The organism is Methylocella sp. (genome assembly GCF_041905455.1).
GTDB lineage: Bacteria > Pseudomonadota > Alphaproteobacteria > Rhizobiales > Beijerinckiaceae > Methylocapsa.
Genome location: NZ_JAYRLA010000013.1, coordinates 1 through 102,237, shown reverse-complemented (window position 1 = coordinate 102,237; position 102,237 = coordinate 1). Strand labels below are relative to the sequence as shown.

The window sequence follows — 102,237 nt, the reverse complement described above, 5'->3', positions numbered from 1 at the left end:
ATCAATCAGTTCCGTCGCCTCGTCGTCCGCTATGAGCGACACGCCGACCTCTACCGCGCCTTTATCGTCCTCGCCGCCGCTATCATTTGCTTCAGGGCCTTGAGACGGTTTTGTTAGGCGCTCTTAGGCCGACAGATAGCAGGAGCTTCATATGTCGCTCGCCCAAGTACAAAACTTTGCCATCTCGTTCGATGGGTTCGGCACTGGCGAAGGCCTGAGCCGCGACCGCCCTTTCGGCCATGCGGACGAGCGGTTGCACGAATGGATGTTCGAGACCCGCTGGTGGCGGGAGAAGGGTGGCCAGCTGGGTGGAACTGGCGGCATTGACGATGCACTCGTTCGCCGGCACGACGTTGGTATCGGCGCCGAGATCATGGGAGCCGGCAAATACGGGTTCCCCGGATGGCAAGAGGATCCCGACTGGAAAGGTTGGTGGGGTCCTAACCCGCCGTTCCATACGCCGGTCTTCGTCCTGACCCATCACACGCGCCCACCGATCGAGATGGAGGGCGGCACGACGTTTCACTTCATCGACGCCCCGCCTGCTGACGCGCTCGCGATGGCTCGCGAGGCCGCGAAGGGCCAAGGCGTGCGGATCGGCGGAGGCGCGACCATCGTCCGCGACTTCTTCGCTGCGGGACTTGTCGACCACGCCCACGTCGCCGTGGCGCCGATCCTGCTCGGCCGCGGCGTCCGGCTGTGGGACGGTCTCGAAGCCCTGGAGCAGAACTATGAAATCGAGGCGGCCTCGTCACCGAGCGGTGTGACGCATCTGACGTTCACGCGCCGAGGCCTCTGAACAGCGTTGCCCGCTGGTGGCGGGCATGGCCGCTCTACTATGGGATCAGCACGGCCAAATTCTGCAGGGCCTGCAACAATCTATCATCGTCCACGGCGGGGATCTCACCGGCCAGGATCTTGTCGATCTCGGCCCGCGCCAAGCCAGATTGAACGGCGGCATCGTCAAGCGAGAGGCCGAGATGTCGAATCGTCCTGGCGAGGGCATTCTGGATTTCGGGAGCCCTGCTTTCGGGCGGGATGTGAGCTCGCATGGACATAGGCGTGTACTCCCGTTAACCCAATGAAATCATTGGCTGCGCAAGACTGTGTAGCCGATATCAGCGCCATTTCAGCCTGGGTCCAGCGCCTCCCGGGTGTCACTTATGCCCCCGAAATCAGCGCAAAAGCGCCAGGGGGGGCAGGCTGAAATAGGTCGTGATAAGTTTCATTTATCACGAGCTATTTTTGAGGGTCGGCTTTCCGCCGGAATCGGCGCAAATTCAGTGGCGATCGGCATCAAGGTAAGCCCGCACCCGGGCGAGACCGCCTTCAGCCACCATGATCTCGACGGGAGTGCGACCGCCGAAGACATCGTTGGGCTTGGAGACCCAGGCATAACCCCGTTCCGGATCGGTGAAGAGATGTCGCAGGCCCTTGTGGATGCCTATGAGCAGGGATAGCCGCGTCGCAAGATCACGGTCGATCCTGCCATGCTCGCCGGTCTTCCAGCGGGCATAAGTCCGGATCGGAAGGCCGCCGAGGATTTCGCATGCGACCGCGTCGGTGAGTTTCCACTTCTCGAACAGCTTGATGACTGCCCGGGCCGCAGCATCAACCTCTTCGGGGCTGGCGCGCTACACCCAGCGGCTCGAAGAAACCTCTCCCTTCTGACGCTGGGTGTCATCCTCCCACGGCGCCTTGACCGCCAGCAGACGATCAAGGCCGGGGTTGGGCTCCGGCGGAGCGTCGAGCATGGCCATGAATTCTGCGAACCGCTCATCATCCAAGGCAAAGACCTCGCGGCCAATCGCTGTCGCATCGAGCCATGCGCGATCGGCGTCCGTCTGCAGCGGCAGGTGTTCCGATCCGGCTAGAAGCTCGTCGAGCGTATATCGGCGCCTGGTCATGATCTCCTCCCGGTTTACGCCGCTGGCGCAAAGCGGGCATCGTGCTTCGCTTGCTCCCAGCCGATGCACGCCAAGGCAACTGTTCGCGGGATCGGCTTCTCGCCGCTCAGGTAGTAGGTCAGCATGCGGCGTGACAGACCCAGGGCGGTGGCGGCCTGCTGCTGGGTCAGTTTGTTCCGGTGCATCATCTCACAGATGCCTTCGTGCGAGTACCCTCCCGCCTGCTCGACGGCCCGGGCGCGCAGATTGTCGGCGGCCAGTTCCAGATCGTCCTTACCCCACGTGACCGCGCCGCCCCAGGCGCCCAGCTTCGCGCGCCGGAACACGGCAGGATCGGACAGCGCAGCCAAGGATGGGTAGCGCTTGATGATGGCGGACAGATCGACGTCGAACTCCACGCCGTCCGCGAAGGCCAAGTGCAGCATGCTATGGGCCTTGGCTTTGACCGAAACCAGGGTGAATGCTTTGCTCATGGGTTCAACTCCAACCATTTGCGGGCCAGCAGATCGGCGTTTGCTCGCGCCCATTTCAGCGGCTCAGCCAGTTCTCGCGCCGGAATCGCGCCGCGGATCACGCTCATCGTCGCGATCTCCACCAGGGCCTCCCGGCCATCGTTCATCCGCACATGAAAGTGCGGCGGAAGGTGATCGCTGGCGTACATATTGACGGTGCTGGCAGAGAGTCGGGCGATCGTCGGCATGGGTAATTATATGCGCAATGGTTGCTATGCGCAATGGTTGCGCAGGTAGATGCGATGCGAGCGATCGCCGGCAGCGCCTGTTCGGTGGCAAAGGGGGTTGCCGCCCCCTTGCCCCTCAGGCTCACTCCCGCGTCGGCGAAAAGCAATTCTCACGCATCTGAGACTGGCCTCGGCGGCGGAGCCAGATCGTCAACGTCGAGATTGGCGGAAGGACCACGGGCGACGAGCCGCGATCATGCCTGGGGCGAACGGGTTGAAGGTCAAGCTCAGACGATCGGCGCCGAGGGTGGCTCCAGGCGCCTCAGCCCGCGCCTCTTGATCTCGACCAGCCCATATTGGCGAAGAGCACCGCCGCATCCTGATTTCCGTCTTCAAGGGCGGAAGACACCGGGCGGCTGCGGCGTGCAGCCGGTTCGGGACGAGTGTGTCAACGGAGCCCCAACAGGCGATGTCAGCTATTGATTTCATATTTATTGACATTGTCAGATAAAATATGATCCAATCCTGACATGGAGATCGCGCCATGAGTGACGGCCCACACAGAAGCTTGCCGCTGCGTCCTCACTGGAGGACCTTGGCAAGGCGTGCCGCCAAGGCAGCTCACTCGCCTGACGAGGTGGCAGAGGCGCTTCCATTCGCCCTTAAACGCGAACTCCTGCAGGCCCCGCTCAAGAAAATCCGCGAGATCTTGTGCGGAGACACGCTCTTTCCGTCGATACGGATCGAACAACTTGAATCAATACGAGGAAAGCATACTGGTTCGGCGCCTGCTCAACTCGCCATCGATTGCGCGATCGCCGCCGTCGCGAATGGCGCGACGGGGGAAGCCGGCGCGCAGGCCGCGGTAAGCGCGGCGCTTGCCGATACCATGCACAGCGCACTCCGCGCCACCGAAGAACATTATCAGCGCGAAGCCAGCCCACGCAGCAGCAGCTATGTACGCCAGCGCCTCGATGCGGCACGCCAGAAGGTCGATTGCAGCGCGCTTGCTCGTGAGCTGCTGTCCGGCAACGCCCCGCCGAAGCGGGAGGCCATCAACCTCCCGACGCGCAAAGGCGTTGATGAAGGGCCACCCCTATGACTGTTCACGCCTACAGCCCCAGAATCCCCACGCATGCCATCGACGTTGTCGAGGCTGGTGGACGCCCGCGCAAAGGGCGCAGGGCATTCGATCTGGGTCGGGATCTTAAGTTTTCCACTGCCGCCCTGGAGTCGTATGCCTTCGCCCGCTGGGAGCCCCTCATATACGACGTAATGATGCTGGCCGCCTCGGTCGAATATGCCGACCGTTCCACCCGGCGCCCATCGCTGGGCTGGACGCGAACCCTGACCCTCCGGCTGCCGGTCCATGCGCCGCAAAGATGGGGTGCCTCGGATGTGACCGACAGTCTCCACGAAGCCCTGCGCTTTCTGACGGGAGATATGTGGACGATCGAGTTCGTGCAGCGCCGCGACGACGCGCCGTCCCCAACGCAGGAGTCCTTGCAATTGCCGGTGAAAACCAGGGCCGTGATCGCGTACAGCGAAGGCATGGATTCCCGCGCAGTCGCCGGCTTGATGGCCGCTAGCCTTGGTGAAGAGCTGGTGCGCGTCCGGGTTGGCCCAAAGGCCGTGGGCCTGCCCGGCAAGGCTGATCGCGAGCCGTTTGCCACCGTGCCCTACACCGTATCGGCAAGAGGAGAATCGAGCGCGCGAAGCCGAGGGTTTAAGTTCGCGCTTATCAGCGGCATCGCTGCCTACCTGACTGATGCAGCAGAGATCATCGTTCCCGAGAGCGGTCAGGGTGCGTTCGGCCCGGCGCTGATCACCGCTGCGCATGCCTATGCCGACTATCGCAATCATCCACTCTTCATGAAGCGAATGGAGCGGTTTCTCGCCGCGTTGTTCGCGCGGCCTTTCCAGTTTTCTGCGCCCCGGCTCTGGCACACGAAGGGCGAGACACTCAAAGCCTACGCCGCTCTCCCCGGCGGCGAGGCCTGGCGCGATACGAAGTCGTGCTGGCGCGGCGCGCAATGGAGCGCGCTGAACGGAAAGTTGACGCAATGTGGCATCTGCGCTGCCTGCATGCTCCGCCGGATGAGCGTGCATGCCGCCGGATTGCAGGAGCCCGAAGGCACGTATGTCTGTGACGACCTCACGGCGGGCACTCTCGATGCTGCGGTGCATAAGGACTTCAGGCGGGTGAACCGTGCATTCCGCGAGTATGCGATCGCCGGGACTCTCCATCTCGACCACCTCGCTGACATGGCTGCCGCCGGCAATCGCGGTGCGGTCGAGCGCCACGCGATCATCACAGCACCATCCCTTGGCATGACGGCCAATGAGGTGGAGGCCCTGCTCGGAGGCGTTCTCGAACGGCATGCCACCGAATGGGGATTGTTTATCAAGAATGCAGGAGCGCGTTCCTTCCTCAGGCAGTGGACGCGATAAGATCAATGAACGGCACGACCGAGCGACTCAGCGATGTGGAAATTGGCGAGCGGCTGCGGCTTGCGCGCGAAGGCGCAAAGCTAACGCAGGCCCAGGCCGCCGATGTCATCGGGGCCGCCCGCACGACGATTGTCGCCATCGAGCAGGGCAAACGTCGCATCCAGATGGACGAGTTGCAGAAGCTTGCGACGGTCTATCGCACGTCGGCCAACGCAGTTCTCCGGCGGGAGGCTATTCACCTCGACCTGGTCCCCCGGTTTCGCAAACTGGAAGACAGCAAGGACGATGACATCGAACGCGCCACGCGCTTGCTGAACAGCCTTGTCCGCGCGGAAGTCGAACTTGAGAATGCACTCGGTGTTTCGCGGTCGAGGAATTACCCGCCCGAGCGCCCGCTTCTGCCGGGCGACGTCCGTTCACAGGCCGAGCAAGACGCACAGGAACTGAGAGACTGGCTCGGGCTCGGAGCAGGACCTGTCGCTGACATCGTGTCCCTTCTCGATTTGCAGCTGGGCATCCGCGTTTATATCCGCCCCCTGGATGGCAAGGTATCGGGCCTGTTCGCCTATGACGAGGCGGCCGGCGCCTGCATCTTGCTGAACGCCAATCATCCGCATGAGAGATTGACCCAGACGGGCGTCCACGAACTCGCCCATGTCGTCTCAACCCGCAGGCAACCGGAGGTGCTGACCGACGATGAGCGGTTCGCCTCGCGCGAGGAGCGCTATGCGAATATATTCCAGCGCAACTTTATCACGCCGGGTCGGGCCGTGCGTCAGCGCTTTGCCGAAATCACCGCCGGCCAGTCTCATCTGACCCGCCGGCACGTTATCCTTCTGGCCCACGCGTTCGGCGTTTCCCGCGAGGCGATGGTGCGTCGGCTGGAAGAGCTGAAGTTGGCGCGCGATGGTACGTGGGACTGGTTCCAGGAGCATGGCGGGATAACCGACGCACAGGTGCGCGAAGTGCTCGGCGATCTGGCGGGCCGGATCGATATTGCGATCCTGGCAAGGGGTCTCGTCCCCCCCCGCCTTGCCCTGCTCGCCCGTGAAGCGTGGAAGAAGGAGCTCTACAGCGAAGGGCAACTGGCTCGCCTGCTGGAACTCGACCGTCACGGCATCCGGGAACTGCTCGACGGCGTGGAACGCGAAGAAAGCGAAGCTGATGAACGCATCAAGATTCTTCGCTAGCCCTCCTTCTGTCCTCGTCGCCGATGCGAGCATCGTGATCAACCTGAACGCCTCCGGGCGGGCGCCGGAGGTCATCAAAGCGCTTCCGCACCGTGTCGTCGTGACGGGAAACGCTGTCACCGAGCTTGAAGCAGGTGAGCGCAACGGCCATGGCGATGCCCAGCAGCTTCACAATCTGATCGACGCGGGGCTCGTCGCGCGCGTTGAAATAGGCAGAACGAGTGCTCCCATCTATGAGAGCCTGATTGACGGCTCCGCTCGGCTCACGCTCGACGACGGCGAAGCAGCAACGATTGCCTGCGCAGTGGAAGCGGGCGCTTTCGCCTTGCTCGATGAGCGCAAGGCGCGCCGCCTCTGCGCTGCCTTGTTCACCACTCTGCCACTGGGCTGCACGGCGGAACTGCTCATGCATCCCGCCGTAGCAACAGCTCTGGGACCACATCACGTCGCGACGATCGTCCGCGCGTTGCAGGTGGGTCGCATGCGTGTACCGCCGGAGTTTGTCGGCGCCCTCACAAATCTGATCGGTTCGGCGCACGCCGCTACCTGTGCAAGCCTCCCCAAAGCCGCGCGAAAGTCGGGATAGGCTTCGCGACTACTCATCCCGCCTCTCCAAATTGCTGGAGAAGGCCGACGAGTGTCATGTTCTCGGCAATCGCATCATGCGGAATCAGCATGTAGCGCCAAGGCTTGCCGCCATAGCTCGTCGCGTGTCGGCTGGCATGCCGACACCACTCGAACGCGGAATCACGTTTCGACAGAACGTCCGAGTCGGTCATCTGGTTCGCGGCCTTGGGCTCGAGCATCAAGATGCTGTCGGCTGTCTCAGCCACGAAGTCCGGCTGGTATTCTAGAAGATCCGCGCCACTACGATAGAACAGCTGAAACTGCCCGCGTGCCGGTTTGAACCATTTTTGGGCTTCCCGATCGAGAATGACCGAGAGCTTCCGCTCGGCGTCGGATTGGAATTTCTGGGTGGGGTACAAGCACTTTTGGAAGCCACCGAACAGATATCGAGCCATGTTGGTCTTGTCCGTGGGCGACTGACGGAAATCCAACGGCGCTTCGCCTGCCGCTGCCGTGTAAGCACTCTTCCGCAGCTCGGTGAAGCCGCGCGTGACAACAACGTCGTACTCGACATCGGTGTCCTGCCAGAAGTGGCTCTGCATTTGTGCGTGAACGAAGCGAGCAATTTCCTTCTGGTGAAGCCGCAGGATCTTGCGAACGCCGTCCTCCGGATGCGTGGCCAACAAATGGTTCGCCACCTGAGCCGCGAGATCATAGAGAAGATCGGCATGGTCGTCATAGGCCACGTCGTCGAAATCGATGAGGCCGCTGACGACGTAATCCTCCAACCGTTGTTCATCGATGTTGCCGGCACCGAGGCCGATGTGGTCGACTTGTCCGGTCCGCAAATGCGCAGCCCACAGCGTTTCGTTCGGCACTTCGTAGTGCATCCGCGACAGATCGAGCGTGAAGTGACGGAAACCAGATTTCACCTCGCCTTTCGGCGTAACGAGGATACGGGGAATATCGATCGTCTGTTGCACGACCAGATCGACGGTCCTGGCTACGATGGCCGTGAGATCGGGTTGTTTGGCGATCCCGTCCAGTTCCAGTTGAGCTGGACGGTACTGACTCTGGACTTCCCGCAGAACAGCGGCCTGGACCTCAGGTTTCTGAAGATGCGCAACGCTGGGCAAGCGCGAAGGCTCGGTCTCAAGTTTTCGGATCACATCATACGCGATGCGGGCAACCTGCTGCTCTTCCGGCGTGAACACGGCCGGCGCCTCCTCGAAGCCGGAGGTTCCATTGGCCGGTGCGTCCGAAGGCAGGCCGAGCTTGGCGGCGAGCTGGGGCCGCGATTCGACCGTGACCGTCTTCTGCTGCAACTGCCCTTCGGTGAGAATGACCTGTTGCAGCCGGATCGCCGAGTCCGGCTTACGCGCCTCGTCGACAATCTCCTGGAAGCGATCGTGTGCCACGATGTTCAGCCGGTCAACAGCGGTGACACCCGTCCGCCGGCCATAAGGAAGCCGCAAGCCGCGCCCGATCGACTGCTCGATGAGCGTGCGTGCGTTGGCGGCGCGCAACGGCACGATGGTGTAGAGGTTGGTGACGTCCCAACCCTCTTTCAGCATGTTGACGTGGATGACGATCTCGGTCGGCTCGTCGGGACTCTCGACCTTCAGCAGCTTCTCGACCGTCTCCTCTTCCTTCACGCTGGAATCGACCTGGATCACCTTGCCCGCATAGCGTCCCTCGAAGAAGGCGTTGGACTTGATCAGCGCCATCAGCTCCCCGGCATGCGTGGTATCGCGGGCAATCACCAGCATGAAGGGCTTGACGATCCGCTCGCCGACCTGGCGCGCATAGGTTTCCAGCTCGACCTTGACGCCTTCATGCAGGCGAACACCGTCCTCCAGCTTGATTTGCTGCAACTGCTCCGGCGATTTGCCCGCGGAAACGAAGTTCTCGCGGGTGACAACAGCCGGCTCCTTGACGAAGCCATCGGCCATGGCGCGACCGAGGGGATAGTCGACGATCACGTTCTGGAAGGGCACAGGGCCGCGCGTCGTCTCGACGAACGGCGTGGCGGTCAACTCCAGCCCCATGACCGGCTTCAACTCGTTGATGGCGCGGATACCAGCAGTCGCTCGATAGCGATGGGATTCGTCCATGATCAGGACGAGGTCCTTCTGCGCCGCAAGGTAGTCGAAATAGCTGTCCCCGATCTCCTCTCTGAAGCTGCGGATGCGCGGGCTTCGGCCGCCGCGCACCTCGGAATTAATCTTCGAAATGTTGAAGATGTTGATGGTAACCGGGAACAGATTACCGCCGCTGGCGATTTGCCGCTCGTAATTGTCGCCGGTGGTGATGACTGGCGGCGAGATCGCAAACTCCGCGATGCCCTTCAGCACGTATTTCTGTGTGTTAGGCGTGAAATCGGTGATCAACTTGTTGTAGATTGTCAGGTTCGGCGCGAGCACGAAGAAATTGTTGAGGCCGTGCGCGAGGTGCAAATAGGCGATGAAGGCGCCCATGAGTCGGGTCTTGCCGACGCCGGTCGCGAGCGCGAAACACAGGCTCGGGAAGTCGCGCTCGAAATCTATGACGCCCGGAAATTCGGTCCGGATCGCCGCAAGCGCCGCCTCGAGATCACCGTCCTTGCGCGGCGGCACGACTTCGGTGACGCGGTCGAGGATTTCGAGCGATTGCCGCTGGGGCGCGCGAAGACTGAGACGGCCGGCGATGGCATTGGCATGGCGGCTCATTGGTCGTCTCCCGGGAGATCGAACAGGCCCGGCTGGGAGGCGGAACGGGGCGGTGCCTTGCCGGTGGCCTTCGGAGCGGGGGGCGCCTTCGGTAGGTTCTCGACATTGAGACTGTAGTCGTCATGCCTCCATTCGCAGCGCTCGCGAATGTGGTTTGGAATTTTTTTCACCGTCAGGTTAGGCCAAGCAGACGTGTTGCCACGGAAGGCCGCGCAGAGCACGAGCAACGTGCGTCCCTCGCCAACCTCTTCGCTTAAAGCGTCGAGATGTTCCGGCGAAAGCGTCTGCGTCGTCACATAGATGAAGTCACGCTCGGTCGACGTGCCGTGCTGCCAATAGACACTGTCGCTCGGGGCGTAGGTGAAGCCCTCGATCTTGCACAACGCCTCGGCCAGCCTCTCGGCATTGTAGGCCTTGCTGATGACCTCGCGGCCCCACTTGTCCTTTTCGAGAAGCGACGGGGCAAGCTTGAAATAGCGGAAGCCGCCGCCGCCCTGCCAGCCGGTCGCCTCGGTCACACCGCCCTTATCTTCGCCATCGATCACCTTCTCCAGGCGCGGAATAATGTGGGTGTGGCAATGCTCCTCCAATTCCACCATGATCCATTGTCGGCCCATCTTGTGGGCGACTGCACCAGTCGTGCCGGATCCAGCGAATGAGTCGAGGACTAGGTCGCCGGGAATCGTTGCAATATCCAAGACACGCTTCAGCAATTTTTCCGGTTTGGGTGTAGCAAAGGCGTCGTCTGGGTTGATCGCTTTAACTTCTTCCCTTGCCTCGTGATTGTTTCCTGCTTCTGCATGAAGCCATATTGTCGCAGCTGGAGGCCCTGAAATCTTAAGCTCTCTCAGGAAGGTCTTTCTGGAAGGTGTCGCCTTTCCGTCGCTTCCAAACCAAATTTCGTCATTCTCATCCATCTGGCGTAGCGCGTCAGCAGGGAATCGAGGGGAAGTCCCCTTTGGAGGTGTCCAGACAACTCCATTCTTGAACATGAATGAGAAGCTCTGCTCTTTCTCTGAGCCCGTTCGCTTCGCATAGAGCGGCGTTGCCTTCCACGGCCCCTTTGGATGTTTATCGGGATTTCGGTATCGAGCATCCATATCAGAGCTACGCTCCAATCGATAGGGTCTCCAAATCTCCTTGTTGGCAGCATAAATTAGAACATGGTCATGATTTTCAGAGAGCCATTTAGCATCATTAGCTATCGTATACTTCTTTTGCCAAATTGCATTAGCGACGAAATTAAACCGACCGAAAACCTCATCGCAGATAACCTTGAGATAATGCGCCTCGTTGTCATCTATGGTGATCCATAGAGAGCCATCGGGAGATAGCAGACGTCGGATAATTTCCAAACGATCTCGCATTAAGCCGAGCCAGATCGAATGCTCCACACCGTCATCATAATGCTTGAACGCGCTGCCCGTGTTATAGGGCGGGTCGATGAAGATGCACTTCACCTTGCCGGCGAATTCCTGCTCCAGCGCCTTCAGCGCGAGCAGGTTGTCGCCGAAGATCAGCCGGTTGTCGAAAATGTCGTCGTCGCCCACGCGATGCTTTGCGTGATAGGACTTTTCCGGATCCTCCAGCAGAATGCGCGGTTCCAGCCGCGGTCGGTTCTCTTTCCCTACCCAAGTGAGCTCGAGCTTTTGCTTCTTTGTCATGCTTGGTCCGTTGCGGCTGCGGCGATCGCCGGCGCGGCAGCGCTAGCAGGTGCCTGTACAATTTGAGCGGCATCCAACTCGGCCAGCCGAAGGAGAACCTTCTCGGCAAGCGGCTGCGCGTCGGTGAGATTGCGGAAGATGGCCAGAAAGCCGCGACCGACTTGCATCGCCTCAGAGGTCGCGAAGATCACCTCGGAAACGTGATTGGTCTCCTGCGAAATCTCCCGCTCCTCCTCGGCGGTGAGACCAGGAGCAGCTTTCGCAACAAGCCGCGGCAGACGAAGGGCGATGAAAGCCATGATGAAGTAGCGGCCATGCCGGAAGAACATCCGGCGGTCGTAAGCCGTCTCCGCCCTTTCACTCCCGGCCAGAATACGGTCTATGAACTGATAGATGCGGACTAGCCTGCAGATCCGAACGCCGGATATTGATGCCGGGAAGAGCTGGGCGTACATCGCGCCGTCCTGTTCCCATAGACGACTGATCTCCCGCTTGGCGATGACAACAACGTCGATCGCTGTCTGCCCCCGATGGCCTCTACGCTGCCCGCCCGTAACAGCGAATGCCAGACAGGCCAGCGCGAGTGCCGCCTCTTCAAGCGTGAACGCATCGTCCTGCCGAACCCGGGATTCGGCTGACGGCCGATAGTGGTAGCGAATCCCGACCGCCGCCAGTTCCTGTCGTATCCGCTCCTGGTTGGGATCGAGCGCTGCGAAGTCGGCGCCACGAACCTGATTCTGGTAGTTGCGGGCCCGCGTAACCCGCACGGCGAAATCATCGGCCGGATCGGGGACTTCGATGATCGTGATGTGGAGCTTGGCGTTTTCAGATATCGCTGCGGCGATAGATGCTGTCGTGATGGAGCCTGCGGTCTGGGCACCATTGACGATGGAGAAAGCCTTTAGGCCGAATACGCAGCGATCCGGACCACCGGGCGCTTGCGCGATGGCACTGGTTACGGCCGTGATTCCATTATTCAGATAGAAGAAGTCCTCCGGACGCCTACGAACCGTTTCCTCGATCGCAACGTTGACGCCGACCGAGCCGAGATAGTGCCTGATGTTGCGCTCGAAGAGAGCGGTTCCATGTTCGCTCACCAGAGTCGCGAGGTCCTGACCTTTCACCAGCCCGTAAACAGCTTTCCGCGGCGCTGTCACGCTCGACCACTTCTCGATGGTGAGACGAACGTCAACGGCCTGGGTTGCCTGCTCTGCGACCATCCAATCATAGGTTTGCGTGATGCCAACAACGGTGGCGCTCATGCAGTCCGACAGGCTGTTGCATTGAGCAACAAAAGCGTCGAGGTCGGCTTTCGCGTGCACGTCCAGCGCTTCGCCTAGGAATGGCAGTATGAGGCAGATCCTTACCCCTGGCGTATCGAGTGCTTCCTCGATTTCGTCGAGGCGATTCCTGACAGCTGCATTGAACCCGTCAAAGCGCCGCTCCATGAGTGCTTTGGTGCCGTTGATGAACTTAAGCGTTTCGCCTTGATTGGGACCCGTTCCCTGAGGGTTATCCGGATTGTTCGGGCGCTTGAATTTGGATTGAACCACGAGCACCCGCTGACCGGCCCGGTCGAAATGAAGGGCGTCAATCCCGCCATCATCCTCGCCATCGACTAGTGCTCCAGCCGCAGTGGCAGCGTCCAATCCACAGACTCCGCACAGCGCGTAGGCGGCGAGTGACCGGGAACAACGGTCAACCTCGTGCTGCGCCGGCGTCCAATTCTGGGCGCGCTCCAGCACCAGAGGGAAGAAGCGACGGCGTAGCGCAGCTTCGATGTGAGCGATTTTTTCCGCGGCGCTGGGCATGGCTCAATCCAACGTCCAGCGGATGGTGAAAAGTGGCGCGACCTCGACCTTCTGTTCGAGCTTGGACTCGATCTGGGCGATGAGTTCGGCACGCTGCCGGTCAATCTGGTCCTGTGCGTCGAAGAGCGAGCGGCGCTTCTGGTTGCGAGTCGCTTCGAGCGTTTTGATCTGCTTCTGTCCCGCGAGCTTTTCCTCAAGGGTCAAGGCCGTGGTGGCAGCGCGGCGAGCTTCCTTTATGAGCCGATCAATTTCCTTGATCTCGCGCTCAAGCCCGACCTTCAGGTCGTCCGCCCAGCCGTCGAGCTTGTCCGCTTCCGCCTCGAAGAAACGCGCATTGCGCTCCGACACACTTCTGCGGATCGACGCCTGGCTCTCGCCCAAGCGACGATCAAGAGACATCACCGCCCCAGGATCAGGAATGACGTCTTGCCCACGTGCACCATGAATTGTCAGAAGGCGATCACAGACTTCCCGCGTGAGCACCTCACCGCCCTCCGTCATCCCCGCCAGGACGATGTGATCCTCCGCCTCATCGAGGGCCTCAACCGTCAATATTGACGCGACCAACCAGCCTGTCTGGCCGATAAAGGGCTCAAGGATACTGATCTTGCCCGAATGATTAGCATAATCGAAGCGCACCTCCGCCGGGGCAAGCGGACGTTCTTTCGCCCGCGCAACAACGGCCTCGCCGAGGGGGTGATTGAGCCGATAGGTATGCGCCTCGCCGGATCGTCTCGGCAATTCGTAGAGACCCGGCGGAATGGCCACGCCATTTGCCCACTGAGGACGCGCGGGCAATGTAAACGACGAACTGTTGTGAAACGTCGCCAATCCGTCCAGTTCATGGCAGGTCAGGCGCATCAGCCACTGCTCATAGCGACCGAGATGAACCTTCGCATCTTCGTCTCGGATCCGGAGCTTCTCCCGGACCTCGTCATCGAATTTTTCGAGAAGCTTCTGCCGCGTCTGGCTCATGGCCGCGTCAATTTCGAGGCTCAGCTCCAGTTGGAGCTTATCGAAGGCTACTCGGATTTGTTCGGGTTGGCGGCACTCCTGGTAGATGCCGGCGATTCTCTTCTCGAAATCGACGCCCGACTCGATCGCTCCCAAGACCTCGTCGCTCGCACCGAACACGCCTTCAAAGAGACGAAACTTCTCGGACAGCAGTTGATAGACGCGCTGATCTGCCTCGTTTTTCCGATTGATGAAGTTCACGACGACGACGTCGTGTTTCTGGCCGTAGCGATGACAACGGCCAATGCGCTGCTCCACGCGCTGTGGATTCCATGGCAAGTCATAGTTCACGATGAGCGAGCAAAACTGGAGGTTGATACCCTCGGCGCCGGCCTCCGTCGCGATCATGATCTGGCCTTCGTCGCGAAAATAGTCGACCAGCGCAGACCTCATATCCGCGGTTCTCGAGCCCGTGACCCTATCCGATCCGGCATGCCTCTCCACCCAGCGCGCATAGATTTCGCGGGACAGGGGATCGGTGTTCGTGCCGTTAAACAAGACGATGCCCCCCGCATAGGGGCTGCTGGCGAGAACCCGCTGAAGATACTCCTGTGTTCGCCGAGACTCGGTGAAGATGATGGCCTTCTCAGCGCCGCCAAGTTCGCGCGCCTTTGCGAACGCCACATCCAGCGCCTTCAGCAGAGCCTTGCCCTTGGCGTTGTGCTCGATCGAAGTCGCCAACTTGGCGAAGGACTCAAGATCGGCAATCTCCGCTTCGATGGCTTTTCGGTCGGCATCGGTCAGCAGGCCATCATCCACGTCCTCGGACCATTCCTCCGCTGTCGCTTCGAGCGACTCGAAATCGTCGGAAAGCTCATCCTCCAAGGGCTCTGAAACAGGGTGAGCATCCAATTTGGCCTTCAGACGCTGAGAAATCGAGCTCAACGCACCTGCGATCGCGAATGTTGAGGAGGCTAGCAACTTGCGCAGGACGAGCGTCATCAAAGACCGCTGCCCCGATGGCAGCGCCTGCAGGTTGTCGCGCTGGAGATAGTCGGAAACGAGCTGATAGAGGCGGTCTTCGCCGTCGGCAGGGGTAAACTCCTCGACCAACGGGAGGCGACGTGTGTAAGGGATATATGCAGTCACCTGTCGCCGCAGCGTGCGATGACAGATCGGCTTCAGCCGCTCCTTCAGGGCCTCAAAGTTTCGTTTATCCCCCGGATTGGCGAATTGTTCGCGGAAGCTTTTGACGTCGCCAAAGGCGTGCTCGTCAATGAAACTGACGAGACCGTATAATTCCAAAAGAGAATTTTGGAGGGGCGTTGCTGTCAGGAGAAGCTTATTTTTCTGAGAAAGAGCATTCTTGAGCGTATTCGCAATGATATTTGAAGGCTTGTAGACATTTCTCAGTCGGTGGGCCTCGTCAATCACGACGAGGTCCCAGGGAACTCGATGCACGTCCGACGCTTTGGATCGCGCGAACTGATAAGAGCAGATCACGATTGCGTCCTGCACGTCGAAAGGCTGAAACACCCCATCGCGAACGGACTGGTTATAAGATCTAGACTCTAAAATTACGCTGGAGAGCAGAAACTTCTCGCTCAACTCCTGGTGCCATTGCTTGCGCAAGTTCGATGGCGCAATAACCAGAATACGGCGCTTTCTCTCCGCCCATCGTTGGGAGATGACGAGTCCGGCTTCGATTGTTTTTCCGAGGCCAACCTCATCGGCAAGCAGCGCGCCCTTCGAGAGGGGCGACGCGAACGCAAACAGTGCCGCATCAACCTGATGCGGATTCAAATCGACCTGCGCGCCCGCGACGGCACCGGCCAAACGCTCGGAACTATCTGGCGGGCATCGTTTCGTGAGTTCGTGGGCAATGTATTTGGCGTGGAAGTCAGTGATCATCCTGCCTCCCACCATGCTCCGCCGCTGAATCTGAAGGCGGTGTCTCGTTGTGAACCGTCGCCGGATTGAGAGAGGCCTTTTGCGCCTCGATCCAGCTATCAAGGTCCACCCGCTTAAACCTCCACTGCCCTCTCACTTTGAACGCCGGAATCTCGGCGCGTTGCGCCATGGTGTAGACCGTCTTCTCCGCCACCTTCAGCAGGCCAGCCACCTCCGGCAATGTCAGAATTTCATCGGGCATTCGCCAAGCCTCAGATCAAGGTTTGGCAAAAGATGCCAGATTGCACCCGAGAAGGCCAGTTTATACCATTGCGTTCTGGTTGGATTTCGCGGTGAGACGATGAAAAACGGCTGCGGTGGTTGAAGGCGGAAGGGTTGAGATCGGCGCGCACGGCCGAGCCGGGAACGGAGGGGAAGGCGACGACGGAGATTTCATGCAGCTTGGCACGGGAGATCCGGGTGACGCCGTTGCCGGCCGGCTCTCCGCTTGAGGGTGCTGAAACCGATAGAGAGTCCGCTAATATCGCCAGCCCGCAACATGCTGCGACTAGGCGTCGGGAATCACGGGGCCGTGCCGCATTTCAGGCGGCCGAGAATGCCGGGGACGCGTTCGGCCCTAGATTCGCTTTGGATCGTCATGTCGATCGGTCGCTTGTCCTCGATCATGAGGTGCGGTCTGAATAGAAAGCCTCGCGCCTCATCCCGGCTTTGCCAAACCTCGAACGCCACAGCCCAGACGCGGGCGATGCGCGCAGCCTGATGCGGCGTGAGGCGGGCGGGTGTGACGTCATCATCGAGAAGCTCGGCGTTGGTCGCACCATCGGGCCGCAGGATCTCATTGCCAACCGGCGGAGCGTCCATCCGGGCGCGATCTTCGTCGGTCAATGGCGGCAGGCCTTCCGAGCCGGCGAGGAGTTCGCCGAGCGTGTATCGGCGCCTGGTCATGCGTCCTCCTCGCCATCCGGCAACAAGCGAAGCCTTCGGAACGCGCTGGGAAGATCGGACTGCCGGCACGGCCCGACCGCCATGGCAGTGAAGGTCGGCTCGGTGAAAACCGTCCGTCCGAAGTCCCGCACGATGACGCTCGGCAGGCCCGCCTCCCTGCAGAGCTCGAACATTTTCCGAAGCTGGTCCTGAGTTTTGACGCCGACGGTGATCTTGGCCTGAACGGGTGATGACATGTAAGCTTCGGCAACATGCCGCGGCGCCCGCCAGAGTGCGGCGGCATAGGCATGGCCGGCCTGGGTCGCCAGTTTTCCTCGCGGAATAGGCAGGTCCCGGCGGATGGCGCACCAGATGCGAAGCTCGGCTTCCCGCGCTTCCGGTGCCTGATCCGGCGGATCGGTTTCGCCCGGCATCAAACTCATCGTTGCTCCTCTATGAGTAGTCGAACGCCTCCTCGGCAGCCCTTTCGACCAGTGAGACGTCACCGTCGTGTTGCTTGTACGAGATTTGTCGTCAGTCATGCGATTGGATGCTCCTACCGCAAGAATCCGATCCGCCGGTGCTCGGTGTGCCCCGGCATGAGCATCGTGGCGGCATCGACATCGCCCGGCGTGACAACGACACTTCCGCGCAGCGCCGCAGCGCCCATGGCGAGGAGCAGAAGGCGGCGCGCCGAGCGCAATGACAGCCCGGCGATGCGGATGACGGCCTCGTCCTCGATCTCGAGCCGGTTCCAGGCCATCGGCCGCATGATCGCTTCCGCCATGACCCGGACTGCCGCGATGCGCTGCTCAGGATCGAGAGGCGGAATCTCGACCATGAGGCAGCGATCGAGGAGCGACGCGGGCATGGCCTCGACCGAGTTCGCGGTTGCGATCCAGATGATACGGTCGGCTCGCATGCGGATGCCGAGGAACTCGTCGGCGAAGTGCCGAGCGTTTTCAGGCTCCCAGAGGGAGTGCAGGATGTCGAACAGGCTGACCCCATGCCGGCTCGCCGATTGGGTCTCACCCTTGTCGATCTCGTCGAGAAAGATCAGCGGCGACAATGTCGGCGCCTCGATCAGGGTACGGGCGACGATGCCCATGCGCGGCGCACGCCAGGAGAGGGAGCGGCCGCACAGATCGTTGACATCGGTCAGGTGGTTGACCGCGACGGGGGCGAAGGGCGTGCCAAGGCTCGCCGCGAGCTTGCGGGAGAACATCGTCTTGCCGACGCCGGGCGATCCGAGCAGCAGGATCGGAGCCATCTCGAAGGGGGTATCGGTCGCCTGCGAAAGCGCCGCAGCGGCACGAAAAATGTCGACGACGGCGCGGAAGTTCGGCATGGAGCGCCCGAGTGCCTCCAGCCGATCCGGCATGCCGGCATCGGTGATGAAAAGCGCGCGCTCGTTTCCACGCTCGAGCGCTTTCATGATTTCCTGGGTCGGCGACGGGGAAGCGTCGCAGCTGACGAGGAACGCATGAGGATCGGCGTTGCAAGCTTCGACGATGGCGGCGGCCTGTTCGGCGTCGAACAGATCGTTGGGCAAGGCTTCAACCGATTCGAGGCCGGCAGGATCGGCAGCGGCATGACCGTCCGCGAAATGATGACAGGAACTGAGCATCGACAGGAGCAGTCGGTCCTTTCCGTCGTCGAATTCGGCCAGCCTCCGTGCGGCGACTGCTGGATCGAAGATAGGTTTGTAGCCGATCTGTTCCAGAAAATCGGGCGCCATCCATGGTGGTGGTGCCTCGTAGTCTTGCGACGCGGGAGTCGCTTCGAGATGCATGTCAGACAAGGAAAATCTCCATGCGCAATCACTCGCCGTTCACGGATGACCGGCGACGAAGAGGCGCAAACAGGTCGAAGGGAAACAGCAGAGGGTTCTCAGGTACGGCGCGCGCACGCGCACCCGCACCCGCACATCAAGATCGGTGAGGAAGATGTTGCGAGCATCGACCTCATTCCAGGCCAATGCGATTATTCGACCGATGATACAATGAAGAAGGCCGGTGTCGAAACACCGGCCTTCTCCGGTCATGGGTGCGATCTGCAGCCCGGAAGATCAATCATTCCGATTTGATACCGTCCGGTTTGATATTCTCCTCGGGCTTATCGCCGTCGTCGCCCCCGCCTGCATCCTCCATGGCGGAATGGGCCATCAGAGACAGAACCGTCTCGTAAAGCGCCGCAGCACGTTTTGTGCTGAGGAGAACGAAGCGTGGCTCGCCTTCCTTGGTGAGAACCAGTTCGTTGTTCTCGACGCCATCGAGATAGGTTTCGGGATCGCTGGCGAAGGTTTCTAGCGAAATACGTGTAGGCTTCATGTTGTTTTCCAGTCGTGAAGTTGAGGTTGAACCGACCGTATCTGTCAAAAAATCTCTTTTCAGGGATTGAAAACAAAATCCGATCAAAAATCCTCCAGAAAGGAAGAACAAAAACGTCTAAACGATAAACGCGACCATGAAAGCGCCGGTCCGCCAATCAGCGCGTGCAATCCAACCGGCCAAGATTTTCACAAATATCGGCCGGTGGACTGTTCTCCTGTGGTTGACGATCGCACCGACGACTTTGGTGGCGCGTCTTTGTGGGGTCTGGTTCAGTCAGCGCATGAGGCCGAGATGCTGGAGCAAGATACGTTCGGCGAGCGCGATTGCGCGATCCGGTCCGGAATAGCAGCAGCTGAAGATCATGATCTCCTCAGCCGGTGACAATCGCGGCTGCGATCCGCCCGGATAAGCCGTCAGGCGCTGTCCAATTGAGGGATCGACACTAAGCGCCGCGGCATGATCGCGGCCTGCCTGGGTCAAAAGCCAACGATCAAGCGCACCGTGCTTGGCCAGAGCGTCGAAACGGCGATCGAACTCTTCAGGAGCCAAATCGACAGGTAACGGAACGAGGATGGCGCGTTCGGTCAAAATCACCGGGCTGTCCGGCGACGGGAATTGTCGCGCTTTTAAGTGCGATGGAAACCACGACTCCCAGCCGGAATCGATGACATAGTTCGCGCCGTCGCGGCGGGCGGCCCCGTATTTGTCCACACGCAGTTGCTGCATCCGCGCCCAGATGCTGTCGGCGGAGGTGGTCGAGACCTTGTACACGGGCAGCTGCAGTACTCGGGACAGCGCTGCGAGCCCTTGACAGGCGCCGGCATAGACGGCCCGTGTATGCGAACTTGCGCGCCATGCGGCTTTGAAAGCGTGACCTGTAAACTGGTCGGTTGGCGCGGGCTCGAAATCGCGTCCGCCGATTCGAGGCCAGTCCGAATTGATCAGCAGGCGTTTTTTGGCGCGCGGCACAACGACCGGGAGCTGAGGTCGCGCCGACGCGATGCCTCCGGCATTCTCCAGGGCGCGGACGCGGCGGCCGAGATCCTCGAGGGTGCCCACGATGCGGATGATGTCAGCGTCGAGCGAAGAGGATGCCGCGGCGGCAATCGTGGCGTGATTGACCGATGTATTCGTAGTCATTTTCTCTCTTTTTCTGTTGTTTTCTTTTCCGGGATTGCCAAATCCGACATCCCCACATCAATTTTCAGGAATATCGCCCCTTTTCGACCGCGGCGGGGGAGCCCTCCTCGTCAAGCGAATTCAGCTCCATCCGCGTTACATGTGCGAGCAACTTTCGGCCCTCGCTTCGCCGAGCTCGGGTGTAGACGCGATCGATCAGGCCGGATCGCTCGGCATGGTCCAGATTGGCTTTTGCGACGCTCTGCGGCAGTCCGAGCTGCGCGACCAGATCCGAGACCAGCTTGCGAAAATCATGCGTGGTGAGCCGGGCCCCGACGAGGCGCGTCGTCGTCTCCGTGACGACCTGATGGAATCTGATCGCTGACATCCGATCACCGCTGGCCGTGACCCACAACGGTTCATCGACAATCCGTTGACCGGCAATCCGTGGTCGGACGACATCGACATAGAATTGAACATAATCGTTCAGGCTGGGCGGCAGTTTACGACGGTGGCCCTTTCGCCGCGTTTTCATTTCGTGCGGCGGGATAACGATCTCAAACCCAACCCCGGCAATGATGCGCAGTGAAGTGTGTAGCGTCAGATTGAGGATGTTCTTGAGTCGAAGCGGGTCTGCGACGAGGAGGGCGACGATCAATGAATTGCGGTAGGCTCGGCAAGCCCTCAGAACCTTGCGACGGTCCGGCGCGTTTGGGTTAGTGTCGATCACATATTTCTGGCGGTCGAGTTCGTCGAGCGCCACGTCGAGCACGGCCATGGCGGGTATCAACGGCGGCGGCTTTTGAGAGCGTGGCGACCGGTTCGGGATCGCGCGAGCAAGCTCCTTCATGTGCGAGAAATCGACGCGCGGTGCCATGATCTCGAGGGCTGCCCGTGCCCGGTCGAGGATGTCAGCGATCGACTGCGGTTTCGTGCCAGCCGAGAAATCTGCCACAAAGTCGCGCACGAGAGCGGCATCGAAACGATCGGCGAAGGCGCGGTGCATCGCCTCGGGATGCTTGCGCTGGAGAAAACCAAGGATGCGCTCGAGCGCAGCCAACCGGTTTTTCATCGTCTTGCTGGAAAGCGTGGCGAAGGAACCGCGCGGCGACACGATCCCGCGTTGCTGAAGAGCATCCCGCCGGAGGCGGGCCAGTTGGAGTGTGTTGTCGGCCGGAAACGCAGCCGCATAGAATGCTTGATCTGCGGCGTTCCAATCGTCGAATCCCAGCGACAAACGCCGCGGTGCCCCGCGGCGTTTCGTGACTTCTTTAGGCGCCATGTCGGGCCTCCCGCGCTTTTTCCTGAATGGCGCAGGCCACCACCCGTTCGCGCAGCACGGCATAACGCAGCGTAAAATTCTGAGTTTCAGTGTAGCCTAACAGGTCTTTGAGCGCGGCGTCGCCAACGCCATCCGACCTCAAGCCGATCTCATCCATCATGCGTTTCACGGCGAGATCGCGCAGGCCCGCCGGGGACAAATTCAGGGCATTCGTTCTGCGTCGCGCCGCATCGTTCCGGCCCAAGCGCCGATAGTCAGGATCGACCGCCTGGGCGACCAGAACCGCGACCGAGGTCGACAGCGCGGATCCAGACTTGCGGGTACCGTCCGACTTGGAAAACAGGAAGTTTATTGGCAGGCCGCTTTGTCGCGCTATCCACCAGTATCGATCGATCCGATTGATCACCGCATCCGCGAGAGCGAGGTCGAGGTCATCGATTTCACCGGCAACCCTTGCCATCAATGACGGGCGCGCGACGGGATGATTGCTCTTTATCGGCCCTCGGAAGCTACTCGTGAGCAAGTCTGCGCGCGACAGGGCAAGATTGTTGATGAGCAGGATGCCGATCGCCGCCTGCGCCGCGGCGGCATTCCTGCGACCCGGCGCACGTTCGAAATTCGCAAGCGCTCCGTCACACACGGCGATGAGCTTGCTCATCACTTGCGGGGCGTCGAATTTGACGAGTTCGTCGACCCGGGATTCGGGCAAGGCGAGTGTGATCTTGGCGAACAGCTTGCGCTGCTCGTGAATGCGAACCGCGCCATCTTGGTCGCGCAGGACGTCACGGAACAAAGTTTCGATCTCACCGAAGATGCGATTTCGGCGAGCCGAGATTTTTTCGATAGGTCCGAACTCAGGGACCAGTGTCAGCGCATCGAGTAGATCGGGATTCTTGAGATCGTCGAATGTGTCGATCTGCAGGCCGTTTGTGCGCGCGATGACGAGGAGATCGTGGAGACGATTGACCTTCTGGACTGCAGTCTGACTGGCGCAGGTCGCCCGCGCGTGTGCTTCGAAGGCCGCGAGGGTTTGCCTGACGGCGACCGGCAAGGTTTCACGGCGACGCCTATCGGCATCCCGCCGATTGGGAAGCGGCTGCAGGATCGCCAGGGCCAGATCCGCCGCAGCCTTGTTCCATTTTGTGCAGGCCGCATTCAGTTTTCCGCGGATCCGGACCGCGTCGGAGCCTGATTTTCCCGCGAGGACGTGATCGGCATAGCGGAGGAAGACACATTGGTCGACCTGATACGGTTCGATCCCATGGTGTGCGCAGTGGGTGACGAACGGGCTGGCGTAAGCACGGACGTCGGCAGCCCAGGCGACCCAAACACAGTGCCACGCCTTGGGCAGATCGGAGCGCAAACGGCGCTTGGTGACTCGAGACGCCGGCGCTTTGTTGTCCACGGCGTTTGCTGTCGCGATGCCATCGGACGCACCGGAAGGCCTGCCATAATATGGATTGGTCATGATCGTAGATCTCGTTAAGTTTTTTCGGGGGTTGTCTTGAGAAGACGGTGCAACTCCGGGCATGGGTCATTCACGACGAAATTTTTGGGCCGTGCGGTTATCGGTTCGATCGCCGATGGCGCCGTTCGCTTCAGGAACGGTGCCACGATCAGCGAGCGAAAAGTTCGGCGATAAGTGGGAGGCAAGAGCCTGGCACGTGCTGGGGATGCTCGAGCGTCAATCGATCCAGGACCTCACCTGACAGGCGGTCGGCGAACCGGTTGCCATTGGGTGCGCGGACATCGGCAAAGATCGACAGCGCGATCCGCCGCATGTGTTTGCGGCTCGGCGGCACCATGGGATGATGCGCAGGCGGTCGCGGATCGGGGCCGTGAGCGGCGCGGCGCTGTTGGCCGTCATAAATCAGATGACGGAACTCGCATCGACATGAACGTCGAGGAAATCATCGCGGAGCGAGAACGCGCCGGCTCGGTCAGCGAATAGAGGGAGGCATACGGATCATAGTCGGCTGTCGTCGGCGCCTTGTCGAGAAACGGTTTCTCCAGCTTGCGCGTGGCCGCGTCAGGGTCAAAAATGCGACATAAGCACGCCGTTGCGGGGCTGAGATGGTGAGTCGCAGCCATCAGGGCGTGCCGACTGGGGTGTTCGAGTTTCCTTTTTCCAGGATCGAAACAATAATAACCTCAAAAAGAAGGATAAATTAGAGATGTATTTATCTAATTTAGATCGGTCATAATTATTATGTATATAATTACAGCAAACAAGGTAGCGTCTTCTTTTTATGATTTGCGAGACCGGCTGGTCGGTCGCCTCGTTGTTCAGGCCGACGAGGCAGCACTTCTCGATGATCGTTATGTCATCAACATTGCCGACCTGGCCAATGCAGTGATGCGGGGCCAAGTGCAGATCACGCCGGCAACTTTCAATGCCGATGAGTTTAGTAATCGAACCCTCCGCGTGAAAGCCCGGACGAGGCCGCGCAAAATGGAGAGGCCAGAGTTTCTCCCGCTCCAGTTCCAGATGCCCGCGCTGGCAATCCGGATGCTGGACGGCGAAGTTGTCATCGACGGCCGTCGGCGTGCCGAACAGGTGTTCCAGACGTCGGGCGCCGCCATCAACGTTTATATCGTAGCATGGCAGGATGCTCTTGCCTTCACCGTCGATCTGCAAACGCGTCCTAGACGCGAGCAAGATTTGTTTGCCGCGATGCTCAAGGCGCCGATCCGGTTCAATGCCATCGCGGATTCCAGCGTCGGGGCGGACGTCGTCTTGAATGCCATCCTTGAGAGTGTTGGAAACCGTCCTCCCCTGGAAGGAGCAACGAAGCTCCTGGAGGCGCTGACCGTTACGGCCGGCGCCGAATTGGTGCGACGGGAGAAAATCCGCCTGGACGGATCGCGAACACAGACCAGAAAAGCGCTCGACGCACTTGGCTTTCTATCCGCGATGAGAACCTCGCTTCTGGATAAGGTTTATGAGGCGGACTATCATCTGGCGGAAGCCACGGCCACTTCCAAACTCCCAGGCCTCAGGCGGTTCATTCGTCGCCATTTCGAGGATCTCGGATACCCGGTGATCGCTGAAAATCTACTCAACCTCGCGGACGAGACGATTGATGAACTGAGGTTACGGTTCGTACTGTGCTCCAGAGCCCTGCGGGCCGCAAAGGATAATGCTTCTGTGCGCCGTAGATTCGAGAGGATTGTCAAAGGGGGGCTGGGGAAGACGGGGAAGGACGAGAAGGACGATCTGTCGTTACAGAAGTCGCTGCAGGACATGATCGCAGGCACCATCTCAGAGCAAGAGTCACGCTGGTTGAACCTGTCTGCGCAGTTTGAACTGGCGCACCGAACCGGCATCGATCCAACCGAATTCTACGGTAATGTGCGCGAGTACCGCGATCTCCTACGATGGCACGCTCGGGTCTTCTACGTGCGTCAGGGCTTCTGGAGCCCAATTGAGTCACCGAGCGAAGCTGAGCAATTCCTTATGTGGCTTACGATCGATGGAAGCGCGGACGGCCCTGAAAGGCCGGCGATCACCAAAGACCAGTTCCTGCTCATCGCGTGGAGGGGGTTATTCCGGGAATTCATTCAGCTGCCGGCTCCGGGCCGGACAATCGTCGCGATCGGAGATAATGCCGCATCTTTTGCGGCAAAAGCCTGCTTTGAATTCCTCGAAGCCAATGCGCACAGCACGGTCTGAGGGCTCGCCGCGCAGCCTGATCGCAGTGCTTCATCCGGCAAGTCGGTGTGATGGCATTTTTGCGCCTCCCACTTTTCACTTCCCCGGAACGGTTGAAAATCCATCATTTGTTTGCCTCCGAAAAACCGGGGGCAAGCCGTGCCTGCGTCGAAACAACAAATCAACGAGACGCCTCGGTCGGGGGGCTCTCGGACCAATCGTCGAGAGCGCCCGCCGCCGCAAGCTCCAGCGGGCTGGTTGGTGGCGTCGGACTTGCCCGATCCATTGCCGGTCGTCGAGGGGGAGCTTCGCGTCATCGAAACCTATCTGGGGCAGGCTTTGGACGAGTTGTTGAGATAAGCTGGAGGCATCCGACGATTGCGTCCCGAGTCTCATGCTGCGAGACTCCGGACCAGGAAGTGTGGATGAGGAGACGATGACGAGAGCCATGGACGGCAGGGCGGCAGCCCATCTCATCCCGAATATCCGGCCCCTGCGGGCAGCGCTCTATTTGCGCGTCTCGACCGGTCGTCAGGCCGAGGGCGAGGTCTCGCTGCCCTCACAGCGCGATTTGACCACCAGGCACTGCGTCAGCAACAACTGGCAGATCGTTGATGAGTATGTCGAGCCCGGCGCGACCGCGACGGATGATCGCCGCCCGGCCTTCCAGGCGATGTTGGAGCGCGCCTGCGATGCCGATCGCCCCTACGACGTGATCGTCGTCCATGCCTTCTCGCGCTTCTTCCGGGACGGCGTCGGGATGGAGCTGGCAGTCCGCAAGCTGCGCCGGCATGGCGTCGAGGTCGTCTCGATCACGCAGCCCACGGGCAGCGACCCAAGCTAGGAGATGATGCGCCAGATCATCGGCATCTTCGATGAGTACACGTCCAAGGAGAATGGCAAGAACGTCACCCGTGCGATGAAGGAGAATGCGCGGCAGGGCTTCTGGAACGGCGCCTCCCCACCTCTCGGCTACACCATCGTCGAGGCGGAAAAGCGCGGCCAGAAAATCAAAAAGCGGCTGGCGATCGACCCGGTCGAGGCCGAGACCGTGCGCCTGATCTACCGGCTCTACTGCGAGGGCGACCGTCCCACGAACACGCCCGCCATCGGACTGAAGCAGATCGTCAACTGGCTCAACAGCCGGGGCTACCGCACGAAGAAAGGCGGATCCTTCGGGGTCGGTCCGACGCACCATATCCTGACCAACACGGCCTATATCGGCCGATGGCGCTATAACACCCGTAGTGCCAAGACCCGCGAGAAAAAGCCGGAAGCCGAGATCGTGGAGATTGCCGTGCCGGCGATCATCGACCAGTCGACCTTCGACCGCGTCCAGGCCAAGCTCGCTGCCAACAATCCCCATGTCACGGCGCCACGTGTCGTCAATGGACCGATCCTGCTGACGGGCCTTGCCACCTGCGCGCATTGCGGCGGCGGTATGACGCAGCGCACGGGCACATCAAGTTCCGGACGAGTCTACACCTATTACGCCTGCGCCAGCCGAGCCCAGAAAGGGCCGACTGCCTGCAAGGGAAATTCCATTCCGATGGCGTTCCTTGACGACCTCGTGCTCCGCGCGATCAAGGAGAAGCTGCTCACCCCGGAGCGACTTGTCGAGTGCCTTGCTGGCCTCGTCGAGAAAAGGCAGGCGCGCAACGCTCAGATCGACCAACGACTGATTTCGCTGCAGGCCCAGATCGTCGAGGTGGAGGATCGCCTCAAGCGTCTCTATCGCAGCATTGAAGACGGCATCGTCGAGATCGACGATCTGCTCAAGGACCGAATTACCTGCCTCAAGGCAGAGCGCGAGAACGCCAAGGCCGCCCTTGAGCGGGCGCAAGCGCAGGGGACGAATGCCGCCAGCCTCGATCCCGAGAAGGTCGCAAGATTCGCCGCATTGATGTCCGAACTGCTCGAAAATGGCGAGACGCCGGCCCGCAAGGCCTATCTGCGAACGCTGCTCAGCACGATCGTCGTCGGCGAGAAAACCGTACGCATCATTGGCAGCAAGGACGTCCTGCAGGCGGCGATTTCTGGCAATCGGCCCCCAAACGCCCACGTTCGTGGTTTGGGACCGGAATGGCGCACCCGACAGGAGTCGAACCTGTGACCTTCGGCTTCGGAGGCCGACACTCTATCCAGCTGAGCTACGGGTGCATTGATCGTCAATTAGTGTCCGAGACCGACCAAGGTCAACCTCGAATCCGGCATTCACATCAGCGCAAGCGTCGTGGGCTGAAGCTCCACCGATTGTCGCCGTTCGTCCTCTACACGCTCCCTTCAGTTTGCTTCCGCGGTGCTTCCGTGACCACGGAAGCGATTTTCCTGCTTCCTTCGAGTTTCGCCAATCGCTTGGTTTCCCTCGATTTTCTCGACATGCACCTTCACCGCACTTGACTTAGCGTTGCCTTCGGAGGGCGATGCGCCATCCAGCTAAGCTACGGGTGCTTCGCCGTTTCGCCTAGCCTGACGTTGCGACGCAGTCAACGCCGTCGAGCTCAATTCCAATTTTTCATCGCCTGACGCGCCGCCGCGCCATGGCTTTTGGCCACGAAAACAAACGCGCCGAGGCGTTCTCGCAGCGGACGCAGAGCCTTCTTACTCCAAACCGCCGCGCGAGGCCACGGCGCCGGCGAAAAGTTTCACGAGCTTGGGCCGAAGGCGCACGCGACGCCTCGCATTCCGGTCGCGACGCCTGGCTCGCAACGCGGGCACGCGTCGTGCGTTGACATGGGGCGCTCGCGGCGCCGGTTGCGCCCGCGGCCCAAAGCGCAAATAAAGGAAGAAACTGAACGTTTCTTCCTTCGCAACGCGCAAATTGCGCCGATCAATGTAAGGTGAGTGCGGACGCGTCCTGGCGCAGCTTGGTTATTTCGTCTTTAAGCTGCAATTTACGGCGTTTCAATTCGGCGAGTTTCAGTTCGTCAATCGCAGGATGAAGCAGGGCTTTCTCGATTTCACGATCAAGCGCGTCGTGCCGCTGCTCCAGGGCGGAAAGATGATTTTCGATCGACATGCAGAACTCCCGTTGAAGTCTTCGCACCTCGTCAGTCTGCCATAGGATTTGCGTTTCGCAAGGCGCTTCGTCGAAATTTCATGGAGCGCCCGACGCGCTCGGGCGGCGTCGACGGGGCGAATCGGCCCAATCGACGAAATTACGCTCGAATATTTGAAATTATAGCGTTTTCTTCTCGAGCGGGCGCGTCCGTCCGGTCGCCGGACGCTCCAACGAGAAAGCGCGCGCCCAAAGGGCATTGACGCCGTCCGCCGCAATGGCCCAAATCGGCCGCGTCGACCGCCGTCCGTCGCGCCCGCCCGGCGCGGCGGACGCGACAGGTCGCACGGCTCCGGCGCGGACGACCTCGCGCGGACCATTTCGAGGGCGTCGCACCGATGGCGGAAAAGATGAGCGAGGAGGAGCGCGCGACCTGGAGCGCCGAGCTCGAGCATCTGCGCCAGGAGCATCGCGACCTCGACGCCGCCATAGAGGCGCTGCTGCACCGCGGGGCCGCCGACCGGCTTCAGGTCCAGCGCCTCAAGAAGCGCAAGCTCGCCCTGCGCGACCGCGCCGCGTTCATCGAGGACCTGCTGACTCCCGACATCATCGCCTGAAACTTGGAGCAGGCGCAAAAAAAACGGAGTTCGTTTTTTTCGCGTCAGATCCCGCTCCGCTCTCGAGACACGGTCACGACGCTTTTGGCTGGAAACCTCCAAAAGCGTCGTGACCTAGGGCTCCTTGCGCAGCCGCGCGAGGGTGAAAAGCCCGAAGGGCGCAAGCGCGCGCCGCTCGACGAGGCGGGCCTGCGGGCGGGCCGCGAGCCAGCCGCCGAGCGTCTCCCAGGGAAAATCGGGCTTCCAGCCGAGTTCGGCGCTGCGCCGGCCGAGCCGCCGCTCGATCGCCGCGAGCGGGCCCGCCTGCGCGCCGAAATGATTGACGAGCACGATCTCGCCGCCGGGCCGCGTCACGCGCAGGAGTTCGTCGAGCAGGGCGCGCGGATCGGGAACGACGGTCAGCACATAGGGCGCGGCGACCGCGTCGAAGCTCGCCGCCGGAAAGGCGAGCCGCGTCGCATCCATCATGAGGAGCCCCTCGACGTTGGCGAGGCGCTCCCGGCGCACGCGCTCGCGCGCTCGCGCGAGCATCGGCCCGGACAGGTCGACGCCGACGAGGCGCGTCGCCGGATCGAACATCGGCAGCTCGAGCCCCGTGCCGACGCCGACGTCGAGCACGAGTCCGCCCGGGCGGCTCGCCGCCGCCGCTATCGCCCTGCGGCCGGGCCGCATGACGAGGGCGAAGACGAGATCGTAGACGGGCGCCCAGCGCGCGTAGGAGGAGGCGACGCGGCTGTTGTCGGTCTCGCGCCCCGATGAGGGACCTGGAGCCGATTTCGCGCCGGCCTGCGCGCCGCTTGCTTGCTCCTCCACGCGAATCTCCCGCTGTGCGGCTTGCGCCCTTGGCGCGGCGTCCGGCCGCCGGCGCAGCTTTACGGGAAGACGGCGCCGTTGGTAAGTGCGAGGTCCGCGGCCGCGAGCCGGCTCAGGCGTGGACGGCGCCGCGCGCGTCCGCGGGCGCTGAAAATTCGGCCGCGGGCGCCGTCGCGCTGATGAAGCCGCCGCCGAGCACGCGGGCGCGCGGGCCGGCGGAATCGTAAAGCGCGCAGGCCTGTCCCGGCGACACGCCTTCTTCGTCCTGCGCGAATTCGACGAACGCCTCGCCGCCGCCGGCGAACAGGCGCGCCTCGACGGGCGGCCGGGTCGAGCGCACGCGGGCGAAGATTTCAAGCCCTTCCGCCGGCGCGTCGGCGAGCTCGCCTTCGCCGATCCAGTTGACCGCGCGCAGGAAGGCGCGCCGCGTCGCCAGCGCCTCGCGCGGGCCGACGACGACCTGCGCGCGGGCGGCGTCGAGCCGCACCACGAACAGCGGCGCGCCCGGCCGCCCGCCGCCAAGGCCGAGGCCGCGCCGCTGGCCCACGGTGTAATGGATGACGCCGGAGTGGCGCCCCAGCACGCGTCCGTCGACATGGACGATGTCGCCGGGAGCGGCCGCGCCGGGCGACAGGCGCTCGATCATGTCCGCGTAACGTCCGTCCGGCACAAAGCAGATGTCCTGGCTGTCCGGCTTGTCGGCGACGACGAGGCCGAGCCTTCGCGCATGCGCGCGCGCCTCCGCCTTGGTCATCTCGCCGAGCGGAAAGCGCAGCATCTCGAGCTGCCGCCGCGTCGTGGCGAACAGGAAATAGCTCTGGTCGCGTCCCTCGTCCACGGCGCGGCGCAGGCTGCGCCCGCCGTCGCCCTCGGGCCGCGTCGAGACGTAATGGCCGGTGGCGAGCACGTCGGCCCCGAGGTCGAGGGCGGTCTCGAACAGATCGGCGAACTTGATCTCGCTGTTGCAGGCGACGCAGGGGATCGGCGTCTCGCCGGTCACGTAGCTCAACGAGAAGGGTTCGATCACCTTCTCGCGAAAGCGCTCCTCGTAGTCGAGCACGTAATGCGGGACGCCGAGCCGCGCCGCCACCGTGCGGGCGTCGTGGATGTCCTGTCCGGCGCAGCAGGCGCCCTTGCGATGCGTCGCCGCGCCGTGATCGTAAAGCTGGAGGGTGACGCCGATGACGTCGTAGCCTTCCTCCTTGAGCAGAGCGGCGACGACGGAGGAGTCGACGCCGCCGGACATCGCGACGACGACGCGCGTCCGCTCGGGCGGCTTGGGAAGGCCAAGGGAGTTGAGGCCGGCCGTCATGGCGGAGCCTGCGGGCGTCTTGCTCGAGGTCATGATCGCTGTCGCTCGCCGCCGGCGCCCGCGGCGCGCCAGCCAAAGGTTTACAGATAGATAAACGCTCGCCCGCGCATGCGCAACGGCGCGGGCCGGACGTCTCGCGCGCGAGCGCAGGCGTCCCAAATTGGCGCGAAGATGGCGCGTTTTTGCGCGGGACGCGCCTTGATATCGCCTAATCATCAGAAATCATTAATAAAATAACGGTTACGCCTTAGGCGATTGTTAAACCGCGCCTTCTAAGGTCGCGTCGATCAGACGTCCGCACGAGTCCAGCTCATGGCCGAACCGAGCCGCCTCCGCTCCAAATATGTGATAGGTCCCGACGGGAGCCCGCTGACGCTTTCCGACCTGCCTCCGGTTTCGACCAAGCGATGGGTCATAAGGCGCAAGGCGGAGGTCGTCGCAGCGGTGCGCGGGGGCCTACTGTCGCTCGAAGACGCCTGCAGCCGCTACACGCTCACCGTCGACGAATTCCTCTCCTGGCAGATGTCGATCGACCAGCACGGCCTCGCCGGCCTGCGCACCACGCGCATCCAGCAATACAGGCTTTAGGCCGCGCCGGCCGCCAGGCGCCGTCTTCGCGAGAAACCGCCGCGTTCAGAAATGGTCGGAGGCCTTTTCCGGATCGTCGAGCCTGTGGCGCGCGAGCAGGGGCGCCTGCGCCAGCGCGAAGACGAAGATCAGGATCATGATCCCCGGGAATTTGAACGCCACCCAGACGTCGGTCGACTGGGTGCGCCAGACGATCTCGTTCAGGGCGGCGAGAACGACGAAGAATCCCGCCCAGCGCCACGTCAGCAGCCGCCAGCCGCGCTCGGAGAGGCTCAGCGCCTGGTCGAACAGGATCGGCAGAACGGGCCGGCCGACCGCAAGGCCGATCAGGAGCGCGGCGGAAAAGCACAGATAGAGGATCGTCGGCTTCATCTTGATGAAGGTCGCGTCGCGCAGATAGAGGGTCAGCGCGCCGAAGACGAGCACGAGGGCCGCTGTGATCAGCGGCGCGGCGGGAAGGCGGCGCAGCAGGGCCCAGGACGCCGCGAGCGCCGCGCCGGTCGCCGCGATCAGCACGACCGTCGCGGTGAAGAGGCCGGCCTGCTCGCCCTGCAGCAGCTGCTCCGGCAAGACGAGCGCGGCGAGCGGATGGAAGAGCTGCGGGCGCGCGTTGGCCAGCACGAACAGCAGCAGCGGGCCGAGCTCGAGCGCGAGCTTGAGCAGCGGATTGATCGTCGCCTTGGCCGGAGCGGGGACGCCGGCGGGATTGGAAGTCTCGTTCATGCTCTTGCGTCCGTTGGCCTGCGGTGCGGCGACGCTTTTAGCGCGCCGCCGGAAAAATTGCAGGGCGATTTCTCGCGCGAGGCGCGCCGCGATTGACATTTTGCGGCGCCGGGCGCTGGATCGACTCCTTTGACGGACCAAGCCATTCCCTGACGGAGCGCGACATGAACGCGCGTATCGCAGTCTGTTCGGCGGCGCTCGCCGCCTGTCTTGGCCTTTCCGGCGCCGCTTACGCCGGAGGCTCCGGCGCGGGAGCCAATTTCGAGCGCGATCCCGACCATGGCAACAAATGGGAGGCGTGGAAGAAGCGGGAGCGGGATGCGGACCCGGCCCGCCGCGCCATGACCGCCCATCCGCCGAAGAAGACGCCGGCGCCGATGTAGCGGGCGCCTGCCGCCTCAGCCGTGCTTGAAGAAGGCGATCTGGCCGATGGTCAGCAGGATCTCGGCGACGATCAGCACGACGATCGTCGCCTCGAGCCGCGTCGCGCGGTCGGCGTCGAGAATGTCGGTCAGCACCCGCGCCGTGCCGACGACCATGTCGAGCTTGCGCGACAGCGCGCCGGCGCGCTCGCGCAGCTCATATTCGTCCTCGAGGCGAGCGTAGAGGCGCTCGAGGTCCGGGCGGTCCCACAGCACGTCGGGCTTCTCCTCGACGGCGACGCGGCCCGAGACGCGATGCTGCGCGAGCAGCGCGTCGCCGATGAGCTTCAGCATGGCGCGCCTGCGCCACGGCGGGCGTCCGCTGCGCGCGAGGCTCGCCGCGAAGGGCTCGACCACGTCGAACACGGCGTTCACCTCGCGCTCGTCGCGCCCGAGCGAGACGCTCTTGGCCAGAGCGTCGCACACGACGAGCAGGCGCTCGGGCGAGGCGTCGCGCAGTTCGATAGGGCCGTCCGGCTCGATGCGGTCGACGCCGTCCGGCGCGATGGCGAGCGTCGCGGTCTCGTCGTCGACATGCCCGTGCGGCCCGACGACGCGCAGCTTGACGAGGGTTAGAACGTCGTCCTCCTCGAGCGGCGACAGGCCGATCATCACCGCGACGCCGAAGCGGTAGAGCGCGACGAAGCCGTCGTTTCCGGCGCGGAAGGCGAGGGGATTGGTCGAATAGGCGTCGGCGCGCTCGAGTCCTGCGGGATCGAGGCGGTCCCCGAGAAGGAGCGCGCGCGCGGTGAGGCGGCGCAGGACGGGCGCATGGCCGGGAACGGTGGAGCTCATGCGGCGACCCTGACCGCCGCGGCGGCTTCGCGCAAGCCGGCGTTCTCGGGCCGCGCGGCGATTTTTCCGCGGCGCAGCGCGCGTTTGTCGGAAAGATGAAAATCCGTTGACCGGCGCGCGCGCGCAGTCTATAGCAGCCCGAGATTTTCTGAAGGCCGGCCCATTGGATTTCCCGCTGATCGTACCCTTCGCGCCGAGGACGAACCGGAGCTAGGCTCCGCTTCCGCCGCCGGCGCGCGTCCAAGAGGCCCTTCAGGGGCCTTTTTTGTTGCCCGCGCCCCGGCCTTGCGACCCGGCCGGCGCCGTGGGGCCGCCTGAGGCGGCGAGACGGGCCGCAGTCTGGAGACGAAGATGTCCAATCTGATGAGCGGCGCCGAAATGGTCGTCGAGGCGTTGCGGGACCAGGGCGTCGACACGCTCTTCGGCTATCCCGGCGGCGCGGTGCTGCCGATCTACGACGCGCTGTTCCATCAGAACGAGATCGTGCATGTCCTCGTCCGCCACGAGCAGGGCGCGGCCCATGCGGCGGAAGGCTATGCGCGCTCCTCGGGCAAGGTCGGCGTGCTGCTCGTCACCTCCGGCCCCGGCGCGACCAACGCCATCACCGGCCTCACGGACGCGCTGATGGATTCGATCCCGCTCGTGTGCATCACCGGGCAGGTGCCGACCCACCTCATCGGCTCGGACGCCTTCCAGGAGTGCGACACGGTCGGCATCACGCGCCATTGCACCAAGCACAATTATCTCGTGCGCTCGGTCGAGGATCTGCCGCGCATCCTGCACGAGGCGTTCTACGTCGCCCAGAACGGGCGCCCCGGCCCCGTCGTCATCGACATCCCGAAGGACGTCCAGTTCGCCGTCGGCGAATATTTCGGTCCGCAGCACATCGAGCACAAGACCTACAAGCCGCAGCTTTCGGGCGATCCCGAGAAGATCGAGCACGCCGTCTCGCTGATGCTCGCCGCGAAGCGGCCCGTCTTCTACACCGGCGGCGGCGTCGTCAACTCGGGCCCCGAGGCCTCGCGCCTGCTGCGCGAGCTCGTCGCGCTCACCGGCTTTCCGATCACCTCGACGCTGATGGGGCTCGGCGCCTATCCGGCGTCGGGCGACAAATGGCTCGGCATGCTCGGCATGCACGGCACCTTCGAGGCCAACAACGCGATGCACGACTGCGATCTGATGATCGCCGTCGGCGCGCGCTTCGACGACCGCATCACCGGCCGCCTCGACGCCTTCTCGCCCGGCTCGAGGAAGATCCACATCGACATCGACCCGTCCTCGATCAACAAGAACGTCAAGATCGACCTTGGCGTCATCGGCGACTGCGCGCATGTGCTGCGCCAGCTGCTCGACGCCTTCCGCGCGAGGGGAGAGCGTCCCGACGCCGGCACGCTCGCGCCGTGGTTCAGGGAGATCGAGGCGTGGCGGGCGCGCAAGTCGCTGGCTTACCGGCGCTCGCAGAGCGTCATCAAGCCGCAATACGCCATCGAGCGCCTCTACGAGCTGAGCAAGGGGCGCAAGACCTTCATCACGACCGAGGTCGGCCAGCACCAGATGTGGGCGGCGCAGCACTACCACTTCGAGGAGCCGAACCGCTGGATGACGTCGGGCGGCCTCGGCACCATGGGCTACGGCCTGCCGGCGGCGATCGGCGCGCAGCTCGCCAATCCTGACGCGCTCGTCGTCGACGTCGCCGGTGAAGCCTCGATCCTGATGAACATCCAGGAGCTGTCGACCGCCCTGCAGTACCGGCTGCCGATCAAGGTGTTCATCCTCAACAATGAATACATGGGCATGGTGCGCCAGTGGCAGGAGCTGCTGCACGGCGGGCGGCTGTCGCACAGCTATTCCGAGGCGCTCCCCGATTTCGTCAAGCTCGCCGAGGCCTACGGGCTGCAGGGCATGCGCTGCTCCGACCCCGACAGCCTCGACGACGCGATCATGGAGATGATCGACTCTCCCCGCGCCGTGGTGTTCGACTGCCACGTCGACAAGACCGAGAACTGCCTGCCGATGATTCCGTCGGGCAAGGCCCACAATGAAATGCTGCTGCCCGACGAGGACGACATCGAATCGGTGATCGACGCGTCCGGCCGCATGCTGGTGTGAGAGAAATGAACGCCGTGACCACGCCCCTTCCCATGCCCGCCGCGCCGCTCTCGCCCTATTCCTCGTCGGCCGGCAAGGCCAATGTGGAGACCCACACGCTGTCCGTGCTCGTCGACAACGAGCCGGGCGTGCTCGCCCGCGTCGTCGGCCTGTTCTCCGGGCGCGGCTACAACATCGAGAGCCTGACCGTCGCCGAGGTGGCGCAGAGCGAGCACCTCTCGCGCATCACCATCGTCACCACGGGCGCGCCGCCGGCCATCGAGCAGATCGGCCACCAGCTCGACCGTCTCGTCCCGGTGCACAAGGTGACCGACCTCACCTTGCGCGGCGACTCCGTCGAGCGCGAGCTCGCCATGATCAAGGTGGCGGGCAAAGGGCAGGACCGCGAGGAGGCGCTGCGCCTCGCCGACGCCTTCCGCGCCCGCGTCGTCGACGCGTCGATCGACAGCTTCGTGTTCGAGCTCACCGGCGCGGCCTCGAAGATCAACCAGTTCGTCAGCCTCATGAAGCCGATCGGCCTCGTCGAGGTCTCGCGCACCGGCGTCGCCGCCATCTCGCGCGGGCCGGCGGCGACATGAGGCCGAGCGCCTTCGGGAATTAACCGCGTCCGGCGCGAAAAGCCGCGGCGCCCGACAAGAAGTCCGCACGAATGTGCGGCGGGACCAGGAAAGCACATCCTCCATGCGCGTTTATTATGACCGTGACGCCGACCTCAATCTCATCAAGTCGAAGAAGGTCGCCATCGTCGGCTACGGCAGCCAGGGCCACGCCCATGCGCTGAACCTGCGCGACTCCGGCGTCAAGGACGTCTGCGTCGCCCTGCGCGAAGGCTCCGCCACGGCCGAGAAGGCGAAGGGCGAAGGGCTCGAGGTCAAGAGCGTGGCGGACGCCGCCAAATGGGCCGACGTCGTGATGATGCTCACCCCCGACGAGTTGCAGGGCGACATCTACGCGAAGGACCTCGCGCCGAACCTCAAGCAGGGCGCGGCGCTGCTGTTCGCGCACGGCCTCAACGTGCACTTCAACCTGATCGAGCCGCGCAAGGACCTCGACGTGCTGATGGTCGCGCCCAAGGGCCCGGGCCACACCGTGCGCTCGGAGTACAAGCGCGGCGGCGGCGTGCCCTGCCTCATCGCCATCGCGCAGGACGCCTCGGGCGCGGCGCATGACATCGCGCTGTCCTACGCCTCGGCCATCGGCGGCGGCCGCGCCGGCGTCATCGAGACGACGTTTCGCGAGGAGTGCGAGACTGATCTTTTCGGCGAGCAGGCTGTGCTGTGCGGCGGCCTCGTCGAGCTCATCCGCGCCGGCTTCGAGACGCTGGTCGAGGCGGGCTACGCGCCGGAGATGGCCTATTTCGAGTGCCTGCACGAGGTGAAGCTGATCGTCGACCTCATCTACGAGGGCGGCATCGCCAACATGAACTACTCGATCTCCAACACCGCCGAATATGGCGAATACGTCACCGGCCCGCGCATCGTCACTCCGGCCACCAAGGCCGAGATGAAGCGCGTGCTCGACGACATCCAGTCCGGCAAGTTCACGCGCGACTGGATGCTCGAGAACAAGGTCAACCAGACCTCGTTCAAGGCGACGCGCGCCAAGGCCGCCGCCCATCCGATCGAAGAGGTCGGCGCGAAGCTGCGCGCCATGATGCCGTGGATCGGCGCCAACAAGCTGGTCGACAAGGCGAAGAACTGAGCGTCGAGGCCGCCTCACTCCCGCCCCGCGGAGGCGGGCGGCCCATAAAATTCGTCGAGCCCGGGCAGGCCGGCTGGCAGGAGCGGCCCGCCCTCAGGCTCGGGCTTGAGATTGGTGTAGTCGCCGCAGGCCGTGGCGTAGAAAACATGGCCGCCGGACTCGGCCGCATAGGCGCCCTCGGCGTCGAGCGCCGCGCCGGGGAAGGCGACATTGCAGCGGCCCGAGCGCATCAGCGCGATCGACGCCGCCTTCGGCGAAGGGCCGCCCGCGCGGGGCGGCGCGTCCTCGCGCTTCCACGCCTCCCAGCGCGCTAGCCCCAGCTCCTTCGTCAGATAGAAGCGCTCGATCTGACGCGCCTCGCCCGGTCCCGTTCCGGCGGCGTCGGCGTCGCTGTAGTGCGAGGAGACGATCGTGTCGAGCTTCGCGCCGCCGGCGTAGCGCACGTCTTGCCGGCTCCATGTGGCGTAGCTACGCGAAAAGCGCGCCGGGCAGGCGCGCGAGGAGCCCACGACCAGCGGGCTGCCGACGGCGGCGAGGCGCGCGAGCGTCGCGCCCGAGCCGCCGCGCGGCGGAGCCCGCGCGGGGGCGAGGATCCAGCCGTCCGAGAAGCGCTCCGGGTTGTCGGCGTCCGCCCTGTCGCAGCGCGGGCCGATCCAGAACGCGCCCCCATGCCCGTCCATCGTGCCGGCGATGAAGGCGTAGTCCGCGCTCGTCGCGATGAGGTCGTAGCCCTCCGCCGGGCGCCGGCGCCCGTCGAGCGCGGCGACCCTGTGCGGATTGAGCGCCGGCGAAAACCTCGCGCGAGAATCGTTCGGCTCGACATAGTCGAAGACGCCGTAGGCGTAGGGCGCGCCGGGGCGGCAGACAGCCTTGCAGGATCCGTCCTCGCACGCCTTCGCCGCGGCGGCGAAGGCCGCGCCGCAATCCTCCTCGACGCCGCGGTCGACGGGGCTCACGATCACGAGGCGCTCGCGCCCTTCGCGGTCGCGGCGCATCTGCGGAACGTTCATCTTCTGCGCGTCGCCGGTCGAGCCGAGGACAGTTTCGACTCCGTCGATCCCGCGGCTCTCGACGCCCTGGAACTGGCGCATCCGGTAGGGCAGGCGCGCGTCGCCGGGCGTGAGCTTGCGTCGCCGCGCGCAGGCGGGATCGAGCGGCGTGACGCCCATCAGGACGGCGCCGGAAGCGTCGAGACAGACCTCCATGACGAGGAAATTTTCGATTCCCGCGGGATCGGCGCGCGCGAGCGCCGGCTGCGCGCGAAGGCGCGCGGGAATGGCCGCGCAGGCGAGGGCGCAAAGAAGGGCGGCGAATTTCAACATGTTCCGCATGTCTTCGCAAGGCTCAAAGAACGCGCCCCGACGCGCCCATCGTCATGCCCGCCAGCGCCGAAAAGGCGACGACGAGCAGAGGCGGAGCGCGCCAGACGGCGAGAAGGACGAAACCTGTCGCCGCTACGGCGAAATCCGCGGAGCTTCGCACGGCGCTGGTCCAGACCGGATCGTAGAGCGCTGCGCCGAGCAGTCCGACGACGGCGGCGTTCGCGCCGCTTATCGCCGCTTGCGCCGCGGGCCGCGCGCTCAGCGCCCGCCAGAACGGAAGAACGCCGAGAAGAGCGAGGAAGCCGGGCAGAAAGATCGCGGCCAGAGCGATCGCCGCGCCGGCGATCCCGCCTGGGCCCACGCCCGCGAGCGCGCCGAGATAGGCGGCGAAGGCGAACAGCGGTCCCGGCGCGGCCTGCGCCGCCCCATATCCGGCGAGGAAGGCGCCGTCCGAAACCCAGCCCGGCGCGACGACGGCTTCGCGCAGCAGCGGCAGCGCCACATGGCCGCCGCCGAACACCAGGGCGCCTGAGCGATAGAAGGCGCCGAACAGCGCCAGGGGGCCCGGCGGGAGCGGCATGAACGCGAGCGCGAGCAAGGCGAAATAGGCGACGAGGCAGATAAGGCCGAGGCGGCGCGACACGAAGGCGGCGAATCCTTCGCCCGCCGCCCGCCTCGCGCCGGGGCGAAGCAGCAGGCCGGCGAGACCCCCGGCGAGGATCACGCCGATCTGGAACAGCGACGACGGCGCGAGAAGCATGACGATCAGCGCGCATGTCGCGATCGCGGCGCGCTCCCGGTCCGGGCAGAGGCTTTTCGCCATGCCCATGACGGCCTGCGCCACCACCGCGACGGCGACGAGCTTGAGGCCGTGCAGCAGGCCGGCCCCAAGAGGCGCGTCCGCGACGCCGCTCGCGCCGTAGGCGACGAAGACCATCAGCACGGCGGAAGGCGCGGTGAAGCCGATCCACGCCGACAGTCCGCCGGGCAATCCGCCGCGCATGAGGCCGACGCCGAAGCCGACTTGGCTTGAGGCCGGGCCCGGCAGGAACTGGGACAGGGCGACGAGATCGGCGTAGGCCTGCTCCGTCAGCCATTTGCGTCGCGTGACGAATTCAGTCCGGAAATAGCCCAGATGGCTGATCGGCCCGCCGAAACAGAAGCAGCCGAGCCGCAGGAAGATCAGGAGAATGTCCAGGGGCGAGCCGGATTTGCGGGCGAACGCGCTCGCGCGGTCCGGCGGGGCGGAGCGTCGTCGAAAGGGGATGCGCTCGCTCATGGGCGAAAACTGTCGGCTGGCTCGACGGCGATGTTCGAAGACGCGGAGTTTCTGGAACCGTATCATATCTGCGGGCGAGGTCTCGCGGCGAAGACGCGCGGGCGAAGAAGCCGCTGATCCGAAAAAAGGCCATCCGCGAGGATTTGCGCGACGTACGCCGAATTTGCCGAATCCTTCCTTGCGCTTGAAGCCAAGCGCCTTGCGGAGCGCCGCCGGGCGAGCCCGCCTCGATTAACCGCCCGGCGAGGAAGTCGGCGAAAGCCTGCGCCTCGCCGATCTTCGAGGCGCCGAGCTGCACCAGATGGATGTAGGCGAGGCAGGCGTCGCCCGACCTGTAGACTGCGTCGGTGCGCTTATGAGGCTTCACGCCCGAACGCGAATTCGCCGGAGAGGACGAAATCGGGCATGGGGTTGTCCATGGCGGTCAGGCGCAGACTGCCTCGGCCGTATGGATCGCTGATCACGAGGCCGTTATAGAATCTGAATTGATAGCGCTTGGCGTCCGGCGCCATTCCATCCCGGAATTCCTCGACCATTTCGGTGAGCGTGAGCGTCGGCGTCTCGAACAGCCATCGCAGCTTGCGGTCAAGCTCCGATGCGCCGCCCTTGCTGGCGAGGGTGACAAATTCAAATTTGCTCAGAACCTCTTGCGGTGCAAATCTGCAGCGCAATGGGAAATATTCAACATGCGTCTCCTGGACGTCCTTTGAGCCGACGGCGCAGAGAAACGAATGATCGTCGTCGAAGACGATTGAACTGCAAGAAAAGGAGCTTTCTTTAATCTCAAGGGAAAAAGTTTTCCGAAGGCGCACTTTAGTCCAATTCGGCCGTATGGAGGCGATGAAGCTCCGCGTGTCGGCGTCGCGTTCGTCAATCATGGTTACCCTTTCCACCGAAATGAATGGTCTCGAATTGTTTTCCGCCGATATCGATTTGACGTTCGATCCGGATGTCGCCATTGGCTTTCATCCGAAGCTGAACGGAGTGATCTTCCGTCCAGATACGTTCGCTTCCAGCATCGTCGAACTCGTGAAATTTTTGTTTTGAGCCTCTAAGTTGCTCGAAAAGCGCCTCCGCTTCCGCTTTACCTCCCGGCAGGTCTGTGTTCCAGCGCGAGCCGCCAGGTTGAGGGTTGCTTCCCAAAAACTCCGTTTTCGACGGCAAGCCGCCCGTCGCCGGCTTCGGTCCGCTCGCCGGCCGCGGCGCGCCGAGGGGGAGAGGCGTCGTGTCCAGCGGGTCGATCGGCCGGCCGTGACGGCGGTCTTCCTCCGGCGTCGTCTCGCCGAGCTCGCGGCGCTCCTCATAGAGCTTCTCGTCCTCGCTCCTGTCGCCGCCCTCGGGGCCGCCGGGCGAGACCGAGCGGCCCTCCCTGACGGCCGGCTCGGCGTCGGCGGAGCCTGCGCCGCCCGACGTCCAGCGGCCGCGCTCGTCGCGCGGCTGGTCCGGATCATATTTGCCGAAGCGTTCCTCGCGCTCGAGGCCCAGCGCCTTTTCGAGCGCCGCCGGCGCGAGCCCCGCCTTCAGCAGGCGGTCGGCGAGGAAGCCGGCGAAGGCCTGGCGCTCGTCGATCGGCGGCAGGCCGAGCTGCGCCAGATGGACATGGGCGAGGCAGGCGTCGCCGGACATATAGACCGCGTCGGCGCGCGCGAGCTTTTGCGCGGCTCCAGCCGGGGGCGCGCCGTAGCAGACGGCGAGCAACGCATGAAGACGCTCGCGGTCGTAGAGATCGAGCGCGCCGGACGCGCCGCGCTCCGCGAGCAGCATGCCGGCGCCGAGCGCGAGCCCGTCCTGCGCCAGCGCCGGCAAAGGCGCCAGCGCGGCGCGGCGAACTGTTCAACCGCGCCCAAATTGCGCCCCCTCGGAAGTTCCGCGAGCGTCGGCGGGGGTCTGTCAAGACGACGTCGCTGTCAAAAACAGATTGTGAACAAAAGCGGCGGGCGAAGATGTGCGAAGGCGGGGGAAGCGGCGCGGCGAAGCCGTCTCATCTGCGGCCGCCCGCGCCTGCTTTTCCATAAATTCGTCGAGCCTCGGGAGGCCTATGGGCAGGAGCGGCGCGCCCATGACGCGGCGTTTTCGCGCCGAAGCAAAATTTAATGCGTTGCAAAAGAGATAAATTGGCGCGACTTTCGCTGCATTGAACGACGCGCTTCTGTCATGCGCGACGATGGAGCGTCAAGACCCGGCGACGAACGGGTCGACGTCAGCCGCCGATTCAGGCGGCGGGAATTTCGAAAGGCGGGTACATGCAGAGCTCTCAAGCGCTAGGCAGACCGAAATTGAGCCAGCCCGTCGTCGCCGCGCTCGACGCGGTGAGGGCGTTCGCCGCCGTCTATGTCGTCATTCACCATCTCGCGCATACTTATCTCATAAACAACAAGATCGAGATTCTGACCCGTTTTGGCCAGGAGGCCGTAATGGTCTTCTTCATCCTGAGCGGATTTGTCATATTCGCGAACGAACATTACCGCATTGACAAGCCCGAGCCTTATTTCGGCAGGCGGGCGCGGCGCATATACCCTGCGCTCATCGTGGCGATCGTTCTATCGACCATCGTCGCCTTGTGGAACGGCGATCTGGCGCAGCGGTTCGACCTCGGCGAACTGGCCGCGACCTTGCTTAACCTGCAGGACGTGTCGGCGCTGAAGCCAGGGGTCATATCGAACGCCTATCTCGGCAACCAGCCGCTCTGGTCGCTGTCCTACGAAATCGCCTTCTATATCGCCTTTCCGTTCATCATGGTCCGCTGGCGTCGGGCTCCGAACTTGACGACGCACGCCATCGGCGCAGCGTGCTGCTTAGCCTATGTGAGCTTCGCGCTGTTGCCCAATCATTTCTCGCTCGTGGCGGCGTATTTTCTGATCTGGTGGGCCGGCGCGATGGCGGCGAACGCCTATCTCGACGGACGTCGGACGCTCGGCGCCATTCGCGCGCCGCTGCTTTGGCTCGCGACTTTGTGCATCGTGGCGGCCGGCGCGGTCGCTCTCCATCAAGGCGGGCGCCAGATGCCCGGCGTCTATCCCTATCTGCCGCTTCGGCATTTCGTCACGGCTCTGCTCCTTCTGGTCGTGTTCTTCGGACCCGTCGGCAAATGGGCGGCGAATATCTTCGCCGTGATCCCCGCTCCTTTCGCCGTCGTGGCCTCGATCTCCTACGGCCTTTACATCTTCCATTATCCTCTTCTCGTTCAGTGGAGCTTCGCCCATTCCGCGTTCGGCTTCGTTGTCGCGCTGGCCCTGCTCATCGCATTGTCCTTCGCCGCCGACAGGATGCTGAACAACGCGCTCGCGAAAGCCGCCTGGGCGCGGCCGCGCTTGCAAAAGACCGCCGAAGTCTGAGCCGCAGAAGACGGCGCCTACGTCGCCTTCTGGTAATCCTTCACGTCGGAGAACGCCGCCTCCGGCCATTTCTCCTGCTCGTAGCGCAGCTCCCAGGCCGAGGTCGCCATGAACACGGGCGCGCCGTCGAGGTCGCTCGCCATGGCCGAGGGGTGGGCGCGGATGAATTTGTCGAGCTCGGCGGCGCTCGAAGCGGCCACCCAGCGGCAGGTTTCGAAGCGGCTCTGCTCGAAGCCGGCGTCGAGGCCGTATTCGGCCTTCAGCCGCTCGGCGAGAACGTCGAGCTGCAGCGCGCCGACGACGCCGACGATGGCGCCCGAGCCGTCGTTGGGCAGGAAGAGCTGCACCACCCCTTCCTCGGCCATCTGGCCGAGCGCCTCGCGCAGCTTCTTCGCCTTCATGGCGTCGCCGATTTTCACGCGCCGGAGGATTTCGGGAGCAAAGCTCGGCACGCCGCGAAAAGTCAGATCCTCGCCCTCGGTCAGCGTGTCGCCGATGCGCAGCGCGCCATGGTTGGGAATGCCGACCACGTCGCCGGGAAAGGCCTCCTCGGCGAGCTGTCTGTCTTGCGCGAAAAAGAACTGCGGCGCGTTGAGGGCGATGTTCTTGCCCGTGCGGGCGAGCCGCGCCTTCATCCCGCGCTTCAGCTTCCCCGAGCACACGCGCATGAAGGCGATGCGATCGCGGTGGTTCGGGTCCATGTTCGCCTGGATCTTGAACACGAAGCCGGCCATCTTCTCTTCGCGCGGGTCGACGTGCCGCGTCGCGGCGTCGAGCCCCTGCGGCTCGGGCGCGTAGGCCTTCAGCGCGTCGATGAGGTCGCGCACGCCGAAGGCGCGCAGCGCGCTGCCGAAATAGAGCGGCGTCAGATGGCCCTCGAGGAAGCTCTTCTGGTCGAAGCTCTTGAGCCCCATGCGCGCGAGCTCGATCTGCTCCTGCGCGGTCGCGAAATCCGTTTCCCCCAGAAGCTCGCGCAGGAAGGGATCGTCCGGGCCGGAAACGGGGCGCGGCTCGCCGTCGCGGTCGATCCGGCGCACGAGGTCGGCGTAAAGATCGTAGGTGCCCTTGAACGAGCGTCCGGCGCCGAGCGGCCAGGTCATCGGCGAGACGTCGAGAGCGAGCGTCTTCTCGATCTCGTCGATGAGCTCGAAGGGGTCGCGCGTCTCGCGGTCGAGCTTGTTGACGAAGGTCAGGATCGGGATGTCGCGCAGCCGGCACACCTCGAACAGTTTTCGCGTGCGCGCCTCGATGCCTTTCGCCGCGTCGATCACCATGATCGCGGAATCGACCGCGCTCAGCGTGCGGTAGGTGTCCTCGGAGAAATCCTCATGGCCCGGCGTGTCGAGGAGGTTGTAGACGCAGCCGCCATATTCGAACGTCATGACGGAGGTCACGACCGAGATGCCGCGCTCGCGCTCGATGCCCATCCAGTCGGAGCGGGTCTGGCGGCGGTTGGCCTTGGCGCGCACCTCGCCGGCGAGCTGGATCGCGCCGCCGAAAAGGAGCAGCTTCTCGGTCAGCGTGGTCTTGCCGGCGTCGGGGTGCGAGATGATGGCGAAGGTGCGCCGGCGCGCCACCGGATCGGCGGCCTCGGGGACTGGAGCTGAAGCGGTCATGGCCGCATCAGGTGGCCGCTGGCGGACGGGCTGTCAACCGGCGAGGAGGAGGGGGCCATGGCGCGTGAAGACGATCCTTACGACCTCGAGCGCTTCGTCGCCGCGCAGCGCGGCGTCGTCGAGGAGGCGATGGCCGAGCTCACGCGTGGGCGCAAGACGAGCCACTGGATGTGGTTCGTCTTTCCGCAGCTCGCCGGGCTCGGCCTCAGCGCCATGTCGCGGCGCTACGCGATCTCCGGGCTCGCCGAGGCGAAAGCCTATCTCCGCCACGACGTCCTCGGGCCGCGGCTGCGGGCGTGCGCGCGGCTCGTCAACGCGCATGCCGGCCGCACGGCGCGCGAGATCTTCGGCGCGCCGGACGACCGCAAATTCTTCTCGTCGATGACGCTGTTCGCGCGGGCCTCGGAAGGGGAGAGCGTCTTCGGCGAGGCGCTGGACGCATTCTTCGAGGGCGCGCGCGACGTCGCGACGCTGGACCGGCTTTGAGCCGCGCTCACGCCTTGACGCGCAGAGCGAAGAGATGATCGAGCGGCCCGCGGCCGCCCTCGCGTCCGACCCGCAGCGCGTCGGCGCCCTTGAGCGCGCCGGTGACATAGGCCTTGGCGGAGACGATCGCCTCCAGCATCGGCGCGCCGCGCGCGAGGAAGGCGGCGATCGCCGACGACAGCGTGCAGCCCGTGCCATGCGTGTTGCGCGTTTTTACGCGCGGCGCCGAGAGAATCTCCTCCGTGTCGGCGTCGAGGAAGAAGTCCTCGCTCGTCTCGCCGGCGAGGTCGCCGCCCTTCACGAGCGCGGCCTTCGCGCCTAACCGCAGCAGGCGGTCGGCGGCCTCGCGCATGTCGGCGGCGCCGAGCGGCCGCTCCATGCCGGCGAGTTTTCGCGCCTCGAAAAGATTGGGCGTGACGAGGCTCGCCAGCGGAAACAGGCGCTCGACGATCGCCTGCTCGACGCCGCCTTCGGCCAGCGCGTCGCCGCTCGTCGCCGCGAGCACCGGATCGAGCACGACGAAGGGCGGGGAGAAGCGCTCGAGCCGCTCCGCCACGACCTCGACGATCTGCGCCGAGCCGAGCATGCCGATCTTGACGGCGGCGACCTCGACGTCCTCGAAGATCGCGTCGATCTCTTCGCCGACGAACCCGGGCGGCGCCAGATGGACGGCGCGGACCCCTTGCGTGTTCTGCGCGGTCAGCGCGGTGAGCGCCGCCATGCCGTAGCAGCGCAGGGCGGCGAAGGTCTTGAGGTCGGCCTGGACGCCGGCGCCGCCGCTCGGATCCGAGCCGGCGATGGAGAGAACGTTGGGACTCACGCCAGCCTCCTTTTTCGGCGTCTCAGACGCGCGCCGGCGCGCGCCTCTTGCCGCGCCCGAACGGCGCCGTCAGGATCGACCATAGCGAGAAGCCGGCGAGGAAGCCGAGGCCGCCGAGCGCGAAGCCTTCGCCCGTGACGGGGACGGCCGGCTCGAAGCTTTCATAGGCCCGCGCGCCGATCTGCGGGTCGAAATTCTGCGCCAGCGCCGCGAGACGGCCGACCGGGCCCGACTGCGCGATCTTCTGGTTGGCCCGCGCGAGCCTGGCGAGCCGGGCGACGATCTCCTCCATCTGGTCGCCGCGCCCGCGCACGAAGGCGTCCTCGCTCGAGAGCAGCCGCGCGACGCCCTCGCGCTGCGTCAGGCCGTAGCGCGCGCTGTCGGCGTCGAAGGCGGAGACGATCGTCTGCAGTTCGTCGATCGCGCCGCCGAGGCGCTGGCGGTACTGCTGGGCGTATTCGGGGATCTGCGACGCGGCGAGCCCGGTCGTCAGGCCGATGAAAAGTCCGAGCCTCGCGCGCAGCATCGCTCCGTCCCGCAGCCTCGCGGCGTCGACCCCTCAGCCCGGCATCGCGAGGAGGCCGGCCGCGCCGCTCCGCGTCCCGAAGAGAAGATTGCGCCCCGCCGCGTCCCAGGCGAGCGCGGCGACGCCCTTGTCCTCTCCCGCCTCGCCCGGGCGCACCAGAAGCTCGGCGCCGTCGACGTGCCGGCAGAGCAGGACCGCGCCGTCCTCGTAGCCCTGCGCGAGGATCGGGCTTTTCGGATGGAAGGCGACGACGGTCACCTTGGCGGACATCAGCCCATATTCGCGCGGCGCCTTGTTGAGCGGGCCGTCCTTGGCGCTGAACGGCCAGACGATGGCGGCCTCGGCGCCCGACGTCGCGAGCCAGCCGCCGTCATGCGACCAGGACATCGAGCGCGGCTTGCCCGGATAGCCCGCAAGACGCAGGTCCTTGGCGTCGGAGACGCGCCAGGCGTGCAGCGCGTTCTCCTGCATCGCGGTCACGACGAAGCGCCCGTCGGGCGAAGCGGTCGTCTCGAGGTGGGAGCCCTTCCAGAACAGCTCCTCGGGCGGCGCGGCGGCGTTGGGGAACCACAGGCTCGCGCCGTTGTAATGGGAGACGACGAGCCGGTAGCCCTTCGGCATGAAGGCGAGGCCGCGCACGCTCGAGGGCGCGGCGAGCGTCTTCGTCTCGCCCTTCGCGTCGCGGGCGAAGACGTTCTTGCCGCTCGACCAGGCGCTCGCGCCGTCGGCCCGCGCGGCGAGCGCGTCGATCCATTTGCCTGACGCGCTTTTCGGAGCGGCGTAGAGCTCGACGCTCGATCCGTCCGCCCGCGTCTCGACCACCCGCCCGTCGTCGCCGCCGGTCAGCAGGCGGCCGGGCGCGGCGGCGGCGACGAGGACCGCGCTCCCGGGATGGGTCTCGACGCGGCGCGGCGCGCCCGGGCCGGCGAGCAGCACGCAGCCGTCGGCGAGCGCCAGCGCCGGCGCGTCGCCGAGGAAGGCGCAGCCGACGACCTCGGCGCCGGCGTCGAACGCCGTCACGAGGGAGGAGAGGGAGGGGCGCGCCGGGGCCTCGGCCATGCTCATCGCTTCTCTCGGCTCATGCGCGCCTCAGGCGGCGCAGGCGAGGAAGCCCGAGCGGATCTCGTCCTCCTTGAGGTTGCGGCCGATGAACACGATGCGGCTGCGCCGCGGCTCGTCCGCCTTCCAGTCGCGCTGCAGGTCGCCGTCCATGATCATGTGCACGCCCTGGAAGACGAAGCGCTTCGGCTCGTCCTTGAGCGCGAGGATGCCCTTCGAGCGCAGGATCGAGCCGCCCTCCTTCTGGATGAATTCGTTGATCCACGACATGAACTTGTCGGGATCGACGTCGCCGTCGATGGCCAGCGAGATCGACTGCATGTCCTCGTCGTGGAAATGCTTCAGCCCCTTCCCGCCGCGCTGGTGCGAGGGATGCGCGCATTGCGCGCCGCCGCAATCGTGGTCGTGGTCGTGATGGTGGTCATGGCCATGATGATCATGATCGTGATGGTCATGCTCGTGGCCATGCTCATGCGCCTCGTCCGTTTCGAGGAACTGCGGCTCGAGCGACAGGATGCGGTCGAGGTCGAAGGCGTTGCGGTTCAGCACCTCGGCGATCGGCGCGTCGCACTTCTTCGTCCTGATGATCTTGGCGTAGGGGTTGATCGCATGGATGCGCTCCTCGACTTCCCGCAGCTCGTCGGGGGCGACGAGGTCGGTCTTGTTGAGGATGATGACGTCGGCGAAGGCGATCTGGTTCTTGGCCTCCGGCGCGTCGGCGAGCCGCGCGGTGAGGAACTTGGCGTCAGTCACGGTCACCACAGCGTCGAGGCGCGCCGCCTCGCGCACGTCGGCGTCGACGAAGAAGGTCTGCGCGACGGGCGCCGGATCGGCGAGGCCGGTCGTCTCGACGATGATCGCGTCGAACTTGCCCTTGCGCTTCAAAAGCCCCTCGATGATGCGGATGAGGTCGCCGCGCACCGTGCAGCAGACGCAGCCGTTGTTCATCTCGAAGATTTCTTCGTCGGCGCCGACGACGAGCTCGTTGTCGATGCCGATCTCGCCGAACTCGTTGACGATCACCGCGAATTTATGGCCGTGGTCCTCGGTCAGGATGCGGTTCAGCAGCGTCGTCTTGCCTGCGCCCAGATAGCCGGTGAGCACGGTGACGGGAATTTTGTCGGCCATGATGTCCTCGAGCGAAGAGGTTTGCTCCAGCGGGCGCGCGAGACGGCGCGGCGGGCGCGTTTCGGGGCCAAGATAGGTGCAAGCCTTCCGATCGCCAAGGGAAAGCCGGACCGCGAGCGGGGAGCGCGGGCGCTTGGAGGGCGCCGCGCGATCTGCTAGTGGAGCGCGAATGACCGCGGCGACCCGCTCCCTCCTGCTGATCCTCGGCCTTTTCGGCCTCGGCCTCGTCATCTCCGGGGCCTATGTGCTGAGCCGGGGCCCCGAGCGCGCCGCCGGCGCGGCCGCGATCGGCGCGCCCTTCGATCTCGCGACGACGCAGGGCGCGCGCTTCTCCGACGCCGGCCTGAAGGGCGAGCCCCATCTCGTCTTCTTCGGCTACACGCATTGCCCGGACGTGTGCCCGACGACGCTGGCGCAAATCTCCTCGGCCTTCGCGGCGCTGGGGAAGGACGCGAAGATCGGCGCCCTGTTCGTCACCGTCGACCCCGAGCGCGACACGCCGGAAGCGCTTAAGGACTATCTGTCGAGCTTCGATCCGCGCATCGTCGGGCTGACCGGGACGGACGGCGAGATCCGCGCCGCGGCCAGGGCGTTCCGCGCCTATTACCGCAAGAATCCGCCCGACGCCTCGGGCGGCTACGCCATGGACCACACCGGCGTCGTCTATCTGATGGACCGGGAGGGCCGCTTCATCGGCGCGCTCAATCTGGAGCGCCCCGCCGCCGACGTGGCGAAGGAGCTCTCCGCCTATCTTTGAAGGCGCCTCAATAGACGTTGACGGGGAAATATTTCAGGTAGAGGTCGGCGGCGACGCCCCTGGCGAAAAGCTGCGCCAGCGCGTAGTCGAGCGCCTGCCGCAGCGCCGGATCGTCCTTCTTCAGGGCGAAGGCGATTCCCTCGCCGAAGTAGCGCGATTCGAGATAGGGCCCGCCGGAGAAGGCGCAGCACTGGCCGTCCCCGCTCTGCAGCCAGAAGCTCAGCGCGGTTCCGTCGGCGAAGGCGACGTCGATCTCGCCCGCCTTCAGCGCCGCGGTCAGCGCCTCGAGGGAAGGATAGGGCTTGCGCGTCGCGGCCTTGAAGAAATCGGCGAGATAGGCCTCATGCGCGCTTTTGGCGATCACGCCGACGAATTTGCCGCGCAGCGTTTCGGGCGTCGCCTCGACGAGCGGGCTCTGGCGCAGCCTGGCGAAACGCGCCGGCGCGCGGGCGTAGGGCTGCGAGAAGTCGAGCGTCTCGCGCGATTTCGCGTCGACGCGGATCGAGCCGAGAATGACGTCGGCCTCGCCCTTTTCGAGCGTTTCGCGCAAGGTGTCGTAGCGGCGGGCCTGAATCGTGCATGAGAGCTTCAGCGTCTCGCAGACGGCGCGTGCGAGGTCGACGTCGAAGCCCGCGAGCCCGCCGCCCGGCGCGGCGGAATGGAATGGCGGGAAATCGTCGTCGGCGATGAAGCGCAGGCTTTGTCTTGCGCCAAGGTCGGGCTTTTCGAGCCGCGCCTGGGGATCGGAGAAATTCGGCGTGAACGGTTCCTCCGCCCGGCAGGGAACGACGCATGAGGACGCGGCGAGCAAGAAGATCGACGCGCGCGCGAAAACCGCGACGCTGGCGCGAGGGCGGCGGGCGCTGCTAGGATCGCGGGCCGGCGCGCGTCTCGCCTCGCCGGCGTCTGGAGCGGGAATGGAATTGGAAGGGTTCGCCAAGGGATGCGCCGTCGCAGGAATGTGCCATGAAGCGGTCGGCCCGGCGAACGCTCGGTCAGGACGATGACGCAACCCTATAATGAGGCGCCCGCCTTGGCCAGCGGCGGCGCCGACGGGCCGGAGGCGGCCGCGGCGCCGCTGATCGGCGACCTGCCGCTGCTGCCGGCGTTCCTCGCGCTGTCCGGACGGCGCGTCGCGCTGGCCGGCGGCTCGCACGCGGCGCTGTGGAAGGCCGAGCTGCTGCAGGCCGCCGGCGCCCATGTCGACGTGGTCGACTCCGCCCCCTGCGACGGCCTCGTCGACCTCGCCCGACGCCGCCCGTCCGTGCGGCTGCTGCGCCGCCCCTTCGTCGAGGGCGATCTCGACGGCGCCGCGCTCGTCGTCGCCGACTGCGCCGACCTCGAGGCGGCGCGCCGCCTTCAGGACGCCGCCCGCGCACGGGGAGTTCCCTGCAATGTGATCGACAAGCCGGCGGCCTCGGATTTCCAGTTCGGCGCGGTCGTCGAGCGCGCGCCGGTCGTCGTCGCGGTCTCGACGGCGGGCGCCTCGCCGATCCTCGCGCAGGCGCTGCGCGGCCGCATCGAGGCGCTGTTGCCGGCGCGGCTGCGCGACTGGGCGCGCGCCGCGCAGGCTTTCCGCGCTCCGCTCAAGGCGCTTCGGCCCGAGCCCGAGCTGCGCCGACGCTTCTGGGACCGCTTCAACGACCGCGTCTTCTCGGGCGCCGCGCCGCGCGCCGACGAGTTCGACGCGCTGCTCGCCTGCGCCCGCGCCGGCGAGCGGCGCGGCGTCGGGAGCGTCGCTCTCGTCGGCGCCGGGCCGGGCGATCCCGAGCTTTTGACGCTGAAGGCGCTGCGGCTGCTGCAGGGCGCCGACGTGATCCTTTACGACGATCTCGTCGCGCCGCAGATCCTCGACATGGCGCGGCGCGAGGCGCGCAAGATTCCGGTCGGCAAGCGCGGCTATCGTCCCTCCTGCAAGCAGGACGAGATCGTCGCGCGGATGATCGCCCTGGCGCAGGCCGGCGAACGGGTGGTGCGCCTCAAGGGCGGCGACCCGATGGTGTTCGGCCGCGCCGCCGAGGAGATCGCCGCCCTCGACGCGGCCGGCGTGCCGGTCGAGGTGGTTCCCGGCGTCACCGCCGCGCTCGGCGCTGCCGCGTCGCTGAAAATCTCGCTCACCGAGCGGGCGCGGGCGCGCCGGCTGCAGTTCGTCACCGCCCACGGCCGCGACGGGCGCCTGCCCGAAGACCTCGACTGGAGCGCGCTCGCGGATCCGGGCGCGACCAGCGTCGTTTACATGGGCGCCCGGATGCTTGGCGCGCTGCGCGAAAAATTGCTCGCCCATGGCGCCGACCCCGCCGCGCCGGCGCTCATCGTCGAGCGCGCGACCTGCGCCGACGAGCGGCGCGCGGCCGGGACGCTCGCCGACCTCGCGGAGCTCGGCGCGAGGCTCGCTCCGTCCGGGCCCTGCCTCGTCATGATCGGCGCCGTCTTCGGCGGCGGCTCCGCGGGCGAGGCCGCATCGGCGGGCGAAGGCGCTCCGCCGCGCGAGCCGGGCGCCTGAAGAGCCGGGGGAGGACCGCGATGCCGACCCGCTTCGTCCTGATCGCCGCCGCCGCCGCGGCGCTGCTCGTCGGCGCGGCGGGCCTTGCGCTTTACTTCTACGAGCGCCCCGTCGTGCTGCGCGTCGCCGTGACCCGCGAAGGCGACGATAGGGACGTGCTCGTCGCCGCGACGCATGATTTCGCGCAGGAGCGCAGCGGCGTGCGGCTGAAGCTCTTTCCCGTCGACTCGCTCGCCGAGAGCGCGCGCGCCTTCGAGGAGGAGCGCGTCGACCTCGCCGTGGTGCGCGCGGACGTCGCGCTGCCCGCCGCCGGCCAGACGGTGCTGATCATGCGGCGCAACGCCGCCGTGTTGATGGCTCCGGCCAATTCCGCGCTGCGCCAGGTCGCCGATCTCAGGGGCAAGCGCGTCGCGGTGGTCGAGACGGTGCGCGCCGGACGGCATGGCGGGCAGTCGCTGCTCGACGCGGCGCTGGAGCAATACGACGTGTCTCCAGCCGCCGTGCGCCGCGTGTTCGTCGCGCCGGGCGAGCTCGGCGAGACGCTGGCCCGTCACGAGGCCGACGCCGCCCTCCTCATCGACACGCCCGGCGCGCAGGGCATGGACGCGGCGGTCGCCGCCGTCGCCGCGGCCGGCGGCGGGCCGCCCGTGTTCATCCCGATCCCCGACGCGGAGGCGATCGCCCAGCGCCTGCCCAACTTCGAGTCGGTCGAGGTGCTGCGCGGCGCCTTCGGCGGCGCGATCCCGAAGCCGGCTGAGAGCTTCGACACGCTCGGCGTCTCGACGCGGCTGATCGCCCGCCACAGCCTCGACAATGACGTCGTTTCGGAGCTGACCGAGCTGTTCCTGTCGGCCCGTCCCTCGCTCGCCCTGCGCGAGCCGCTCGCCAACCGCATCGAGCCGCCCTCGACCGACAAGGGCGCGACGCCGCCGGCCCATCCCGGCGCGCTCGCCTATCTCGACGACGAGGAGCAGACCTTCTTCGATAAATACAGCGACTTCATCTACGTCGGCGCCATGCTGGCGAGCACGCTCGGCGCCGCCGGGGCGGCGCTCGCCGCGCGCTTCCGCCGCCAGCGCGGCGGCGAGATCGACGAGATCCTCGCCGCCCTTCTCGCCATCATGCGCGCCGCGCGGCAGGCGCAAAAGCCCGAGGCGCTCGACGCCCTCGAGCGCGACGCCGACGCCATCCTCGAGCGCGCGCTCGCCCATGACTGGAACCATGCGGCGGCCGCGGCCCGCGCCGCCGCCGCGAACCTCGCGCTGGCGCAGGCGCGTCAGGCGATCGCCGACCGCCGCGCCGTCCTCGGCCCGGGCCCCGGCCGCGGCGGCTTCGCGCCGCCGCGCCTCGTCGGCGAGTGAGCGCTCGAGTATGGCGTCGGCGTCGTGCGACGGCTCGCCCATGGCTCATCTGCCTCGGGCGAGGCCGGCGTCCGCCGCTTCGCAAGAGGCGCGCAGCCACGCGGCGGCGCTCGCGGCGAGCGCCGCGACCGGCGCCCGCCGCAAAGCTGCGCCATCGCCGCGCCGACGCAGCTCTTGCCGCAGCCGCAGACGCCCATGACGACGACGGCGCGGGTGTCGCGCTTCATGGCTCCCTCCCGGGGGCGCGTCTTTTCGGGCGTCTCCCGCGACAAGGCTGCGCCGCGCGACGACGACGGGCGACGCGGCGTCAGGCCGTCCCTTCATTCGCTTTCATGAAGCGGGCCAGCGCGACGAAGCTCCACACGCCTTCGACGAGGCCGAACGGCCAGGCGCCTTGCAGGAAGCCATAGATCGAGCCGAGCGCGCAGGCGCCGGCGAAGGCGAGAATGAACCAGCGGCTTCGCGCTTCGAGGGCGTAGCACACCAGCATGGCCGTGACGGCGAAAAGTCCGAAAAGCGTGAGCGCGTCCATAGGCGTCCGATCGTCTCGCGCCGGCGCGCGCTTTGGGGTAGGAAGGGGCGCCGGCGATTCCATGTTCCCGGACGGGATTTTCTGTTATATTGCGTCGCAATACGCTGGGAAACCCTGACTGCGCCCCTTGGCGGGCGTCGGGCGGAAAGGGCCGCGGCGCCCGGCCTCGCCGGCGCGCCGACGGCCCCTATCGCATTTTCGACGGATTCGATCAGACACAATGAAGCTGCGCAACATCGCCATCATCGCCCACGTCGACCATGGCAAGACGACGCTCGTCGACCGGCTGCTGCAGCAGTCCGGCGCCTTCCGCGAGAACCAGCGCGTCGCCGAGCGCGTGATGGACTCGAACGACCTCGAGAAGGAGCGCGGCATCACCATCATGGCCAAGGCGACCTCGATCGCCTGGAAGGACGCGCGCATCAACATCGTCGACACGCCCGGCCACGCCGATTTCGGCGGCGAGGTGGAGCGCATCCTCTCCATGGTCGACGGCGCCATCGTCCTCGTCGACGCCGCCGAGGGGCCGATGCCGCAGACCAAGTTCGTGGTCGGCAAGGCGCTCAAGATCGGCCTTCGGCCGATCGTCGCCGTCAACAAGGTGGACAAGCCCGACGCCCGCGTGACCGAGGTGGTCAACGAGGTGTTCGACCTCTTCGCCGCGCTCGACGCGAGCGACGAGCAGCTCGACTTCCCGATCCTCTACGGCTCGGCCAAGCAGGGCTGGATGGCCGAGGACCCCGACGGCCCGAAGGACGGCATGGGCCCGCTGTTCGACCTCGTGCTGAAGCACGTCCCCGAGCCGAAGGTCGAGGAGGGCGGCTTCCGCATGCTCGGCACGCTGCTCGAGGCGAACCCCTATCTCGGCCGCCTGATCACCGGCCGCGTCTTCGCCGGCTCGGTCAAGCCGAACCAGGCGGTGAAGGTGCTCGACCGCGACGGCAAGGTGCTGGAGCAGGGGCGCGTCTCGAAAATCCTCGCCTTCCGCGGCATCGAGCGCGCGCCGATCGAGGAGGCCGAGGCCGGCGACATCGTCGCCATCGCGGGGCTTGAAAAATTCAACGTCGCCGACACGCTCTGCGCGCCGGAAGTCACGGAGCCGCTGCAGGCGCAGCCGATCGACCCGCCGACGCTCTCCATGACCTTCTCGGTCAACGACTCCCCGCTCGCCGGCACCGAGGGCGACAAGGTGACGAGCCGCGTCATCCGCGCCCGCCTCTACAAGGAGGCCGAGGGCAACGTCGCGTTGAAGATCGAGGATTCGCCCGGCTCGGATTCCTATGTCGTCTCCGGCCGCGGCGAGCTCCAGCTCGCCATCCTGATCGAGACCATGCGCCGCGAGGGCTTTGAGCTCTCCGTCTCGCGGCCGAAGGTCGTGCTGCAGAAGGGCGAGGACGGCAAGACCCTGCTCGAGCCGATCGAGGAGGTCGTCATCGACGTCGACGAGGAATATTCCGGCGTCGTCGTGCAGAAGATGGCCGAGCGCAAGGCCGAGATGATCGAGATGCGCCCCTCGGGCGGCGCGCGCCAGCGCCTCGTCTTCCACGCGCCGACGCGCGGGCTCATCGGCTATCAGGGCGAACTGCTCACCGACACGCGCGGCACGGCGATCATGAACCGCCTGTTCCACAGCTACGCCCCGTACAAGGGCGAGATCTCCGGGCGGCGCAACGGCGTCCTGATCTCCAACGACAACGGCGAGTCGGTCGCCTACGCGATGTGGAAGCTCGAGGACCGCGGGCCGATGATGATCGAGCCCGGCTGGAAGGTCTATCGCGGCATGATCGTCGGCGAGCATACGCGCGAGAACGACCTCGAGATCAACGTGCTGAAGGGCAAGCAGCTCACCAACATCCGCGCCGCCGGCAAGGACGAGGCGGTGCGCCTCACCCCGCCGATCAAGATGACCCTCGAGAAGGCGCTCGCCTATATCGAGGACGACGAACTCGTCGAGGTGACGCCGAAGTCGATCCGCCTGCGCAAGCTCCATCTCGACCCCAACGACCGCAAGCGCGCCGTGCGGGCCAGGGAAAGCGCCTGAGCGCCGCCATGAGCGAGACCCGGATCGACGCCGACGCGCTCGCGCCCTACGCCGGCTATGTCCTGCCGGACGCCTTCATTCCCGAGCTGCCGAATTTCTATCGCGGCAAGGTGCGCGAGAACTACGATCTCGCGGACGGGCGTCGCGTGCTGATCGCCACCGACCGGGTCAGCGCCTTCGACCGCAATCTCGCGGCGATTCCCTTCAAGGGGCAGGTGCTGACCGAGATCGCCCGCTTCTGGTTCGAGGCGACGGCTGACCTCTGCCCGAACCATGTGCGCGCCAATCCGGACCCCAACGTCGTCATCGTCGAGCGGCTGGAGATGGCGCCGGTCGAGATCGTCGTGCGCGACTATCTCGCCGGCTCGACGGCGACCTCGATCCTGACCATGTACAAGGCCGGCGCGCGCCGCATGTACGGGATCGACTTCCCCGACGGGCTGCGGCCGAACGAGAAGCTGCCGCAGACCATCCTGACGCCGACCACCAAGGCGGGCCACGGCGATCACGACGCCCCGCTCGGCGCGCAGGAGATACTCGAGCGCGGCCTGCTCACGCCGCGCCAGTGGGAGGACATCTCGCAGAAGGCGCTCGCCCTGTTCGCGCGCGGCCGGGAGCTTGCGGCCTCGCGCGGCCTGATCCTCGCCGACACGAAGTATGAGTTCGGCTTCAACGTCGAAGGCCATCTCATCCTCGCCGACGAGATCCATACGCCCGATTCGAGCCGGTTCTGGCTCGCCGACGTCTATCCGGAGCGCTTCGCCGCCGGCGCGCCGCCCGACAGCCTCGACAAGGACTTCATCCGCAACTGGGTCAGCGCCCGCTGCGACCCCTATCGCGACGAGGTCCCGCCGATCCCCGAGCGCACGATCCTCGAGGCGGCGGCGACCTATATCCGCATCTTCGAGACGATCACGGGCCGCGCCTTCGCGCTGCCCGAGGCCGGGCCCGACGGGACGCCGGAGCCGCCGCTCGAGCGCATCCGCGCCGCCCTCGCCTTTCTCTTTCCGGGCTGAGCCGCGAGCGGGAAGGGCGTCGCCTCAGGCGTTCTCGACGCCTTTCGCCGCCTCGTCGAGGATCGCCGCGAGCCGCGCGACCTCGTCTGCGCTCAGGGGTCCGCGCGAAAGCCGCAGCCGCAGCGCCGTGCGAAAATTCTCCATCGCGCGCAGGATCTGCGGGGCCGGCCCGCCGCCGTGGCGCGCGCGCGCGTCCTCCATGCGGGCGAAGATCGCCTCGACCTCCTTCTCCTTGTCGCGCAGCGTCGCCTCGCCCTCGGGCGTGACGGCGTAGAGCTTGCGCGGCCCGTCGGTCTGCGAGACGGCGATCGCGCCCATCTCCTCGAGCAGGGTCAGCGTCGGATAGATCACGCCGGGGCTCGGGGCGTAGGCGCCGCCGACGCGCTCCTCGATCGCCTTGATGATCTCATAGCCGTGCGAAGGCTTGTCGGCGATCAGCTTCAGCACGACGAAGCGGAGATCGCCCTGGTCGAACATGCGCCGGCGGCCGGGGCCGCCGAAGGGGCCGCCCTTCGGGCCGCCGTCGAAGTCCGGGCCGCGCCGTCCGAAGCCGCGCGCGAAGGGAGGCTCGCGCCGGCCCCAGTCCTCGCCGCGGGAGAAGGCGTGGAAAAAGGGATGACATCTCATGTGATTTCTTTCGTTCAATATCGATCCTATCTCGATATATCGAACAAAAAGATATATCGAAGTTTGCGGATTGCAAGCCCGTATCGCGGGAAAGATGGCGGCGCGGCGGCGAAATCACGGTTAAAGATTTCCTGACCGTTGCCTATTCGCCATATCGGCCGCGCAGGTTCTCTTTTAGGGTGCGTCCTCGCCCCCATCCTCAACCTCCGTGATCGCGCCATGACACTCCCCATCCGCCGCTCTCTCATGCTCGCCGCCTCCGCGACGGCGCTTGCTCTAGGCGGCTGCGTCGGCAGCCAGCCGGGTCCCGTGGCCTCCGCCGTTCCCGCGCCCGCTCCCGCCTCCGGCGATTCCGGAGCCGGCGCCTCGCTTGGCCCCGCCGGCGATTTCAGCACGATGTACGGCGAGGCGAAGGACGGCAAATTCACGGTGCCGGCGGTCAAGCAGGCCGATCTCCAGCCGGCGTTCCGGCGCGCCCGCGTCGCCTATTCCGGCAAGGAGGCGCCGGGCACGGTGGTGATCGATCCGGCGGCGCATTATCTCTATCTCGTCGAGCAGGGCGGCACGGCGATGCGTTACGGCGTCGGCGTCGGCCGCGAGGGCTTCGCCTGGTCCGGCGACGCGACGATCAACAGCAAGCAGGAATGGCCGGACTGGTATCCGCCGAAGGAGATGCTGGATCGCCGGCCCGAGCTCACGAAGCAGATGGCCCAGTTGCAGAGCGGCCTCGGCATGGCCGGCGGCCCCAGCAATCCGCTCGGCGCGCGCGCGCATTATCTCTATCAGGGCAACAAGGACACGCTCTATCGCATCCACGGCACCAACGAGCCCTGGACGATCGGACAGAGCGTGTCCTCGGGCTGCATCCGCATGGTCAATCAGGACGTGATGGACCTCTACAACCGCACGCACATCGGCTCGAAGGTCGTCGTGCTCGGCTCCGCGCAGCCGACGCCGGTCAAGGTGGCCGCAGCCGCCTCTCCGGCGCCGGCGACGACGACGCGCTGACGCGCGCTCACCTCTGGCAGGCGGCGCAGTAGAAGGTCGAGCGGCCGCCCTGCGCCATCCGCCTGATGAACCCGGCGCAGCCCGGCGTCGGGCAGGGCTCGCCCTCCCGGCCGTAAGCGCGGAAGCTGTGCTGGAAATAGCCGAGCGAGCCGTCGGCCTGGCGGTGGTCGCGCAGCGACGAGCCGCCGGCGGCGAGCGCCTCCTCGAGCACGTCGCGGATCGCCGCCGCGAGGCGGCGCGCCCCGGCGGCGGGAGCGCCGGACTTCAGCGCCAATGTTCCGGCGGCGCGGTTCGGCGAGAGGCCGGCGCGGTGCAGCGCCTCGCAGACATAGATGTTGCCGAGCCCGGCGATCAGGCTCTGGTCGAGCAGCGCCGGCTTGAGCGCCGTCGCCTTGCCCGCGAACAGGCGCGCCAGCGCCGCGCCGTCGAGCCCGCCGCCGAGCGGCTCGAGGCCGAGGCGGCGAAACAACGGGTGCGCCTCGACGTCCTCAAGCGCCGCGATCTGCATGAAGCCGAAACGGCGCGGGTCGTTGTAGATGATCCGTCCGCCCGTCGAGAGGCTGAAGACGACATGGTCGTGGGCCTCGGCTTTCGCCGGCCCGCAGGGCGACAGGTGCTTCGCCGCGCCCGCCGCCTCGATGCGGAACGAGCCGGACATGCCAAGGTGCATGAGCAGGGCGTTGGTGTCGTCGAGCTCGGCGACGAGATATTTCGCCCGCCGCCGCAGCGCCGTCACGGCGCGGCCGGCGAGGCGCTCAGTGAAGCGCTCGGGAAAGGGAAAGCGCAGGTCGGCGCGCCGCTGCTCGACGGCGAGGATGCGCGCGCCGACGAGGGCAGGCTCGAGCCCGCGGCGGACGGTTTCGACTTCGGGCAGTTCGGGCATGGGCTCCGGCGCGCAGGAGAAGCCGCCGGCGTGGCGCGGCGACGATCCGCATTTTCGCCTATGGCGATTTTTTCGTCAAAATGCTGTAAAGCGCTCACTTGCAGGTTTCCAGCTGCGACGACGACCCTGTTCGCGAAGTCCGGACCGAATCAATGCGCTTCAAATCCTTCTCGGCGAGGCTGATCGGCGTGGGCATGGCTGGTCTCTGCTTTGAGATCACGGAACAATACAGAAAATGAATGAGCGTGATGCTTTCATGAGGCCAGAACGTCTTGCGCCCTGCGCGGGGCGAGCGCCCGGAATGGATGGATGAGTTTGACGATCCTGAGTTTTCTCGGCGCCGCCTGGTGGCTCCTCGCCATCGGCCTGTTTCTCCTCTCGCTGGCGTGCGGCCTGATCCAGCCGCGCGTTCAGGGGCGGCGCGCCCGCGCCGGCGCGACGCCTCCGGTCACGGCGATCCTGCCGGTCAAGCATCTCGACGCGGGATTCGCCACGACGCAGGGCTCGATCTTCGCGCAGGCCTATCCTGATTACGACGTCCTCGTGAGCGCGGCGGAGACGCGCTCGCCGGCGCTCGACGCCATGCGCGCGATCGCGAGCGCCCACCCGGAGCGCAGCTGTCGTTTCCTGCACTCGCAGGCGAATTTCGCGGTGAGCCCCAAGCTCAACAACATCGCCGCGCCGCTCGTGCAGGCGCGTTGCGACCTCGTGATGACGAAGGATTCGAACGTCGCGCTCGCTCCCGACGCGATGGCGGCTTTCGTGCGCAATCTGACGCCGGGCGTCGGCCTCGTCGTCGGCGTTCCGGTCGCGTTCGGGCCGCAAACCTACGCTGCGCGCATCGAGGCGAGCATCCTCAACGCCCATGCGCGGCTGCTGCTTTCCGCCTCGACGCTCGGCGCAGGCTTTGGCGTCGGCAAGGCCATGCTTTTCCGCCGCAGCGACCTCGAGCGCCTTGGCGGCGTCAGCGCGCTCGCCGGCAATCTCGCCGAGGACACGGCGCTCGCCGAAGGCTTCGCGCAGCTCGGCATGAAGACCGTGTTCGCCCATCGCACGCTGCGCCAGGAAATCGGCGCGCGCAGCCTCGACGACGTGTTTCAGCGTCAGGCGCGCTGGGCCGTCATCCGCAGGGCCAATGTCGCGACCTATGCGCTGGAGCCGATGGCGAGCCCCTTGCCCGCGGCGGCGGCGGCGGCGCTCGCCGCTCCGCTCGTCGGCCTTTCGCCCGGCGCCGGCTTCGGGCTGACCTTCGTCGGCTGGTTCTGCGCCGAGACGGCGTTCGCCGCGCTCAAGGGCTGGGAGATTTCGCCCTGGTCGCCGCTCGCCTATGCAGGGCGTGAGATCCTCGCCCTCGCCGCATGGCTGCGCGGCTTCGCCACGCATCAGGTGGTCTGGGCCGACCGGCGCTTCGACGCCCGCGTCGGCCCTTTCGCGCCGGGACCAGGCGCCTCGCGAGGCGAGAAGGTCTGAGCCTTACGCCCGCCCGCTCTCGTCGCGGCGGCGGCTTTTCACGTGCTGGGTGCCGAACACATAGTCCCACCACGGCGCCGCGACGCCGAAGCCGCGGTTCGGATCGCGGAAGTGATGCATCAGATGCAGCCGGCGCAGCGTCTGGCCGAGACGCGTCGTCGGATTGGCGTGGTGGGTGTAGTAATGCACCATGTCATAGGCGAGATAGCCGACGATGAAGCCCATCAGCACCGGATAGGCGAGCGGCAGGCCGAAGATCAGGCGCAGCACGACGAAGGCGATGAGCATGATCGGGCCGGACAGCAGCGCCGGCATGACGAGGCGCAGCGGATCGTTCGGGTGGTCGTGATGGACGCCATGGACGAGGAAATGCAGCCGCATCCCGATCTTGCTCGGATGCTTGTAGTGGAACGGGAAGCGATGGCCGAAATATTCGGTCAGCGTCCAGATGAGATAGCCGAGCGCCGCGGCGCCGGCGACGGCGGGCGGGCTCAGGGCCTTGAGGCTCACGTAAAGGAGCAGCGCCACGACCGGCGTATAGATGAACAGCGGCGTCGACCAGTGCACGCGGGAGAGCTTGTCGAGCAGATCGTTCTCGAACAGGCGCGGCGATGCGCTGAGCCGATCGACTCCCGCAGGGGCCTCGTCGTCGAAATTGCTTTTGATCTGCGTCATGACCGCTTCCGCTCGCGCGTGGCTTTATGGCGTCGTCATAAGGCAGCTTGAAGAAAATCGGAAGGTCGGAAAAGACGAGACGCCGCGCCGCGCGCCCGCGCGCTTGAAGCCGCCCTCGACGCGGCGCCGGCGCGCAACACAAGTTGAAACAAAAATTTACCGGGCCGGGCCGGAGACCGCGCGAGGCGTCTGCGCAAGCTTCGCGCGCTTGTTCAGGCGCGTCTTTTTCTTGCCGTGTTCATCGCTCGACGCGGCCGTCGGCGGCGAAATCTTGGACCTCCGCCGCCAGTTCATGCACGCTGAACAGGCCGGCGCGGTCGATCCACGTGCGTTTGGGCGTCCAGCCGGCGCTCGCCGCGAGACGGTGGAAGCCGCGCATCGAATATTTCGCCGAGTTCTCGGTGTGGATCGTTTCGCCGGCCGTAAAAGAGAACATGCGGCCAAGGACGACGACGCGCTGCGCCCGCAGGCTGACGAGATGCATCTCGACGCGTCCTTCCGCCTCGTTGAAGCGCGCCTCGTGGCGAAAGCGCGAACGATCGAAGTCGGCGCCGAACTCGCGGTTGATCCGCTCCAGCATGTTGAGGTTGAAGGCGGCGGTGACGCCTTGCGCGTCGTCATAGGCCGGAATCAGGATCGAAGGGTCTTTCAACAGGTCTGCGCCGATCACCAGCCGCGCGCCGGCGCCGAGCCCCGCCGCCATGCGGCCGAGCAGGTCCCGCGCTTCCGGCGTCGTGAAATTTCCGATCGTCGATCCGGGGAAGAAGCCGAGCCGCGGGCGCATGGCGAGGTCCGCCGGCAGGCGCAGGGGCGCGGCGAAATCTCCGAGCGTCGGCTCGACGCGCAGGCTCGGGAAGCGCCGCGCGAGCCGCGCCTTCGCCTCCTCGAGCGCGCTGCGCGAGACGTCGATCGGCGCGTAGGCGGCGAGCTGCGGCAGGCGCTCGAGCAGGATTTCCGTCTTGCGGCTGGAGCCTGAGCCATATTCGACGAGCACCGCGCCCTGCGGCGTGCGGCTGGCGATCTGCGGCGCGGCCTCGTCAAGGATCGCGGTCTCGACGCGGGTCGGATAATATTCCTCGAGCCGCGTGATCTCCTCGAACAGCGCGCTGCCGCGCGCATCGTAGAAGAGATGGCTCGGCAACGATTTTTGCGGCGCGGAGAGGCCGCGCAGGACCGTCGCCGCGTCCGGATCGGACGCTTCGCGCCGCGCGGCGACGGCTTCGACGAGGTCCAGCATCAGGCGTCGCCCGCGAGGCGCAGCCCGGCGAACTGCCAGCGCTGCCACGGGTAGAAAAAGTTGCGGTAGCTTCTGCGCGCATGGCGGCGCGGCGTCGCGCAGGACGAGCCGCGCAGCACTTGCTGCGAGCACATGAACTTGCCGTTGTATTCGCCGAGCGCGCCGGCGGCGGCGCGGAACCCGGGATAGGGCGAATAGGCGCTTTGCGTCCATTCCCATACGTCGCCGAACATCTGGCGAAGCCCTTTTCCGGGCGCGGCCGGACGCGGCGTCAGCGCGCCCGCCTCGACCATGTCGCCGTCGACCTCGACGCCTTCCGCCGCGACCTCCCATTCGGCCTCCGTCGGCAGCCGCGCGCCGGCCCAGCGCGCGTAGGCGTCGGCCTCGTAATAGCTGACATGGGCGACGGGCGCGGCCGGATCGAGGCTGCGCAGACCGCGCAGCGTCATCTGCAGCAGGGCGCCGTCGCGCCGCTCGATGTAGTCAGGCCCCCGCCAGCCCTCCGCCTTCACGCGCGCCCAGCCGTCGGCGAGCCAGAGAGAGGGCGTCTCATAGCCGCCGTCCTCCATGAAGGCGAGCCATTCGGCGTTGACGACGGGACGGTCGGCGAGCTTGAAGGGGCGCAGCAGGACCTCGTGCCGCGGCCGCTCGTTGTCGAAGGCGAAGCCCGCCGCGGGCGCGCCCACGGAAAAGACGCCGCCCGCGAACGCCTCCCAGCGCAACGGCTCCGCTTCGCGCCGCGCGCGCGGGGGCTCGCCCTCGAGATAGGCCGGACGCAGCGGATTGCGCGCGAACAGCGCGAGAATGTCGGTCAGCAGCAGCTCCTGATGCTGCTCCTCGTGGTTGAGCCCGAGCTCGAGGCGGGCGGCTGTCTCCGCATCCTCGAGCCTCTCGCCGTCGCCGACGAAGGCCTCGAGCGCCGCGTCCACATGAGCGCGATAGGCGTCGACCTCGGCGCAGGAGGGGCGCGACAGCAGCCCGCGCGAGGGGCGCGGCTGACGCGCTCCGACGGCCTCGTAATAAGAGTTGAAGCAATAGGGAAAGCGCTCGTCGAACAGGCGGTAGCCCGGCGCGAACGGCGCCAGCACGAAGGTTTCGAAGAACCATGTCGTGTGGGCGAGATGCCATTTCGTCGGGCTCGCGTCCTCATGCGCCTGCGTCGTCCGGTCCTCCGGCGTCAGGGGCGCGGCGAGCGCCGCCGTCCGCGCGCGGGCCGCGCGCAGGTCTCGGGCGAGGGAAGGCTGGAAGCCGCTGGATCGCAGGGCGGGGGCGTTCATTCGGTCTGAGCCTCCGATGGCGCCGCTTGCGGCTCGTCCGCTACCAACGGCGAACTTGAAGGGAGAGTTCCAGTTCTTCATCCGCCGGCGCGACGCCGCCGGGCGCGCGCGAGGAGGATCACCGCCCGCGCCCCGACGAGCGGCGGGTCGAAGCCGAGGGGACGGCCCGCGGGGCGCCGGACCGCCGCGGCGAGGCGGGCGCGGCCGAAGGAGAGAAGCGCCGCGGACGTCGCCGCGGAAAGGCCGGGGCGAAGCGCCTCGAGGCGTCGCGGATCGGCGGCGTAGGCGCGCGCCGTTTCCTTGACGAGACGGGCGGCCTGGCGTCGGGCGGCGCGGGCGAGCAGCGCTTGGGCGTGGGCGGCGGGGTCGTCGCGGGTCGTCGGCATGGATGCTCCGGTTTGGTCCGGCGCTATCTTATACGGTATTTCTACCATTTATACGGTATTATTACCCATGCATGCGCAATCTTACCGCTAGTTCGCCCGGCGCCATTGTCCGGCCCGGACGACGCCCTGGATCGGCGCCGCCCAGTCGAGCCGCACGCCGCGAATCGGCGCGGCGTTATGGCTTTCGAGGTCGAAGGCGCCGGCCTTCGCGCCGCGCTGCACGCGCTTCAGGAAGCGCCGCCCGTCGGCGGTGCGCACCGCCGCCTCGAAGCCGACCACCTCGTCGGCGTCGGCGGCCTCGCGCCGGCAGATGACGACGTCGCCGGCGTCGTAGCGCGGCCACATGCTGTCGCCCTCGATCAGGAAGGCGACCGCCTCGGCCGGGATGGGGAAGGGCGCCTCGATCTCGTAGAGCCCCTCGGGCGGGATCTGCTCGAACTCGGGCAGGATCTCCGCGCCGGCGCCGATCTTGCCGACGACGCGCACGCGGTTGCCCGCCGGCGCCGCCTCGCCGTCGCCGCCGATCAGCCAGGCGGCGGTGGTGCGCAGCACCGGCGCGAGCGCGCTCAGGGTCTCGGTTGTGACGCCGCGCCGGTCGCCGCTCTTGATCGCCCGCTTGAGGTTGCGGATGGCGTCCGGCTTCTTCGCCAGAAGCGAGGCGGCGTGCGCCGAAAGGCCCAGCGTCGCGAGCCGGCTTTCGATGCGCTGAAGGACGTCCTCGAGTTCCATGTCCGGTATCCTAACCGTATTTACGTCCGAGTATACACGGTAAAATTGCCTTGACAATACGGTATAATTACCTTAGTTGTGCTCCGTCCCGAAGCCAAGAGGAAATTTTTCGGGACTATGGAGGACGCGAGGGGATGATCGTTCAAACTGAAATCCGCAAATCGCGCTGGACCGGCGAGCGCATCGCCCGGCTCGGCTTCCTGCTCGGCCTCGGCTGGGACGCGAGGCGCATCTCGGAAGATCCGCTGATCTCCTCGACGCCCAACAATGTCCATCGCCAGGCGCAGCGCTTCGGCCTCGCCTTCCGCGCCGCGGCCGCCGCTCTGTCGCTCCGCCTGCCGCCCGACGCCGCCGCGCCGTTCGACGCCGCCGCCGCCAAGCGCAGCCTGACGCGGGAGGCGATGATCAAGGTCCTGCTTCTCGTCCTCGCCGCCGATCCGGCGCTGATCGACAACATCCTCGACGACGGGTTTTGAGCATGGGCTTCGACGTTGATCCCGACGAGCAGGCGCCGCCGCGCGGACGCGCCGCGGACGGCTGGAGCGCCGAGGCGGTGGCCGCGGCCCTCGTTTCCGCCTTCGTCACGCTCGACCGCCTGCCGCGCGCGCGCGGGCCGCGCGAGCCCGGAGGCCATTGGCCGGCGCACGCCGTGGAATGGGCCGATCAGCTCGCCGTCGCCGAGCTCGACGAGGCCGAGCGCAGGGAGCGGCAGGCCTTCGCCGCGAAAATCCGCGCGCGCCCGACCGGCGCGCAGATCGACCAGATGGAGAAAGTTCTCGACTGGCTGCGCGAGCTGCGCGACCTCGACTCCGGCATGGCGCTGGTGACGACCCTCTGGGCGCTCCGCGCCGCCCGCGGACGCTCGATCAAGGCGCTCCTCAAGGAGAAGAAATGGGCGCCGCACACCTTCTACCGCAAGCGGGCGAAGGCGCTCGACCATCTCGCCGCGGCGCTTAACCTCAGGGGCGCGCCGGTCTTCTGAGCGCGCCGCCCACGCCATGCATATTCGGCGAGCCCGGCCGCCTCCGCGGTCGGGCTCGCGCTTTATCTACATGTAGCTGTAGATAATGTAAGACGCTGCGCCGGCCTGTTGCCTGGAGCGATTGACTTGCGATGAAATGCGAGCGCAATATGCGCGCATGCCGGGGCCGAACCGCGTCGTTCCTCCGACGCTCCGGATCGCCGGTTTCAATGTGATTTCAAGCCTTGAAGGACTTGACCGGCGCAGCGCCCGCTTCGCCGGCGTTCGCGTTCGCGCTCATGCCAATGTTGTAAGATGCGGCGCCTGGCTGTAGTCGAGCGCTGTTGACTTGCGACGAAATGCAAGCGCATTATGCGCGCATGCCGGGGCCGAACTGCGTCGCCTGAACGACGCGTTTGCAACACGCCGCCGGCGCGGGCGCCGCCCCTCGCCGCTTTCATCAACGACGAAGACGGACCCCGCATGGTGACATTCAGCCCGGGCCAGGAGGCGGCGCGCCGCCTTCTGGAGGGACCGCAACGTTACGCCTGTCTCGCCGGCGGCACGCGCTCGGGCAAGACGTTCCTCATCCTGCGCGCCATCGTCCTGCGCGCGCTCGCCTGCTCGGAGAGCCGGCACGCCGTGCTGCGCTTCCACGCCAACGCGGCGAGAGCTTCGATCGCGCTCGACACGCTGCCCAAGCTCATGCGTCTGTGCTTCCCGGACGTCGCTCTGCGCGAGCGGCGCCAGGACGGCTATTTCGAATTCGACAATGGCGCGCGTCTTTTCATCGGCGGCCTCGACGACAAGGAGCGGGTGGAGAAGATTCTCGGCCTCGAATATGCGACCGTCTTTCTCAACGAGGCGTCGCAGATTCCCTATTCCTCGGCGCTGATCGCCTTCACGCGGCTGGCGCAGCTCGTCCCGCAGATCGGCCAGCGCGCCTTCGTCGACCTCAATCCGGTCGGCAAGACGCACTGGACCAACCAGCTGTTCGGCGAGAAGCGCGATCCGGCGTCGCGGCGTCCGTTGCGCGATTCTGAAAACTACGCGCGGGCGTTCCTCAATCCGCCGGACAACGAGGCGAACCTGTCGCGCGAGTTTCTCGCGAGCCTCGAGCATCTGCCGGAGAAGCAGCGCAAGCGTTTTTACGAAGGCTGCTACGTCGACGACGTCGACGGCGCGTTGTGGACCTACGAGATCATCGACGCGGCGCGCCGGACGCTCGAGGACATTCCTTCCGAACGGCGCGCCGCCGTCGTCGTCGCGGTCGATCCCTCGGGCGCCGCGGGGCGCGACGATCTCGGCTCCGACGAGATCGGCCTCGTCGTCGCCGCGCGCGGCTTCGACGGCGACGCCTATGTCCTCGCCGACCTCTCGTGCCGGGAATCGCCCGCGGCGTGGGGGCGGCGCGCGGTCGTCGCCTATCATGAATATCGCGCCGACTGCATCGTCGCCGAGAGCAATTTCGGCGGCGAGATGGTGCGCGCGACGATCCAGGCCGCCGACCCGAACGTGCCGGTGCGCCTCGTCTGCGCGAGCCGCGGCAAGGCCGTGCGCGCCGAGCCGATCTCGGTGCGCTACGCGCAGGGCCGCGTCCATCACGCCGGCCGGTTCGGCAAGCTCGAGGACCAGCTCTGCGCCTTCTCGAGCGCGGGTTACGGCGGCGAGGGCAGCCCCGACCACGCCGACGCGGCGATCTGGGCGCTGACCCATCTGTTCGCGCAGGACGACGGCGCGGGCATCATCGAATTCTACCGGCGCGAGACTTCGGGCGGGCGCAAGGCCTGATCGGCTCGACGCTATTCACATGAGGAGGCGGCATGGCCGAGCGCGGCGCCGGGATGAGAAGCTGGTCGCTCACCCCTTACGACATCGACGTCAGATTCGCCTCAGCTTCTGCGCAGGAAGCAGGATGGTTCGGGCCGCTCGAGCCGATGCGCCCGGCTGCGCCGGTGGAAATCGCCGGTCGCCAGTGGGACTTCCCCGCAGGCTACAATCTGTCGAGCGCGCCGCGCGGCGCCGAGCCCGTGACCTTCGACGTGTTGCGCGGCCTCGCCGACGGCTACGACCTGTTGCGCCTCGTCATCGAGACGCGCAAGGATCAGGCGGCCCGCCAGTCCTGGACGATCGTCACGCGAGACCGGAGCGCGGAGGCGGGCGCCGACGCGGACCGCATCGGCGCCGCCGTCCGCTTCTTCTCGCGGCCGGACGGCGCGCGCTGCTTCTCCGACTGGCTGCGCATGCTGCTCGAAGAGGTGTTCGTCACGGACGCCGCCGCGCTCTATATGCGCCGCGACCGGATCGGGCGCCTCGCCGCGCTGACCCCGATCGACGGCGCGACGATCAAGCCGGTCATCGACGACTTCGGCCGCGCGCCGGAGCCCTGTTTCGTGGACGGGGAGCTCGTCTATCCGACGGCCTACCAGCAGATTCTGAAGGGCGTCCCCGCGATCGACTACACGACGCGGGATTTGATCTACAGGCCGCGCAACGTGCGGGTCAACCGCGTCTATGGCATGAGCCCTGTCGAGCAGGTGATCACGACGGTCAACATCGCGCTGCGCCGTCAGGCCTATCTCATGGATTACTTCACGGAAGGCAACATTCCCGACAGCCTGATCGGCGTGCCGGAAAGCTGGACGCCGGACCAGATCGGGGCCTACCAGAAATATTGGGACGCCTATTTCGACGGCGAGTACGGGCGCCGGCGCCGCGCGAAGTTCGTGCCCGGCGGCGTCGCCAAGACGTTCATCCAGACGAAGGAGCCCGAGCTCAAGAGCCCCTTCGACGAATGGCTCGCCCGCGTCGTCTGCTTCGCCTTCTCGATCTCGCCGCAGGCGCTGATCTCGACGATGAACCGGGCGACGGCGCAGACGCAGAAGGAGCTCGCCGCCGAGGAGGGGCTCGCGCCGATCCTCGCCTGGGTCAAGGCGCTGATCGACGACGTGCTGGCTATCGAGTTCGACGCTCCCGACCTTGAGTTCATGTGGAGCGCCGGCCACGAGACCGATCCGCTGACGCAGGAGACCATTCTGTCGAACTTCACGTCGAAGGGCATCCTGACGATCAACGAGGCGCGCGCCGCGCTCGGACGCCCGCCGCTTCACGAACCTTCGGCCGACAGGCCGATGACGCTGACCGCGTCCGGCTACGTGCCGCTGCCGGACTGACCCTCTTTCGCCTTCCGTCAACGCCCGAGGAGGACTGATGTCCGCCCTGCGAATGTTCATGCCGATCACCAAGGTCGACGCCGCCAGGCGTCTCGTCTATGGCCTCGCCACGGCCGAGGCGCCCGACCGCGCCGGAGAAATCTGCGACTACGCCTCGACCAAGCCGCTTTACGAGAAATGGTCGCAGGAGATCGCCCGCTCCAGCGGCGGCAAGTCGCTCGGCAATCTGCGCTCCATGCACGGGCCCGTCGCGGCCGGCAAGGTGACGCAGATCGAATTCAACGATGACGATCGTCAGATCGAGATCTGCGCCAAGGTGGTCGACGACGCCGAGTGGAGCAAGGTCGTCGAGGGCGTCTACACGGGCTTTTCTCAGGGGGGCGCGTATGTGCGCCGCTGGACCGACGAGGACGGCCTGACGCGCTACACCGCCGATCCGACGGAAATCTCGCTGGTCGACCTTCCTTGCCTGCCGCAGGCCCGCTTCGAGCTCATCAAGGCCGACGGCGCGCGCGAGCTGCGCCCGTTCGGCCTCGACGCGCAGGCGCGCGCGCTGCTCGAAACTCTCGGCCGCATCGAGGCGGCGTTCGAGGCCGACGAGACGGCCTTCATTTTCTCGCCCAGGGATCTTCGCGCCTTCTGCGGCGAGGTCGACGAGACGGTGCGCGCGCTGCTCGAGCGCTGCGAGGACGCCCGCAAGGACGCTGCGCCCGCCGACGACGGCGAAGATGAAGACCACGACGACGAGCCGATGAGCAGGAGCGCGCCGGCGCCGGCGTCGGACAGCGGGCGCAGGCTCGAAAAACGCTTCGACGAGCTCAGCCGCGCGATCGCCGACGTCCTCGCGCGCGTCAAGACGATCGAATCGCAGCCCGCCCCCATGCCGTTCGGCGGACGCCCGCGCGTGGTCGCCAAGCACGAGGACGGAACGCGCGAGTCCGATCGGCTGGAGACGCTCCTCGACGATCCGGGCCAGCTCTCCATCCTCGCGATCAAGCTCGCGCATCGCAACGGCCGCGCGCCGCTGCGCTGACGCTTCGACTCAAGCGATCGGGCCACGTCCCGTCGCGGACGAGGGCTTTTTTATGCGCGCATGCGGGCGCCGGCGGATCGCCGCGTCCGTCCCCGTTTCTGCGCCGCCGTTCCCGCCAGGAGTATCATATGACCAAAACCACCGACGTTCAGGACGTCCTCGACCGGCTGAAGACGGCGCAGTCGCGCCCGCTCGGCGATCCGCGCGGCCGCGGCCTCGAGAAAAGCACTTTCGGCCAGGCTTCGAGCGCGACGTCGGGGCTCACCTTCTACGACCTCGAGCTCGGCGCGAAGTTCCTCTATCCGGTCATGACGCCGCTGCGCAACATGATCCCGCGCGTCTCGGGCAAGGGCGGCGTGCAGGCCGCCTGGCGCGCCATCACCGCGGTCAACACCTCGAACCTGCGCTTCGGCGTCTCCTCCGCCAACCGCGGCGGCTCGCTCGCCGTGACGACGCAGGATTACGTCGCGACCTACAAGGGCGTTGGCGTCGAGACCAGCGTCGATTTCGAGGCGCAATTCGCCGGCCAGGGCTTCGACGACATCCGCGCCATCGCCGCCAAGACCGGCCTCGAGGCGTTGATGATCGGCGAGGAGGCGATGATCCTCGGCGGCTGCTCGGCCGGCATTGGCTCGACCCCGACGCCGACGCTGACCGCGGCGGCCGGCGGCGGCTCGCTCGCCGCGCAGACGTGGTCGGTGATCTGCGCCGCGCTGACGCTCGACGGCGTGATGAACGGCTCGGTCGCCGGCGGCGTGCAGGGGCAGATTTCGCGCGTCAACGCCGACGGCTCGACCGATTCGTTCGGCGGCGGCGTCGCGGCGAAGAGCGTGGCCGCGACGATCGCCACCACCGGCTCGGCCGGCCTCGTCAAGGCGAGCGTCGCGCCGGTCGCCGGAGCGATGGGCTACGCCTGGTTCTGGGGGATCGCCGGCGCGGAGAAGCTTGGCGCGATCACCTCGATCAATTCGGTCGCCATCGGCGCGGCGGCGACCGGCGCGCAGACCGCCGCCTCGCTCGGGGCGGGCGACAATTCGGCCAACCCGCTCGCCTTCGACGGCCTTGTCTATCAGGCGACTGCGGCGGGCTCGGGCGCGACGCTCTACGTGATGCCGAACGGTGATCCCGGCGTCGGAACGCCGCTGACCGCCGACGCCGCAGGCGGCGTCGTCGAAATCGACGCCGTCCTCAAGACGATGTGGGACAAATATCGCCTGTCGCCCGACACCATGTGGGTCAATTCGCAGGAGGCGCTCAACATCTCGCGCAAGGTCGTGCAGGGCGGCCAGACCACCGCGCAGCGCTTCGTCTTCGAGGCGGCGCAGGACCTCATCGCCGGCGGCGTGATGGTGCGGCGCTACCTCAACCGCTTCTCGATGCAGGGCGGCAATGTGATCGACATCCGCGTGCATCCCAACATGCCGGCGGGCTCGATCCTGATGACGACCAGCGCTCTACCCTATCCGCTCGCCGGCGTCGGCAACGTGATGCAGATCCGCGCGCGCCAGGATTACTACCAGATCGAATGGCCGCTGCGCACCCGCAAATATGAGTATGGCGTCTATTCCGACGAGGTGCTGCAGAACTACTTCCCGCCGTCGATGGCGCTCATCTCCAACATCGGCAACGGCTGACCTTACGCCCGGGCCGCCTCGCGCGCCCGGGCTTTCGCTCCGGCCAACCCGCTCACGGAGAATCGCTCATGGCGAGACCCTATGATCTTGCTTCCCTCAGCGACGTCAAGGCGTGGCTCGACGTGTCGGGCGCGGACGACGACGCGCTGCTTTCGCGTCTCGTCAGCCAGATCAGCCGGGCGATTCTCGCCCATCTCGACCGGCCCGCGATCCTTCCGGCGACCTATGCGGAGACGCTCGACGGCGGCGGGCAGCGATCGCTCGCGCTGACCAACTGGCCGGTCAACGCGATCCTGTCCGTCTCGATCGACGGCGAACCGCTGCGCCCGTCCGACTATGACCTCGAGGCCGCGGAGGCCGCCCCGCCGGGCGGGCGCCAGAGCCTCAGCCTGCGCGGGCGCAGGTTCCCCTGCGGCGCGCGCAACGTCGAGGTCGCCTATTCGGCCGGCTATCAGGTGAGCGGCGAGACGGCGCCCGTTCCGCTCCTCGCCCCGTTCGTCGTCGCCGCGGCCGCGCCCTACGGCGACTGGGCGAGCGACGTCGGGGTCGTCGCCGGCGGAACGCCTCTCACGGCCGTCTCCGGTGCGCCCGGCCCTGGTCAATACAGCGTCGCGGGCGGCGTCTACGCCTTCTCGTCGGCGCAGGCCGGCGCGGCGGCGACGCTGACCTACGGCTATGTTCCGGCCGATCTCGGCCTCGCCTGCATGGACTGGGTCGCCGAGCGCTACGCCTATCGCGGACGCATCGGGCAAAGCTCGAAATCGCTCGGCGGGCAGGAGACGATGGCCTTCATCGTCCGCGACATGCCCGAATTCGTCGCCGCGGCGCTGCGTCCCTACCGGCGGGTGTGCCCGTGAGCGAAGACAAAATCAATCCCGCGGCCGTCTATTTGGCGGTGCTTGCGCGGGCGCAGGCCGCGCGCGCCGAGCTCGAGGAGAGGATCAGGCGCAAGCTTTCGGGCGAGGTCCTCAACCGGCGCTCCGGCGCGCTCGCCGACTCGATCGACGTTGGGCTCGAGGAGGACGGCGACGGGATCGCGCTCGTCGCCTCGAGCGCCGGCGTCGCCTATGCGGCGATCCACGAGTTCGGCGGCAAGACGGGGGCGCATGAGATCGCCGCGGTCGGGGGGAAGGCGCTCGCCTTCGTCGCGGGCGGGACGCAGCGCTTCGCGAAATCCGTTCGTCATCCAGGCTCCGCCATTCCGGCGCGCCCCTATCTGTCGACCTCGGTTCGCGAGGTCGCCGAAGGTCTCGCGGCCGGGCTCAAGCAGGCGGCGCTCGAAGCGCTGAGGAAAGATTGAGGTCATGCGCACCAACACGAGGGAGGCCGCGGTCGCGGCTCTGCAGGGCGTCGTCGCCGGCGCCTATCCCTGGAAGCTTGGGCCGGCGCGGCGTCTCAAACTCTGGAGCGACGTGCCCGCCGCGATGCGGCCGGCGTGCTTCATCTTCGAGGGAGGACAGGAGCTGAGCTCCTGGAGCGAGAGCGCCGCGCCGAAGAGGGCGATGGAGGCGAAGCTGTTCGTCTATCTCAACGCCAGAGACCCATCGGTCGCGGGCGCCGCCCTGTTGAACGAGGTGATGGACGCGCTCGACGCCGCCCTCGCGCCGCAAGGCGCCGACGCCGCGCTCGGCCGCAACACGCTGGGCGGGAGCGTCCATTGCTGCCGCATCGAAGGCAAGACGCTGAAGGACCCGGGCGACCTCGACGGCGACGCGCTGTTGATCGTTCCCGTCAAGCTCATCCTTCCCTGACGACGACATCCGTCAATCCAAGCAGAGAGGTCATGCATGTATAGTTTCGGCTCGGGCGTTCTGCTTGGAACGCGCACCGACGTAGCGAACGCGACGCCCGTCAATTTCGGCCTCGTGCAGGAAGTCACGATCGAGGAGACCGCGACGGTCAAGGAGCTGACCGGCCAGTTCCAGCGTCCCGTCGCCATCGCCCGCGGCACGATCAAGACGACCGGCAAGGCGAAGATGGCGCGCATCTCCGGCCTCGCCTTCGCGAGCCTGTTCTATGGCGTCGCGCCGACGGCGGGGCAGGTCGCGACCTCCTTCGCCGAGGCCGTCGCCGTCCCCGCGAGTTCGCCCTACACGGCGACGCTCGCCAACGCCGTGAGCTTCGTCGACGATCAGGGCGTTCTCTACGCCGCGACCGGCCTGCCGCTGACCAAGGTCGCCTCGAACCCGTCGGCCGGCCAATACGCCGTCTCGGCCGCCGGCGTCGTCACCTTCGCCGCCGCCGACGCCGGCAAGGCGGTGCTCGTCAGCTACACCTACCAGATCGCCGGCGTCGGCCAGAAGTTCACCGTGACGAACCAGCTTCTCGGCGCCACTCCGACCTTTCAGGCGGTGTTCTACACCACCTTCCAGGGTCAGGCGGTCACCCTCAAGCTCAACAACTGCACGTCGAACAAGCTGAGCTTCCACACCAAGCTCGAGGATTTCGTGACGCCGGAGTTCGACTTCTCCTGCTTCGCCGACGCCGCCGGCAACGTCATGACCTGGTCCTTCGCGGAGGCGTCGTGATGCGCCCCCATCCGCAAAAGGTCACGCTCGGCGCCAAGGCGTGGACGGTGCGCCCGCTCACCCTGCGCCAGCTGCAGGAGATCGAGCCGATCCTGACGACGGGCGAGGGACGGGGCAACGTCGCGTCGGCCCTCGCCATTCTCTCGGCGGCGCTGCGGCGCGACCATCCGGCCGACGTCGAGGCGCTCGGCGACCTCGAGGCCGGCGCGCCGGAGCTCGCCGCGGCGATGAACGCCGTGCTTCGCCTCGGCGGCTTCCTGCCGCAGGAGGACGGCGCGGCGGGAGAGCGCAGGCCGGGAGAAACCGAGCCGGGGGAAGCCTGAGCGGGCCCGGCTCCGCCCCCGGCGCCCGCATCGACTTCACGGCCGTCTATGCGCGGCTGATGGCCGGCTGCGGCTACACGCCGGCCGAGATCGACGATATGACGTTGCACGACGTTCTGGGACTTTTCGCCTACTGGCGGGAGCATCCGCCGACCCATGAACTTCTCAAATGCGTCTATGGCGTCGAGCGCAAGCCGCGGCCGGCGGCGGCGCGCGACGGCGCGGACCCGAGCGGAATCGGCGGCCTCATCGCGCGCCATCCGAACGGCTTCGTCCGGGCCGACGGCGCCGGACCGCCGCAGCGCTGACAGGACGACGCCGCGCGCGGCGCCGTCCATATGACGTGGTTCATCCAAAAGGAGATTCGACGATGGCGGAAGACGTCACAATTCGCCTTTCCGCCGACGTGTCGGACCTGCAACGCGGACTGCAGCAGGCGGCGAGCGCGCTCTCCACGACGACGAACGCGCTATCCGACAGCTCGGCGCGCGTCGGCGCGTCCTTCGCCGGGCTCTCGCAGGCCTACGCCGGCTCCGCGGCGCGCGACGCCGCCTCCGCGCGCGAGGTCGGCGAAAGCGGGCTCGCCGCGGCGCGGCAGGCGGAGCAGGCGCGCTACGACATCGAGCTCAACGGCGCGAAGCTGCGCGCCGGGCTCATCCGCGAGCAGGCGCAGACGGGCCAGATTTCGCGCCAGGAGGAGCTCGGCCAGCTTCTCGCCGCCGAACGTCAGCGCGAGGACATCGAGGCGGTCCATTTGCGGACGCTTCAGGGTCTTTATGAACAAGGCTCGGCGGGCTACGCCAGCGCCCAGCGCCAGATCGACGAACTCGCCAGCCAGTCGGCGCTGCGCCGGCTCCAGATCGAGCGTGAGGTCAATCAGCAGATCTACACGGATTATCGCCGCTCGTTCGAGCAGATCGGCTCGGGCGTCACGAGCTCGATCATGGGCCTCGTCCAGGGGCAGCAGACGCTCGGTCAGGCGGCGCAGCGCATCGCCTTGTCGATCGTCCAGTCCTTCGTCGCCGCCCGCGTGCGCTTCGTCGCCGACTGGCTCGCCGGGCTTGCGACGAGCACCACCGCCACCGCCGCCGCGGAGACGGCGCAGACGAGCGCGGTCGCCGTCGGAACGACGGCGCGCACGGGTCTTCAGACGAGCGCCGCGGCCGCCTCGAGCGCCGGCACGATCTCGGCCGTGCTGAAGAGCATCTTCGCCTCGGCTGGAGAGACTTTCGCCGGCATCTTCGGCTTCCTCTCGCCGGTCATGGGTCCGGCCGCGGCCGCGCCGGCGGCGGCGGGGCAGGCGACCGTGCTTTCCGTCGCGACCGGCCTCGCCTCCTTCGCGGTCGGCGCCTGGAGCCTGCCCAACGACATGGTCGCGCAGGTGCACGAGGGCGAGATGATCATTCCGGCGGGTCCCGCCGCGGCCTTCCGCAGCGCGATCTCGAACGGCGCCGGCGCCGGCGGCTCGATGCAGGTCAACCACGCGACGAACTTCACGGTGCAGGCGCTCGACTCCGCGAGCGTAAAGCAGTTCTTCAAGACGCACGGGCGCCAGATCCTGCGCTCGGTGAACGAGGGCGTGCGCACCGGCTCCCACCTCGGCCTCAGCAAGCTCGGACGGAGCGCCTGACGTATGACATACATCAACGGCGTCAATCTGCTGCCGGCGACCGGGGAATGGACGCTCGACGTCGTTCCCTATCGCGGCCGCCGGGTCGACGAAGCGCAGCCGCAATCGGTCAACACCTATTTCGCGCCGGGCGGGACGCGCACGGATTTCGATTTTTCGATCGACCGGCTGCTCGCGCAGTTTCCGGGCTGCTCCACGGTGGCTCTCGTCGTCGCCTGGTTCGGCGACTCGGCCGACGCGTCGCTCTGCCGGATCTATCCTTCGACCACCTACGTCGGCGGCGCCTTCGAGAAATGGGACGGCGGCGCCTGGACCGCCGACGACTGGCGCTGTTCGGGCCTCACCCAGAACTCGCCCGAGATCGTCCCGATCAGTTCGAGCGGTTCGTCCTTCGTCTACGGCGGCACGCCGTCCGACGCGTCCGTCGTGCGCTGCCTGCGCGCGCTCAAGGCGCGCGGCCTGCGCGTCGTCTTCTATCCGTTCATCCTCATGGACGCCGCCGGATTTCCGTGGCGCGGGCGCATCGCCTTTTCCGGCGCCGACGTCTCGGCCGCGGCGGCTTCGGCTGCGGCGCGTTTTCTCGGTTCGGCTGCGCCGTCGCAGTTCGCGCGCGACGCCGGCGCGCTCACCGTCGCCTATTCCGGCGCGCTAGATGACTACAGCTTCCGGCGGATGATCCTGCATTACGCCAACCTCTGCGTCATCGCCGGAGGCGTCGATCTCTTTCTCCTCGGATCCGAGCTGCGCGGCCTCGAGCAGATCCGCGGGCCTTCATGGACAAAGGAAGGCTCGCTCGACGCCGCCGGCGCCGCGACCTGGGATTATCCGTTCGTCGCGGGCCTCAGGACGCTCGCCGACGACGTGCGGTCGGCGTTCGACGCCGCCGGCCTGACGAAGGATCGCGCGGCGCTGCGCAACCTGATTTCCTACGCCGCCGACTGGTCGTCGTGGATGGGCGCCTATCATTCCGACGCGCCCGGCCGCTGGCCTCATCTCGACGCGCTCTGGGGACACGAGAACATCGACCTCGTCTGCTTCGACAATTATCTGCCGCTGTCCGACTGGACGACCGGCGACGGAGGCCTCGACGCGCGCAACTGGTCGGCGCCGCGGCCCGCCTGGCCTCCGGCCGATCCGCAATCGGCCGGCCTCGGACTGACGGGAACGCCCGCCCTCGCCGACAAGGCCTATCTCAAGGCCAATATAGAAGGCGGCGAGAAATATGACTGGTATTACGCCGACGGCGTCAATCTCGGACGCGGCGCCGATCCCCTGGGTAGCGATCGCCCGGTGTCGCGGCCTGAGGGCGACCGGCTGACGCAGACGCGCTCGCGCTACTACCCGGGGCAGGAGCTGCTCGCGGACAAGCAACTGCGCTGGTGGTGGCGCAACACGCACACGGCGGTGTACGACGCCGGCGACGGACGGGGCTACGCGCCGCGCGGGGCGGCGGCCGCCTGGACGGCGATGGGAAAGCCGATCAGCTTTTCCGAGTACGGCTTTCCGACCTGCGACCGGGCGACGAACCAGCCGAATGTGTTCTTTGACGCCAAGTCCAGCGAGAGCACGACCCCTTACTGGTCGGTCTGGCGCCCGACGGAAGGCGGCGGCTGGGCGCCGCGCGAGGACGCCCACATTTCGTCCCTCGCGCTGCAGGCTATCCACGAATACTGGAACGAAGACGGCCGCAACGAGACCTCCGCGCAGGGCGTCAGGATGATCGAGACGGCGTTCAACTCGGCCTGGTGCTGGGACGCGCGCCCGTTTCCCGTCTTCCCGCAGCGTTCGGACGTGTGGGGCGACGCCGGCAACTGGACGTCCGGCAACTGGATCGACGGCAAGGGGCCGTTCGTCGCAACGCCCGTTCCCGATCCGCCGCCGACGCCGCCGACGCCGCTTCGTTTTCCCGATCTCGACGGGAGGGCGTGGTCCATACGGTGCAGGCCTGCGTTCGAGACGTTGGTGAGCGAGCACGCCTCCGGACGCGCGAGCCGGCTGTCGCGGATGGGCGCGCCGCTTTGGGAGATCGAGATCGCCTACGACCGGCTCGGCGCCGGCGCCGACTTCGACGCTCTCCTCGGCTTCTACGACGCCGCGCGTGGAAGGGGGACGGCCTTTCTCTTCGAGCCGCCCGCCGAACTCGGCCTCGGCGCCGAGCTCTTGTGCCGCTTCGCCGACGATAGCCTCGATCTGGAGGAGTTCATGACCAAGCTGTGGAAGGCGGAGGCGATCGTCCTCGTTTCGGTGAAGTCATGACGGCGCCGATGTTCCCGAGCCTGCCGGGACAGTCGTGGCCCGTGCATAAGCGCCCGATCTTCTCGACCCGGGTGGCGAGCCATGTGTCGGGGCGCGAGGCGCGCGCGCCGCTTTACGCCGCGCCTCTCTACGAGTTCGAGGTGAGCTTCGAAGGACTGTGCGCGGACGCGTCCGCGCCGGGCCTTGGCGCGAATTCGCTACAGGCGCTGCTCGGGCTCTATCTTCAATGCCGCGGCCGATACGGCACTTTTCTGTACGTCGATCCAGAGGATAAAGCCGCGACCGGCCAGGCGATCGCGACAGGCGACGGGACCACGACCGTCTTCACGCTGCAGCGCGCCGTCGGCGGCTACGTTGAGCCGGTGAGCCGGGCGCTGAGCGTCGACGCCGTCTACGTCAACGGCGCGGCGCAAGCGAGCGGCTGGACGCTCGTCGCGCCGAACCGCCTGTCCTTCGTCGCGGCGCCGGCTGTCGGGGCGGCGGTGACCGCGGATTTCACATTCGCCTACGAATGTCGCTTCGTCGACGACGAGGCGGATTTCGAGAACTACATGGCTGGCCTGTGGCAAGTCCAGTCGCTCAAATTTCGATCGGTGAAGCCATGAGAGACGCTTCTCCCGCCCTCGTCGCGCATCTCAACGCCCTGCGCGCAGACCGCGACGCGCAGGCCGTCGCCGCGGACTGCTTCACCTTCGGCCTGCGCACGGGGCTGACGCTCGCTTACACCAACGCCGACGTTCCGATCACGCTCAACGGCGTGACGTTCGCCGCCGATTCGGTGCTGGTCGACGGATTGCGTTTTCGTTGCGAGGCCGGCCTCAGCGTCGACCAGCAGCAGATCAGGATCGCCGCGCGCGCGAGCGACACGATCGGCGGCGTCCCATTCCTGCAGGCCATACGCAACGGACTGCTCGACGGCGCCTCGGTCAAGCGCGAGCGGGCGTTCCTGACGTCGTGGAGCGATCCGCCGGTCGGCTCGGTCGTCCTGTTCAAGGGTCGCGTCGGCTCGATCGACTCGGTCGGGCGCGCCAGCGCGCAGATCACGGTGAACTCCGACCTCATCCTGCTCGACGTCGACATGCCGCGCAATCTCTACGCGCCGAGCTGCCAGCATGTGCTCTACGATTCCGGCTGCTCGCTGGTCAAGAACGTCTTCGGCTCCACGGGCGCCGTGGAGGCCGGCTCGACCAGCCTGATCGTCAAATGGAGCGGCGCCGCGTCGCGCTACGCGCAGGGCACGCTCACGTTCACCTCGGGCGCCAACACTGGCGCGACGGCCAATATCAAGGGCGCGGCGAGCGGATCTCTGGCGCTCGCCTATCCGCTGGCGTCGGCGCCCGCCGTCGGCGATTCCTTCGTCGTCTATCAGGGCTGCGACCACACGAGGGCGACGTGCCAATCGAGATTCAACAATCTGGCGAATTTTCGCGGCTTCCCGTTCGTGCCGTCGCCGACGACGGCGCTTTGACGGCGGCGTCCGAGGGAGTTCTGCGCGCGCGCGTCGTCGCCGAGGCGCGGCGCTGGATCGGCACGCCTTACCGCAGCTGCGCGGACGTCCTTGGCGCGGGCGTCGACTGCGGCATGCTGATCGTGCGCGTCTTCGTCGATCTCGGCCTCGTCGAGCCTTTCGATCCGCGTCCCTACGCCCAGGACTGGCATCTGCATCGTAGCGAAGAGCGCTATCTAGGCTTCGTCGCCGCGCGCTGCCGCGAGACGAGCGCGCCGAAGGCGGGCGACGTCGCCGTTTTTCGCTACGGCCGATGCTACAGCCACGGCGCGATCGTCACCGGCGCGGCGCCGCTCGCCGTCGTCCACGCCTTCCAGCCGGCCGCGCTCGTTTACGAGGAGGTCGTGGCGGGCAACGCGGAGCTCTGCCGCCCGCAGCGGCGGCCGCGCTTCTTCAGCCTCTGGCCCGGGGACGAAACATGAGCCTGTTGCGATCAAAGCCCTCGTCCGCCGCGGCGATCCCGCAATACACCGGGCTGCAGGTCCAGACGTCGTCGAGCTCGGTGCCGATCCAGATCATGTGGGGCGTCAACAAGCTCGCCCCCAACATCGTATGGACGGGCGGCTTCGAGGCCGTGCCTCAATATTCCAAAAAAGCCGGCAAGGGCGGCGGCAAGTCGCTCAGCGGCTATGAGTACCGCGCCGCCTTCATCCTCGGCCTCTGCGAGGGTCCGGTCTATCAGGTCGAAAAGGTGTGGAAGGGGCAGGGGCAGACCGATCTCGGCTGGCTCGGCATGGGGCTGATGTACGGGACGACTCCGCAGTCGCCCTGGGGATATGTGGCGGCCGCCTATCCGCAGGAGTCGCTCGCCTATAACGGGCTCGTCTACGCGGCGGCGCCGGCGTTCGACCTCGGCTCCGGCGCGACGCTGCCCTCGCTTTCCTTCGAGGTCTACGGCCAACTCGGCCTGCATTCAGGCGTCACGCTGTTCGACGCCGATCCCGCGCTCGTCATTCAGGATTTTCTCCTCAATCCGCAATATGGCGTCGGCTTCCCGACCGAGAGCGTCGACGCGACGACGCTGCTCGGCGCTTCCGGAGGGTCGTCTTTCCAGGCCTATTGCAAGGCGACGGGCGTCGCCTTCTCGCCGGTGCTCTCCAATCAGGAGACCGCTAACGCGATCCTGACGCGCTGGCTGCAGCTCGCCAACACGGCCGCCGTGTGGTCGGGCGGCAAGCTCAAGTTCATTCCCTACGGCGACCAGGCGACGTCGGGGGCTCTGACCAGCGGCGAGATTTTCGCCTTCGCGCCCAACGCGACGGCCGTCTACAGCCTCGACGACAACGACTTCCTGGCGGCGCAGGACGGCGATCCGGTCGAGGTCTCGCGGGTTGATCCAAACGAGCTCAGGAACTGGGTCTCGCTCGAGATTCTCCAGCGCTCCAACGACTATGACGCGACGCCGGTCGAGGCGTGGGACCAGAACCACATCGAAAGCTTCGGCCTGCGCAAGGCGCCTTCGATCACGGCGCATGAAATATGCGACGTGTCGGTGGCGCAGCGCTGCGCGCAGTTGATCCTGCAGCGCGGACTCTATGTGCGCAACACCTATGCGTTCAAGCTCTCGTTCGAATACTGCCTGCTCGAGCCGATGGACATCGTCGAGCTGAACGACCCGGGGCTCGGACTTGTCGGCGCGCCGGTTCGGATCGTGTCGATCGAGGAGGACGACGAAGGCGCTCTCAGCGTGACGGCGGAGGAGTGTCCGGCGGGAACGGCGACGGCCGTCGCCTATCCGATCGAGGGAGGGACGGCGCGGCCGATCAACCGCAACGTCGTTCCGGCGCCGATCAATCCGCCGGTCATCTTCGAGCCGCCCGCGGCGTTGACAGGCGGCGCGGCGCAAATCTGGGCCGCCGTGTCGGGCGGAGCCGACGGAAAGGCGGATTCCAACTGGGGCGGCGCGATCGTCCATGTCTCGATGGACGACGTCGCCTACAGCGAAATCGGCGAGATCGACGGCCCGGCGCGGCAAGGCGTCCTCGCCGCGGCGCTCGCGGCGCCCGCCGGCGCCAACCCTGACACGACGAGCGTCCTTGCGGCCGATATGGCGATGAGCGCCGGTCCGCTTGGCTCGGTGAGCGAAGCGCAGGCGCGCGACGGCGCGACGCTCTGCCTCGTCGGCGACGAACTCGTCAGCTACGCCGGCGCCGCCCTGACCGGCGCCGACCAGTATTCGCTGACATGGCTCATGCGCGGCCTCTACGGCTCAGCGGCGCAGCCGCATGCGGCTGGGGAGCGCTTCGTCCGGCTCGACGGCCAGCTGTTCAAATTCGACCTGCCGGACGCCTACGTCGGCGCGACGCTGAACCTCAAGTTCCAGAGCTTCAATATCTTCGGAGAGCAGGCGCAGGATCTTTCTACCTGCGTCGCCTACGCCTACACGCCGCGCGGCTCGGGGGCGCTCGGGCCCGTGGCGAAGGCTCTGCTCGTCGGATCGAGCCTCGACTACGGGCTCGCCAGCGCGCCGGCGAACGAGGCGGACGATTTCGGCCTCGCCTCCGACCCATACGCCATCGTCATCGACCTCGGAGCGGCCTCCGCATGAGCGTTCAAGTTAAAAGCCGTCGTGAAGCGGCGAGCTTCCTGTCGACCTATGTCGGCGCCGCCGGCGAGCTTCTCGTCGACGTCACCTCCTGGCGGGTGCAGGTCCATGACGGCGCGACGCCGGGCGGCCATCCGCTCGCGCTCCTTTCGGAGGCGACGTCGCCGCAGAATGTGGCCGGCCTTGGCGTCAACACGTCCTTTGACGCGGTCAACAAGCTGTCCGTCAAATCCGCCGCCGCGCTGTTCGACAACGTCGGCGCGGGGACGCAGTTGAAGCTCAACAAGAACGCCGCCGGCGATACGGCCTCGCTTCTCTACCAGACCGGCTATTCCGGGCGCGCGGAGGCGGGTCTTTGCGGCGACGACAGGTTCCACTTGAAAACCTCCGCGGACGGCGCCGCCTGGGTCGACGGCGTCGTCCAGCGCACGCTCAGCGTCCAGAACGGCGGCGACGCCAACGCCGCCTCGTCGGGCTCGGGAGTCGATCACGACCACACGCTGACCTGCTCGCTTCCCGCCGACTTCCTGACGAACGGCGGCGCGTTGCGCGTTTCGGCCGCCTTCAGGCTGACCAGCGGCGCGAGCCCGCCGACCCTCGTCTGCAAGTTGAAGCTCGGCGCGGCGACGCTCGCCGCCGGCGCGCCCGCCGCTCCGGCGGCGTCCATGACGAACCAGCAGCTGTCGATCTCGTGGATCATGCAGGCGACGGCTGCGCCGAGCGCCGCCAGCGCCATTGAATGCGCGGTCGCGGCGGCGTCCTCGGGACTCGGCGCGGCGGCTTCGCAGAATGCGCTCGCCATGCCGGTCTCGGCGGCGACCAACGCAGCGCTTGTCCTCAAGGTCTCGACCCTGTGGGGCGCGGCTGGCTCGGGAAGCGATCAGATCCGGCTCAGCCAGCTCGTCGTCGAAGCGCTCAACTGATCCGCGCCTCGAATTCGTCGAAGCGGCCCGCCCTCGCGGCGGGCTTTTTCATGTCGATCCGTCAAAGGCGCGCGCGATGAAAACCAGGCTCATGGCTCCTCCGGACGACGGAGGACGCAACGCGGTCGCAATCTACGACCGCGTCTATCAAAGCGCTCCGGGCGTTCCGCTCGCGGTTCCCGATTTCGACGCTGAAATCCTCGCTGCCAACGGCTGGACCGTCTTTTCGGCGGCCGCTGCGCCTTCGAGCACGGCCGCTTACGCCGCCGGCGCGGTGAGCGGCGTCGCCGTCAATCCGGGCGGCGCGGTCGTGGGCCTCGGCGTGCGCCTCTATCTCGACGGCGCTTCGACGCCTGTAGGCGTCACGACGACCGACGCCTCCGGCGCGTGGTCGATTGCCACAGGAGCGCTGGCGTCCGGCGCGCACAGTTTCAGCGTCGAAATCGACGAAAGCGCCGGCGCCTTCGTCGTCGCGGCGCAAGGCGCCGCCAGCGCGATGGACTTCAGCGACCCCGCCAACAGCGGCCTCCTCGCGGCGCTCGCCGCCTGATCCCTTCACACTCAGGAGATTTTCATGGCGTTGCCGACGCTCAACGTCACGCCCGGTTCAGGCGCGACGATCAACACCCTGCCCAATGCGCCGCAGCCCACCGCGAACTCGGTGGCGGTGGCGCTCGCCAGCGACCACGCCGCGGTGCCGGTCAGCGCGAGCGCCCTTCCGCTGCCGGCCGGCGCGGCGAGCGCGGCGAACCAGGCGAGCGAGCTCACCGCGCTGGCCAATATTCTCGCCGCGATCCAGGGGAGCGCCAGCGCCGTCGCCATCGCGGCGCGCTCCGGCTATGTCTGGGGCGGGCTCGCCGCGGCGCTCGTGACGACGCCCGGCGCCGCCGGCGGCTTCGCGCCGGGCGACACGCTGACGCTGCCGGCGCTCGCCGGCGTCGCCCAGCAGGCGGTCGTCCCTATCCTCAACACGCAGGTCGTCGCCGCTACGATCGCGGCCGCCGGCGCATTCACCGGGACCACGGGAACCTATACGGTCACGGGTGCGACGGGGACAGGGACGAAGTTCACCGCCTCCTGCACGCTCACCAACGGCTCGGGGATCACCGCGGTCCTGTCGATCACGCTGGCCGGCTCCTACACCGTCAATCCGACGGCGGTCGCCGCCGAGCCTGTCACGGCGACCAATCTCACCGGCGCGACGCTCAATCTCAAGATGGGGCCGCTGCTGCTCGGGACGCCGACCATCGCCGGCGTCTACGCGCCGACCACGGCCGCGCAGCTCGCCGCCATGCTGGCCGCGCAGACGCCCTCCGCGACCTCGGGTTCGGGCTCGCTCGCCGGCGTCACCGTGACGCCGTCGACCTGGACGGCGCTCGCTACGCAGGTCGCGGCGGCGAACGCCAGTCGGGCATATCTCGCCGTGCGCAACGAGAGCCCGACGCAGACGCTAGGCCTTTCGCTGAACGGTTCGGCTGCGCTCGGCGTCGTCGGCGCCGCGACCTTCCAGGCGAACGGCGGCGGCTACGAATGGGCCGGGGCGCGCGTCCCCAGCAATGCGGTCTCGGTCATCGGCCAGACCGCCTTCCAAATCTTCACGGCGTGGGAGGGCTGATCCATGGGCGCGCTTCCTCCCTTCTCCGCCGGCGGCGAGACGATCTACGGCAAGCTCCGGCGCCGCGCGCAGGTCGCGCGCCGCGCGAACCCGCACGCGCTCGACTATGCGACCGGGCTGCCGAAACTGCTTCCAGCGGCGCAGGCGCCGACGATCGACACGTCGCAGACGTGGGCCAACGCGGCGGCCGTCGTCTCGGCAGGTTATTCGCAGGCCTATCCCGCGGCGACGGCCGGCGTCGTCGGTCCGAAATTCGCCTACACCGGCGGTTGGACGACCGTCTACGCCAGTTCCTATGTTCGCCTGCCTGAGGTGACGATCTATCCGACAGGCACGGGCAACGCCGGATCGAACCCGGCGATCAGCGCCTATTGCGGCCGCGCGCATTTCACGACGGACTCGCCGAAGTTCGTCATCGGCGGAACCAACGGAGGCCTGATGCGCGTCATCGTCGACGGGCAGTATGTGAGCCTTGCGACGACGGCCTTTCCCGCCGCGACCCCCTCTTTCGTGGTTCTCGACTTCACGACGACCGGCGGGCGCGCCAGCCGCGACATCATCATCGAGTTTCAAGGCGTCTTCAACTTCCTTGGTCTTTGGTTCGGCCCGAAAGACACTTATGAACCCGCCGTGTTCACCGACTCGATCCGCGCCGCCTATTTCGGCGACTCGATTTCGACGGCCTCGAACGCGGCGGTCTACGGTGACTTCTTCTGTGGCGTCGCCTCGGACATCCTTGGCATTCAGGACACGCGCTCGCCGTCGATCGGAACAACCGGCTACGGCGTCGGCACGGCGAGCCTTTACAAGGCGGAAGAGCACGTCTTCGACATCATCAACCAGTCGCCGGATATCGTCTTCCTGACGCACAACGTAAATAGTCAGGCATATGGCTGGGCCGCCACGCAGCCATATTGGCAGAGTGTTTACGGCCAGATTCGTAACTGGCGCGCGAGCGTTCCGATCTTCCAGATCGGCGTGCTCAACTCGACGAGTTCCGGCGAGACGAACTACGCGGCGGCCTACGCTTATGAGGTCGCGCAAAAAGCCTATGTCACGGCGCTCGCGGCCTCCGATCCGAACCTTTTCTACGTGCCGGTCATGACCGACCTGTCGCCGTGGATCGTCGGCACGGGAAACACGGCCAGCCTCAAGAACGACGGCAACCGCGACATCTTTTACGATCAAGGGGGCCCGCACCCGAACACCGCGGGCCATCAATACGTCGGCATGAGGTTCGCCAAGGGCGTCCTCGCCGCCATCGCCGGGAAGGCCTGACGCCGAAAGGCGCAGGCGAACAAGATTCGCGTCCCGCCGCATGCGGGCTTTTTGGAGCGCACATGGCTGTTGGAACATTCCCCGCCTGCCTCGCGCAGACCTTGCGCGAGGAGGGCGGCTATTCGCACGACGCCCGCGATCCGGGCGGGGCGACGATGAAGGGCGTCACGAAGGCGGTCTATGACGCCTACCGACGCAAGCAGGGGCAGGCTCTGCGCAATGTCCGCCTGATCTCCGACGCCGAGCTTGCCGACATCTACCGCTCCGGCTACTGGGCGCCGGTCGGCGCCGAGGCGCTCGCGGCGGGGCTGGACCTCTCAGCCTTCGACTTCGCCGTCAACTCCGGCGTTTCTCGCTCGAAGAAGACGCTGGCGCAGACGCAGGGGCTTCCGACGGCCGAGGCCATTTCGCGCGTCGCCGACCTGCGTCTGTCCTTCCTGCGCGGGCTTTCGACCTGGAAGACTTTTGGCAAGGGCTGGGGCGCGCGCGTCGGGCGCATAGAGGCCGCAAGCCTCAAGATGGCCGGCGCGGCGCTCGCTCCCATCGCGGCGAGCGCGCAGGCGAAGGCGCAGGAGACGGCGGCGAAGTCGAAAGCCGCGCTCGTCGGCGCCTCCGGCGGGGCGGCGGCCGCCGCGCCCATGCAGCACGGCGCGCTGATCCTCATCGCCATCCTCGCGCTCGCCGGCGTCGCCGCGCTCGTCTTCCTCATCCACTCGCGCCGGCAGGCGGAGCGGGCGCAGGCCCTCTCGGCGGCGGCCGGAACGCAGCTCGCGGCCGCCGCCGCCGCAACCGCTCAGGGAGCCTCGACATGAACATGCTCGACATCGTCCTCGTCCTCGCCGCCGGCGGGGCGCTCGCCTACGCCTTCCTCGCCCATCGCCAGCTGCGCCAGACCGTCGACCTCAAGGCGCAGGCCGCCGAGGCCGCCTCGCTGCCGAAGAAGATCGGCCTGTGGCTCATCGGCCTCAAGACGCCGCTCGCCAACGCCGCCTCGGCCGCGTTCGGCTTCCTCGCCTACGCCCACGACCAGCTGCAGGCCTTCCCCTGGGCGCAGTTCCTCAGCCAGGAGAAGGCGGCGATCGCCTCGGCGTTCTTCTTCTTCGTCGGCCTGTGGACGCATTTCTCCGGCCTCAACAAGGTCGCCGCGATGACGCCCGTGGAGCCGAAATGACCATCTTCCTCACCATCCTCGACAGGCTGCTCGGCGGCCTGATCACGCCCTTGGTCAAGGCGTGGTCGGACTACAAGCGCCAGCAGCTCGTTGCGACAGAAAAGGGCTTCGAGGCGGCGAGCGCCTCGGACGCGCAGGTGATGACCGCGGCGCTGAAGAACGACGCCGAGATCAACGCCATGAAGGTCCAGCTCTACGGGACGCCGACCTACCGGCTGGTCACGCTGCTGGTCGGGGTCCCCGTCGCGCTGCATTTCGGGCTGATCTTCGTCGACACCATCCTCGCCTCGAAGTTCGCCTTCGGGCGCGTCGTGCTCGGCGTGCCCGACGCGCCCGGGCCCTATCCCGGCTATGAATGGGCGATCATCGCCAGCTTCTTCCTCGTCCACGCCGTCAACCTCGGCACAGGCAACGTCGCCGCCTGGCTCGGCCGGAAGGGGGCATGATGGCTGTCCGTCCTTGTTGCGACGATTTCGCCGGGAAGGCGGAAAAGGAGCGCGCGGCGCATGGCGGTTCCTGACTCGGGCGACTTCTGGCCCAATCTCTTTTCCGGAGGCGTCGGCGCGGCGCTCGGGGCGCTCGGCACCGTCGTCGTCGCCGTCCTCAATCGCCAGCCGGCCATGGCGAGCCTCGTCGACGCGCGCATCCGCACGCTGATCGAAAGCTATGAGCGCCACGTCGGCGATCTGCAGCGTCAGATTCGTCAGCTCGAATCCAAGGTCGACATGCTGACGAGGGCGCTCGAGGAGGCGGGCGACCGCCGCTGAGACGGCCGGGCGGCCCGGCGCCGCGGCGATCATGTTGCCACTCAGGGCGCGGCCCGCTACACGGGATCGACTTCGGGGCCGCTCCTGCCTGGGCGGTCGCGCCCCGTGACGCGCCTCATGACGCGCCCCATGAGTGGAGACGGCCATATGCCCCTGCGGCTTGATGCGACCGACGCCGGATTCGGCGCCGCCTTCGAGGCGCTGCTCGGCGCGAAGAGGGAGGCCGCCGAGGACGTCGACGAGGTCGTCCGCAAGATCATCGCGGAGGTCGCCGCGGAGGGGGACGCCGCGCTCGTGCGCGCCTCCAGGGCCTTCGACCGGGTCGATCTCGACAAGATCGGCCTTCGCGTGACCGCCGAAGAGATCGCCGCCGCCGCCCGCGCCTGCGCGCCGGGGGCGCTCGACGCCCTGCGGCTCGCGCATGAGCGCATCCTGCGCTTCCACGAACGCCAGCTCCCCTGCGACGAGATATTCGTCGACGCCCTCGGCGTCGAGCTCGGCTGGCGCTGGACCGCGCTGCAGTCGGTCGGGCTTTACGTCCCGGGCGGCACGGCGAGCTATCCGTCCTCCGTGCTCATGAACGCGGCGCCGGCCAAGGTGGCGGGCGTCGAGCGCCTCGTCATGGTCGCGCCGGCGCCCGACGGACGGCTCAACCCGCTGGTTCTCGCCGCGGCCGAGCTCGCGGGCGTCGACGAGATCTACCGCGTCGGCGGCGCGCAGGCCGTCGCCGCGCTCGCCTACGGCACGCAGACGATCCGCCCGGTGGCCAAGATCGTCGGTCCCGGCAACGCCTATGTCGCCGCCGCCAAGCGCCGCGTCTTCGGCGTCGTCGGCATCGACATGATCGCCGGCCCGTCGGAGGTGCTGATTCTCGCCGACCGGACGGCGAATCCCGCCTGGGTCGCGGCCGACCTGCTCGCCCAGGCCGAGCATGACGCGGCGGCGCAGTCGATCCTGATCACCGACGACGCGGCCCTCGCCGACGCGGTCGAAGCCGCGGTCGCCGATCAGCTCGAAACGCTGCCGCGGCGCGCCGTCGCCGCCGCGAGCTGGCGCGATTTCGGCGCGGTGATCCTCGTCGAGAAGCTCGAGGACGCCATTCCTCTTGCTGATCGCCTCGCGGCCGAGCATCTTGAGATCGCGGCGGCGGACGCCGAGGGCCTCGCCAGCCGGATTCGCAACGCCGGGGCGATCTTCCTCGGCGGCTTCACGCCGGAGGCGATCGGCGACTATGTCGGCGGCTCGAACCACGTGCTGCCGACGGCGCGCTCGGCCCGCTTCTCGTCGGGCCTCAACGTGCTGGACTTCATGAAGAAGACGTCCATTCTCAAATGCGGGCCGGAAAGCCTCGCCGCGCTCGGACCTGCGGCGATCGCGCTCGGCCGCGCCGAAGGCCTCGACGCCCATGCGCGCTCGGTCGCGCTTCGTCTCGAAAAGGTCCAGTCATGAGCGGATCGGACGCCGCCGCCCGCAACCGCCTCGTCTCGGTCACCCTCGACGAGGCGTCGATCGGCCGCTCGACGCCCGACAAGGAGCACGAGCGCCAGATCGCCATCTACGACCTCATCGAGGAGAACACTTTCGGGGTGCCGGGGCATGACGCCGGCCCCTACGGCCTCAAGATCGCGCTTCAGGACGCGAAGCTCGTCCTCGAGATTCTCGACGAGCGCGGCACGCCGCTCATCACGCATATCCTGTCGCTGACCCCTCTGCGCGGCCTCCTCAAGGATTATTTCTTCGTCTGCGAGAGCTATTACGCGGCGATCAGGACGGCCATGCCGGGCCAGATCGAGGCGATCGACATGGGCCGGCGCGGCCTTCACAATGAGGGCGCGCAGATGCTGATGGAGCGCCTCAAGGGCAAGATCGACTGCGACATCGACACGGCGCGGCGCATCTTCACGCTGGTCGCGGCCCTGCACTGGAAGGGCTGACGGCGATGGTCCGGGGCGAGCGGGGAGGGGTCGTCAAGGCGCCGACGGGATGAAGGCTTGGGTCAAGGACCGCCCGCAGTCGATCCTTTTCGCGTGCTCGCAGAACGCGGTGCGCTCGCCAATGGCGGAAGGCCTCGGCAAGCATTACTTCGGCAAGGAGATCTTCTTCGCCTCCGCGGGCCTCAGGCAGGGAGAGCCCGACGGCTTCGCCATCGCCGCCATGGAGGAGCTCGGCGCCGACATCAGCAAGCATAAACCGCACACTTTCGAGGACCTCGACGATCTCGCCTTCGACCTCATCGTCACGCTGTCGCCGGAAGCGCATCACAGGGCGCTGGAGCTCACGCGCACCCTTGCGATCGACGTCCTGTACTGGCCGACCATCGACCCTACGGCGGTCGAAGGCTCGCGCGAGCGCCGGCTCGAAGCCTATCGCGCCGTACGCGACGGGCTGCTCGACCGCATCGAGAAGCTGCTCGACTACCGGCCGATGGGCAGCGTCTAGACCGCCGGAGGCGCGGAGTTGAACGAGGCGAGCTTCGCCCGGCGGTGCTTCCTCGATGTCGAACGCTCGGCTCTCGGCGTGCCGTGGCGCGGGCGCCTCGACGCGCAGGGACAGGCGCGCGCCGCCGCGATCGCACAGGCCGGCGGCTACGGCGACCTGCTTTCGCGCATTCTCGCGGCGCGCGGCGTCGGTCCGCTCGATTGCGAAGCCTATCTCGATCCCACCCTGCGCCGCCTTCTTCCCGACCCTTATGCGCTCCAGGACATGGCGCCTGCGGCCGAGCGCATCGCCGACGCGCTCGAGAAGGGCGAGACGATCGGCGTCTTCGGCGACTATGACGTCGACGGCGCGGCGAGCGCCGCCCTCCTCGCCGATTACGTCCGAACCTGCGGCGGGCGCGCGATCGTGCATATTCCCGACCGCATCTTCGAGGGCTACGGGCCGAACGTCGCCGCCATCCATGCGCTGGCCGCGCAGGGCTGCAAGCTTCTCGTCGCGGTGGACTGCGGGACGACGAGTCACGAGCCGCTCGAGGCGGCGCATGCGCTTGGCCTCGATCCGATCGTCCTCGACCATCATCAAGCCCCTGAGCGCATTCCGCGCGCGCTCGTCGTCAATCCCAACCGTCAAGACGATCTTTCGGGCCTTGGCGCGCTCTGCGCCGCCGGCGTCGTGTTCCTGACGCTCGTCGCGGTCCAGCGCGCGCTGCGCCGTCGCGGCTTCTTCGCAGCGCGTGCGGAGCCCGATCTTCTTGAGGGCGTCGACCTCGTCGCCCTCGCCACGATCGCCGACGTCGCCCCGCTCGTCGGCCTCAACCGCGCCTTCGTCGCCAAGGGGCTCGCCCTGATGGCGGCGCGTCGGCGCCCCGGCCTCGCCGCGCTCTTCGACGCCGCCCGGCTCGACGGACCGCCGACGCCCTATCATCTCGGTTTTCTGATCGGCCCGCGCATCAACGCCGGCGGCCGAATCGGCGACGCGGCGCTCGGCGCACGGCTTCTGAGCCTTGAGGAGCCGGAGCGGGCGGCCGAAATCGCCGGCGAGCTCGACCGGCTGAACCGCGAGCGGCAGGCGGTCGAGAGCGCGACGCTCGACGAGGCGGAGATTCTGGCGCTCGCGCAGGAGGGCGCCGGCGGGGCGGCTGAAGGCGTCGTGGTGGTCGCCGGCGAGGGGTGGCATCCGGGCGTCGTCGGCCTCGTCGCCTCACGCCTCAAGGAAAGGCTCGGCCGTCCAGCCGTCGCCATCGCCCTTTCGGAAGGGACCGGCGTCGGCTCGGGGCGATCGATCCCCGGGGTCGACCTTGGCGCGGCCGTGCGCGCGGCGCATGAGACGGGGCTTCTGATCAAGGGAGGAGGCCACGCCATGGCCGCCGGACTGACCGTCTCCGTCGACCGGATCGACGCCTTGCGTGAATTTCTCGACGCGCGCCTTTGCGCCGAGATCGCCGTGCGTCGCGCCGCGCGCGCCCTGCTGATCGACGCGGCGACGACGGCGGATGGGGCGAGCGTCGAGCTCGTGAAGTCGCTTGAGCGCGCAGGCCCGTTCGGCGCCGGCAATCCCGAGCCCGTCTTCGCTTTTCCGGCGCACCGCCTCACGCGCCTCGCCGAAGTCGGCAATGGCCATCTGCGCTTTTGCGCCCTGGCGGGCGACGGCGCGCGGCTTGATGGGATAGCCTTCCGCGCGGCGGCCCAGCCCCTCGGGGCGGCGATGGCGCGCGCGCAAGGCTCGCCCGTCCATCTCGCCGGCGCGCTCACGCTCGACCGCTGGGGCGGCAGGGAGAGCGTGAAGCTGCGCCTCATCGATCTCGCGCCCGTCACCCGCTCCCGCCCCTGACCTGCGCTTGCCGTGACCTGCGCTTGCAAGGCGCCGTCGGCGGCTCTATATCTCCCGCCGCCGACGCGCCTCGAGCGTAGGTCCGCGCCCATCGTCTAGCGGTCCAGGACGTCGCCCTTTCACGGCGAAAACAGGGGTTCGATTCCCCTTGGGCGCGCCATGATTTCAACGGCTTAGTCGGTCTTTACAAAAATCGCACAAGCCCGCTGCTGCGTTATATGCTGCGTAACGATTCAGCTTTCGTCGTCGATCACGGCCGCCAGATGGTCCGGGCAATGGTGCCCGTAGACGCGTTCGACCGTCGCGACCGAATCCCCGAGCAGCCGCTCGACGTCGTAGATCGACACGCCATGCATGAGCAGGTGCGTCGCCCGGCTATGGCGCAGGACATGCGGATTGGCGCGCTCCGGCCCGATCCCCTGCGCCTCGCAAAGCTTGTGGAACGGCCGATAGAAGTCGACCGGCTGCGGAAAGAGATAGCCCTTGTGCGTCCCGGCGCCGGCGACGAGGCGCTCGAGCGTCGGCTTTAGCCGCGAATGGACAGGCACGATCGGCCGGCGCTTGGTCGTCGTCCGCTCTCCCGCCTTGCGCAGGGTGATCCGGCCGGATTCGAGCGCGACCTGTGCGACGTGAAGCGTCTCGATCGAGGCGCGTCGCGCGGCCGTGAAATAGGCCAGCGCGATGAAGTCGCGCAGCGCGCCGTCGGCCGGGCGATCTCGGCCTGCGTCAGGATGCGCTCGCCGCCGGCGACCTGCATGCCGTCGAGCGCCTCGCGCATCCGGCCGATGACATCTACGCCGTCGCGTAGCCGCTGCTCGAACTCGTCGCCGAAGAAAGTCTTCGCGAGATCGAAGGCGGCGAGCTGCGCGCCCTTCTGCCGCAGCTGCTCGACGAGATCGAGCACGACGCGGATGCGCGCCTCCTGGTCCGCCGCGCCCGTGTAGCGATCAAGATCGGCCTGCCCGAGATTGCCGGCGAGCACGTTTTGCTGAATGCGGCTGCGGCCGGCGCTCGACGAGCGCGCGTTGCCGGCCTCGCTGTTGTCGGCCGTCGAGATGGATTCCGTCGCCGCCGCGCGGGCGCGCGCGAGCATGGCGACGAGATCGCTCGTCTCGGCGTTGAGCTCGCGCGCCTGCTTGGTCCAGCCCTGAAAAAACGTCGTCCCGACGCCGGCCGCCTGCGCCTGCACGCCGATCTTGGCGACCTCCTCCATTTTCTCCGTGAGATGGTCGAAAACGGCGATCGCCGCAGCGAGACCGGCCGTCAGCACGAGACCGCCGGCGCCGATCCCGAACAACGCCGCCTTGGTCGCCGTCATCGGCCCGATCAGATTGGAGAGGCTGACCTTGGCCGCATTGAGCGTGCCGGCGACGCCGCCCTCGCCGGCGGCGAAAATTTCCGCGATGCGCCCGCCCTCAAGCGCCAGCGCGCGAAGCGGCTGACCCGTGGCGATCGTCTCGTCGACGAGCGCCTTCATGACGTGCATGGACATCATCTGCTGCATGCGGTTGAGGCCGGCGGTCGACTCCCCCATTCCGGCCGTCATCGCCCGATGAGCCTCGGCCGCGAGCGCCACGCGGCGATTATAGTCGTCCTGCGAGATCACGCCGGCGTTGAGGAAATTCGCGCCGACATTCGGGACCGTCGAGGAAAACAATGTGAAGCCGATCGCGGAATCACGGGGGCGATGATGGGGCGCGATCGACGCAACCGGTCGACCTATAGTCAAGATAGCTCTGAGGAGACGTGGAGATCGGCGATTTCACGACGTTGATCATATAACGCCGTTTACGACAGGCTTAAAGCGCATGACCTTGCGCCCTTGAACTGTCTCGATGTTCGAGACGCTCTAGCTTTTCTTTTTGAAGCAACAGGCGACGAAGCTTTTCGAACAGCAATGCTTGCGATGAGCGGTTACGGTCTAAATAAAGGAGGTTTGAAAAATGCGGTTATGGACGGACTGACACGAAAAACGGCCGCGCGAGCAGCGGCGCCGCGAATACACGCATTAATCGCGGGAGGCATGAAAATCACAGCGGCGGCTAGACTCACCGCGATTGAACGTCGAATAGGCGATCCTAGTAGGGATACGCTGACAAAAGTCGTCGAAAGGCTGATCCGGGCCTATCGAGAATGGAATCAACGGGGCCAAGGGCCGTCCGACGACAAGTCGGTCGGGTCGCTATTGGGGGACACCGGCCGATATTTACGCGTTCGGTTTCACAACCCATGGCTCGGCCCAAACAATGAACCGATCGACGAGTTGCTGGGCGTAAAGTTCGGGCCTGACGGATTCGGGATAGCGCCTGACAGTTGCGAATGGCGTCGTCTTATCGCCCACGGGCACATCGCATTACACGGAATCATTAACGCCAAAGACGTCTGAATTTTTTTGTAAGAAAATTCCAGAGACTGGACGCCTTGGCATCAGCAACACTCCACACAAGCCCGCATCGGTGCGTATGGAGTGCGCAACATGGCCGCGAAAACTGACGGAGCCGCGCCCGTCAACAGCGCGATCCTCGCGATGATCGCCGAGATCGTCAACGAGAAGGTCAACAAGGTCGAGCCGGACGTCTACGACATCCCGGAATTCTGCGAGAGGCATCGCATCGGCAAGTCGCTCTTTTTCAACCTGAAGCGCGCCGGTCTTGGTCCGTGCGAGATGCGCGTCGGCAATCGCGTGCTGATCTCGTAGGAGGCCGCCGCCGAATGGCGCCGCGCGCGGGAACAGGTCAACGTCGTGGAGGCCGCCGAATAACATGACTTACAACGCAGCGAAGCCGGCCGCGTGTGGCGCGCGGGCCGGCTCCGGAATGTTCTTGCGTGACGGCTGGAACAATCCGGATGATAGCTTTTCCCCTCTCGACCTGCAAGCGAAAACGCTCGCTCGCCGCTTCGGCCTGACGTCGGCGCGGTCGCGCCTCGTTGCCGCGCTCGCCTTTGACGGGAGGCGCGGATAAGGAAGCAGCCCGAACTCGTCATCGCCGAAATCCCGAAGTCGGCGCGCGAAGTCTGGCGCATCTCGACGCCGACTGAGGCATCGCGGCTCGTCGAGCTGCGCGCGTTCTTCCTCCGGGAAGGAAGCTGGCGCGGCGGAGAAGGCGTCCGCATTCCGGTGTCGCAGGTCGAGGCGATCGCGGCCGCGCTGGTCGACGCCGCGAAGCCCTTCAGCCGCAGGGGCGCCGCATGAGCAGCGCCGAGCTTCACGCCTATCTGGCGCAATGGCGCGAGAGCGCCGACCACGCCGCCAACACGGTCCGTGTTCATGCCGATCTCGCGCAATGTTGCGTCGAGGTCGCCGACGACGATGCGCTGATCCATCATGCGGGCTGCGCTATCAACGCCGCGCGCGCTTTGGCCAGGATCGTCAACGAGATGACGCGCATCCGCGCTGACGCGGGTTTGGTGACAATCAACATCCGCCCCGCCGCCGGACACGATATTGCGGAGGCGGCCGAGTGAATCGCCCTTCCGCGACGGCGCAGTTCGTTCCGGACGGCGGCTGGCTCGTCGACGCATGCCGTGACGACGCCGGAAAGATCGTCCCGAACCTCGCCTCGGCGATGGCGGCGTTGCGCTCGGCGCCGGAGATCGCGACGTGCTTCCAACTCGACGAGATGCTGTGCGCGGCGATCCTCGTCGCCCCGCTGCCGGTCGTCGGCGGCGCGCCGTCGAACGAAGCGCCTTTGCCGCGCCCCGTGCGCGACACCGACGTCACCCAGCTGCAGGAATGGCTACAGCACTCCGGCTTGCGCAAGATCGGCCGTGACACTGTTCATCAGGCCGTCGACCTGCGCGCGCAGGAATGCGCCTTCCATCCAGTGCGGGACTATCTCGCGGCGCTCGTCTGGGACGGCAAGCCGCGCGCCGGAAAATGGCTCTCGTACTACCTCGGCGCGGAGCCGTCCCCTTACGTCGAGGGCATCGGTCCGATGTTCCTCGTCGCCATGGTCGCGAGGATTTTCGAGCCCGGCTGCAAGGCCGATTACATGATGGTTCTTGAAGGACCGCAGGGCGCGCGCAAGTCGAGCGCCTGCGCCATGCTCGGCGGCGCTTGGTTCTCCGACAATCTCCCCGACGTCACGGGCGGCAAGGACGTCGCGCAACACCTTCGCGGCAAATGGCTGATCGAGATCGCCGAGATGTCCGCCACGAGCCGCGCTGAGGACGCGGCGCTCAAGGCCTTCATCAGCCGCCCCGTCGAGCGGTACCGGCCGCCATACGGCCGAAAAGAGGTCATCGAGCCGCGTCAGTGCCTGTTCATCGGCACGACCAACAAAGCGGCCTATCTGCGCGACGAGACCGGCGGCCGGCGCTTCTGGCCCGTCAAGGTCGGGACGATCGACACGGACGCCCTCGCCCATGATCGCGATCAGCTCTTCGCCGAGGCGGTTCAGCTCTACCGCCAGGGCCTACGCTGGTGGCCCGACGACGCCTTCGAGCGCGAGCACGTCCGACCGCAACAGGAAGAACGCTTCGAAGCCGACGCCTGGGAGGAGCCTATTTCCGATTGGCTGGCGACCCAGGACAAAGCGCTCGTCGGGCAGATTGCTCGCGAGGCCCTTCACATGGAGACGGCTCACATCGGGCGCGCGGATCAAAACCGGATTACATCGATTTTGACGCGGCTTGGATGGGGAAAGCTGCCGAAAGATTGGCGGGGAAACGTGTATTGGAGCTGGGCGAACCACGGATGACCACGGACGACACGGACGACTTTTCTATATTATCCCGATATGCGCGCGCGTGTATGTATATATAAGGAAAATCATCCGTGGTCGTCCGTTGTCCGTGGTCTGCGCAGGCAATTCGGATAGTCGAAAAGGCGGCTATTCTAATTTCCTCCCGCGACGTTAAAAATTCGACGATCGCGAGCCGGGGTCGGCCGGATCGCCCGGGCAAAGGCGCGGGGGCCGAGCGTCGCGAGCTGGAACAGCGCCTTTCCGCGCCTCGGCGGCGCCGGATCGGCTCTCAATAGACCAAGCTCATGTGAGAGGATCGGCGCAGGCCTTAAACAACTATCACACAAATAGAGATTGACTTTTGATAGGTGTCCTATCACTATGTCTCTGTTCCAAGTGATAGGAATTTCGCCATGTTCGTCGGATATGCTCGGACTTCCACCATCGACCAGGACGCCGGCCTTGAGGCCCAGCTTCGCGATCTCGGGGCGCAGGGCATAGAGCGCATCTTTGCCGAAAAAATCTCGTCGGTCGCGAGCCGGCGTCCGAAGCTTGAGGAAGCGCTCGACTTCCTCCGGGAGGGGGATTGCCTCGTCGTGACGAAGCTCGACCGTCTCGCCCGCTCTGTGAGCGACCTTGCGGCCGTCGTGAAGGCTCTCGAGGCCAAAGGCGTGTCGCTCAAGGTGCTGGCCATCGGCCTCGACACTGGCACGCCTACGGGCCGCCTGATGCTGAACATGCTGGGAAGCGTGGCGCAGTTCGAGCGGGAGATCATGCTGGAGCGCCAGCGCGAGGGCGTGGCCAAGGCGAAGGCCGAAGGCAAGTACAAGGGCCGTGCGCCGACCGCGAGGGCCAAGGCCGACGAGATCAAGGCGCTTGCGGCGCGGGGAGACATGACGCGGGAAGCTATCGCCGCGCAGCTCGGGATCGGCGTCGCCAGCGTCTACAGGGCGCTTCGGGGCGTGTAGCGCGGCCCTACGTTGACCGCGACGGAAAATCGCGGTAGATTCTTTATGCCATTGGGCTTCGGCCAGCGGGCGATCAACTCGAAAGTGAGTTCGCGCCCGTACCTATGGTTTCCCGCAAGATCGCCACGCGCTGCACTATCTGTCACCATCCTGATCGGCTGGGGATCGAACGCGCGCGCATCGCCGGCGCTTCTCTCGACCGCATCGCCGAGCGTTTCGACGTCAAGCGGGACGCGATCCGACGCCACATGATGGCGCATGTCTCCGACGCCGAGCGCGCCGAGATGATCACCGACATTCCAATCAGCGAAATGGCCATGCGCGCCGCCGAGGAAGGCGGGAGCATCCTCGATCACTACGGCGTGCTGAAAAGCGTTCTTTTCCGTCAGCTCGCCGAGCCGAAGGCGGCAGGTCCAGGCGGCCTTAAATGGTATGCGCAAGGATATCGCGAAGGCCATCGGCGAGGTGTTCGAACGCGCTGAAGCAGCGCGCGTCTCGTCCGGCGTCGACGAAGCCGCCGCATGGCTCGAACGGTCCGAAGACGCCGAGCGCGACGCGCTGGCCGCGTTGTGCGCCTTCAAGTGCGCCACCGTCGCCGATGTGAACGCCCGGGCCGAATATCTCGCCGGCCTTGACGGCGTGTCGCCCAAGGCCGCCGCCGCGGCGCTCGCCGAGCCGATCGCCTAACTAACAGAATTTCTGAACTTCCCCGCCGCCATGGGAACTGAAAGCGACCGCGAGCTTCATCGGCTCCGGCGCATCCTTCGCATTCGTGTGCGGCTCCGGCGAAGGCGCTCGCAAGGTCGGGAGGAAATTTCCGCCGACGCTTGAAGGGCTCCTCGCGAGGTCCGACGAAATTCGGCGGAGCACCGCGCGCCGATCCAAAGGTATGAAATTCGTGCTTTGGGCGGCGGCCGCTGATTTCTCAATGAAAACAGGGGGCTCAGTTTTGAGCCGGGGATCGCAGCGCAGCGCCGGCATCGGGAAAATACGCCTATCGTGTCCAACGGATTGCGGCGAAATCCGCTCTTATCCATGCCAGCCCGTTGGACATACGTTGGACACCAAGGCCGCTTTGCTGCGGCGCAATGTGAGATAAGACAATGATTTTATTGGAAGTAAGGTGGCGCTCCCTAGGGGACTCGAACCCCTGTTTTCGCCGTGAGAGGGCGACGTCCTGGACCGCTAGACGAAGGGAGCTGCGGAGGAGAGCCAGCTTCTAGCGCGGCGGCGTGGCGTATGCAAGCGCGCGGAACGCATCCCGGGATCGTCTCGCATCGAGAGGGACGAGGGCCGCGCCGTGTTGATCGGGCGATGATTTTCGACCGGAAAGGCCGCAAGATGGCGTTCGCCGGCGTTCCTGACGAGGAGCGCGACGCGTCGAGCTATAGCGCCGCGGCGGAGCGGGCCGCGCGGCTTTGCGCGCGGCGCCGGCGGAGACGGAGATCGCGATGAGCTGCAAGATAGGCGTCAAGCGGGTTTACGAGCCGCCGGCCGCGGCGGACGGAATGCGCGTCCTCGTCGACCGGCTTTGGCCGCGCGGCCTGCGCAAGGACGCGGCCTCGATCGACCTCTGGCTCAAGGAGGTCGCGCCGAGCGCGGCTCTGCGGAAATGGTACGGCCATGAGCCGGAACGATGGCCGGAGTTCAGGAAACGATATGAGGCGGAGCTCGACGCGCGTCAGGCCGACGTCGAGACCTTGCTCCGCCTCGCCCGCGAAGGTCCCCTGACGCTCCTTTACGCGGCGCGCGACGGCGAGCGGAGCAACGCCGAGGTCCTGTGGGAGCGTCTCGAGCAGCGCCTTGCGCGGCGTTCCTGAAGGGCCGCGCGCGCTTCGCCGCCGCGAGGCGGATCGCCGGGCGTCACGAGGACGCGGGAAAACGTCCCTTCAATCTCGCGACGGCGTAGTCGATGAAAAGGCGAATGCGCAGCGGGGGATGGCGTCCGGCGGGATGCGCGAGATGGATCGGCGTCGGCGGCGGCTCGAACGCCGCGAGGACCCGCCGCAGCGCGCCGGACGCCTCGAACGGCGCGAGCTGATAGGACAGCGCCCGCACGATTCCGCCGCCGCGCGCCGCCGCCTCCAGCGCCGCCTGCATGGAGTTCACCGCAAGCTGCGGCTTCACCTGCACGCTGCGCTCGCTGCGTCCGTTATGGAAACGCCAGCGGGTCGAGAACGGCCGCGCGTCGGTTACGGCGATGATCCTGTGCCTTGCGAGATCGGCGGGGTCGTCCGGCGCGCCGGCGCGGGCGAGATAATCGGGGCTCGCGCACAGCGCGCGCCGGACCTCGCCGAGGCGGACGGCGCGCAGGCTCGAGTCCGCCAGATGCGCGATGCGGAAGCCGACGTCGACGCCTTCGTCGACGAACGACACCAGCCGGTTGAGCAGCAGCAGCGAGATTTCGACCCGCGGATGCGCGTCCATGAATTCCTGCGCGAGCGGCAGCACGTGCATGCGGCCGAACATTTCCGGCGCCGTGACGACGATCGGGCCCACGGGATCGCCGCTGGCGTCGGCCGCCTCCCGCAGCGCGGCGTAGCCGGCGACGACGCGGCGCGCGCGCTCGAGATAGAGCTGGCCCGCGACGGTCAGCGCGTTGGCGCGCGTCGTTCGGGTGAAAAGCTCGACGCCCAGGTCGTCCTCGAGCGCCGCCACGGCCCGGCTCACGGCGGTGGAGGAGCGGCCGAGCCGGCGGCTCGCGCCGACGAAGCTGCCATGCTCGGCCACGGCGACGAAAATCGTCAGGGCGTCCAGCCGGTCCAGGCGATTATTCCGTTTTGCGCACTACAGAAAGGACTGGGCTGCATATTATAGCGGATTGCGCAAGGACGTAAGGATGGGCGGCGGCCCTTGCGGCGGCGAAGCGGAGGCGCGTGAAAAATGCCGACCAGTCCCGACCTCACCCTTTACGGCCTGCGCCTGTCCGGCCACTCGCACCGGGCGGAGCTGATGCTGAGCCTGCTCGGCCTGCCTTACCGGTTCGAGGCCGTCGATCTCCTCGGCGGCGAGCAGAAGCGCCCGGCGTTCCTGAAGCTCAACCCGTTCGGAACGGTGCCCGTGCTGCGCGACGGCGAGGCGGTCGTCGCCGACTCCGCCGCGATCCTCGTCTATCTGGCCCTGAAATACGATCCGGAGCGGGTCTGGCTGCCACGCGATCCGCTGGCGGCCGCGCAGGTCCAGCGCTGGCTTTCGGTCGCGCAGGGGCCGGTGTTCAACGGGCCGTGCAAGGCCCGTCTCGTCAAGGTCTTCGACCTGCCGCACGACCACGCCCGCGCCGTGGAGGAGGCCGGGCGGCTGCTCGAGGTTCTCGACGAGACGCTCGGGGAGACGCCGTATCTCACGGGCGGCCGCGCCAATCTCGCCGACGTCGCGGTCTACAGCTACGTCGCCAAGGCGCCGGAGGGCGGCGTGACGCTCGAGCCCTTCGCGAACGTCACGGCCTGGCTGCGGCGCGTGGAGGCGCTGCCGCGCTTCCTGCCGATGCCTGCGGCGCACGCCGAGGCGGAAGCCCCGGCGGCCTGAGCGCGTCGGGCGGGACGGCTAGGGCGAATCCACATTCAACGCAGCCATAGATCGATTGCGGCGAGGTGGATGAATGCGAGATAGAGGTTGGCGCGTCGATCGTAGCGTGTCGCGAACCTGCGGAAGTGCTTGAGCTTGTTGAA

Annotated in this window: 106 protein-coding genes, 3 tRNA genes and 1 pseudogene; 63 read left to right on the top strand and 47 right to left on the bottom strand. The window is 66.5% G+C overall.

Annotated elements, in window-relative coordinates:
- Positions 1-151: 151 nt before the first annotated feature.
- Positions 152-799: a dihydrofolate reductase family protein gene (locus ACE3OG_RS12180; protein WP_374308982.1), complete on the top strand. Its 648-nt coding sequence runs from the start codon at positions 152-154 to the stop codon at positions 797-799.
- 37 nt (positions 800-836) lie between these two features.
- Here the strand turns inward: ACE3OG_RS12180 and ACE3OG_RS12175 are convergent, their stop codons facing one another.
- The 5 genes from ACE3OG_RS12175 to ACE3OG_RS12155 form a co-directional block, all read right to left on the bottom strand.
- Positions 837-1,058, bottom strand: a complete 222-nt coding sequence (locus tag ACE3OG_RS12175) for a hypothetical protein (RefSeq protein WP_374308980.1) — start codon at positions 1,056-1,058, stop codon at positions 837-839.
- A 222-nt stretch (positions 1,059-1,280) separates the two neighbouring features.
- The gene (locus ACE3OG_RS12170) at positions 1,281-1,586 is read right to left on the bottom strand and encodes an antitoxin Xre/MbcA/ParS toxin-binding domain-containing protein (protein ID WP_374308994.1); all 306 of its coding nucleotides are present in this window, start codon (positions 1,584-1,586) and stop codon (positions 1,281-1,283) included.
- Positions 1,587-1,634: 48 nt separating this feature from the next.
- Positions 1,635-1,907, bottom strand: coding sequence for a DUF1778 domain-containing protein (locus ACE3OG_RS12165; RefSeq protein ID WP_374308978.1), 273 nt, complete (start codon positions 1,905-1,907; stop codon positions 1,635-1,637).
- Positions 1,908-1,921: 14 nt separating this feature from the next.
- The gene (locus ACE3OG_RS12160) at positions 1,922-2,380 is read right to left on the bottom strand and encodes a DUF2442 domain-containing protein (protein WP_374308976.1); all 459 of its coding nucleotides are present in this window, start codon (positions 2,378-2,380) and stop codon (positions 1,922-1,924) included.
- A complete protein-coding gene (locus ACE3OG_RS12155) occupies positions 2,377-2,607 on the bottom strand; it encodes a DUF4160 domain-containing protein (RefSeq protein ID WP_374308974.1) in 231 nt (76 codons plus the stop codon). Before ACE3OG_RS12155 ends, ACE3OG_RS12160 begins: the two co-directional genes overlap by 4 nt.
- Positions 2,608-3,130: 523 nt before the next feature.
- Here ACE3OG_RS12155 and ACE3OG_RS12150 point away from each other — a divergent pair.
- The 4 genes from ACE3OG_RS12150 to ACE3OG_RS12135 are packed head-to-tail and all read left to right on the top strand — an operon-like array spanning position 3,131 to position 6,813.
- Positions 3,131-3,688: a hypothetical protein gene (locus tag ACE3OG_RS12150; protein ID WP_374308972.1), complete on the top strand. Its 558-nt coding sequence runs from the start codon at positions 3,131-3,133 to the stop codon at positions 3,686-3,688.
- Positions 3,685-5,037, top strand: coding sequence for a 7-cyano-7-deazaguanine synthase (locus tag ACE3OG_RS12145; protein ID WP_374308970.1), 1,353 nt, complete (start codon positions 3,685-3,687; stop codon positions 5,035-5,037). Before ACE3OG_RS12150 ends, ACE3OG_RS12145 begins: the two co-directional genes overlap by 4 nt.
- 5 nt (positions 5,038-5,042) lie before the next feature.
- Positions 5,043-6,227, top strand: coding sequence for an ImmA/IrrE family metallo-endopeptidase (locus tag ACE3OG_RS12140; protein WP_374308968.1), 1,185 nt, complete (start codon positions 5,043-5,045; stop codon positions 6,225-6,227).
- Positions 6,202-6,813: a hypothetical protein gene (locus tag ACE3OG_RS12135; RefSeq protein ID WP_374308966.1), complete on the top strand. Its 612-nt coding sequence runs from the start codon at positions 6,202-6,204 to the stop codon at positions 6,811-6,813. The genes ACE3OG_RS12140 and ACE3OG_RS12135 overlap by 26 nt, the downstream gene beginning before the upstream one ends.
- 13 nt (positions 6,814-6,826) lie before the next feature.
- Here ACE3OG_RS12135 and ACE3OG_RS12130 read toward each other — a convergent pair whose 3' ends face one another.
- The 14 genes from ACE3OG_RS12130 to ACE3OG_RS12065 all read right to left on the bottom strand — a co-directional run bounded on the left by ACE3OG_RS12130 (position 6,827) and on the right by ACE3OG_RS12065 (position 23,591).
- On the bottom strand, positions 6,827-9,502 hold the full coding sequence (locus ACE3OG_RS12130) for a DEAD/DEAH box helicase (protein WP_374308964.1): 2,676 nt from the start codon (positions 9,500-9,502) through the stop codon (positions 6,827-6,829).
- A complete protein-coding gene (locus ACE3OG_RS12125) occupies positions 9,499-11,166 on the bottom strand; it encodes a site-specific DNA-methyltransferase (protein WP_374308962.1) in 1,668 nt (555 codons plus the stop codon). Before ACE3OG_RS12125 ends, ACE3OG_RS12130 begins: the two co-directional genes overlap by 4 nt.
- Complete coding sequence (locus ACE3OG_RS12120) at positions 11,163-12,977, bottom strand: AIPR family protein (RefSeq protein WP_374308960.1); 1,815 nt, start codon at positions 12,975-12,977, stop codon at positions 11,163-11,165. Before ACE3OG_RS12120 ends, ACE3OG_RS12125 begins: the two co-directional genes overlap by 4 nt.
- Positions 12,978-12,980: 3 nt before the next feature.
- Positions 12,981-15,842 (bottom strand): SNF2-related protein, encoded by a 2,862-nt coding sequence (locus ACE3OG_RS12115; protein WP_374308958.1) that lies wholly within the window; start codon positions 15,840-15,842, stop codon positions 12,981-12,983.
- Positions 15,832-16,083 carry a helix-turn-helix domain-containing protein gene (locus ACE3OG_RS12110; protein WP_374308956.1) on the bottom strand — a complete coding sequence of 84 codons (252 nt, stop codon included), beginning with the start codon at positions 16,081-16,083 and terminating at the stop codon, positions 15,832-15,834. Before ACE3OG_RS12110 ends, ACE3OG_RS12115 begins: the two co-directional genes overlap by 11 nt.
- Positions 16,084-16,403: 320 nt before the next feature.
- Positions 16,404-16,787 (bottom strand): hypothetical protein, encoded by a 384-nt coding sequence (locus ACE3OG_RS12105; protein WP_374308954.1) that lies wholly within the window; start codon positions 16,785-16,787, stop codon positions 16,404-16,406.
- A complete protein-coding gene (locus ACE3OG_RS12100) occupies positions 16,784-17,209 on the bottom strand; it encodes an aminoacyl-tRNA hydrolase (protein WP_374308952.1) in 426 nt (141 codons plus the stop codon). The genes ACE3OG_RS12105 and ACE3OG_RS12100 overlap by 4 nt, the downstream gene beginning before the upstream one ends.
- A gap of 113 nt (positions 17,210-17,322) precedes the next feature.
- Positions 17,323-18,558: an AAA family ATPase gene (locus tag ACE3OG_RS12095; protein WP_374308992.1), complete on the bottom strand. Its 1,236-nt coding sequence runs from the start codon at positions 18,556-18,558 to the stop codon at positions 17,323-17,325.
- A 39-nt stretch (positions 18,559-18,597) separates the two neighbouring features.
- Positions 18,598-18,810, bottom strand: coding sequence for a hypothetical protein (locus ACE3OG_RS12090; RefSeq protein ID WP_374308950.1), 213 nt, complete (start codon positions 18,808-18,810; stop codon positions 18,598-18,600).
- A gap of 28 nt (positions 18,811-18,838) precedes the next feature.
- On the bottom strand, positions 18,839-19,144 hold the full coding sequence (locus ACE3OG_RS12085; protein WP_374308948.1) for a hypothetical protein: 306 nt from the start codon (positions 19,142-19,144) through the stop codon (positions 18,839-18,841).
- Between the two features lie 228 nt (positions 19,145-19,372).
- Positions 19,373-20,239 (bottom strand): hypothetical protein, encoded by an 867-nt coding sequence (locus ACE3OG_RS12080; RefSeq protein ID WP_374308946.1) that lies wholly within the window; start codon positions 20,237-20,239, stop codon positions 19,373-19,375.
- 64 nt (positions 20,240-20,303) lie between these two features.
- Positions 20,304-21,500, bottom strand: a complete 1,197-nt coding sequence (locus tag ACE3OG_RS12075; RefSeq protein WP_374308944.1) for a hypothetical protein — start codon at positions 21,498-21,500, stop codon at positions 20,304-20,306.
- Positions 21,490-22,968, bottom strand: a complete 1,479-nt coding sequence (locus tag ACE3OG_RS12070; RefSeq protein WP_374308943.1) for a hypothetical protein — start codon at positions 22,966-22,968, stop codon at positions 21,490-21,492. Before ACE3OG_RS12070 ends, ACE3OG_RS12075 begins: the two co-directional genes overlap by 11 nt.
- 395 nt (positions 22,969-23,363) lie before the next feature.
- Positions 23,364-23,591, bottom strand: coding sequence for a hypothetical protein (locus ACE3OG_RS12065; RefSeq protein WP_374308941.1), 228 nt, complete (start codon positions 23,589-23,591; stop codon positions 23,364-23,366).
- A gap of 118 nt (positions 23,592-23,709) precedes the next feature.
- Here ACE3OG_RS12065 and ACE3OG_RS12060 point away from each other — a divergent pair, with 118 nt between their 5' ends.
- From ACE3OG_RS12060 to ACE3OG_RS12050, 3 genes are all read left to right on the top strand, one after another.
- Positions 23,710-25,173: a hypothetical protein gene (locus ACE3OG_RS12060; protein WP_374308939.1), complete on the top strand. Its 1,464-nt coding sequence runs from the start codon at positions 23,710-23,712 to the stop codon at positions 25,171-25,173.
- A 415-nt stretch (positions 25,174-25,588) separates the two neighbouring features.
- On the top strand, positions 25,589-25,996 hold the full coding sequence (locus tag ACE3OG_RS12055; protein ID WP_374308937.1) for a recombinase family protein: 408 nt from the start codon (positions 25,589-25,591) through the stop codon (positions 25,994-25,996).
- 6 nt (positions 25,997-26,002) lie between these two features.
- A complete protein-coding gene (locus ACE3OG_RS12050) occupies positions 26,003-27,265 on the top strand; it encodes a recombinase family protein (protein ID WP_374308935.1) in 1,263 nt (420 codons plus the stop codon).
- Here ACE3OG_RS12050 and ACE3OG_RS12045 read toward each other — a convergent pair.
- Positions 27,236-27,312 (bottom strand) — tRNA-Arg (locus ACE3OG_RS12045). The two genes, ACE3OG_RS12050 and ACE3OG_RS12045, sit on opposite strands and share 30 nt — an antisense overlap.
- Positions 27,313-27,982: 670 nt before the next feature.
- On the bottom strand, positions 27,983-28,171 hold the full coding sequence (locus ACE3OG_RS12040) for a YdcH family protein (RefSeq protein ID WP_374308933.1): 189 nt from the start codon (positions 28,169-28,171) through the stop codon (positions 27,983-27,985).
- Between the two features lie 377 nt (positions 28,172-28,548).
- On the opposite strand from ACE3OG_RS12040, the gene ACE3OG_RS12035 reads away from it, so the two are divergent.
- Positions 28,549-28,767 carry a YdcH family protein gene (locus ACE3OG_RS12035; protein ID WP_374308931.1) on the top strand — a complete coding sequence of 73 codons (219 nt, stop codon included), beginning with the start codon at positions 28,549-28,551 and terminating at the stop codon, positions 28,765-28,767.
- 114 nt (positions 28,768-28,881) lie between these two features.
- On the opposite strand, the gene ACE3OG_RS12030 is transcribed toward ACE3OG_RS12035, so the two are convergent.
- Together ACE3OG_RS12030 and mnmA are read right to left on the bottom strand one after the other, a co-directional pair.
- A complete protein-coding gene (locus ACE3OG_RS12030) occupies positions 28,882-29,580 on the bottom strand; it encodes a class I SAM-dependent methyltransferase (protein WP_374308929.1) in 699 nt (232 codons plus the stop codon).
- A 112-nt stretch (positions 29,581-29,692) separates the two neighbouring features.
- Positions 29,693-30,925 carry a tRNA 2-thiouridine(34) synthase MnmA gene (gene mnmA, locus ACE3OG_RS12025; RefSeq protein WP_374308927.1) on the bottom strand — a complete coding sequence of 411 codons (1,233 nt, stop codon included), beginning with the start codon at positions 30,923-30,925 and terminating at the stop codon, positions 29,693-29,695.
- A 279-nt stretch (positions 30,926-31,204) separates the two neighbouring features.
- Here mnmA and ACE3OG_RS12020 point away from each other — a divergent pair, with 279 nt between their 5' ends.
- Positions 31,205-31,480 carry a DUF1153 domain-containing protein gene (locus ACE3OG_RS12020; RefSeq protein ID WP_374308925.1) on the top strand — a complete coding sequence of 92 codons (276 nt, stop codon included), beginning with the start codon at positions 31,205-31,207 and terminating at the stop codon, positions 31,478-31,480.
- A gap of 45 nt (positions 31,481-31,525) precedes the next feature.
- On the opposite strand, the gene ACE3OG_RS12015 is transcribed toward ACE3OG_RS12020, so the two are convergent.
- Complete coding sequence (locus ACE3OG_RS12015) at positions 31,526-32,203, bottom strand: septation protein A (protein WP_374308923.1); 678 nt, start codon at positions 32,201-32,203, stop codon at positions 31,526-31,528.
- A gap of 164 nt (positions 32,204-32,367) precedes the next feature.
- Between ACE3OG_RS12015 and ACE3OG_RS12010 the strand changes: the two genes are divergently transcribed.
- Positions 32,368-32,586: a hypothetical protein gene (locus tag ACE3OG_RS12010; RefSeq protein ID WP_374308921.1), complete on the top strand. Its 219-nt coding sequence runs from the start codon at positions 32,368-32,370 to the stop codon at positions 32,584-32,586.
- Between the two features lie 15 nt (positions 32,587-32,601).
- Here the strand turns inward: ACE3OG_RS12010 and ACE3OG_RS12005 are convergent, their stop codons facing one another.
- Positions 32,602-33,420 (bottom strand): RMD1 family protein, encoded by an 819-nt coding sequence (locus ACE3OG_RS12005; RefSeq protein WP_374308919.1) that lies wholly within the window; start codon positions 33,418-33,420, stop codon positions 32,602-32,604.
- A gap of 351 nt (positions 33,421-33,771) precedes the next feature.
- On the opposite strand from ACE3OG_RS12005, the gene ACE3OG_RS12000 reads away from it, so the two are divergent.
- The 3 genes from ACE3OG_RS12000 (at position 33,772) to ilvC (ending at position 37,230) form a co-directional block, all read left to right on the top strand.
- A complete protein-coding gene (locus ACE3OG_RS12000) occupies positions 33,772-35,529 on the top strand; it encodes an acetolactate synthase 3 large subunit (protein ID WP_374308917.1) in 1,758 nt (585 codons plus the stop codon).
- Between the two features lie 32 nt (positions 35,530-35,561).
- Positions 35,562-36,107, top strand: coding sequence for an acetolactate synthase small subunit (ilvN, locus tag ACE3OG_RS11995; protein ID WP_374308990.1), 546 nt, complete (start codon positions 35,562-35,564; stop codon positions 36,105-36,107).
- 103 nt (positions 36,108-36,210) lie between these two features.
- On the top strand, positions 36,211-37,230 hold the full coding sequence (ilvC, locus tag ACE3OG_RS11990) for a ketol-acid reductoisomerase (RefSeq protein ID WP_374308915.1): 1,020 nt from the start codon (positions 36,211-36,213) through the stop codon (positions 37,228-37,230).
- A 14-nt stretch (positions 37,231-37,244) separates the two neighbouring features.
- Here the strand turns inward: ilvC and ACE3OG_RS11985 are convergent, their stop codons facing one another.
- The 4 genes from ACE3OG_RS11985 to ACE3OG_RS11970 form a co-directional block, all read right to left on the bottom strand.
- Positions 37,245-38,552, bottom strand: coding sequence for a hypothetical protein (locus tag ACE3OG_RS11985; RefSeq protein WP_374308913.1), 1,308 nt, complete (start codon positions 38,550-38,552; stop codon positions 37,245-37,247).
- Between the two features lie 22 nt (positions 38,553-38,574).
- On the bottom strand, positions 38,575-39,831 hold the full coding sequence (chrA, locus tag ACE3OG_RS11980) for a chromate efflux transporter (protein ID WP_374308911.1): 1,257 nt from the start codon (positions 39,829-39,831) through the stop codon (positions 38,575-38,577).
- A gap of 353 nt (positions 39,832-40,184) precedes the next feature.
- Positions 40,185-40,709: a hypothetical protein gene (locus ACE3OG_RS11975; RefSeq protein WP_374308909.1), complete on the bottom strand. Its 525-nt coding sequence runs from the start codon at positions 40,707-40,709 to the stop codon at positions 40,185-40,187.
- Positions 40,702-41,637, bottom strand: a complete 936-nt coding sequence (locus ACE3OG_RS11970) for a hypothetical protein (protein ID WP_374308907.1) — start codon at positions 41,635-41,637, stop codon at positions 40,702-40,704. Before ACE3OG_RS11970 ends, ACE3OG_RS11975 begins: the two co-directional genes overlap by 8 nt.
- 470 nt (positions 41,638-42,107) lie before the next feature.
- Here ACE3OG_RS11970 and ACE3OG_RS11965 point away from each other — a divergent pair, with 470 nt between their 5' ends.
- Positions 42,108-43,166 (top strand): acyltransferase family protein, encoded by a 1,059-nt coding sequence (locus tag ACE3OG_RS11965; protein ID WP_374308905.1) that lies wholly within the window; start codon positions 42,108-42,110, stop codon positions 43,164-43,166.
- 17 nt (positions 43,167-43,183) lie between these two features.
- Here the strand turns inward: ACE3OG_RS11965 and ACE3OG_RS11960 are convergent, their stop codons facing one another.
- Entirely contained in the window at positions 43,184-44,782 is a 1,599-nt protein-coding gene (locus ACE3OG_RS11960) for a peptide chain release factor 3 (protein ID WP_374308903.1), read from the bottom strand.
- A gap of 57 nt (positions 44,783-44,839) precedes the next feature.
- Here ACE3OG_RS11960 and ACE3OG_RS11955 point away from each other — a divergent pair, with 57 nt between their 5' ends.
- Positions 44,840-45,268 carry a DUF1810 domain-containing protein gene (locus ACE3OG_RS11955; protein WP_374308901.1) on the top strand — a complete coding sequence of 143 codons (429 nt, stop codon included), beginning with the start codon at positions 44,840-44,842 and terminating at the stop codon, positions 45,266-45,268.
- Between the two features lie 7 nt (positions 45,269-45,275).
- Here the strand turns inward: ACE3OG_RS11955 and thiD are convergent, their stop codons facing one another.
- The 4 genes from thiD to ACE3OG_RS11935 are packed head-to-tail and all read right to left on the bottom strand — an operon-like array spanning position 45,276 to position 48,801.
- Positions 45,276-46,088 (bottom strand): bifunctional hydroxymethylpyrimidine kinase/phosphomethylpyrimidine kinase, encoded by an 813-nt coding sequence (gene thiD, locus ACE3OG_RS11950; RefSeq protein WP_374308899.1) that lies wholly within the window; start codon positions 46,086-46,088, stop codon positions 45,276-45,278.
- 22 nt (positions 46,089-46,110) lie between these two features.
- Positions 46,111-46,614, bottom strand: coding sequence for a DUF2937 family protein (locus ACE3OG_RS11945; RefSeq protein WP_374308897.1), 504 nt, complete (start codon positions 46,612-46,614; stop codon positions 46,111-46,113).
- A gap of 33 nt (positions 46,615-46,647) precedes the next feature.
- Complete coding sequence (locus ACE3OG_RS11940; protein ID WP_374308895.1) at positions 46,648-47,673, bottom strand: WD40 repeat domain-containing protein; 1,026 nt, start codon at positions 47,671-47,673, stop codon at positions 46,648-46,650.
- Positions 47,674-47,703: 30 nt separating this feature from the next.
- Positions 47,704-48,801, bottom strand: coding sequence for a GTP-binding protein (locus ACE3OG_RS11935; protein WP_374308893.1), 1,098 nt, complete (start codon positions 48,799-48,801; stop codon positions 47,704-47,706).
- A 169-nt stretch (positions 48,802-48,970) separates the two neighbouring features.
- On the opposite strand from ACE3OG_RS11935, the gene ACE3OG_RS11930 reads away from it, so the two are divergent.
- Positions 48,971-49,558, top strand: coding sequence for an SCO family protein (locus ACE3OG_RS11930; RefSeq protein WP_374308891.1), 588 nt, complete (start codon positions 48,971-48,973; stop codon positions 49,556-49,558).
- Between the two features lie 7 nt (positions 49,559-49,565).
- Here ACE3OG_RS11930 and ACE3OG_RS11925 read toward each other — a convergent pair whose 3' ends face one another.
- Positions 49,566-50,369, bottom strand: coding sequence for a transporter substrate-binding domain-containing protein (locus ACE3OG_RS11925; protein ID WP_374308889.1), 804 nt, complete (start codon positions 50,367-50,369; stop codon positions 49,566-49,568).
- A 222-nt stretch (positions 50,370-50,591) separates the two neighbouring features.
- Here ACE3OG_RS11925 and cysG point away from each other — a divergent pair, with 222 nt between their 5' ends.
- Complete coding sequence (cysG, locus tag ACE3OG_RS11920) at positions 50,592-52,061, top strand: siroheme synthase CysG (RefSeq protein WP_374308887.1); 1,470 nt, start codon at positions 50,592-50,594, stop codon at positions 52,059-52,061.
- A gap of 20 nt (positions 52,062-52,081) precedes the next feature.
- A complete protein-coding gene (locus ACE3OG_RS11915; protein WP_374308885.1) occupies positions 52,082-53,422 on the top strand; it encodes a TAXI family TRAP transporter solute-binding subunit in 1,341 nt (446 codons plus the stop codon).
- A 307-nt stretch (positions 53,423-53,729) separates the two neighbouring features.
- Here ACE3OG_RS11915 and ACE3OG_RS11910 read toward each other — a convergent pair whose 3' ends face one another.
- Complete coding sequence (locus ACE3OG_RS11910; protein ID WP_374308883.1) at positions 53,730-53,954, bottom strand: hypothetical protein; 225 nt, start codon at positions 53,952-53,954, stop codon at positions 53,730-53,732.
- Between the two features lie 220 nt (positions 53,955-54,174).
- Here ACE3OG_RS11910 and typA point away from each other — a divergent pair, with 220 nt between their 5' ends.
- Positions 54,175-55,995, top strand: a complete 1,821-nt coding sequence (gene typA, locus ACE3OG_RS11905; protein WP_374308881.1) for a translational GTPase TypA — start codon at positions 54,175-54,177, stop codon at positions 55,993-55,995.
- An 8-nt stretch (positions 55,996-56,003) separates the two neighbouring features.
- Complete coding sequence (locus tag ACE3OG_RS11900) at positions 56,004-57,011, top strand: phosphoribosylaminoimidazolesuccinocarboxamide synthase (protein ID WP_374308879.1); 1,008 nt, start codon at positions 56,004-56,006, stop codon at positions 57,009-57,011.
- Positions 57,012-57,035: 24 nt separating this feature from the next.
- Here the strand turns inward: ACE3OG_RS11900 and ACE3OG_RS11895 are convergent, their stop codons facing one another.
- Positions 57,036-57,638, bottom strand: a complete 603-nt coding sequence (locus ACE3OG_RS11895; protein WP_374308877.1) for a PadR family transcriptional regulator — start codon at positions 57,636-57,638, stop codon at positions 57,036-57,038.
- Positions 57,639-57,857: 219 nt separating this feature from the next.
- On the opposite strand from ACE3OG_RS11895, the gene ACE3OG_RS11890 reads away from it, so the two are divergent.
- Positions 57,858-58,646 (top strand): L,D-transpeptidase, encoded by a 789-nt coding sequence (locus ACE3OG_RS11890; RefSeq protein ID WP_374308875.1) that lies wholly within the window; start codon positions 57,858-57,860, stop codon positions 58,644-58,646.
- A gap of 7 nt (positions 58,647-58,653) precedes the next feature.
- On the opposite strand, the gene mutM is transcribed toward ACE3OG_RS11890, so the two are convergent.
- A complete protein-coding gene (gene mutM, locus ACE3OG_RS11885) occupies positions 58,654-59,529 on the bottom strand; it encodes a bifunctional DNA-formamidopyrimidine glycosylase/DNA-(apurinic or apyrimidinic site) lyase (RefSeq protein WP_374308873.1) in 876 nt (291 codons plus the stop codon).
- Positions 59,530-59,838: 309 nt separating this feature from the next.
- Between mutM and ACE3OG_RS11880 the strand changes: the two genes are divergently transcribed.
- Entirely contained in the window at positions 59,839-60,999 is a 1,161-nt protein-coding gene (locus ACE3OG_RS11880; RefSeq protein ID WP_374308871.1) for a glycosyltransferase, read from the top strand.
- Between the two features lie 3 nt (positions 61,000-61,002).
- Here ACE3OG_RS11880 and ACE3OG_RS11875 read toward each other — a convergent pair whose 3' ends face one another.
- The 5 genes from ACE3OG_RS11875 to ACE3OG_RS11855 form a co-directional block, all read right to left on the bottom strand.
- Entirely contained in the window at positions 61,003-61,674 is a 672-nt protein-coding gene (locus ACE3OG_RS11875) for a sterol desaturase family protein (protein WP_374308869.1), read from the bottom strand.
- A gap of 238 nt (positions 61,675-61,912) precedes the next feature.
- Positions 61,913-62,911: an L-histidine N(alpha)-methyltransferase gene (gene egtD, locus ACE3OG_RS11870; RefSeq protein WP_374308867.1), complete on the bottom strand. Its 999-nt coding sequence runs from the start codon at positions 62,909-62,911 to the stop codon at positions 61,913-61,915.
- Entirely contained in the window at positions 62,911-64,188 is a 1,278-nt protein-coding gene (egtB, locus tag ACE3OG_RS11865) for an ergothioneine biosynthesis protein EgtB (protein ID WP_374308865.1), read from the bottom strand. Before egtB ends, egtD begins: the two co-directional genes overlap by 1 nt.
- A gap of 77 nt (positions 64,189-64,265) precedes the next feature.
- Positions 64,266-64,574 carry a hypothetical protein gene (locus tag ACE3OG_RS11860; protein ID WP_374308863.1) on the bottom strand — a complete coding sequence of 103 codons (309 nt, stop codon included), beginning with the start codon at positions 64,572-64,574 and terminating at the stop codon, positions 64,266-64,268.
- A gap of 87 nt (positions 64,575-64,661) precedes the next feature.
- Entirely contained in the window at positions 64,662-65,303 is a 642-nt protein-coding gene (locus ACE3OG_RS11855) for a helix-turn-helix transcriptional regulator (RefSeq protein ID WP_374308861.1), read from the bottom strand.
- Between the two features lie 134 nt (positions 65,304-65,437).
- Between ACE3OG_RS11855 and ACE3OG_RS11850 the strand changes: the two genes are divergently transcribed.
- The 31 genes from ACE3OG_RS11850 to ACE3OG_RS11700 all read left to right on the top strand — a co-directional run bounded on the left by ACE3OG_RS11850 (position 65,438) and on the right by ACE3OG_RS11700 (position 93,076).
- Positions 65,438-65,779 (top strand): hypothetical protein, encoded by a 342-nt coding sequence (locus ACE3OG_RS11850; protein WP_374308859.1) that lies wholly within the window; start codon positions 65,438-65,440, stop codon positions 65,777-65,779.
- A gap of 2 nt (positions 65,780-65,781) precedes the next feature.
- Positions 65,782-66,285 carry a hypothetical protein gene (locus ACE3OG_RS11845; RefSeq protein ID WP_374308857.1) on the top strand — a complete coding sequence of 168 codons (504 nt, stop codon included), beginning with the start codon at positions 65,782-65,784 and terminating at the stop codon, positions 66,283-66,285.
- Positions 66,286-66,747: 462 nt separating this feature from the next.
- Positions 66,748-68,055 carry a phage terminase large subunit gene (locus ACE3OG_RS11840; protein ID WP_374308855.1) on the top strand — a complete coding sequence of 436 codons (1,308 nt, stop codon included), beginning with the start codon at positions 66,748-66,750 and terminating at the stop codon, positions 68,053-68,055.
- Between the two features lie 32 nt (positions 68,056-68,087).
- Positions 68,088-69,437 carry a phage portal protein gene (locus ACE3OG_RS11835; protein WP_374308853.1) on the top strand — a complete coding sequence of 450 codons (1,350 nt, stop codon included), beginning with the start codon at positions 68,088-68,090 and terminating at the stop codon, positions 69,435-69,437.
- Positions 69,438-69,474: 37 nt separating this feature from the next.
- The gene (locus tag ACE3OG_RS11830; RefSeq protein WP_374308851.1) at positions 69,475-70,470 is read left to right on the top strand and encodes a hypothetical protein; all 996 of its coding nucleotides are present in this window, start codon (positions 69,475-69,477) and stop codon (positions 70,468-70,470) included.
- 128 nt (positions 70,471-70,598) lie between these two features.
- Positions 70,599-72,104 carry a hypothetical protein gene (locus ACE3OG_RS11825; protein ID WP_374308849.1) on the top strand — a complete coding sequence of 502 codons (1,506 nt, stop codon included), beginning with the start codon at positions 70,599-70,601 and terminating at the stop codon, positions 72,102-72,104.
- A 68-nt stretch (positions 72,105-72,172) separates the two neighbouring features.
- The gene (locus ACE3OG_RS11820; protein ID WP_374308847.1) at positions 72,173-72,961 is read left to right on the top strand and encodes a head-tail connector protein; all 789 of its coding nucleotides are present in this window, start codon (positions 72,173-72,175) and stop codon (positions 72,959-72,961) included.
- Positions 72,958-73,404, top strand: a complete 447-nt coding sequence (locus tag ACE3OG_RS11815) for a phage virion morphogenesis protein (protein ID WP_374308845.1) — start codon at positions 72,958-72,960, stop codon at positions 73,402-73,404. The genes ACE3OG_RS11820 and ACE3OG_RS11815 overlap by 4 nt, the downstream gene beginning before the upstream one ends.
- 4 nt (positions 73,405-73,408) lie before the next feature.
- Entirely contained in the window at positions 73,409-73,855 is a 447-nt protein-coding gene (locus ACE3OG_RS11810) for a hypothetical protein (RefSeq protein WP_374308843.1), read from the top strand.
- A gap of 36 nt (positions 73,856-73,891) precedes the next feature.
- On the top strand, positions 73,892-74,632 hold the full coding sequence (locus ACE3OG_RS11805) for a hypothetical protein (RefSeq protein ID WP_374308841.1): 741 nt from the start codon (positions 73,892-73,894) through the stop codon (positions 74,630-74,632).
- Positions 74,632-74,955 carry a hypothetical protein gene (locus ACE3OG_RS11800; RefSeq protein ID WP_374308988.1) on the top strand — a complete coding sequence of 108 codons (324 nt, stop codon included), beginning with the start codon at positions 74,632-74,634 and terminating at the stop codon, positions 74,953-74,955. The genes ACE3OG_RS11805 and ACE3OG_RS11800 overlap by 1 nt, the downstream gene beginning before the upstream one ends.
- 59 nt (positions 74,956-75,014) lie before the next feature.
- On the top strand, positions 75,015-75,263 hold the full coding sequence (locus tag ACE3OG_RS11795) for a hypothetical protein (RefSeq protein WP_374308839.1): 249 nt from the start codon (positions 75,015-75,017) through the stop codon (positions 75,261-75,263).
- Between the two features lie 62 nt (positions 75,264-75,325).
- Positions 75,326-76,585, top strand: coding sequence for a hypothetical protein (locus ACE3OG_RS11790; protein WP_374308837.1), 1,260 nt, complete (start codon positions 75,326-75,328; stop codon positions 76,583-76,585).
- Between the two features lie 3 nt (positions 76,586-76,588).
- Positions 76,589-78,841, top strand: coding sequence for a glycoside hydrolase TIM-barrel-like domain-containing protein (locus ACE3OG_RS11785; protein WP_374308835.1), 2,253 nt, complete (start codon positions 76,589-76,591; stop codon positions 78,839-78,841).
- 41 nt (positions 78,842-78,882) lie between these two features.
- Positions 78,883-79,446, top strand: a complete 564-nt coding sequence (locus tag ACE3OG_RS11780) for a DUF2460 domain-containing protein (protein ID WP_374308833.1) — start codon at positions 78,883-78,885, stop codon at positions 79,444-79,446.
- Complete coding sequence (locus ACE3OG_RS11775) at positions 79,443-80,309, top strand: DUF2163 domain-containing protein (protein WP_374308831.1); 867 nt, start codon at positions 79,443-79,445, stop codon at positions 80,307-80,309. The genes ACE3OG_RS11780 and ACE3OG_RS11775 overlap by 4 nt, the downstream gene beginning before the upstream one ends.
- Positions 80,306-80,770, top strand: a complete 465-nt coding sequence (locus ACE3OG_RS11770; RefSeq protein WP_374308829.1) for a hypothetical protein — start codon at positions 80,306-80,308, stop codon at positions 80,768-80,770. Before ACE3OG_RS11775 ends, ACE3OG_RS11770 begins: the two co-directional genes overlap by 4 nt.
- Positions 80,767-82,896: a phage tail protein gene (locus ACE3OG_RS11765; protein ID WP_374308827.1), complete on the top strand. Its 2,130-nt coding sequence runs from the start codon at positions 80,767-80,769 to the stop codon at positions 82,894-82,896. The genes ACE3OG_RS11770 and ACE3OG_RS11765 overlap by 4 nt, the downstream gene beginning before the upstream one ends.
- Positions 82,893-83,816, top strand: a complete 924-nt coding sequence (locus ACE3OG_RS11760; protein WP_374308825.1) for a hypothetical protein — start codon at positions 82,893-82,895, stop codon at positions 83,814-83,816. Before ACE3OG_RS11765 ends, ACE3OG_RS11760 begins: the two co-directional genes overlap by 4 nt.
- A 76-nt stretch (positions 83,817-83,892) precedes the next feature.
- Positions 83,893-84,366, top strand: coding sequence for a hypothetical protein (locus ACE3OG_RS11755; protein WP_374308823.1), 474 nt, complete (start codon positions 83,893-83,895; stop codon positions 84,364-84,366).
- Positions 84,367-84,390: 24 nt separating this feature from the next.
- Positions 84,391-85,431 carry a hypothetical protein gene (locus tag ACE3OG_RS11750; RefSeq protein ID WP_374308821.1) on the top strand — a complete coding sequence of 347 codons (1,041 nt, stop codon included), beginning with the start codon at positions 84,391-84,393 and terminating at the stop codon, positions 85,429-85,431.
- 3 nt (positions 85,432-85,434) lie between these two features.
- Positions 85,435-86,709, top strand: a complete 1,275-nt coding sequence (locus ACE3OG_RS11745) for an SGNH/GDSL hydrolase family protein (RefSeq protein WP_374308819.1) — start codon at positions 85,435-85,437, stop codon at positions 86,707-86,709.
- Between the two features lie 62 nt (positions 86,710-86,771).
- Positions 86,772-87,521: a glycoside hydrolase family 108 protein gene (locus ACE3OG_RS11740; RefSeq protein WP_374308817.1), complete on the top strand. Its 750-nt coding sequence runs from the start codon at positions 86,772-86,774 to the stop codon at positions 87,519-87,521.
- Positions 87,518-87,880 (top strand): hypothetical protein, encoded by a 363-nt coding sequence (locus ACE3OG_RS11735; protein WP_374308815.1) that lies wholly within the window; start codon positions 87,518-87,520, stop codon positions 87,878-87,880. The genes ACE3OG_RS11740 and ACE3OG_RS11735 overlap by 4 nt, the downstream gene beginning before the upstream one ends.
- Positions 87,877-88,326, top strand: a complete 450-nt coding sequence (locus ACE3OG_RS11730; protein WP_374308813.1) for a hypothetical protein — start codon at positions 87,877-87,879, stop codon at positions 88,324-88,326. The genes ACE3OG_RS11735 and ACE3OG_RS11730 overlap by 4 nt, the downstream gene beginning before the upstream one ends.
- Before the next feature lie 60 nt (positions 88,327-88,386).
- Complete coding sequence (locus tag ACE3OG_RS11725) at positions 88,387-88,647, top strand: hypothetical protein (RefSeq protein WP_374308812.1); 261 nt, start codon at positions 88,387-88,389, stop codon at positions 88,645-88,647.
- 147 nt (positions 88,648-88,794) lie between these two features.
- Positions 88,795-90,096, top strand: coding sequence for a histidinol dehydrogenase (gene hisD, locus ACE3OG_RS11720; RefSeq protein WP_374308810.1), 1,302 nt, complete (start codon positions 88,795-88,797; stop codon positions 90,094-90,096).
- Positions 90,093-90,581: a UPF0262 family protein gene (locus ACE3OG_RS11715; protein WP_374308808.1), complete on the top strand. Its 489-nt coding sequence runs from the start codon at positions 90,093-90,095 to the stop codon at positions 90,579-90,581. The genes hisD and ACE3OG_RS11715 overlap by 4 nt, the downstream gene beginning before the upstream one ends.
- Before the next feature lie 49 nt (positions 90,582-90,630).
- The gene (locus ACE3OG_RS11710; RefSeq protein WP_374308806.1) at positions 90,631-91,086 is read left to right on the top strand and encodes a low molecular weight phosphatase family protein; all 456 of its coding nucleotides are present in this window, start codon (positions 90,631-90,633) and stop codon (positions 91,084-91,086) included.
- 18 nt (positions 91,087-91,104) lie between these two features.
- Complete coding sequence (recJ, locus tag ACE3OG_RS11705; RefSeq protein WP_374308804.1) at positions 91,105-92,916, top strand: single-stranded-DNA-specific exonuclease RecJ; 1,812 nt, start codon at positions 91,105-91,107, stop codon at positions 92,914-92,916.
- 84 nt (positions 92,917-93,000) lie between these two features.
- A tRNA-Glu gene (locus tag ACE3OG_RS11700) sits at positions 93,001-93,076 on the top strand.
- Positions 93,077-93,149: 73 nt separating this feature from the next.
- Here the strand turns inward: ACE3OG_RS11700 and ACE3OG_RS11695 are convergent.
- Positions 93,150-93,593 (bottom strand): tyrosine-type recombinase/integrase, encoded by a 444-nt coding sequence (locus tag ACE3OG_RS11695; RefSeq protein WP_374308986.1) that lies wholly within the window; start codon positions 93,591-93,593, stop codon positions 93,150-93,152.
- A 1,145-nt stretch (positions 93,594-94,738) separates the two neighbouring features.
- Between ACE3OG_RS11695 and ACE3OG_RS11690 the strand changes: the two genes are divergently transcribed.
- The 7 genes from ACE3OG_RS11690 (at position 94,739) to ACE3OG_RS11660 (ending at position 99,256) form a co-directional block, all read left to right on the top strand.
- Positions 94,739-95,302, top strand: coding sequence for a hypothetical protein (locus tag ACE3OG_RS11690; RefSeq protein ID WP_374308802.1), 564 nt, complete (start codon positions 94,739-94,741; stop codon positions 95,300-95,302).
- A 90-nt stretch (positions 95,303-95,392) separates the two neighbouring features.
- Positions 95,393-95,614, top strand: a complete 222-nt coding sequence (locus tag ACE3OG_RS11685; RefSeq protein ID WP_374308800.1) for a hypothetical protein — start codon at positions 95,393-95,395, stop codon at positions 95,612-95,614.
- 491 nt (positions 95,615-96,105) lie between these two features.
- Complete coding sequence (locus tag ACE3OG_RS11680) at positions 96,106-96,381, top strand: hypothetical protein (protein ID WP_374308798.1); 276 nt, start codon at positions 96,106-96,108, stop codon at positions 96,379-96,381.
- Entirely contained in the window at positions 96,378-97,616 is a 1,239-nt protein-coding gene (locus ACE3OG_RS11675) for a VapE domain-containing protein (RefSeq protein ID WP_374308796.1), read from the top strand. The genes ACE3OG_RS11680 and ACE3OG_RS11675 overlap by 4 nt, the downstream gene beginning before the upstream one ends.
- Before the next feature lie 398 nt (positions 97,617-98,014).
- Positions 98,015-98,569, top strand: a complete 555-nt coding sequence (locus ACE3OG_RS11670; RefSeq protein ID WP_374308794.1) for a recombinase family protein — start codon at positions 98,015-98,017, stop codon at positions 98,567-98,569.
- A gap of 104 nt (positions 98,570-98,673) precedes the next feature.
- The gene (locus ACE3OG_RS11665; protein ID WP_374308792.1) at positions 98,674-99,051 is read left to right on the top strand and encodes a hypothetical protein; all 378 of its coding nucleotides are present in this window, start codon (positions 98,674-98,676) and stop codon (positions 99,049-99,051) included.
- Positions 99,035-99,256, top strand: a complete 222-nt coding sequence (locus ACE3OG_RS11660; protein WP_374308790.1) for a hypothetical protein — start codon at positions 99,035-99,037, stop codon at positions 99,254-99,256. Before ACE3OG_RS11665 ends, ACE3OG_RS11660 begins: the two co-directional genes overlap by 17 nt.
- A gap of 437 nt (positions 99,257-99,693) precedes the next feature.
- On the opposite strand, the gene ACE3OG_RS11655 is transcribed toward ACE3OG_RS11660, so the two are convergent.
- Positions 99,694-99,769: transfer RNA gene (locus ACE3OG_RS11655), tRNA-Glu, on the bottom strand.
- Between the two features lie 251 nt (positions 99,770-100,020).
- Here ACE3OG_RS11655 and ACE3OG_RS11650 point away from each other — a divergent pair.
- A complete protein-coding gene (locus ACE3OG_RS11650) occupies positions 100,021-100,389 on the top strand; it encodes a DUF488 domain-containing protein (RefSeq protein WP_374308788.1) in 369 nt (122 codons plus the stop codon).
- A gap of 43 nt (positions 100,390-100,432) precedes the next feature.
- Here the strand turns inward: ACE3OG_RS11650 and ACE3OG_RS11645 are convergent, their stop codons facing one another.
- Positions 100,433-101,317 (bottom strand): LysR family transcriptional regulator, encoded by an 885-nt coding sequence (locus ACE3OG_RS11645; RefSeq protein ID WP_374308984.1) that lies wholly within the window; start codon positions 101,315-101,317, stop codon positions 100,433-100,435.
- A gap of 135 nt (positions 101,318-101,452) precedes the next feature.
- Between ACE3OG_RS11645 and ACE3OG_RS11640 the strand changes: the two genes are divergently transcribed.
- Positions 101,453-102,094 (top strand): glutathione S-transferase family protein, encoded by a 642-nt coding sequence (locus tag ACE3OG_RS11640; RefSeq protein ID WP_374308786.1) that lies wholly within the window; start codon positions 101,453-101,455, stop codon positions 102,092-102,094.
- Between the two features lie 35 nt (positions 102,095-102,129).
- On the opposite strand, the pseudogene ACE3OG_RS11635 reads toward ACE3OG_RS11640, so the two are convergent.
- A pseudogene (locus ACE3OG_RS11635) lies at positions 102,130-102,237 on the bottom strand (IS5/IS1182 family transposase); the annotation flags it as partial.

Coding starts and splice junctions, on each gene's coding strand:
- ACE3OG_RS12180 (WP_374308982.1), top strand. CDS start 152: ATGTCGCTCGCCCAAGTACAAAACTTTGCCATCTCGTTCGATGGGTTC.
- ACE3OG_RS12175 (WP_374308980.1), bottom strand. CDS start 1,058: ATGTCCATGCGAGCTCACATCCCGCCCGAAAGCAGGGCTCCCGAAATC.
- ACE3OG_RS12165 (WP_374308978.1), bottom strand. CDS start 1,907: ATGACCAGGCGCCGATATACGCTCGACGAGCTTCTAGCCGGATCGGAA.
- ACE3OG_RS12160 (WP_374308976.1), bottom strand. CDS start 2,380: ATGAGCAAAGCATTCACCCTGGTTTCGGTCAAAGCCAAGGCCCATAGC.
- ACE3OG_RS12155 (WP_374308974.1), bottom strand. CDS start 2,607: ATGCCGACGATCGCCCGACTCTCTGCCAGCACCGTCAATATGTACGCC.
- ACE3OG_RS12150 (WP_374308972.1), top strand. CDS start 3,131: ATGAGTGACGGCCCACACAGAAGCTTGCCGCTGCGTCCTCACTGGAGG.
- ACE3OG_RS12145 (WP_374308970.1), top strand. CDS start 3,685: ATGACTGTTCACGCCTACAGCCCCAGAATCCCCACGCATGCCATCGAC.
- ACE3OG_RS12140 (WP_374308968.1), top strand. CDS start 5,043: ATGAACGGCACGACCGAGCGACTCAGCGATGTGGAAATTGGCGAGCGG.
- ACE3OG_RS12135 (WP_374308966.1), top strand. CDS start 6,202: ATGAACGCATCAAGATTCTTCGCTAGCCCTCCTTCTGTCCTCGTCGCC.
- ACE3OG_RS12130 (WP_374308964.1), bottom strand. CDS start 9,502: ATGAGCCGCCATGCCAATGCCATCGCCGGCCGTCTCAGTCTTCGCGCG.
- ACE3OG_RS12125 (WP_374308962.1), bottom strand. CDS start 11,166: ATGACAAAGAAGCAAAAGCTCGAGCTCACTTGGGTAGGGAAAGAGAAC.
- ACE3OG_RS12120 (WP_374308960.1), bottom strand. CDS start 12,977: ATGCCCAGCGCCGCGGAAAAAATCGCTCACATCGAAGCTGCGCTACGC.
- ACE3OG_RS12115 (WP_374308958.1), bottom strand. CDS start 15,842: ATGATCACTGACTTCCACGCCAAATACATTGCCCACGAACTCACGAAA.
- ACE3OG_RS12110 (WP_374308956.1), bottom strand. CDS start 16,083: ATGCCCGATGAAATTCTGACATTGCCGGAGGTGGCTGGCCTGCTGAAG.
- ACE3OG_RS12105 (WP_374308954.1), bottom strand. CDS start 16,787: ATGACCAGGCGCCGATACACGCTCGGCGAACTCCTCGCCGGCTCGGAA.
- ACE3OG_RS12100 (WP_374308952.1), bottom strand. CDS start 17,209: ATGAGTTTGATGCCGGGCGAAACCGATCCGCCGGATCAGGCACCGGAA.
- ACE3OG_RS12095 (WP_374308992.1), bottom strand. CDS start 18,558: ATGCATCTCGAAGCGACTCCCGCGTCGCAAGACTACGAGGCACCACCA.
- ACE3OG_RS12090 (WP_374308950.1), bottom strand. CDS start 18,810: ATGACCGGAGAAGGCCGGTGTTTCGACACCGGCCTTCTTCATTGTATC.
- ACE3OG_RS12080 (WP_374308946.1), bottom strand. CDS start 20,239: ATGACTACGAATACATCGGTCAATCACGCCACGATTGCCGCCGCGGCA.
- ACE3OG_RS12075 (WP_374308944.1), bottom strand. CDS start 21,500: ATGGCGCCTAAAGAAGTCACGAAACGCCGCGGGGCACCGCGGCGTTTG.
- ACE3OG_RS12070 (WP_374308943.1), bottom strand. CDS start 22,968: ATGACCAATCCATATTATGGCAGGCCTTCCGGTGCGTCCGATGGCATC.
- ACE3OG_RS12065 (WP_374308941.1), bottom strand. CDS start 23,591: ATGGCTGCGACTCACCATCTCAGCCCCGCAACGGCGTGCTTATGTCGC.
- ACE3OG_RS12060 (WP_374308939.1), top strand. CDS start 23,710: ATGTATATAATTACAGCAAACAAGGTAGCGTCTTCTTTTTATGATTTG.
- ACE3OG_RS12055 (WP_374308937.1), top strand. CDS start 25,589: ATGACGAGAGCCATGGACGGCAGGGCGGCAGCCCATCTCATCCCGAAT.
- ACE3OG_RS12050 (WP_374308935.1), top strand. CDS start 26,003: ATGCGCCAGATCATCGGCATCTTCGATGAGTACACGTCCAAGGAGAAT.
- ACE3OG_RS12040 (WP_374308933.1), bottom strand. CDS start 28,171: ATGTCGATCGAAAATCATCTTTCCGCCCTGGAGCAGCGGCACGACGCG.
- ACE3OG_RS12035 (WP_374308931.1), top strand. CDS start 28,549: ATGGCGGAAAAGATGAGCGAGGAGGAGCGCGCGACCTGGAGCGCCGAG.
- mnmA (WP_374308927.1), bottom strand. CDS start 30,925: ATGACCTCGAGCAAGACGCCCGCAGGCTCCGCCATGACGGCCGGCCTC.
- ACE3OG_RS12020 (WP_374308925.1), top strand. CDS start 31,205: ATGGCCGAACCGAGCCGCCTCCGCTCCAAATATGTGATAGGTCCCGAC.
- ACE3OG_RS12015 (WP_374308923.1), bottom strand. CDS start 32,203: ATGAACGAGACTTCCAATCCCGCCGGCGTCCCCGCTCCGGCCAAGGCG.
- ACE3OG_RS12010 (WP_374308921.1), top strand. CDS start 32,368: ATGAACGCGCGTATCGCAGTCTGTTCGGCGGCGCTCGCCGCCTGTCTT.
- ACE3OG_RS12005 (WP_374308919.1), bottom strand. CDS start 33,420: ATGAGCTCCACCGTTCCCGGCCATGCGCCCGTCCTGCGCCGCCTCACC.
- ACE3OG_RS12000 (WP_374308917.1), top strand. CDS start 33,772: ATGTCCAATCTGATGAGCGGCGCCGAAATGGTCGTCGAGGCGTTGCGG.
- ilvN (WP_374308990.1), top strand. CDS start 35,562: ATGCCCGCCGCGCCGCTCTCGCCCTATTCCTCGTCGGCCGGCAAGGCC.
- ilvC (WP_374308915.1), top strand. CDS start 36,211: ATGCGCGTTTATTATGACCGTGACGCCGACCTCAATCTCATCAAGTCG.
- ACE3OG_RS11985 (WP_374308913.1), bottom strand. CDS start 38,552: ATGTTGAAATTCGCCGCCCTTCTTTGCGCCCTCGCCTGCGCGGCCATT.
- chrA (WP_374308911.1), bottom strand. CDS start 39,831: ATGAGCGAGCGCATCCCCTTTCGACGACGCTCCGCCCCGCCGGACCGC.
- ACE3OG_RS11975 (WP_374308909.1), bottom strand. CDS start 40,709: ATGATTGACGAACGCGACGCCGACACGCGGAGCTTCATCGCCTCCATA.
- ACE3OG_RS11960 (WP_374308903.1), bottom strand. CDS start 44,782: ATGACCGCTTCAGCTCCAGTCCCCGAGGCCGCCGATCCGGTGGCGCGC.
- ACE3OG_RS11955 (WP_374308901.1), top strand. CDS start 44,840: ATGGCGCGTGAAGACGATCCTTACGACCTCGAGCGCTTCGTCGCCGCG.
- ACE3OG_RS11945 (WP_374308897.1), bottom strand. CDS start 46,614: ATGCTGCGCGCGAGGCTCGGACTTTTCATCGGCCTGACGACCGGGCTC.
- ACE3OG_RS11940 (WP_374308895.1), bottom strand. CDS start 47,673: ATGGCCGAGGCCCCGGCGCGCCCCTCCCTCTCCTCCCTCGTGACGGCG.
- ACE3OG_RS11935 (WP_374308893.1), bottom strand. CDS start 48,801: ATGGCCGACAAAATTCCCGTCACCGTGCTCACCGGCTATCTGGGCGCA.
- ACE3OG_RS11930 (WP_374308891.1), top strand. CDS start 48,971: ATGACCGCGGCGACCCGCTCCCTCCTGCTGATCCTCGGCCTTTTCGGC.
- ACE3OG_RS11915 (WP_374308885.1), top strand. CDS start 52,082: ATGCCGACCCGCTTCGTCCTGATCGCCGCCGCCGCCGCGGCGCTGCTC.
- ACE3OG_RS11910 (WP_374308883.1), bottom strand. CDS start 53,954: ATGGACGCGCTCACGCTTTTCGGACTTTTCGCCGTCACGGCCATGCTG.
- typA (WP_374308881.1), top strand. CDS start 54,175: ATGAAGCTGCGCAACATCGCCATCATCGCCCACGTCGACCATGGCAAG.
- ACE3OG_RS11900 (WP_374308879.1), top strand. CDS start 56,004: ATGAGCGAGACCCGGATCGACGCCGACGCGCTCGCGCCCTACGCCGGC.
- ACE3OG_RS11895 (WP_374308877.1), bottom strand. CDS start 57,638: ATGAGATGTCATCCCTTTTTCCACGCCTTCTCCCGCGGCGAGGACTGG.
- ACE3OG_RS11890 (WP_374308875.1), top strand. CDS start 57,858: ATGACACTCCCCATCCGCCGCTCTCTCATGCTCGCCGCCTCCGCGACG.
- mutM (WP_374308873.1), bottom strand. CDS start 59,529: ATGCCCGAACTGCCCGAAGTCGAAACCGTCCGCCGCGGGCTCGAGCCT.
- ACE3OG_RS11880 (WP_374308871.1), top strand. CDS start 59,839: ATGAGTTTGACGATCCTGAGTTTTCTCGGCGCCGCCTGGTGGCTCCTC.
- ACE3OG_RS11875 (WP_374308869.1), bottom strand. CDS start 61,674: ATGACGCAGATCAAAAGCAATTTCGACGACGAGGCCCCTGCGGGAGTC.
- egtD (WP_374308867.1), bottom strand. CDS start 62,911: ATGCTGGACCTCGTCGAAGCCGTCGCCGCGCGGCGCGAAGCGTCCGAT.
- egtB (WP_374308865.1), bottom strand. CDS start 64,188: ATGAACGCCCCCGCCCTGCGATCCAGCGGCTTCCAGCCTTCCCTCGCC.
- ACE3OG_RS11860 (WP_374308863.1), bottom strand. CDS start 64,574: ATGCCGACGACCCGCGACGACCCCGCCGCCCACGCCCAAGCGCTGCTC.
- ACE3OG_RS11855 (WP_374308861.1), bottom strand. CDS start 65,303: ATGGAACTCGAGGACGTCCTTCAGCGCATCGAAAGCCGGCTCGCGACG.
- ACE3OG_RS11850 (WP_374308859.1), top strand. CDS start 65,438: ATGATCGTTCAAACTGAAATCCGCAAATCGCGCTGGACCGGCGAGCGC.
- ACE3OG_RS11845 (WP_374308857.1), top strand. CDS start 65,782: ATGGGCTTCGACGTTGATCCCGACGAGCAGGCGCCGCCGCGCGGACGC.
- ACE3OG_RS11840 (WP_374308855.1), top strand. CDS start 66,748: ATGGTGACATTCAGCCCGGGCCAGGAGGCGGCGCGCCGCCTTCTGGAG.
- ACE3OG_RS11835 (WP_374308853.1), top strand. CDS start 68,088: ATGGCCGAGCGCGGCGCCGGGATGAGAAGCTGGTCGCTCACCCCTTAC.
- ACE3OG_RS11830 (WP_374308851.1), top strand. CDS start 69,475: ATGTCCGCCCTGCGAATGTTCATGCCGATCACCAAGGTCGACGCCGCC.
- ACE3OG_RS11825 (WP_374308849.1), top strand. CDS start 70,599: ATGACCAAAACCACCGACGTTCAGGACGTCCTCGACCGGCTGAAGACG.
- ACE3OG_RS11820 (WP_374308847.1), top strand. CDS start 72,173: ATGGCGAGACCCTATGATCTTGCTTCCCTCAGCGACGTCAAGGCGTGG.
- ACE3OG_RS11810 (WP_374308843.1), top strand. CDS start 73,409: ATGCGCACCAACACGAGGGAGGCCGCGGTCGCGGCTCTGCAGGGCGTC.
- ACE3OG_RS11805 (WP_374308841.1), top strand. CDS start 73,892: ATGTATAGTTTCGGCTCGGGCGTTCTGCTTGGAACGCGCACCGACGTA.
- ACE3OG_RS11800 (WP_374308988.1), top strand. CDS start 74,632: ATGCGCCCCCATCCGCAAAAGGTCACGCTCGGCGCCAAGGCGTGGACG.
- ACE3OG_RS11795 (WP_374308839.1), top strand. CDS start 75,015: ATGGCCGGCTGCGGCTACACGCCGGCCGAGATCGACGATATGACGTTG.
- ACE3OG_RS11790 (WP_374308837.1), top strand. CDS start 75,326: ATGGCGGAAGACGTCACAATTCGCCTTTCCGCCGACGTGTCGGACCTG.
- ACE3OG_RS11785 (WP_374308835.1), top strand. CDS start 76,589: ATGACATACATCAACGGCGTCAATCTGCTGCCGGCGACCGGGGAATGG.
- ACE3OG_RS11775 (WP_374308831.1), top strand. CDS start 79,443: ATGAGAGACGCTTCTCCCGCCCTCGTCGCGCATCTCAACGCCCTGCGC.
- ACE3OG_RS11765 (WP_374308827.1), top strand. CDS start 80,767: ATGAGCCTGTTGCGATCAAAGCCCTCGTCCGCCGCGGCGATCCCGCAA.
- ACE3OG_RS11760 (WP_374308825.1), top strand. CDS start 82,893: ATGAGCGTTCAAGTTAAAAGCCGTCGTGAAGCGGCGAGCTTCCTGTCG.
- ACE3OG_RS11755 (WP_374308823.1), top strand. CDS start 83,893: ATGAAAACCAGGCTCATGGCTCCTCCGGACGACGGAGGACGCAACGCG.
- ACE3OG_RS11750 (WP_374308821.1), top strand. CDS start 84,391: ATGGCGTTGCCGACGCTCAACGTCACGCCCGGTTCAGGCGCGACGATC.
- ACE3OG_RS11745 (WP_374308819.1), top strand. CDS start 85,435: ATGGGCGCGCTTCCTCCCTTCTCCGCCGGCGGCGAGACGATCTACGGC.
- ACE3OG_RS11740 (WP_374308817.1), top strand. CDS start 86,772: ATGGCTGTTGGAACATTCCCCGCCTGCCTCGCGCAGACCTTGCGCGAG.
- ACE3OG_RS11735 (WP_374308815.1), top strand. CDS start 87,518: ATGAACATGCTCGACATCGTCCTCGTCCTCGCCGCCGGCGGGGCGCTC.
- ACE3OG_RS11730 (WP_374308813.1), top strand. CDS start 87,877: ATGACCATCTTCCTCACCATCCTCGACAGGCTGCTCGGCGGCCTGATC.
- ACE3OG_RS11725 (WP_374308812.1), top strand. CDS start 88,387: ATGGCGGTTCCTGACTCGGGCGACTTCTGGCCCAATCTCTTTTCCGGA.
- hisD (WP_374308810.1), top strand. CDS start 88,795: ATGCCCCTGCGGCTTGATGCGACCGACGCCGGATTCGGCGCCGCCTTC.
- ACE3OG_RS11715 (WP_374308808.1), top strand. CDS start 90,093: ATGAGCGGATCGGACGCCGCCGCCCGCAACCGCCTCGTCTCGGTCACC.
- ACE3OG_RS11710 (WP_374308806.1), top strand. CDS start 90,631: ATGAAGGCTTGGGTCAAGGACCGCCCGCAGTCGATCCTTTTCGCGTGC.
- ACE3OG_RS11685 (WP_374308800.1), top strand. CDS start 95,393: ATGGCCGCGAAAACTGACGGAGCCGCGCCCGTCAACAGCGCGATCCTC.
- ACE3OG_RS11680 (WP_374308798.1), top strand. CDS start 96,106: ATGAGCAGCGCCGAGCTTCACGCCTATCTGGCGCAATGGCGCGAGAGC.
- ACE3OG_RS11670 (WP_374308794.1), top strand. CDS start 98,015: ATGTTCGTCGGATATGCTCGGACTTCCACCATCGACCAGGACGCCGGC.
- ACE3OG_RS11665 (WP_374308792.1), top strand. CDS start 98,674: ATGGTTTCCCGCAAGATCGCCACGCGCTGCACTATCTGTCACCATCCT.
- ACE3OG_RS11650 (WP_374308788.1), top strand. CDS start 100,021: ATGAGCTGCAAGATAGGCGTCAAGCGGGTTTACGAGCCGCCGGCCGCG.
- ACE3OG_RS11640 (WP_374308786.1), top strand. CDS start 101,453: ATGCCGACCAGTCCCGACCTCACCCTTTACGGCCTGCGCCTGTCCGGC.